Origin of the sequence: Methylobacterium mesophilicum, from assembly GCF_036441335.1 — a bacterium.
Taxonomy (GTDB): domain Bacteria; phylum Pseudomonadota; class Alphaproteobacteria; order Rhizobiales; family Beijerinckiaceae; genus Methylobacterium; species Methylobacterium mesophilicum_B.
Genome location: NZ_MLBW01000023.1, coordinates 55970 through 166198 on the forward strand (window position 1 = coordinate 55970; position 110229 = coordinate 166198).

Here is a 110229-nt window from a genome sequence, read left to right on the forward strand (position 1 = left end):
GTCACGATCAGGCTGTCGGTCTCGGTGAGCTTCAGGACGTTCTTGCCGAAGGTCGGGGTGTAGACGGTGATCATGTAGAAGGTCACCGTGGTCATCGTCGTCAGCATCATGCCGAGCAGCACGATCCGCCAGTTGGCCGCCACCGTGGTCAGGATCTCGCGTGTGGTCGGGTGGCGGGTCCGCTTGGCGAAGTCCTGCGTCTCCTGGAGCGAGCGCCGGATGAAGAAGATGAACGGCACGATCAGGCAGCCGATCAGGAACGGGATGCGCCAGCCGAAATCGCCGATCTGCTGCTTGGTGAGGAAGGCGTTCAGCCCGTAGCCGATCAGGGCGGCGAACATGATCGCCACCTGCTGGCTCGCCGACTGGAACGACGTGTAGAAGCCGCGCCGGCCCGGCGTGGCGATCTCGAACAGGTAGATCGAGACGCCGCCGATCTCGACGCCGGCCGAGAAGCCCTGCAGCAGGCGCCCGGCCAGCACGATCAGCGGGGCCGCGACGCCGATCGTGTCGTAGCTCGGGCAGAAGGCGATGAGCACCGTCCCGCTCGCCATGATCGCCAGCGTGATGATCAGCCCCTTCCGGCGGCCGATCCGGTCGATATAGGCGCCCAGCACGATCGCCCCGAGCGGCCGCATCAGCGCGCCGAGCCAGAACGTGCCGAAGGTCAGGAGCAGCTCGGTGGTCTCGTTGCCCGAGGGGAAGAACGCCCGCGCGATGTAGGTGGCGTAGAACCCGAACAGGAAGAAGTCGAACATCTCCAGGAAGTTGCCGCTCGTCGAGCGGAGGATCGCCCCGATGCGCGACTGGAGCGTGGCCCCGACGGCCCCGGGATCACCGGCCATGACGACGTCCTTTCCGAGTGCCCGTCAGGCACCGATCCATTTCATGGCGACGATCGTGCCGGTCACCGTCAGCGCGCCGCCGATGCGGGTGGCGATCTGCGCGAACGGCATCAGCGCCATGCGGTTCGCCGCCGTCAGGATCGCCACGTCGCCGGTGCCGCCCTGGCCGCTGTGGCAGGCGTTCACGATGGCGGTCTCGATCGGGTACATGCCGAGCCAGCGGCCGACGAAGAAGCCGACCGTCATCAGCGTCACGACGGTCGACACGATCGTGATCAGGTTCACCAGCGTGAAGGCGGCCATCAGCTCGTGCCACGGCGTCATCGCGACGCCGATGGCGAACAGCAGCGGGTAGGTCATCGAGACCTGCACGAACTTGTAGACCACGAAGCCGCCGGCCTGGAGATGGGGCGACACCGCGCTGGCAAGCTTCGCCAGGACGGCGAGGAACAGCATCGCCACCGGCGCGGGCAGGCCGACGAGGTGGTGGGCCATGACGCCGAGCAGGTAGAGGGTGATCGCCGTGAGCCCGGCCGCGCCGATCGTGGCGGGGTCGATCTGGCCCTTGGCCGCCTCGGCCTTGGCCTGGGCGTCGCTCGACTTGATCCCGTCCGAATCGGGCTGGAGGCGGCCCTCGCCGGTCAGGTGCGGGTAGCGCTTGCCGATGGAGTTGAGCGTGCCCGACAGGATGATCGCGGTCAGGGAGCCGAGCATCACCGGCGGCAGCACCTGGGCGAAGACCACGCCCTGCTGCAGCCCCAGGATCGCCGCGTAGCCGATGGAGAGCGGGATCGCCCCCTCGCCGACCCCGCCGGCCATGATCGGCACGACGATGAAGAAGAACGTCTTGTAGGGTCCGAGGCCGAGGAGCGTGCCGACCAGCGTCCCGACCAGCGCCGCCGCCACCGAGCCGAGGGCGAGCGGCGCGAAGATCTTGAGGAAGCCCTTGATCAGGACCTCCCGATCCATCCCGAGGATCGAGCCGACGATGATCGTGGCGATGTAGATGTAGAGGAAGTTGGTGAACTTCGTGAAATCGGTGATCGCCTTCACCATCTGCGGCGGCACCAGGGCGTAGTAGACGAGCGCCGAGGGGATGAAGGTCGCGAAGATCGCACCGGCGCCGATGTTCTTCAGGATCGGGATGCGCTTGCCAATCTCCGCGCAGGTGAACCCGCCCATCACCAGAACGGCGATCATGGTCGGCCCGTCGGGCTTGATCTCGCCTTCCTGAACCAGGACGGCGATGAGGATCGCCAGCACGACGAAGATCGGCAGCGGTATGATGCCGATCTTGGTGTCGATCAGGCGCCACCAGACGTCCGGCCAGAACCGGGCCGCGCGCCGGCCCTCCGCCCGGTTCTCTGCCGGTGATGGGATCGGGCTCGGCGTAGCGGTGCTGGTCATGGCGTCCCCCCGGATCTCTGACCACTTTCGGGCCGTTTCGCCGAACACTCGCGACCGCACGCCGAGGCACGACCCGTCGAGTCCCGCACGATCGGCGGAGATAAAGTGACATCCGGCGTATCAGCGCGCATGAAAGGCGGCAACGCGATCCGGGGAACAAAGGACGCGACCTGTCCCGCGGGCCTGGATTAAGATCTCACCTCCGTCGTGGTCCGAGGGCACGGGAATGGCCCGGCACTCGACCGGGCCGCGGGTACGCCGCGCGCGGAGACGGGCGGCGGGACCGACGCCCCGCCGCCGACATCGCCGCTCAGAAGTCGCGCTGGACGCGGAAACGGACCTGCGAGACCGAGTCCTGCGTCACGGTGCGCGGGACGAACGTGCCGTTGTTGATGCCGGCGACGTTGGCGTAAGCGGCGGGGCTCTTGTCGGAATCGATCGCGCGCCCGTGCTTCACGCCGATCTGGGTGTAGAAGGCCTCGACGCCGATATCGAGGTCGCGCACGGGTGACCAGATGAGGCTGCCGCCCGCGACGAACTGGTAGGTGTCGCGCAGCGCTTGGCTGAGCTGGTAGAAGCGCGTTCCGGGCGTGCCGACCGCGTTGGAGCCGAAATTGGCGGCGCCGTTGACGTTCAGGACGTTGTAGAGCGCGCCCTGGGCGAGACGGGCATGGCGGGAGAAATCCTGCTCTCCGTAGGAGCCGAAGACCGCCGAGCGCCATTCCGGCGTCCAGTAATGCAGGAACGACGCGACCGCTGAGAAGGATTGCGACGTCTGCAGCTGCCCGGTGAACGGGTTGATCGTCGCGTCCGAGAAGCTCTGGTAGATCTTCTGGCCGTGGAAGCCGTTGTTGAGCTGCGAGTAGCAGCCGGTGAAGGCGCAGTAGCCGGTGTACATCTGCGCGCCGTCCGCGTAGGCGCCCTGGAGATAGAGGGCATCACCGGGCGCGACGAAGGGCGCGTTGATCTTCAATCCGCCCTGCAGCGCCCAGCCCTCGACGCTCTTGGTGTGCGCGATCCCGACCGTCGCGCCCGCCGCCCGGGTCACCGCGATGTTGCCCACGTTCAGCTCGTGCGCCGCGGCGGAGAGCTGCGCCGAGCCCCAGGCCTGATCGACGCGCAGGACGCCGACCACATCGGGCAACCGCTCGCGCTGGATGCTGTCGACGCTGCTGACCGCGATCGGCGCGCCGTGGAAATAGCCGACGAAGACGGGGCTCACCGGCGAGGCGGTGCCGGCCGGCGCGTAGATCGGGCTGCGCCGGAACACCGGGTCCTCGATCGACAGGGTGGCCGACAGACCGGAGCCGGCCGTCACCGTGTAGGCGAGGAGATTGGTGGAGGCGACATCGGAGCCCGAGCTCGCGCCGTAGATCTCGAAGTCGTGGGCGTAGAAGTCGAAGAACGACGCGGCGCGACCGGCGGTCAGGCCGGCGAACTGGATGAACGCCTTGTCGACGTTCATGAATTGCTGCGCGTGGCCGGCCGCGTCGACGCCCGTAGCGTCGTAGGCCTGGCCGATACGCGCCTGAGTCCCCGAGCGGGCGTAGCCGGTGCGGGACCCGGCATCGAGGCGCACGAAGGCGCGCAGCGTGCCGTAGGCGGTCTGGGTGCGGGCATCGAGATTGATGCGCATCCGGCCCTGGTAGCCCGCACTGTCGCCGGCATTCGTGCCGGCCTGCCGCGTCGACGCCGTCATGTATCCGCCCTCGAACCGGGCGCGGCCGGAGATGCGCAGGCAGGTGTCGGTGCCGGGGATGTAGAAGAAGCCCGCGCCGTACGCGCCGCAGACGCGGACGTACTCGACCGGGACAGCCTTCTTGGCCGGCAAGTCGGCGGCGTGCGCGGCGCCCACCGCCGCGCACGCGGCGGCAGTCCCCAGCAACGATGATCGCAGTAATCTCATCGGTATCTCCGGAATTTGAAGCTCAAATCTCGCAAACGGATGAGCAAGACCGGACTTACCAAATACAGCAGATCATTTGATCGCGGATATCTGGTGCTCTTTCGCTTGCTACAGTGAACTTGAGGCCCATTTGCTCGGAGACACTGTGCAGGCGCACTCTCCCTTGCAACACGGATTCAGATTTACAATTTGACTTTCAAATTTGTGTTGTATGACAGCAACAAACTGTATTTAAATAATTCAAGTCGCCAAAATTATTAGTCTGTCAGGAGATAAACTCGAAGATTATCGAACAAAAATAGAGGTCATTACTTCGGCGCTATCGGCCGATCGGCGTCGCGCGATGCGGGATCGTCTCAGAGCCGGCTCGGAGCGCCCGCGCGGGCCTCGCTCGGCAGGGAGTCGTGGCGGCCGCGGTCGAAACCCAGCCGGCGCCCCTGACGGGAAGGCGGTCGCCGGCGGCCGATTCGAAGCTCGAACCGCGCAGGCCCGACTCGCCGGCCGGAAACCCGGACATCTGCCGATGGCACAGGGTGCGGGACGCGGCGGCACCGGTCCGGCGCGATACGAGCGGGGCGCGTCCGGAAGGCGGTGCCGGGCGAAGGATGCCGCCGATCGACGGCGATCGAGGCGCGGCGCCAGTGCCCCTGATCGGCAGGGCAGCGGATCGCCTGGGACGTGCGGGGCGCCGACCGCCCGGCTGTCCGGCCCGGGCACGTCCAGGATCGGGGGCTCCGCCAGCGGGACCGCGCCGGGTCACGTGGCCGGTCGCGGCCGCGGCGGACGGGTTCGCGGGCCGCGGGCGGAAGCGCACAACGAAAAAGGCCCGGCCGAAGCCGAGCCTTGAGGGTTCTGAAGCACGGGGACCGGCGCTGAGGCCGGAGCCCCGGCGCCGGTGGAGTGGCTTAGAAGTCGCGCTGGACGCGGAAGCGGAAGGTGGAGACGCTGTCCGACGTCGTGGTCCGCGGCACGAAGGTGCCGTTGTTGATGCCGGCGACGTTGGCGTAGGCCGTCGGGCTCTTGTCCTTGTCGATCACGCGGCCGTTCTTGACGCCGATCTGGGTGTAGAAGCCCTCGACGCCGATATCGAGGTCCTTGACCGGCGACCAGATGATGCTGCCGCCCGCCACGAACTGGTAGGTATCGCGCAGCGCCTCGCTGAGGTTGTAGAAGCGCGTGCCGGGCGTCCCGACGGCGTTGGCACCGAAGTTGATGATGCCGAACGGGTTTGCGACCGCGTAGGCGATGCCCTGAGCCGCACGGGCCGACTGCGAGAAGTTCATCTCGCCGTACGAGCCGAAGAAGGCCGAGCGCCACTCCGGCGTCCAGTAGTGCAGGTAGGACGCCGTCGCGCTGAAGCTCGTGGACTGCTGCAGCTGGCCGGTGAACGGGTTGACCGTCGCGTCGTTGAAGAACTGGTTGAACTTCTGGCCCTGGATCGTGGCCGCGTTCTGCGAGTAGGAGCCGCTGAACGAGGAGTAGCCGGTGTAGAGCTGCGCGCCGGAGCCGTAGGCGCCCTGCAGGTAGAGGGCGTCGCCCGGAGCGATGAACGGCGCGTTGATCTTCAGGCCGCCCTGCACCGCCCAGCCGTACGAGTTGCTGGTGTGCGGGATGCTGATGTTCGAGCCGGTGCCGGTGCCGGCGCCGTTGGCGACGTTGCCGACGTTCAGCTCGTGCACGGCCGCCGACAGCTGGGCCGAGCCCCAGGCCTGGTCGAGGCGCAGGGCGCCGACGACGTCGGGCATGCGCGAGCGCTGGATCACGTCGACGAAGCTGTACCGGGTCGGCTGGCCGTTCGTGTAGCCGATGAACACCTCGGCCGGAGAGTTGCCCTGGGCGAAGTTGACGAGGTTGGCGTTGACCGTGGCGCCGGCCGGGTTGTTCGAGGCCGAGAAGATCGGGCTGCGGCGGAAGACCGGGTCTTCGGCCGAGATCGTGGCGGACAGGCCGTTGCCGAGCGTGGCCGTGTAGGCGAGCAGGTTGGTGGACGCCAGGTCCGAACCGGCGGTGGCGCCGGCGAACTCGAAGTCGTGGGCGTAGAAGTCGAAGAACGACGAGGCGCGACCGGCGGTCATGCCGGCGAACTGGATGAACGCCTTGTCGACGTTCACGAACTGCTGGTCACGGCCGAAGCTGTCGATGCCGAGGCCGGGGAAGGCCTGACCGATGCGCTGCTGGGTGCCGGAGGTGCCGACGCCGGAATAGCCGGTGCGGGCGCCGGCATCGAGGCGGACGAAGGCGCGCAGCGTGCCGTAGGCGGTCTGGGTGCGGGCATCGAGGTTGATGCGCATCCGGCCCTGGTAGCCCGACGTGTCACCGCCGTTGCCGTTCTGGCGCGAGTAGCTGGTCATGTAGCCGCCCTCGAACCGGGCGCGGCCGGAGAGACGCAGGCAGGTGTCGGTGCCGGGAATGTAGAAGAAGCCGGCGCCGTACGCGCCGCAGACGCGGACGTACTCGATCGGGATCGCCTTCTTGACCGGCAGGTCGGCGGCGTGAGCTGCGCCTACCGCCGCGAACGCAGCAGCAGACCCGAGCAATGAGCTCTTCAAGAGCTTCATAGACATCTCCAAAGCTTCGAGACCCAATGATGCGGACGTGCCCGGTTATCCGGGTCTGGCCGCACGTTCTGTAGGTTTGGCCCGCGTCTTAAGTGGCAGGCTCCTGCGGGCTCTCGCTTGGCGATGCCCCCGTGCACGATCACCATGTGCGAACGGGTTTCCGCGAGCAACGAGGATTCGCGGCCGCCTTGGCAGTTCCAGGGCGATGTTGCGGCCTGGCAACATTCTCGGGGTGCTTTAGTCGGCAACGGTTCGCCGAATGTGCACGAATGCTGTCCTGAGCGGCTGACCTGCCGTTCCGGCGGGCATCGGGCCGCCCGAACCCGACCCGGGTCCGGGCGGCGCACGCCGTCTCAGGCGATTCGCCGGGGGAGCGGCCTCACATGGGCGGCCTCACATCGGCGGCCTCACATCGGCGGCGTCAGCCCGTCCTTCCCGACGGCGACGCGCCGGGCGGTGACGCGGCCATCATCCCCGCGCGCGGCGATCACGAAGACCTTGGCACCGGGGGCCACCGCCGAGGCGCTGGCGGGCTCGAAGCTGACGACCGGCGCCTGCGGCGGCACCAGGATCTGCAGCGACTGGCCCTGGCCGTAATCGACCGTGAGGGTGCGCTCGGCTCCGCCGCTGCTCGCCTTGACCGTCCCGTTGGTCATCGCGCTCTTGACGCGCGGCGCGTCCGGCGCGGTCGCGCGCACGTCCGCCTTCACGGTGCCGTTGGTCATGGCGCTCTTCACCGACGCACCGCCCGCCGTGCGGTCGGGGATCATGTCCCAGTCGTAGTGGCCCTCGCCGGTGCCGCGCATCGCCTCGGGGAACAGCACCACTTCCAGGGCCACCGGCGGCTCACCCTTCGTGGCGGTGCCGATGAAGACGCCGTCCTTGATCGCGTCGAGGCTCGACGGGACGACCCAGGAGACCTTCGCGTCGGGGGCGAGCGCCACGGTCTCCGACACGCCGTCGCGCGTCTTCAGCGTGAAGCCGCCGCCCGCCACCGCCTCGACGGTCCCGCGCAGGCGCTCGACCTTGGGAGCCGCCTGTGCACCGGTGGTGACGGCCAGCAGGCCCATCAGGGCGAGCGTCGTGAGTTTTGCCATGGGGGTTCTCTTCTTGCTGCCGGGAGTGTTGCGACCGGCGGGACGTTGGGCCGGATTCGACGACGTCAGCCCCCGCGGGGCTGTGACATCGCATCCGGGTTCGCCCCCGCGCCCGGCCGGGTTACGCGTCCCCGGCCTGTCCAAGGCTGTTCAGGAACGGTGCGGCCGCCACTGCCGCGGCCGCCTCCACGGCCCGGTACCGGCGCACCACGTCGGCGCCGAAGGCCGAGAGGCGCGCGCCCCCGCCCGCCCGGCCGCCGGTCTGCGCCTCGACCACGGGCCGGCCGAAGCCGGTGTTCATCGCCTCGACCAGCAGCCACGCGCGGCGGTACGACATGCCCAGCGCGCGGCCGGCGCCCGCGATGGACCCGTGCTCGGCGATCATCTCCAGGAGCCGCACCTTGCCGGGACCGAGGCGGTGCCCCGGCCCGAGATCGATGCGGATGCTGAGCCGGGGCACCCCGCCCGCGACCGGGGCGGGGCTCGGGTCGGCCGAGTCGCTCAGGCGGGCAGGACCAGCAGGGCGAGACCGGCCGCGGCCACGCCGGCGCCGAGGGCCGGGGCGGCCCGCGTCGCTCCGATCCGCGCCACGCCGGCGCCGAGGGCCGGGGCGGCCCGCGTCGCTCCGATCCGCGACGCCGCGACGCCGAGACCGATCCCCGCGGCGTGCAGGAGCGCGGTGGCCGCGAGGAAGCCGAGGCCGAAGGACAGGCCGGAGGCGGTCTCCGGCATCTCGGCGCCGTGGGCGTAGCCGTGGAACACCGCGAAGACGCCGACCAGGGCGGCCAGCACCGCGACCGGCGCGCGCAGGCCGACGATGGCGGCGAGGCCGAACACGACGATGGACAGCGCGATCCCCAACTCGACATGCGGCAGCGCGACGCCGGCCATGCCCAGCCCCGCCCCCGCGCTCATCAGCGCCAGGAACGACAGGGGCAGGGCCCAGAGCGCCCGTCCGCCGCGCAGGCTGGCGAGGAGGCCGACCGCGACCATCGCGAGCACGTGGTCGGCGCCCAGCAGCGGGTGGAGGAAGCCCGCCTCCGCGCCCGTCGCGGCGCCGTGGCCCGGATGCGCGAAGGCCGCCTGGGGCAGCAGGGCGAGCGCTGCCGGCAGGAGCGCCAGAGATGCGGCGGGTCGGGAGGAGAGCAGGCGCTTCATCGAGGATCCTTCGCTGGACCCGCAGAGATGTAGCGCCCTTCCGCAGCCGCTGCGAGGGGCCGGCGGCCGAAGTTCGCCACCCCGCGACGCGACGCGGCGCCGGAGCCTCAGAGCGACATCGCCTCGTGGACGGCCGACGGCGCGAACGGCTCCGAGAAGGCGGCGCCGATGCCGTGGGTGAAGTGGCGCATCACCGTGGCGGTCTTTCGGCCGACCTGAATGATCGCCCCGATCTCCGGTTGGTGGTCGATGAGCAGGGCGACGCCGGAGGCCGAGACGTTGAGGACGTGCCCCTGGATGGCCTCGCCCGAAGCCGTGGTGACCTGGACGATCTTCTGCCTCGGCACGATCCGCCGGTGAGCCCGGATCGGCTCGGGCTGCAGGTCCTGGGCCCGCGCCAGCGTCACGAACTGACGGGCGAGATCGGTGAGGGTCGCGCGCCCGCCGCGGACGCAGGCGACGAATTCCTGGCCCGCCACGCGGGCGATGCGGGCCTCGAGCGTCCCGATATGGCGGATGCTGCAGGTGAGGTTCTCGCCCGGCGCGAGGCGGGACGAGGAGCGGAACCGGATGCCCTCGGTCGAGACATCGGCGGTCACGGCGTAGAAGTCGCGGCGGCGCTGGTTCCAGCACAACGCGGGCAACATGACGATGTGCCGCCGGACCATCACATCCGTTTCATCATGAAGACCGCATCCGAGATCTTCTGCGGCCGAAATTTTTCCGGGCTGTTCAGGCAAAACGTAAAATTGAACTTATCCCGGCCTCTGTCGGGCGGCGGTCGCGGTCCCGGAGGGAACGGCGCGGGTCGCGATGCCGCTGCTCAAGGACCGCCGACGGGCGCCCACCGGCCGCGGCGACCGGATCGCCGCACGATTGAATACAAGATGCATCTTGACCGTATGGCATGGATGCTGCCTTGGGATTGTGCATGCCACGCGGCCGCGCAACACTGCCGGTCGCCCCTGGAACGGGCGCGGCCGATCCGCACCGCTCCTCCCGCCTCAATCCGGACCGGTCTCATGTTGCGTCTCGCCGCCTGTCTCCTCGCCGGGCTCACCGTCGCCGGGCCCGCCGCCGCACAGACCCTGCGCTACGGCATGATGGAGGATCCGGACGCCCTCGACCCGACGCTCGCCCGCACCTTCGCGAGCCGGATGGTGTTCGCGGCGCTCTGCGACAAGCTGGTCGATATCGGGCCGGACCTGAAGCCGGTGCCGCAGCTCGCGACTTCCTGGGAGCTGTCGCCCGACGAGAAGGCGCTGACCATGCACCTGCGCCCGGGCGTGCTGTTCCACGACGGCGAGAAGCTCGATGCCGCTGCGGCGAAGTTCTCGATCGAGCGCCACATGAAGATGCCGGGCTCGCAGCGCCGCTCCGAGATCGCGCCGATCGACTCCGTGGACGTGGTCGACGACCTGACCTTCCGCATCAACCTGAAGCAGCCGTTCGCGCCGCTGCTCGCGCAGTTCACCGACCGCGCCGGCATGATGGTCTCGCCCAAGGCCGCCGAGCGGCTGGGCGACAAGTTCGCCTCCGCGCCCGTCTGCGCCGGGCCGTACAAGTTCGTCGAGCGGGTGCCGCAGGACCGGATCGTGGTCGAGCGCTTTCCCGACTACTGGAACAAGGACGCGATCCACATCCAGCGGATCGAGTTCCGGCCGATCCCCGACGCCACGGTGCGGCTCACCAACCTGCGCGCCGGGCAGCTCGACCTGCTGGAGCGCCTCGCCCCCACCGACGTGCCGCAGGTGAAGCGCGACGCCAAGCTGAAGCTCGACTCGACCTATGAGCTCGGCTTCCAGGAGATCCTGTTCAACCCCAACAAGGCGGGCTCGCCGGTCTCCGACCCGAAGGTGCGCGAAGCCTTCGAGGCCGCCATCGACCGCAACGCCATCAATCAGGTCGTCTATAACGGCGAGTTCCTGGCCGGGAACCAATGGGTCAACCCGAAGAACCCGAACTACGTCGCCGAGTACCCGATCCCGAAGCGGGACGTCGCCAAGGCCAAGGCCCTGCTGGCGGAGGCCGGCAAGCCGCATCCGCAGATCACGCTGACCGTCTACGCCAACAGCGAGTCGCCGCAGGTCGGCCAGGTGATCCAGGCCATGACCAAGGAGGCGGGCTTCGACGTGAAGATCCAGGCCGTGGACTTCACCACGGCGCTCGATGCCGCCGACAAGGGCAATTACGAGGCGCAGCTCTATTCCTGGAGCGGCCGCTCGGACCCGGACGGCAACACATTCAGCTTCCTCTTCTGCAAGGCGGCGCTGAACTATCCCAAGTACTGCAGCCCCGAGGCCGACGCGGCCCTTCAGGCCGAGCGCGGCACCGTGGATCCGGCCAAGCGCAAGGCCGCCTGGAAGGCGCTGGCCGATCAGGTGCTGAAGGACCGGCCCGGCATCTACATCCTGCACCGCAAGCTGCTCTGGGCCTACAGCCAGAAGATCACCGGCTTCGTGCCCTATCCGGACGGGCTCGTGCGCTTCACCGGTCTGAAGCTCAACTGATGCTGCGCGCCTGATGCTTCGATTCCTGGCGCGACGCCTCGCCCTGGCGGTCCCGACCCTGATCCTCGCCTCGATGATCATCTTCGCCCTGCAGCAACTGCTGCCGGGCGACGTCGCCACGGCGCTGACCGGAGAGGAGCGCGATCCGCAGGTGATCGCCTTCATCCGCGAGAAGTATCATCTCGATGAGCCCCTGCCGGTCCGCTACGCCTACTGGGCCGGCGGCGTGTTGCGGGGCGATCTCGGCGAGTCGATCCGGCTGCAGAAGCCGGTCTCGGAGCTGATCGTCGAGAAGCTGCCGGTGACGCTCGAACTCGCCTGCCTCGCCATGCTGGTGGCGCTGGCCATCGGCGTGCCGATGGGGGTGCTCTCGGCGGTCAAGCGCGGCCAGGCCGCCGACACGGTCGCCAACGGGATCGCCCTGTGGGGCCTGTCGGTGCCGAATTTCTGGCTCGGGATCCTCTTGATCCTGCTGTTCTCGGTGGAACTGGGCTGGCTGCCGGCCTCGGGCTACGTCTCGCCCTTCGAGAGCCTCTCCGAAAACCTCGCCGCCATGGTGATGCCGGCCTTCGTGCTGGGCAACGCCATCGCGGCGGTGATGATGCGCCACACCCGCGCGGCAATGCTGGGCGTGCTCGGCTCCGACTACGTCCGCACGGCCCGCGCCAAGGGCGTCTCGCCCATGCGCGTCACCCTGCGGCACGCCCTGCCCAACGCCGCGATCCCGATCATCACGCTCGGGGCGCTGGAATTCGGGCAGCTCCTGTCGGGGGCGGTGCTCACCGAGCAGGTCTTCTCGGTGCCGGGCTTCGGCAAGCTGATGGTCGATGCCGTGTTCAACCGGGACTTCGCCACCGTGCAGGGCGTCGTGATCTGCACCGCCGCCACCTACATCGCCCTGAACCTCGCCGCCGACCTGCTCTCCGCGGCCGTGAACCCGAAGCTGAGGCGGGCATGAGCACCGGCACCCCCATCGCCGAGGCGGCCGGTCTCGGCGCCCCCGCCGGAGCCCCGGCTCTGATCCAGGAACCCGGTACGCTCGCGGCCTTCTGGCGGCGCCTGCGCGCACGCAAGAGCGCGGTGGCGGGGCTCGTCATCGTCGGCCTGCTGATCGTGATGGCGGCCTTCGCCCCCTGGATCGCCCCCTACGATCCGACCGCCACCGACTGGGCCAACGTCCGCGGCGCGCCGAGCCTCGCGCACCCGTTCGGCGGCGACGAAGTCGGGCGCGACGTGCTCTCGCGGATCATCTTCGGCGCCCGGGCCTCGCTGGGCGCCGGCCTCGTCTCGGTGGCGCTGGCGGTGTCCCTCGGCCTACCCCTGGGATTGCTCGCCGGCTACGCGGGCGGCTGGATCGACGGGGCGATCTCGCGCCTCACCGACGCGCTGCTGGCGATCCCGTTCCTGATCCTGGCGATCGCGCTCGCCGCCTTCCTGGGCCCGAGCCTCGTCAACGCGATGATCGCCATCGGCCTCTCGGCGACCTCGACCTTCATCCGCCTGACCCGGGCGCAGGTGCGCGCCGTGGCGGCCGAGGAGTTCGTGGAGGCGGCGCGTGCCATGGGCAACCCGCCCTGGCGGATCGCCCGGGTGCACATCCTGCCCAACATCGTGCCGGCGATCCTCGTCCAGGCGACGCTCACCATCGCGGCCGCCATCATCGCGGAGGCGAGCCTGTCGTTCCTCGGCCTCGGCCAGCAGCCGCCCGAGCCGTCCTGGGGCGCCATGCTCAACACCGCCAAGAACTTCATGGACCAAGCCCCCTGGATGGCGATCTGGCCCGGCCTGTCGATCTTCCTCGCGGTGCTCGCCTTCAACCTGTTCGGCGACGGCCTGCGGGACGCCCTCGACCCGAGGCAGCGCACATGACCAAGCCCCTCCTGGAAGTGCGCGACCTCGCGGTCGCCTTCGACACCGACGGCAGCGCGGTCCACGCGGTCAACGGCGTCTCCTACACCCTGCACGAGGGCGAGACGCTGGGCATCGTCGGCGAGTCCGGCTCCGGCAAGAGCGTGCACGTGCTCGCCATGCTCGGCCTGATCCCGCGCCCGCCCGGCCGCATTACCGGCGGTCAGGTGCTGTTCGAGGGGCGCGACCTCCTCGCCCTGAAGGAGCGGGAGCTGCGCAAGATCCGCGGCGGCGCCATCGGCTTCGTGTTCCAGGATCCGATGAGCTCGCTCAACCCCGGCATGACCGTGGCGGCGCAGATCATCGAGCCCCTGCGCATCCATCTCGGCCTCGACGCCCGGGCGGCCCGCGCCCGGGCCAGGGAGCTGCTCGACCTCGTCCGCATCCCGAACGCGGGCGCGCGCCTCGACCAGTACCCGCACGAGTTCTCCGGCGGCCAGCGCCAGCGCGTGATGATCGCCATCGGCCTCAGTTGCCGGCCGAAGCTGCTGATCGCCGACGAGGCGACCACCGCCCTCGATGTGACGGTCCAAGCCGAGATCGTCGCCCTGGTGCAGGAGCTGAAGCGCGAACTCGGCATGGCGATCATCTGGATCACCCACGATCTCGGGGTTGTGGCGGGGATCAGCGACACCGTGCAGGTGATGTATGCCGGCCGCATCCTGGAGCGCGGCCCGGTCGACGACATCTTCTCGGACCCGCGCAACGCCTACACGCTCGGGCTGCTTCGCTCCCTGCCGGACCTCTCCGGCGGCCGCGCCGGGCGGCGGCGCCTCCACCAGATCGAGGGGGCGCCCCCGGACATGCGCCATCTCCCGCCGGGCGACCCGTTCGCGCCGCGCAACGCCTTCGCGACGCCCCGCTGCCGGACCGAAATGCCGCCCTTGGCCCAGGCGCCTGGCGCCGCGCCGGGCCACCTCGTCGCCGCCTGGTACGACCTGCCGAAGCTTCTGGGCCAGGAGGCCGCGCGATGAGCGGGCCGGATTATCCGATCGTCTCGGTCCGCGACCTGTCCAAGCACTATCCCCTCCGCTCGTGGTGGGGCGGCAAGGCGTCGGTGTTCCGCGCCGTCGAGGGCGTGAGCTTCGACATCCGCCCCGGCGAGACCCTGGGCCTCGTGGGCGAGTCCGGTTCCGGCAAGTCGACCATCGGCCGGGCCGTGACCATGCTCAACCCGCCGACCTCGGGCACCATCGCCTTCGAGGGCACCGACCTCGCCAAGCTCTCGGCGGGCGCCATGCGCAAGATGCGGGCGCGGATCCAGACGGTGTTCCAGGATCCCTACGCGGCCCTCAACCCGCGGATGAGCGCCGGGGACTACGTCGCGGAGGCGTTCAAGCTGCACCGGCGCGACATGCGCGGCCCGGAGCGGCGGGAGGCGGTGGCGGCCCTGTTTCAGCGGGTCGGGCTCGATCCGCGCTTCATGGGCCGCTACCCGCACCAGTTCTCGGGCGGCCAGCGCCAGCGCATCTGCATCGCCCGGGCGATCGCCCTGAAGCCCAGCTTCATCGTCGCCGACGAGCCGATCGCGGCGCTCGACGTCTCGATCCAGGCCCAGGTGGTGAACCTGCTTCAGGATCTGCAGGACGAGATGGGCCTGTCCTACCTGTTCATCTCGCACGACCTGCGGATGGTGCGCTACCTCTGCCACCGGGTCGCGGTGCTCTGGCGCGGGCGGATCGTCGAGCTGGCCGAAGCCGACGCCCTCTACGAGGACCCGCGTCATCCCTACACCCGGCGCCTGCTCGCCGCCGTGCCGGTGCCGCACCCGGCCGAGGAGCGGGCGCGCCTTGCCGCGCGCGACCTCACCGGCCACGACCAGCCGCCCGACGGGCCGCTGACCGAAGTGGCGCCGGGGCACTGGGTGGCGCTGCCGAGAGCTGGCACCGCGTGAGATGGCGGCCCTCTCCTCCCCCTTACGGGGAGGGGAAATTCAGATGCGTTTGAAACGACAGGACACTCCGTGAGAGACTTCTCCGCCCCCGGCCGCTCCCCGGTCTACGCCGCCAACGCCGCCGTCGCGACCTCGCACCCGCTCTCGACGCTGGCCGCCATCGAGGTGCTGCGCTCCGGCGGCAACGCCGTCGATGCCGGCATCGCGGCGGTCGCCGTTCAGTGCGTGGTCGATCCGCTGATGACCGGCATCGGCGGCGACTGCTTCGCCCTCTACGCCCCCGCGGGCGCCACCAAGCCCATCGCCCTCGACGGTTCGGGCCGGGCGCCCGCCGCCGCCACGCCCGACTGGTACGCCGAGCACGGCGTCACCATCACACCGACCTCGCCGCACGCCGTGACGGTGCCCGGCGCGGTCGCGGCCTGGGACCTGCTGGTGCGCGAGCACGGCACCCGCTCGCTGGGCGAGCTGCTCCAGCCGGCGATCCGCTACGCGGAGGACGGGTTCGTCGTGCAGCAGCGGGTCGGTTGGGACTGGCTGCGCGGCGCCGAGCGCGTCGCCGCCGATCCTCACGCCGCCGAGACCTACCTGCCCGGCGGCCAGGTGCCGGCGATCGGAAGCGTCGTCCGCCTGCCGAAGCTGGCGGCGACGCTCCGGACGATCGCCGAGGCGGGCGCGCGCGCCTTCTATACGGGCCCCGTCGCCGAGGACATGGTGAGCCGGCTGAACGCCCTCGGCGGCCTGCACACCCTGGACGACTTCGCCGCCGCCCGGCCCGACGTGGTCGTGCCGGTCTCGACCCGGTACCGCGGCTACGACGTCTACGAGTGCCCGCCCGCCGGCCAGGGTCTGGCGGCGCTGATGATGCTCAACGTGCTGTCGCACTACGACGTCGGCGCCCTGTCGGAACTGGACCGGCTCCACCTCTTCGCCGAGGTCTGCAAGCAGGGCTACCATCACCGCGACGTCCTGTTCGGCGACGCGGCGCTGGCCAACGTGCCGGTCGAGCACCTGCTCTCCGACGCCTGGAAGGCCGCCGCCCACGGGGCGATCGACATGGGCCGCGCCCGCGCTCCGGAGATCTATCCCGAGATCGCCCGCGAGATGGCCGAGGGCCGCGCCCACAAGGACACGGTCTACCTCTGCGTGGTCGACCGGGACGGCAACGCGCTGTCGCTGATCAACTCGATCTTCCAGGGCTTCGGCTCGGGCATCCTGGCACCCGAGAGCGGCGTGCTGCTGCACAACCGCGGCCTGTCGTTCCGCACCGAGGGCGGCCACCCGAACAGCGTCGGTCCGGGCAAGCGGCCGATGCACACGATCATCCCCGGCATGCTGATGAAGGACGGGCAGGCCGTCGCGCCGTTCGGCGTCATGGGCGGCCACTATCAGGCCATGGGCCATGTCGAGCTGCTCTCCGGTCTGCTCGACCGGGGCCTCGACGTGCAGGAGGCCCTCGATGCCCCGCGCAGCTTCGCCTACGGCGGCAGCCTGGAGGTGGAAGGCGGGATCCCCGACGCGGTGATGGCGGGATTGACGGAGCGCGGACACCCGGCGATCCGTGCGCCGCTGCCGCTCGGCGGGGGGCAGGTCATCTGGATCGACCGGAAGGCCGGCACGCTGGCGGCGGGATCGGACCCGCGCAAGGATGGGGCGGCGCTGGGGTATTGATGCGTGTGTGAGGATGGGCGCCTCCGGCGCTCATCCTTCGATGCGGGCAACGGCGAGCCTTGTCCGAATATCGTCTTTGCGAGCGGAGCGAAGCAATCCCGGGTGGCGCCACGCTGAGCGATCGCGTGCTGCCCTGGGTCACTTCGCTCCGCTCGTGATGACGGCGTTGCGGATCGAGACCGCTGATCAGTCGATGTCCTCGACCGCCTCGCCGCCGCCATAGACCCGCTGGGCGAGCGAGGCCTCCATGAACGGGTCGATGTCGCCGTCGAGCACCTCGTCCGGATCGGTGGACTGGGTGCCGGTGCGCAGGTCCTTCACCAGCTGGTACGGCTGCAGCACGTAGGACCGGATCTGGTGGCCCCAGCCGATATCGGTCTTGGAGGCGGCCTCGGCGTTGGCCTTCTCCTCGCGCTTCTTCAGCTCCGCCTCGTAGAGCCGGGCGCGCAGCATGTTCCAGGCGGTCGCCCGGTTCTTGTGCTGCGAGCGTTCCTGCTGGCACGCCACCACGATCCCGGTGGGGTTGTGGGTGATGCGCACGGCCGAGTCGGTGGTGTTGACGTGCTGGCCGCCGGCGCCGGACGACCGGTAGGTGTCGATCCGGCAGTCGGATTCCTTGATCTCGATCTCGATCCGGTCGTCGATCACCGGGTAGACCCAGACGCTGGCGAAGCTGGTGTGGCGCCGGGCGCTGGAATCGTAGGGCGAGATCCGCACGAGCCGGTGCACGCCGGACTCGGTCTTGAGCCAGCCGTAGGCGTTGTGGCCCTTGATCAGGAGCGTGGCGCCCTTGATCCCGGCCTCCTCGCCGTCGGTCATCTCGACGACCTCGACCTTGTACTTCCGGCGCTCGGCCCAGCGGGCGTACATGCGCTGGAGCATGTTGGCCCAGTCCTGGCTCTCGGTGCCGCCGGCGCCGGCATGCACCTCGAGATAGGTGTCGAAGCCGTCGGCCTCGCCGGACAGCAGGGTCTCGACCTGCCGGCTCGCGGCCTCCTTCTCGACGGCCAGGATCGCCGCCTCGCCCTCGCGGATCGAGGATTCGTCACCCTCCATCTCGCCGAGCTCGATCAGCGTCGCGCCGTCCTCGAGGTCGCGCTCGAGCTTCCTGATCGCCGTGACGGCCTCGTCGAGCTGCTGGCGCTCGCGCATGACCTTCTGGGCGGCCTCGGCATCGTTCCAGAGGTCGGGGTCCTCGGAAGCCGCGTTCAGCTCCGCGAGGCGTTTATCGACTGTGTCCCAGTCAAAGATGCCTCCTCAGCAGCCCTATAGACTGCTTGGCGGCATCCGAGGCTTGCTCGATCTCGGCGCGCATCTGGTTTTTCGGGAAAGGGGTTCGGGAACGGGGTTCTGTACTCGGCCGGGGTGATACCCCCCGGGACCCGGCCTGTAAACGCCACCGGGCCGCCGCGCCCTCTCCCCGTGCGGCGCCCGACCGCAGGGATCCATGCGAGCCGGTCCGCGCCGGACGCGTTGTCGGGCACGACCGGCACGGAAGAAGGAGACCCGCGGATGGCGGATGACGATCACGCGGCGACGTGGAAGGAGTTCAACGAGGCCGTCAACATGACGCCGGCCGCGCTGAAGAAGCACCTCGACAGCGACGCCAGCAAGGAGGTCGGCCAGAAGAACGACGGCGGCGAATCGACCGGCCACGAGATGGGCCGGCGCATCCTGGCCATCAAGGACAAGAAGAAGGCGGACCTCACGGATGACGACTACGCCGCCATGGGCAAGGTCGTGGGCTACGTGCACCGCCATCTCAAGCAGGGCGGCGCGGCCCGGAAGGACCCGGACTCGCCCTGGCGGATGTCGCTGATGAACTGGGGCCACGATCCGCAGAAGGATTGAGGCCCGCAGGAAGCGAGGCGTCTCAGTAGCGCGGCGGCACGATGTAGGACGGGGCGATCACGTACTCCTTCGGCCGCTTGCGCGCGCCGAACCGCCCCTCGGTGATCTGGTCGTTGTAGTAGTCGAACCCGGTGTAGCCGAAGCCGCCGCCGTTCATCACCTCGGCCACCGGCACCGCGGGCTGGGCGAGATCGGGCCGGCCCGGCGGCACCACGACCTGGCAGCAGCCCTCGGTCTGCAGCACCGTCGGGCCGTTCGGGGCGGCGAACACGAAGGCGCGGGGCTGGTAGGGCGCCGGCGGGTAGGCGGCGTCGGAGGCCGAGGCGCCCTGCCCCGCCAGGAGGGCGAGCAATCCGGCGGCGATCAGGGTCTTGGTGCTCACGCGATGCTCCGTCAGGGGGCCGGACGAGCCGGCATCTGGCCTACAGTCTAGCTGATCGCGGGCGGCCTGTCCGGCGCATCCGAGCGACCGGTTACCGAAATCCCGGGCAGGATCAGCCCCGCGCGCGCAGCACGACCTGCGGGCTCGCCGGAACGGCGCGGCAATCCGTCATGAAGGCGTTCACCGGCAACGGCTTCGAGTCGCACGCGTACACGTCCGCCGGTCCCGGCGCGGGGATCGGATCCCGGGCGATGATCGGGTTCGGCGCGCAGGCCGAGGCCGCGGCGGCGAGCAGCAGGGCGGCGATCAGGTTCAGGCGGCGCATGCGACACTCGGGACGCGGGAAGACCCCCGCACCTGACCCTGGCCATCGCGCCCGGCCCTGACAAGCGCCGGAGCGGGGCGCCGACACCTTTGACGGCGCCTGTCGCCCCGCGGCAACAATTTGCGCGGGCCGGCCTAGCCGGTCCGGGCCATCGGAAGGACGTTGTGCAGCGTCTTGTCGGTGCCGTCGAAGAACCGGCGGATATTGCGCGCCGCCTGTCGGATGCGCTGCTCGTTCTCGACGAGGGCGATGCGGACGTACTCGTCGCCGAACTCGCCGAAGCCGATGCCGGGCGCGACCGCCACGTCGGACTTCTCCAGGAGCAGCTTGGAGAATTCGAGGCTGCCCAGCTCCCGGTAGCGCTCGGGGATCGGCACCCAGGCGAACATCGAGGAGGCGGGCGACGGGATGGTCCAGCCGGCCTTGCCGAAGGACTCGACCAGCGCGTCGCGGCGCTTCCGGTAGATGCTGCGCATCTCGTGGATGCAGTCGTCCGGCCCGTTGAGGGCGGCGGTCGCGGCGACCTGGATCGGCGTGAAGGCGCCGTAATCGAGGTAGGATTTCACCCGGGTGAGCGCCGCGAGCAGGCGCTCGTTGCCCACCGCGAAGCCCATCCGCCAGCCGGCCATCGAGTAGGTCTTCGACAGCGAGGTGAACTCCACCGTGCAGTCGATGGCGCCGGGCACCTGCAGCACGGAGGGCGGCGGGTTGTCGTCGAAGTAGACCTCCGCGTAGGCGAGATCCGAAAGCAGGATCAGCTCGTGCTGCTTCGCGAAGGCTACGAGGTCCCGGTAGAAGTCGAGGCTCGCCACGTAGGCGGTCGGGTTCGACGGGTAGCACACGACCAGCGCCACCGGCTTCGGGATCGAGTGGCGCATGGCCCGCTCCAGGGCGGGGAACATCGCCGGGGTCGGCTCGGCCGGCACGGAGCGGATGACGCCGCCGGCCATCAGGAAGCCGAAGGCGTGGATCGGGTAGCTCGGATTCGGGACCAGCACGACGTCGCCCGGCGCGGTGATCGCCTGGGCCATGTTGGCGAACCCTTCCTTCGACCCGAGGGTCGCCACGACCTGGGTGTCGGGGTTCAGGGTCACGCCGAAGCGCCGCTGGTAATAGCCTGCCTGGGCCTTGCGCAGACCGGCGATGCCCTTGGAGGCCGAGTAGCGATCCGTGCGCGGCCGCCCGGCCGTCTCGCACAGCTTGGCGATCACGTGCTTCGGGGCGTCCAGATCCGGGTTGCCCATGCCGAGATCGATGATGTCGGCGCCCTGCGCTCGGGCGGCGGCCTTGATCCGGTTGACCTGCTCGAAGACGTAGGGCGGCAGTCGCTTGATGCGGTGGAAGTCGGTCATGGGCGTGTCCATCGGCGCGTCCCGGGTCCGGCGTCTCTCGGCTGGGCCGGTCGGGCGAACCACGTGCTCTACCAGAGTTGCGGGCCGCCGCCGACCCTGAAAAAGGGCCGCTACTGCGACGCCGCCGGGGCCGGCTTGATGGTGGCGGCCGCGCCCCGCCCCGCGCTGGCGGCGGCCCGTCCCCGGGCCTCGTTGCGGCCGCGGGCGCCCTCCAGCTCCGCCTCCAGCGCCTTCTGACCCGTGACCGACTTGGCTCGGACCGGCCGCTTCGGCGCGTCGACGCCGACCGGCATGAAGTCGGGCTGCACCTTGCTGCGCGTGTCCGTGACGAAATCCGGGGCCGCGACGACCCGCGGCCCGTAGCCTGCATCCGAGGCCAGGGAGCGGACGACGTCGCCCGAGCAGGCGCCGAGCGCGCCGACCAGCACGCCCAGGCCGGCCGCGCGCGTCAGGCGGCGCAGCGGGCCGGCGCGGCGCGGGCGGACGGCGGGGTTCAAAATGGCACGATCCATCGTCACATGCGTATGAAAAGATCGGCCGGATGTTTCGACGACGTCCAGAGCCGGGCTGGCGAAAACTCTGGCTCGCTCCCTATTTTGTCGGAAACGAGGCCCGCGCCATCGGGTCAACAGATGAAGCACAGGGAGGCACGTTTGACGAGCCCGCAGGCGCCGGATCGGACCGCCCCACCGAAGTCGGTCTCGAACGGCGCGATGCCGGACGGCACGGTCGCCCCGATGCCGGATATCGAGGCGCTCTCCCGCAATGCCGGACAGTTCGTCGAGGCGATGGGACGCAACGTCGCCCGCCTCCTCGGACCCGAGGGCCAGGCGGGCGCGCCCGGCAGCGAGATGAACGAGGCGGTCAAGGTGCTCGGTCAGGTTGCCGAGGCCTGGCTCGCCGATCCGAACCGCAGCGCCGAGGCGCAGGCGCGCCTGTCGCAGGCCTTCCTGTCGCTCTGGGGCTCGACCTACCTGCGCCTGCAGGGCCAGCCTGCCGATCCGGTGGCGCTGCCCGAGCCCCGGGACGCGCGCTTCGCCCATGCCGAGTGGTCGACCAACCCGTATTTCGACTTCCTCAAGCAGGCCTACCTGCTGGCCACCCGCTGGGCCGAGAGCCTCGTGGACGAGGCCGAGGGGCTCGACGCGCACACGCGTCACAAGGCGCAGTTCTACCTGCGCCAGCTCACCAGCATGCTGTCGCCCTCGAACTTCCTGCCGACCAATCCGGAGTTGATCCGCCACACCCTGCAGGAGAACGGTGCCAACCTCGTCCGCGGCCTCAAGATGTACGAGGAGGATCTGGCGGCCGGCGGCGGGCAGCTGCGCGTGCGCCAGACCGACCCGAGCGGGTTCGAGGTCGGGCGCAACATGGCGGTCACCCCCGGCGAGGTGGTGTTCCGCAACGACCTGATCGAGCTGATCCAGTACGCGCCCAGCACCGAGACCGTGCTGCGCCGCCCGTTTCTGATGGTCCCGCCCTGGATCAACAAGTTCTACATCCTCGACCTCAATCCGCAGAAGAGCTTCCTGAAGTGGATGGTCGACCAGGGCCTGACGGTCTTCTGCATCTCCTGGGTCAATCCCGATTCCCGCCACGCCGACAAGGACTTCGAGTCCTACATGCGGGAAGGGATCGAGGCGGCCATCGACGCGATCGGCGTCGCCACCGGCGAGAGCGAGGTCACGGCGGCGGGCTACTGCGTCGGCGGTACGCTGCTCGCGGTGACGCTCGCCATGCAGGCCGCCACCGGCAACCGGCGGATCAAGAGCGCGACGCTGCTCACCACCCAGGTCGACTTCACCCACGCGGGCGACCTGAAGGTCTTCGCCGACGAGGAGCAGATCCGCCAGGTCGAGGCGCGCATGGCCGAGCAGGGCTACCTGGAGGGCGCCCGGATGGCGAACGCCTTCAACATGCTCCGGCCGAACGACCTGATCTGGCCCTACGTCGTGAACAACTACATCAAGGGCAAGGCACCCTCGGCCTTCGACCTGCTGTACTGGAACTCCGACGCCACCCGGATGCCGGCGGCCAACCACTCGTTCTACCTGCGCAACTGCTACCTCGACAACACGCTGGCGCAGGGACGGATGGTGCTCGGCAACGTCCGCCTCGACCTCAAGAAGGTTCAGGTGCCGATCTTCAATCTCGCCACCCGCGAGGACCACATCGCGCCGGCACTGTCGGTCTTCGAGGGCTCGAAGGTGTTCGGCGGGAAGGTCGACTTCGTGCTCGCGGGCTCGGGCCACATCGCGGGCGTGATCAACCCGCCGTCCAAGCCGAAATACGGCTACTGGACCGGCGGACCCGTGAAGGGGACGCTGGAGGAGTGGATCAGGGCCGCGGTCGAGACCAAGGGCTCGTGGTGGCCCTACTGGTTCCAGTGGATCGAGGCGCAGGCGCCGGAGCGGGTGTCCGCCCGGCAGCCGGGCGGCGAGGCGCTGCAGTCGCTGGGCCCGGCGCCCGGCACCTACGTGCGGATGCGCGCCTGAGGCGCGCATCCGCACGCGGATCGACTGGGTGACCGGCCGCGACGCCCACGGAGCCGCCCCGTCATCGCGAGCGGAACGATGCGACCCAGGCAGCGCGGCACCCGTCCGCGCGGCGCGACCCCGGGTCACCTCGCTGCGGTCGCCGAGGCGGCGGCAGCGAGGCGCGCGAGCAGAGCTGGCTGTCAGTACTTCCGCACGAGCGGCGCCGGAGCCGGGGCCGGCGGCGCGCCGAAGACGTAGCGGAAGCCGACCGAGACGATGTCGGCGCTGGAATCCACCACGCCCGCGAAGGCGATGTTGCTGATGTTGTAGTCGCGGCCGATGCCCGCGAGGATCCGCGACCGGTCCAGGAAGAAGTGCGAGTAGGCGAGGTTCAGCGTCAGCTGCTGGCTCCAGCGGTAGCTGGCGCCGACCGAGACGTTGTACCGGTCGCCGTCCGGCAGGCGCACCGAGCGATTCCGGAAGTCGATGGGCGAGGTCTCGTAGGCGACGCCGGTCCGCAGCGTCAGGTTCGGGGACGCGTCGTACTCGGCGCCGATCGCGTAGGTGAACCCGTCCTTGTAGTTGAGCGGCAGGTTGTTCACCGGCAGGCCGATCGTCTTCGACACGATGCCGATGGTGCCGAGCCTCGACCAGTTGTCCCACTCGAAGCCGAGATTCACCCGCGCCACCGGCGAGACCGCCTGGGTCAGGCCGACGCTGAGCTTGTCGGGGGTGTTGAGCTTGGCACGGACCTGACCGGCGAGCGGGGCCAGGGCGACGAGCGGCACGCCGATCGAGCCGTCGATGTCGTGGTGCACAGAGGAGCGGTAGCCGATGCCCAGCACGGTCCCGTCGCGGGGCGTCAGCGTGGCGCCGGCGGTGAAGCCCGCGCCCCAGGATTCGCCCTTGAGGAAGGAACTCGGATACGAGGTCGGCAGGATGCCGGGGATCGGCAGCGCCTGCCGCAGGGTCAGGCGGAAATACTCGATGTTCGGGCCCGCCGCGATCGAGAGCCACTCGTTGACCTTGAAGCCGATGACCGGGTTGATCGCCAGCGAGAAGATCCGCGACGAGCGTCCGTAGACCTCGCCCGCCCACACGTCGCGCGGCTTGGTCACGAGGCCGAACGGGGCTCCGGTGGAGAGGCCGAGCCAGAGGCGGTCGTTGAGCTGGTAGGAGGTGGCGCCCGCCGGCACGACCGCGCCCTGGCCGATATCGCCGGAGCCGCCCAGCCGCGCGAAGCCCGGATTGGTGCCGGCATCCGGACGGATCGTCGAGGACAGGCCGATGAAGGTGAAGTTCTGCTCCGCGACGAAGCCCGGGTTCATCGTGATCGTCGCGGGATTCCAGAACATCGACGAGACGCCGCCCGATCCCGACGCCGCGCCCGCGAAGGCCAGCCCCTGGGCCTCGGTGCTCTGCTCCCGGATCCCGAACGCCCCCGCCTGCACCTGCCCGGCGCCGAGGATCACCGCCGTCGCCGCCAGCATCGCAGCGCGAACCGTCCCGCCCATCTGTTCCCCCAAGCCTTCTCGTTCTGCTGGGCGCCGTCGATTATTCGAGACCCGTTATGCGGCGACCTTTCGTGCATGGTGCCGGCTTAAGGGGCAGAATCGCAATGACCCCGATCATTTTCGGCACCGAGCGGAATAGCAGTAGAGCAGCACCGGTAAATGGCGACTTCACGTGCGAAATCGCGGAATCAGCGGCGCTTTTCAGTCTTGATTCGAGCTGCCCTGCCGAGACGACGTTAGGAACAATAAATCCAGACGCGGTCGACCCAGCATTTTTCTGCCGTCCTGTGGCCCGGCTGCGACACCCGGCGGGCGGACCCGCAGCCGCGGCCGGCCTTGCACCCGGATCGAGGCCCGGCCATGGTCCCGGCGTCCGGCGCAGACCGGTACAGGGAAGGATGAGGAGTGCGACCATGAAGCTCTTCCGGCACGGCCCGAGCGGCGACGAGAAGCCCGGCCTCGTGGATGCCAGCGGGGGGCTGCGCGACCTGTCGGGCATCGTGCGCGACATCGCCGGGCCGGCCCTCGCGCCCGACTCCCTGGCGCGTCTGCGCGCCCTGGATCCCGAGACCCTGCCGAAGCTGTCGCCGGACGTGCGCCTCGGCCCCTGCGTCGGCGGCACCCGGAACGTCGTCGCCATCGGCCTGAACTTCGCCGACCACGCCGAAGAGACGGGCTCGCCGATCCCCGCGGAGCCGATCATCTTCAACAAGGCTCCGTCCAGCCTGTGCGGGCCGAACGACACGGTCATCATCCCGAAGGGATCGCACAGCACCGACTGGGAGGTGGAGCTCGCCGTGGTGATCGGTCGGCGGGCCAGCTACGTCCATGCCAATGAGGCGCTGAGCTACGTGGCGGGTGCCTGCATCTGCAACGACGTCTCCGAGCGCGAGTGGCAGATGAACCGCGGTCCGACCTGGACCAAAGGCAAGAGCGCCCCGACCTTCGGCCCCCTCGGGCCCTGGCTGGTGACCCTCGACGAGATTCCCGACCTGAAGAACCTCGCCATGAGCCTCGACGTGAACGGCGAGCGCCGTCAGACCGGCTCGACCGCCACGATGATCTTCGACGTTCCCCAGCTCGTCGCCTACGCGTCACACTTCATGCTTCTGGAGCCCGGCGACGTGATCACCACCGGCACGCCGCCGGGCGTCGGCCTCGGCATGAAGCCGCCGCGCTACCTCAAGGCCGGTGACGAGATGGTCCTGCGCATCGACCGGCTCGGCGAGCAGCGCCAGAAGGTCATCGCCTTCGACGACTGGACCGCCAAGGTCTCGGCCGGCGAGCCGACGCACTGACACGTCGCGCCGCCGCCCATGCGCCGGCGGCGGCGCGGTCTCCGCGACACCTCAGCGATACCGGTGATTGCCCGATACCGGGGCCGGACGGGGCGTCTATATACCTTCGATTGAATTCTGGACCGATTTTCATATTGCAAGTTAGATCGCGAATTTTGATCAATTAAGGCAGCGTTATATTATACCTGTAAAATGCCCGCACCGCCGATCGGGCCAGACATGACTGCGACAATTGATTTTCCGAGGAACGGCATCTCCGGACCGGGCCACGAGCCGCCGACGCTCAGATCGATCGAGATCCTGGCCGATGCCGTGAAGCAGGCGGCTCAGGAGAAGACCGGCCGGATCCGGCGGATCACGGCGCAGACCAAGATCCTCGCCCTCAACGCCCTCATCGAGGCCGCACGGGCCGGAGATCAGGGACGCGGCTTCGCGGTCGTCGCTCAGGAGGTGCGCGCCCTCGGCGAGTCCGTGGACGTCATCGCCGGCGAGCTTGAACTTCACTTGGCCGGCCGCATCGTCGAGCTGCAGCGCACCGTCGAGACGATGGCGGGCCGCGTCCAGGGGGAACGCCTGGTCGATCTCGCGCTCAACGCTGTCGAGCTGATCGATCGCAACCTCTACGAGCGGACCTGCGACGTGCGCTGGTGGGCGACCGACGCCGCCGTCGTCGCCTGCGCGGCCGATCCCGGCCCGGCCGCGGCGGCCTTCGCGGGCGAGCGCCTCGGCATCATCCTCTCGGCCTACACGGTCTATCTGGATCTCTGGATCTGCGGCCTGGACGGCCGGATCCTCGCGACCGGCCGCGGCGATCGCTACCCCGGCCTGCAGGGCCGGAGCGTCGCGGGGGAAGCGTGGTTCCGGGACGCGCTCGCCCTGCAGAGCGGGGACGCGTTCGTCTGCGCCGACGTGCGTCGGGAGGATGCGCTGGACGGCGCCCAGGTGGCCACCTACGCGGCCAGCGTGCGGTCGGACGGCCGGGCGAACGGAGCCCCGCTCGGTGTCCTGGCGATCCATTTCGACTGGGCGCCGCAGGCCCACGCCATCGTTTCGGGGATCCGCGTCGCGCCGGAGGATCGGGACCGCACCCGCGCGCTGCTGGTCGATGCCGGCGGCCGGGTGCTCGCCGCCTCGGATCAGGCCGGGCTCCTGACCGAGCGGGTGTCCTGCCGGATGGAGGACCGGACGAGCGGAGTCGTGCGGGATCCGCGGACGGGCACGGTCACGGCGTTCCATCGGACACCGGGCTACGAGACCTATCGCGGGCTGGGCTGGTACGGCATGATCGTCCAGACCGACCCATCGGCCGGGACTTCCACCGCGCGGCCCGCTTGATTTCTGGCCGCCGATCCGGCTCAAACACCGGATGAGCGCGACTTCCCTTCCCGGTTCCCAGCAGCCCGACCTCGGCGACATCCGCCACGACTGGAGCGTTGCGGAGATCCGCGCGATCCACGACCTGCCGCTGATGGATCTCGTCTTCCGGGCCGCGCAGGTGCATCGCCGCCACAACGACCCCGCCGACATCCAGCGGGCCTCGCTCCTGTCGATCAAGACCGGCGGCTGCCCGGAGGATTGCGCCTACTGTCCGCAATCGGCCCATCACAAGGGCGCGGGCGTCGCCCGCGAGCGGCTGATGCCGGTGGAGACGGTCCTGGCCGAGGCGGCCGCCGCGAAGGCCGCCGGCGCCCAGCGCTTCTGCATGGGCGCCGCGTGGCGCCAGCCGAAGGACGGCCCGGAATTCGACGCGGTGCTCGCCATGGTGCGGGGCGTGCGCGGCCTCGGCATGGAAGCCTGCGTGACGCTCGGGATGCTCACGCCCGCGCAGGCCGGGCGCCTCGCCGAGGCCGGGTTGACCTCCTACAACCACAACCTCGATACCGGCCCGGATTTCTACGAGGACATCATCTCCACCCGGACCTACGACGAGCGTCTGCAGACCCTCGCGAACGTCCGCGAGGCCGGGATCGGCGTGTGCTGCGGCGGCATCGTCGGGATGGGCGAAGGTGTCACCGACCGCGCCGCGATGCTCCAGGTTCTCTCCAACCACGCCCCCCATCCGGAGAGCGTGCCGATCAACGCCCTCGTGGCGGTGCCCGGCACCCCGCTGGAGGACCAGCCGCCGGTCGATCCGTTCGACCTCGTGCGCATGTGCGCCACCGCGCGGATCGTGATGCCGCGCTCCCGCGTGCGGCTCAGCGCCGGCCGCAAGAGCCTCACCCGCGAGGCCCAGGTGCTGTGCTTCCTCGCCGGCGCCAACTCGATCTTCTACGGCGAGCGGCTGCTCACCACCGCCAACAACGGGCAGGACGACGACGCGGCGCTGCTCGCCGATCTCGGCATCCGGGTCGGCGAGCCCGTCCGGGCGGCGGCCGAGTAGAGGCGGCGACGCCGGCCCGCGTCGCGCCGCTCCGGTTCGACCCGTCGCGCGCGATCGCCGTGGTGACGCCCGCCCGGGGACGGCCCCGTCAGGCCTCCGGCAGCACGATCCGGAAGCGCGCGCCGCTCATCCCCTCGTTCTCGCAGGCATCGAGGGTGAGGGTACCGCCGTTGATCCCGATCAGCTCGGCGGCGATCGGCAGCCCGAGACCGGTGCCGCCGGACCGCATGGAGCCCTGGAACGGCGCGAACAGATTCTCCCGGGCGCGGGTCGGGAGACCGGGGCCGTTGTCGGTGACGAGGATCGTGATCCGGCCCGACGCCGTGCGCGAGGCGACCACCCGCACGGTGGCCTCCGGCACGGCCGCGCCGTCCAGCGCCTGCACGGCGTTGCGCACGAGGTTGGCCAGCGCCCGCCCCAGCTGCTCCGGATCGGCCTGCACGGAGAGATCGCCTGCCGCGACCTGGACGGAGACCGGATGCGCCGCCAGGGCGGCGAGATCCGGAAGCTCGGCGAAGATCGGCGCCAGCGGCGTACTGGTCAGGAGCGGCGTCCGCTCGGAGACGCGCCCGTAGGCGAGGGTCGCCTCGCAGAAGCGGATCGCGCGGGCCAGCGTCCCGACGAGGCGGGGTGCGACGCGCTGCACCGTCGGATCTTCGGTACCCTCCAGGCGGTCGCCCAGGAGCTGCGCGCCGGTCAGCAGATTGCGCAGCTCGTGGCTGATCTTGCTGACCGCGAGACCGAGTTCGGCGAGCCGCCGCTTCTGCCGGAGCTGGTCGGCGAGGCTGCGCTGCATTCGCCCGAGCGCCCGCTCGGCCTGGCCGATCTCGTCGCTGCGGCGGGATGGCGCGATGATCCGCCCGGCATCCTCCGGATCGTCCGCGAAGGCCGTGATGCTGGTGGCGAGCCGCCGCACCGGCCGCACGATCAGCACCTGCAGCACCACGAAGACGAGGCCGGCGGCGGCGGCCGCGATGATCAGCGAGGAGACCAGCAGGCGCAACGCGTAGTCGATCATGGCGGTGCGCAGCGGCGCCTCGTCGAGCAGGATCTCGACCCGGTCGAAACCGATCCCGCCCGCACCGACCACGCGGATCGGCTCGTGGACCGGCGCCACGAGAGTGCGCCACGCGCCCCGGATCGCCGAGAGGGCCGTGACGTCGCGCAGGTCGACCGTATCGGCGACCTGTTCGGGCATCGGCTCGATGGCGAGCAGGCGCTGGGCGCCGCCCCCGCGGACCGCGATGGCCCGGGCGTTCACGCCGGCCAGGAGCCGGCTCTCGAGCGGCTCGGAGACCGGCTCGCCGGTCCGGCCATCGAGGACCAGGGCGGCGACCTGCGCGGCCGCCAAGCGGTCGGACATCCACTCGATCCGGTAATTGGCCACCGCCGGCACGTAGGTCAGCACCTCGGCCACCACCACGAACGCGACGGTGACGAGGAACAGCCGCCCGGACAGCCCGAGGCGCGCCGTGCGCCGCTCGGACAGGTCGCGGGCCGGAGCGGGCGCCGGCTCTGCCGGCGCCGCGGCCTGATCGGACTCGAGGGACACGCCGGTCACGCTCCGGGCGGGCATCGCGGATGAGGATCGGCGGAGAGAGGATTGAGAAAGCTCGAGCCGGGTCCGGCCTTCGCGGGATACATGTTCGCAAGCCACAGATTCGCAGGCGGGAATACAGGCTCTCGGCGGCGAGCACTATACGATATCCACCCCCAGGCGGATCCATGGGCCGTCGGGCACGGGAAAAGCGGGGCCGGCGGCGGATCGCGTATCGCGGCGCCGCCGTTCAGCCGCGCCGGACGCGCCGGCTCAGCAGCATGCTGACCAGGGCGAAGACGGCCAGCATCGCGAGACCCGCCACCATCTTGGGCGTGACCAGGGCACGGAGGGTCAGGGCCTCGTCGCAGCCGCCCGCCCCCACCGCGAGGCAGGCCGCCCTGGCGGCCGCGTGGGTGGCGACGACGTCCTCGATGCCCGCGCCCGTGGTCGCGTACACGAGCGCGCCCGGGAGCAGCCCCAGGAACGTCGCGAGGACGAAGACCCGCATCTTCACCCCGAAGGCGGCGGGGGCGAGGTTGGTCACCCAGAACGGGAAGAGCGGCAGGAGGCGCAGCACCGCGATGTAGCCGAAGGCGTCGCGCCGGAAGCCCTCGGCCAGCCCGGCGAGGCGCGTGCCGCCCATGCGCCGCAGCAGGTCGGCGCCCGGCCCGCGGCCGATGGCGAACACGATGGCCGCCCCGGTGGTGGCGGCACAGACCGCGGTGAGCGCCCCCGGCACGATGCCGAACAGGAAACCGCAGACCATCGTCAGGATCAGCGTGGCCGGCACCGACACGACGACGGCACCGACATAGAGGCAGTAGGCCGCGACCAGCGCGCGGAGATAGCCGGCCTCGACGAAGCCGCGCAGCCAGAGACGCGACGCGAGCAGCCGATCGAGGCTGAGGAGCTGTGCGGCCCCCGAGACCAGGACCACCGCCGACACCGTCAGAAGGAGCACGAGCGGGAGCCAGCGCCGCAGCCGCTTCCAGCGTCCCTCGCGGAGGCCGGCGCGGCCCTCGGCGACGGGCGCGTTGCCGGTCCCGCTCACCCGGGCTTGCGCATCCGCAGGATCTTGAAGAACCCGCCCGGGAAGGTCGGCTTCAGCCCCAGGACCTCGACGCCGTTGCGCCGCGCCCAGGCCTCGATCCGGGTCGCCTTGAAGTCCGACGACCAGCCGATCTTCGTGCAGAGCGGTGCCACGACCTCCTCGACCCGGGCCAGAGGCCCGTCGCTCTGGCCGAAATGGTTGGCGAGCACGATGCCGCCGCCGGGGCGCACCACCCGCAGGAACTCCGACATGGCGGCCTCGGGGTCGGGCACCAGGGTGATCAGGAACTGCGCCACGACGGCGTCGAAGCTCGCGTCGGCGTAGCCCAGATGGCAGACGTCCATCACCTGGAGCCCCTTCACGTGGGCCAGGTTCCGGCGCCGGACCTTGGCGCGCGCGCGCTTGAGCATGTCCTCGGACAGGTCGACGCCGCAGACGAAGCTGGCCTTCGGGTAGTATCCCAGCGCCAGCCCGGTGCCGACGCCGGCCTCCAGGATCCGCGGTCCGTGCTCGGCGGCAGCCTCGACGGCCGCGCGGGCGGCGGGCTCGGTGAGCTTGTCGTAGACCACGTCGTAGACGGGGGCCCAGCGGGCATAGGCCTTGCGCATCAGGGCCGTGCTCGGCCCGGCCATCTGCGGCTCGCTCAGCATCGTTCGAAGGTTCCAGAGGTTGAGATCAGGCGGCCTCGCGGGGCCGGGCCGACAACGCGTCGACACGCCGGATGGTGCCGCCGCCCAGGACCCGGGCCCGGGGGCCGTCATCCGCGTAGATCGCGCAGGCCTGCCCCGGCGACACGCCGTCCTCGGGCTCGGCGAGCACGACCTCGGCCGCGCCGTCCGGTCCGACCGTCAGCGTTGCCGGGCGCGGCGGCCGGGTCGAGCGCACGCGGACCGCCACCGGCAGGTCACGAATGGACGCCGCCGGCCCCTCGCCGAGCCAGTTGAGGTCCGAGAGGCGGATCCGGGTGGTGGCCAGCGCCGTGCGCGGCCCGACCACCACCCGGGCCGAGTCCGGCTCCAGCCGCACGACGTAGAGCGGCTCGGGCCCGGACAGGCCGAGGCCCTTCCGCTGGCCCACCGTGTAATGCACGATCCCGTCGTGCCGGCCGAGAACGTGGCCTGCGAGGTCGACGATCTCGCCGGGCCGCGCCGCGTCGGGGCGCAGACGCGCGATCACGTCGCTGTACCGGCCCTGCGGCACGAAGCAGATGTCCTGGCTGTCCGGCTTCTCGGCGAGCGACAGGCCGAGATCCTTCGCGAGCGCGCGGGTCTCGGTCTTCTCCAACTCGCCCAAGGGGAAGCGCAGGAAGTCCAGCTGCTCCGCCGTGGTCGCGTAGAGGAAGTAGCTCTGGTCGCGGGCCGGATCGAGGGCGCGGTGGAGCGCCCGGCCGCCGCCCGGAAGCGCCCGGCTGGCCACGTAGTGGCCGGTGGCGAGCGCGTCGGCGTCGAGGTCGCGGGCGAGGCCCAGCAGGTCGCGGAACTTCACCGTGCGGTTGCACTCGACGCAGGGGATCGGAGTCTCGCCCGCGAGGTAGCTCTCGGCGAACTTCTCGATGACCTCGTCGCGGAAGCGATCCTCGTAGTCGAGCACGTAGTGCGGGATGCCGAGATGCTCCGCCGCCGCCCGGGCATCGTGGATGTCCTGGCCGGCGCAGCAGGCGCCCTTGCGGTGGCTCGCCGCGCCGTGGTCGTAGAGCTGGAGCGTCACGCCGACCACGTCGAAGCCCTGCCGCTTCAGCAGGCCCGCGACCACGGAAGAATCGACGCCACCGGACATGGCGACGACGACGCGCGTCTCGTGGGGGGCTCTGGGAAGATCGAGGGCGTTCATCGCGAGGGTCCGCAGCCGACGGCCCGGAAGCTTCCTGGCTGCACGGGCCGTCTATAGCGGGACTCCGCCCGGCTTTCCAGGGCGGGCGGGCCGGACACTGGGCAGATCCTGCCGGGCGGGCGGCAGGTTCGATCGGGCAGGCCCCGCGCGCCTAGGGAAGAGAGCGAGCAATGTCAGGAACTTAGCCGGACGGTTCGGTGGCGCGCGCCTTGCTGCGGAGCGGCTCAGAGGAGTCCGGTATGGCAAGCGGCGCGGCGGATCGGTTGGATGTCACCACGTGGATCCCGTCCGCGCGGGCCGCGCAGGGGCAGCGTTCGGGCTGGGAAGCCGCGGGCGTCGCGGCCCGGGCCGGCAATTCCGCGCAGGACCGCTTCGGCGCCGCCTTGAGCGCCGCCCAGGCCCGCGACGACGCTTTGGACATGTACAGTAGATTGACGAAGGGCTTCCCGTCCTTGCGGAAATTCAGGATCGGCGTGCGCACGCCGCGACGCGCACGAGATGATGGCCGACGTGTTCAACGCGTTCGACCGGCAGACGGAGGGCCGCTTCCTCGCCGCCCTCGACCAGGCGAACCGCGGCTCGGCCAAGCGGATCCGGGAGCTGATGTTCACCTTCGAGGATCTGCTGAAGCTCGATCCGGGCAGCGTCCAGACCCTTCTGCGCAGCATCGACAACGAGACCCTGTGCCGCGCGCTCAAGGGCGCCAACGAGCCGACCCGCGGCTTCTTCCTGAGGCAGATGTCGACCCGCGCGGCCAAGAACCTCACGGACGAGATGTCCTCGCTCGGGCGGGGCCGCGGCCGGGGCCGACGTTGTGATGGACCGACCAGATCCCGGAGCGCAGGGCGCCGCTCGGCACCCGGTCCTCGAGGACCGATCCGGCCCGCCACAGGCCCGGGACGCGCACGGCCGTCGGACGGTGCAGGGCCCGGGTGCCATCATCGGAGCGCGCGGCCGTGCGCGTCGTTCGCGCCGGTTGCGTCACGGTCGGGTCCGTGGTTGCACGGCCGGTGCCGCCGTCGGATGACGGGACGCGAGAGCTTCCGGTCCGCCCAGGGCCCGCCTGCCCTTGCCGCTGATGAACCACAGGCCTTCGGCATCCCGGTTCGACAACCTCGGGCGGACCAGCCCGCGCTCGCGCAGGGAGCGGATCGTGCGCATCTCCCACGGCCTGGGCGAGACCAGCGGTCCCTCGCGCAGCAGGCGCAGCAGCATGGCCCTCTGGCCGGGTGTCAGGGCAACCGGTGGGCCCATCTGATCGCGCGTCGGCATCATTTTTTAGAATTGGTATAAACTGACGCTCGGTCAAGGCCGCAGGGCCCGGCGCGGGACTGCTGGCGCTGTCGGCCGGCCCGTTGTCGCCGCGGTCCCGGCTCCTCTTCGGGTCGGTGGCGGGCCGTCGCTCCGCCGGCCTCCCCGGGGCTGGACGACGGGGGCGCGGAGCGTGCGCCGGATCCGACCACGCGCGATCCGCGCGCTGTTGCCGGCACGAACGACGATCTCCTGGCCCTTCGCGTGGCACGCGGTCCGCTCGGCAGGCACCCGGTGGGCTGGTTCACGCGCCGGCGCCGCGTGCCGGCGACGTGAAAGCCCCCGGTGGTTCGTCGTTCGACGATCTCGGCGCGCTGCCGGAGCCCGGGATCGCGCGCCCGCCGCGAGCGTCGCGACCGAGCCGTTCGCACGGGTCGGTGCCGACCCGTGGAAGGCCGTGCGCCCACGGTCGGGTGTCAGTGGAGGTGGAACTCGCTGCCGACGGCCCGCAATTCCGCGGGCTTGATCAGGCGGCTGTGCGCCACCTTCACCGAGTGCAGCGGCCCGTCGAGGGCGCCCTGCCAGAAGGCCAGGAAGCGCCTCAGCTCCGGGAAGACGGGAAAGAGATCGTGCTGCTGCCAGATGAAGGTCTGCAGCAGATGGGGGTGATCGGGCAGGTGATACAGGATCTCGGCTGTCGTCAGGCTGTAACCTTCCAGCTGACGACGGAAGGCGGTCGAAACGCTCATGGCGGCACCTCCTGCACGCATCGTGAGAGTGAGTCACGACGAAGCAAGAAAGTTGCCGGCTCAGCTGTTAACAATCACCGAATCTCCAGCGTTGTCAGTCGGTTAGCACTCATAGGGGGCGACGGCTGCCAGAGCCGCGCCGGGTCGCGCGCCCTCCCGTCGCGCACGGCCCCGAACAACGCCCTGCCGCACGGTACCGCGCGAAGCGCCGATCGTGCGTCCCCGGTCGCGACGCGGTCCTTCCTCCACCGTCGCGTGGGCGGTGAGGAAATCGGCGAAGCTGCGGATGCGCAGTGCCAAGCGCGCGTGGCCGACATAGAGGGCGTGGACGTCCTCGGCATCGCCGGGGTTGAAGGTCTCCGGCACCGGCACGAGCCGCCCGGCCGCGAGATCGACCGCCACATGGAACCGGGCGACGCGCGATCCCGGCGCCGCCGAGCGCCATCAGCCGCACCACGACGCCGTGACCAAATCGGCCCAGCTCACCGAGGGCAGCGGCGTCACCGTCAACACGGTGCTGCCCGGGCCCACGCGCTCCGACGGGATCGGCGATTTCCTGAAGAGTGTCGCCTCCGATCCCGACCTGCCGCCCGAGGCGATGGAGGCGGAGTTCTTCCGGCTGCACCGGCCGCACTCGCTGATCCAGCGCATGATCGAGCCGGACGAGGTCGCCGCGATGGTCGCCGCGATGGTCGCCGACCTGGCCAGTCCCCGCGCCGCCGCGACCAACGGCGCCGCGCTCCGGGTCGAGGGCGGGATCGTGCCGACCATCGCCTGAGCGCCGAGGCCCGCGACGCGGAGACGGGCGCGCGGCAGGGGACGGATACCGGCGCGGGGCGCGGGCGCGCTATCCGCGGCCGATCCGCGACCCGTCGCCGGCCGATCGCCCCGGCCTCATCGCGCCCCGGTCGAGCTTCAGCAGGAGCGTGACCGGGACGAGCCCGATCATCACGATGAGCACGGCGGCGATGGCGCCGTCCTCGTAGGTGCCGCGCGCCGCCTCGCCGTAGAGATGCGTGCTCAACGTCTCGACGTTGAGGGGACGCAGCAGCAGCGTCACCGGCAGCTCCTTGGCGATGTCGACGAAGGCGAGGAGGCCGCCGCTCAGCACCGCGGGCCAAGCCAGCGGGAGCTGCACGGTGGCCAGCGTGGCGAGCCGGCCCCGTCCGAGCACCCGCGCGGCGTCGGGGATGGTGCGCGGGATCCGCGCGAAGCCGGCCTCGCTGGCGCCCACCGTGACGGTCAGGAAGCGCAGGGCGTAGGCGATGACGAGGGCGGCGCCCGTGCCGAGGCCGACCCGCGCGGTCGTGAGGCCGGCCTCGAACAACCCGGCCTCGATCAGCGCCAGAGGACCCAGGAGCCCGACCGCCAGCACGGTCCCGGGCATGGCGTAGCCGATCCCGGCCGCGCCGATGAGCAGGCGTCCGGCCTTGGCGCTCAGCAGGAAGGGGACGGCCGCGACCATCAGGCCGGCCACCACCGTCACCCCCGTGGCGAGGCCCGCGTAGCAGATCGTGTTGAGGGCCTGGGCCGCGAGCGCGTCGGGCACCCCGCTCGCGCCGATCCGCCGCCACGCCTCGACGCCGAGATAGCCCGCCGGCAGCAGGAACCCGATCGCGACGGGGACGGTGCCCAGGGCCGGGGCGGCCCCGGCCCGCCNAGGACTTCCTCACCGCCCTCACCGATGCGGGCCAAAGCGCGGGCCAGCTCCAGGCGATGCCGGCGACGCAGGGGGCCGCGACGCCGCCCGTACCGCCCGGCCAGGCCGCGGGTACGACCGGTGCCACCCAGGAAACCGCCGCGCCGACCCAGGCCACCGCGCCGGTCCAGACCGATCCGCCCATCCCGATCGGCCAAGTGCCGATGACCATCGGCCTGCGGTCCCTGCGCGGATCCAACGAGTTCCAGATCCGGCTCGATCCGGCCGAACTCGGGCGCATCGACGTCAAGCTGGAGATCGACAAGGCGCACGGCCGCGTCATGACCCACCTCGTGGTCGACCGGCCCGAGACGCTCGCGCTGCTGCAGCGCGATTCCGGACAGCTGCAGCAGGCGCTGTCCCAGGCCGGTTTCGATCCGTCGGCCGGCGGCATCAACCTGTCGCTGCGGGGCGACGGCAGCGCCCAGAGCGGCGGCAACGGTGGTCAACCGGGCGATTCCCCGCGCGGGGGCGGCGCGGGCTGGTCCCGCGAGCAGGCGGAAGTCCCGCAGGAGGTCGCCCCGATCCGCTACCTGCGCGGCTACGGCGGTGTGGACATGAGAATCTAGGCGGGCGGCGCCGGCATCGCGGACCGACACGGACACCGACACAGCGCGCATCCGGCCCCCGCGCCAGGACGCGACACGGGAGAGATCAGTATGACGAGCGGCATATCCAGCCTGACCAGCACCACGAACACGACGGGCACGTCGACGAGCAGCAGCGGCAACGCCACCGAGATCGCCAGCAACTTCACGCAGTTCCTGACGCTGCTGACCACGCAGCTCAAGAACCAGAACCCCCTCGACCCGATGGATACCAACCAGTTCACGCAGCAGCTGGTCCAGTTCGCCGGCGTCGAGCAGCAGCTCAAGACCAACGACCGCCTCGACAGCATCCTGAGCGCCTCGCAATCGGCGAGCTCGGCCTCGGCCACGAGCTACATCGGGAAAACCGTGTCGGCGGACGGCAGCGCGTCGCAGCTGTCCGGCGGCTCCGCCTCCTGGACGCTGAACCCGGCCCGGGCCGCTACGAAGGCGGTGATCACGGTCCTGGATTCGAAGAGCAACGTCGTGGCGACGCAGACCACCGCGCTCAGTGCCGGCAGCCAGACCTACACGTGGAACGGGAAGACCTCGGCCGGCCTGACCGCGCCCGACGGGAACTACTCGATCAAGGTGGCGGCCACCGATGCAACCGGCTCGAGCGTTTCGGTCGACACGAGCCTCACGGGCACCGTCGACGAGGTCGATCTCAGCGGAACGTCGCCGGTGCTTGTGATCGGTTCGCAGCGGGTGCCGCTGTCCAGCGTGCAGACCATCGGGTTGTCCACAAGTGGCACTTAACGAATCACATCCGAGTGACTCGCTTCAACATCTCTTAAGCGGGCACAAGTACCTTCAATGCTCGACAGGTCAGTCGAGTGTAGAGCGTATCATGACCGAACCGAGCCGCCCGAGAGTGAAGTACGTGATCGGGCCCGACGGCAGCCCCCTGACGATCGCGGATCTTCCGCCCCCGAGCACCCGTCGCTGGGTGATCCGGCGCAAGGCCGAGGTCGTGGCCGCGGTGCGCGGCGGCCTCCTCAGCCTGGAGGAGGCGTGCAAGCGCTACACGCTGACCACCGAGGAATTCCTGAGCTGGCAGTTCTCCATCGACCAGCACGGCCTCGCCGGCCTGCGGACGACCCGGATCCAGCATTACCGTCACTGAACCTCGGCGCCCCGCCGGGCGCCAGGGTCCCGGGGTGCCGCGGGCGATCCCGGGACATGTCGAGACCGCGGGTGCCGGGACCCGGCGCGCCGGCGGCTCTGGTCGAGGGCGCCGCTCCGCGGACCCGGACCGACGCGAAGGCCTCACGCCCGCCGCGACGACCTGAGACGGCGCCGAGGGGCTGGCCCGGTCGAATCCGAGGATCCACGAAGCCGCGTCCGCAGCCCGGGCGCGGCTTCGTGCCGTTCCGGGGACGCATTCGAGCCCGCCGGAGACCCGCATTAACGACCCGCTAACCACGACCTGGGCAATTTCTGCCGAGCGGGCCGCCGGGGCCCGCCAGCGTTAGAGTGCAGCGAATCCTCCCGTGAAGCCGGTTCTCGATCTCGTCACGAAGTTCGGACCGGCCCGGATCGCCGCCATGGCGGCGGTGACGCTGACGCTCATCGGCTTCTTCGCCTTCATCATCCTGCGGGTCTCGCGCCCCGATATGGGCGTGCTGTTCTCCGACCTGTCGATGCAGGACTCGGCCTCCGTGGTCCGGGAGCTGGACAGCCGCGGCATCCGCTACGAGACGCGGGGCGATGCCGGGCAGACGATCCTGGCCCCGCGCCCGGACCTCGCCAAGCTGCGCATGGACCTCGCCGGCAAGGGGCTGCCGACCCAGGGCGGCGTCGGCTACGAGATCTTCGACAAGGGCGACGCGTTCTCGTCCACCAACTTCGTTCAGAACGTGAACCACCTGCGCGCCCTGGAGGGCGAGCTGGCGCGCTCCATCCGGGCGATCGGCCGGGTGCAGGCGGCCCGTGTCCACCTCGTCCTGCCGGAGCGCCGCCTTTTCGAGCGGGACCGGGAGAACCCGAGCGCGGCGATCGTGCTGAAGCTGATGGGCGATCTCGACGCCGGGCAGGTCCGGGCGATCCGCCATCTCGTGGCCTCCGCGGTGGAGGGTCTCAAGCCCGAGCGGGTCTCGATCGTCGACGAGCGCGGCCGGCTGCTGGCGGACGGCGCCCGGGACGCCGCGACCGACGTCGCCAGCGGCTTCGAGGACCGGCAGGTCGCCCTCGAGCGGCGCCTGCGCGGCCAGATCGAGGACGTCGTCGCCGGCATCGTCGGCCCGGGCCGGGCCCGCGTCCAGGTCAACGCGGAACTCGACCTGAACCGGGTCGAGAGCCGCTCCGAGACGTTCGATCCCGAGAGCCGCGTCGTGCGCTCCGCCCAGACCCGCACCGAATCGGCGGTCACCGGCAATGCCGAGGGGCAGGTCAGCGTCGGCAACGAGCTGCCGGGCGCCAATGGCGGCGACAAGGCGCCGACGCCCAAGGACGCGACCAACAAGAACGAGGAGACCACGAACTACGAGATCTCCCGGGTCACCAAGACCGAGATCGCGGAGGGCGGCCGGATCAAGCGCCTGTCGGTCGCCGTGGTGCTCGACGGCGTCTACGCCGCGGCGCCCGACGGCAAGCAGACCTACAGCCCGCGCACGCCCGCCGAGATCGAGCGGATCACCGCCCTGGTGCGCGGCGCGGTCGGCTTCGACAAGGCCCGCGGCGACCAGATCGAGGTGGTGAACCTGCGCTTCGCGGAAGCGCCGAGCGTGCCGCAGTTCAACGAGCCGACGCTGATCGAGTCGCTGCTCGCCCCCACCAAGGAGGACGTGCTGCGCATGGCCGAGCTCGCCGTCCTGGCGCTGCTGACCCTCATCGTCCTGCTCACGGTGGTCCGTCCCCTGGTGCGCCAGGTGCTCGCGCCGGTGCCGGATGCCCCGGCCCTGACCGCGTCGGGGATGGCGATCCCCGGCGACGCCTCCGTCGTCGCGGGTCCGGGCGGGACCGTGACGGTCATCGACCGCGACAGCCCGACCGCGCGGTTGATGGAGTTCGCCAAGATCAACGGCCAGGTCCAGGCCGAGACGGTCCAGCGCGTGGTCGACATGGTCCGGGCGAGCCCGTCCGAGACCGTCGAGGTGCTGCGCACCTGGATCCAGGAAGAGTGAAGCGTAGGGCGTCGAGGGCAACACGATGGCGGCAGGTGCGGGACAGGCTCTGGCGAACACGCTGGCGACGGCGGGCGGCGACTCGTTCGCGACGATGCCCGGCCCGCAGCGCGCCGCCGCGCTCCTGCTGATGCTCGGTGAGGAGGAAGGCGCGCCGATCTGGCAGGCGCTCGAAGAGGAGGAGATCAAGAAGGTCAGCGCCGCGATGGTCCAGCTCGGCACGCTGGAGGCGCAGACCGTCGAGAAGCTGATCATCGAGTTCGTGACGAAGCTCGGCAACAGCGGCGGCATCTCGTCGAACTTCGAGCGGACCGAGGCGCTGCTCCTCAAGATCTTCCCGAGCGACCAGGTCTCCCTGATCATGGCGGAGATCAAGGGCGCGTCGGGCAAGCGCGTCTGGGCCTCGATCGCCCAGGTCGACCCGGAGATCCTCGCGTCGTTCCTGCGCAACGAGTACCCGCAGACCGTGGCGGTGGTGCTGTCGCGGGTGCGGGCCGACTACGCCGCCAAGGTGCTGACCATCCTCCCGGAGGATTTCGCCATCGACTGCCTCAACCGCATGCTGCGCATGGAGACGGTGCAGAAGGAGGCGCTGCGCCACATCGAGGAGACGCTGCGGGTCGAGTTCGTGTCGACCATCGCCCAGACCCAGCGCCGCGACGCGCACGAGATGATGGCCGACGTGTTCAACGCGTTCGACCGGCAGACGGAGGGCCGCTTCCTCGCCGCCCTCGACCAGGCGAACCGCGGCTCGGCCAAGCGGATCCGGGAGCTGATGTTCACCTTCGAGGATCTGCTGAAGCTCGATCCGGGCAGCGTCCAGACCCTTCTGCGCAGCATCGACAACGAGACCCTGTGCCGCGCGCTCAAGGGCGCCAACGAGCCGACCCGCGGCTTCTTCCTGAGGCAGATGTCGACCCGCGCGGCCAAGAACCTCACGGACGAGATGTCCTCGCTCGGGCCGGTCCGCCTCAAGGAGGTGGACGAGGCGCAGGCCAAGATGACCGAGATCGCCAAGGACCTCGCCGAGAAGGGCGAGATCATGATCGCCAAGAATAGCGCCGAGGAGGAGCTGGTCTATTGAGCGCCCAATCCGCCCGGAGCGCGAAGCCGTTCCTGTTCGAGACCGACTTCCGCAGCGCCCGCCCCAGCGCCGAGGCTGTGCGCGCCGCCGAGACCGCGGCCCGCGCCGAGGCCGAGGCCCATGCCCGCGGCGTGCAGGAGGGCCGCGTCCAGGCCGAGGCGCAGGTTCAGGGCCGGCTCGCCGATGCCATGACCCGACTGGCGCTGGCCGCCGCGGGCCTGATCGCCCAGGCCGACGCGCGCGACGCCGAGCGCGAGGCGCAGGCCGTCGAGGTGGCGATGCTGATCGCCCGCAAGGTCGCGGGCGACGCCCTCGACGCCGCCCCGCTCGCCGGTATCGGCGAGGCGGCCCGGACGGCGCTCCAGCACCTGCGCGGCGTGCCGCACTTGGTGGTGCGGGTGCATGACAGCCTCGTCGAGGACGCCGAGACCCTGGTGAAGCGCCTCGCGCGCGAGCGCGGCTACGAGGGCCGGCTCGTGGTGCTGGGCGACCCCGACATGGCGGCGGGCGACGCCCGCATCGAGTGGGCGGACGGCGGCATCGTGCGGGAACGCGCCCGCATCGAGGCCGCGGTTCTCGACGCCCTCGGCCTGCCGACGGACCCGTGAGGAGATCCTGATGTCCGACGATTTCAGCCTGCCCCAGCTCGGCGAGCACGACACCGACTACGCGGCGGGCTCGATCCGCGACGCGCCCACTACCCCGAAGACGGCGGCCGACCTCGAGCAGCTCTTCGACGTGCCCGTGATGGTCTCGGCGGTGCTCGGCTCCGCCCGGATGCCGATCGGCGACCTTCTCCGGCTCGCGCCGGGCGCGGTGCTCGAGCTCGACCGGAAGGTCGGTGAGGCGATCGACGTGTTCGTCAACAACCGGCTGGTCGCCCGCGGCGAGGTCGTGCTCGTCGAGGACCGGCTCGGCGTGACGATGACCGAGATCGTCAAGGGTGAGTGATTGTTCGGCGCGGACGCCGGGGGGCTGTCCGCGCCCGGGTTTTGAGAGGGACGAACCATGCGGCTCCTGATGATCGGGCGGCTCAACGGCGAGCTGATCACCGCCTCGAAGATCGCCATGCAGCGCGGCGCCGCCGTCACGCAGGCCGACGCCGTGCCGCAGGGCCTCACCGTCCTGCGCGCGCGGGGCGCCGATCTCATCATGATCGACGTGGGTCTGCCGATCCGCGACCTCGTCACCGCTCTGGAGGAGGAGCGGATCCGCACGCCGGTGGTCGCCTGCGGCGTCTCGGCGGACGCCTCGGCCGCCGTGGCGGCGATCCGGGCCGGCGCCAAGGAGTACATCCCGCTCCCGCCCGATCCCGAGATGATCGCGGCCGTGCTGGAAGCGGTCGCCACCGACCGTGCCGCCTTCGTCTGGCGCGACCCGTCGATGGAGCGGGTGGTCAAGCTCGCCGAGCAGGTCGCCCGCTCCGAGGCCTCGGTGCTGATCACCGGCGAGAGCGGGACCGGCAAGGAGGTGCTGGCCCGGCACGTCCATCAGAAGTCCAACCGGGCGGGCAAGCCGTTCGTTTCGGTGAACTGCGCGGCGATCCCCGAAGCCCTGCTCGAATCCGAGCTGTTCGGCCACGAGAAGGGCGCGTTCACCGGCGCGGTCGCCCGGCGCATCGGCCGGTTCGAGGAGGCCAACGGCGGCACGCTGCTCCTCGACGAGATCTCCGAGATGGACGTGCGCCTGCAGGCCAAGCTGCTGCGGGCCCTGCAGGAGCGGGTGATCGACCGGGTCGGCGGGACCGCCCCGGTGCGGGTCGACATCCGCGTGCTCGCCACTTCGAACCGCAACCTCGCCGAGGAGGTCCGCAAGGGGACGTTCCGCGAGGACCTGCTCTACCGGCTCAACGTCGTCGGCCTGCGGCTGCCGCCGCTGCGCGAGCGCCCGGCCGACATCCTCGAACTCGCCACCCACTTCGGCCGGAAATACGCCGCGGTGAACGGCATGCCTGTCCGCCCGCTCTCCGCGGAGGCCCGGGCGCTCGTGCTGCGGAATCCGTGGCGCGGCAACGTGCGCGAGTTGGAGAACACGCTGCACCGGGCGGTGCTGCTCGCCTCCGGCGACGCGATCGGCCCGGAGGCGATCCTCTCACCCGAGGGCGAGACCTTCGCGGCCGAGGGACCGGCCGCGCGCGCCGCGCAGGTCGCCGAGGCCGCAACCCGCGGGCTGGTGGGCCGGACCGTGGCGCAGGTCGAGTGCGACCTGATCCTCGACACGCTGGACCATTGCCTCGGGAACCGGACGCACGCGGCCAAGATCCTCGGCATCTCGATCCGGACCCTGCGCAACAAGCTCAACGAGTATGTCTCTGCGGGCCTCGACGTGGCCGAGCCGGGCAGCGTCCGGGCGAGCGTCGCCTGCGGCTGACGCGCGCATCCGCGCAGCGGCCTCGGTGCCTCCGTGTCGGGCGCCGATGTCCAACGTCACGGGTCGGGAGGATCGGGCGCACCCGTGCCGTGAGGGGGAGCGCGGGCGCGTCGGCCTACCGCCGCCCGCTCTGAGCCGCCTTGTGGGCTTCGGCCTGGGCCGCGAAGGCCGCGTCGAGCTTGCGCAGGGACTCGTAGCGCGCGACGTCGCCCTCGACGTCGCGGATCGTCTCCTCGACGAGGTGGCGCTGGAGGGCGACCCGCGGATCGTCCGGCGGGAACGCCTCCCGCTCCTGCAGCCGGAGCACGGCCTGCCGCACGACCGTGTAGACCGCCTCGCGCTCCTCACGGGTCATCGTCGGCTGGATCGCCTTCGCGACGAGATCGGAGAAATCCGACATGGACCGTTAGACTTCGCTCATCCAGGGGCGCCCGGCTCTCCGGGCCGCCTCCCTCTACAGACCGCGCAGCCCGGGATCCAGATCCCGGGCTGCGGTCGCCGCTACATCCTCTGGTCGCGGATGCCGGCGATCAGCAGCGACGACGAGCTCCAGATCACCAGGAAGCAGAAGAAGGAGACCAAGAGCGAGTGGCCCCGCTCCGGATAGAGGCTGTCGGTCGGCAGGACAGGCGGCACGAAGGTGGCGAGGAAGATGTGCTGCTTGCTGGCCGATATGCGCGCGCGGTCGAGCAGAGAGTGGGCCGATTCCTCGAGCTTCTCGGCGATCGTCCGCTCGACCAGCAGACCCTCGTACTGGAGCAGCGCCTCGGTCATGTTCTGGCCGCCGGCGGCGGCGTTGGCGCTCGTCAGCTCGTCCTGGAGCGACTTCATCTGCTGGTCGATCGCCGCGATGTTGGCCACCAGCGTCTGGATCGAGCGCGAGCGCTCGTCGAGACTGGAGCCGCGCAGGACCTGCAGGTCGTTCTCGGCCTTCAGCTTGTCCTTGCGCAGGAGGGTCAGCGTGGTCAGCGTCCCCTCGGCGGTCTTGATCGGATCGATCACGCCCCACTGATTGCGGAACGCCTGCAGCGCCACGTGCGCCTTGCGCAACCGGTCCTGGGCGACCTTCGCGTCGGCCTCGGCCTGGGCGACCATGTCGGCCTGCGCGCGCTTCGAGATGTCGTTGATCAGCGCCTCGGAGCGCGACACCACCGCCTGCGCGATGGTCAGGGCGTCCTCGGGCGTGAAGGCGCGCACGGACAGGCGGATCACGCCCGAGATCGAGTCGATATGTGCCTCGACGTGCTTGCGCCAGTACTTGGTAAGGTCCTCGATCGGATCACTGGGATCGAAGCGCGTCCAGAAATCCGCCTCGGACCGGGAGAACATCTTGGAGATGCCGATACTCTTCTCGAGTGCCTCGACCAGCGTCTGGCTGTTGATGTAGTCGCGGACGATGAAGCTGTCCTGGCTGTTGTGCTTCTGAATCAGGTTCGTGTACTGGCCGAGCGAGATGTTCTCCATCGGCTCGACGTTGCCGCGGACCGCGAACTGGGCTTCCGCGACGTACTGGTTGGACGCGAACGCGAACAGATAGAGCCCGACCACGAGGGTGGGCAGGAGCACGAAGAGGCTGACGCGGCGGATGATCCGCGCGCCGTAGGTGGAGGTGTCCTCCTCGCGGGGGCGCAGGCCCGGCAGACGGGTCCAGTCCAGGCGCTGCCGCGCCGTGGCCACGAGGGCCCGCGCGGTCCGCTTCTCCGGCACAGGCCGGATCGTCTCCGCGCCCCGCCGCAGCTCCGTCATGGTCGGGGCGGCGAACGTCACGATCTCGCCTTCGCGCGTGTCGTCCTTGACGTCGTCGAAGCTCATCCGCTCATTGTTCCTGGGTCTGCGCCGGTTCCGCTGCCGCGGCGCCGGCCGAGGGGCGGCCCGTGCGCGGCTACCGGAATCCCGTTCTTTTAGGCCCTTTTTATGGCGCCCGGTCCGGGTCATCCCGCGGCTGCTGCACCGCGGCGACGGGCGCCGTAGCCCGGGACCGGTATCGCGTCCTACAGTCTCTGGATGATGACAGAACCGCGTGTCACGGCCCCGGATGGCCGTCCGGCCGGCCGCACGGCCAAGACCAAGCTCTCCGAGATCGTCGTCGTCTGCTCCAAATGCGCCAAGCGGCAGGGCCTGCGCGGGCGGGATCTCCGCGCGCTGCTGAAGAAGGCCGGGAAGCGGGCGGACGGCGACGAGGGAGCCGGGCGCAGGCGGAAGCTCCTCGTGGTGGAATCGGGCTGCCTCGGTCCCTGCCCGAAGCGCGCCGTGGCGGTCGCCACCGGCACGAGCCTGGCCGAGGGCCGGGTCGTCCTGCTCGATCCCGCCGCCGAGCCCGCCGAGGCGCTCGCTGCGGTGCTCAATCCCGTCCTCCCGCGTCGGGCAATCCCCGAATTCGGCCCCAATACCTCTCTAGCGGCGATACCACCCGACGAATCGCCGCCGGTTCGCTGACCGGCACAACCTGGAGCGCGCTCTTGCCCGCCTCTCGACGCGAGGCCCGCACACCGTGACCGGAGAGCCTGTTTCCCGGAAGCGGCGGGCGGCCCACGCCGTGCTGCGTCGCCTGCCGCTGTTCGGCACCCTGATCGGCCTCGGCCTCGCCGTGTGGCTCGTGGCCACCAACGATCTGGCGGCGGTGGCCGCGGCCTTCGGGCGGATCGGCGTCGCGGGCTTTGCCGGCGTCACGCTGGTGCGGGTCGCGGTGATCCTGCTCTGCGGCCTCGCCTGGGCGCGCATCCTCGACGGGCTGGCGCCCGGGACGGCTTCGGCCTGCCTGATCCTGCGCTTCGTCCGCGAAGGCATCAACGTGCTGCTGCCCGTGGCCTCGGTGGGTGGCGACGTCCTGGGGGCCCGCCTCCTGACCTTCTGGGGTGTCGCCGGCTCCCTCGCGGCCGCGTCCGTGCTGGCCGACATGCTGTTTCAGGTCGGAACGCTCGCCCTGTTCGCCGGGCTCGGCGCGGGCCTCCTGAGCCGGGTCGACGGCGCCGAGGCGGCCGCGCTCGCCAGCTGGACGCTGCGGACCCTCGTCGTGGCCGGGCTGGCGGTGGCGGCGTTCTTCGCCCTGCAGCGGACCGGCGTCGTGCGGGTGCTCGAGGACCGCCTCGCCGCCCTCGGCCGGCGGTTCGTGCGCGAGGCCGAGGCGCGCCCCGAGCCGAACCGCCGGATCCAGGGGGCCCTGGACACGGTGTGGGCGCCGGACCGCCGGGGCCATCTCGCCCAGTCCTTCGCCCTCCACGCCCTGGCCTGGCTGCTCGGCACGGCCGAGGTCGCTGTCGTCCTGGCGTGCATCGGCGTGGACCATGTCGGCCTGGCCGACATCCTGGTGATCGAGGCGCTGAGCCAGGCGATCAAGGCCGCCGCGTTCCTCGTTCCGAGCGGACTCGGCGTCCAGGAGGGCGGGCTCGTGCTGGTCTGCGGCCTGTTCGGCATCGACGCGGGGACCGCCCTCGCCCTGTCGCTGGCGCGCCGCGTGCCCGACGTGGTGCTCGGCCTGCCGGCCCTGCTCGTCTGGCAGAACCTCGAGGCCCGCCGCGCCGGCGTCCGCCCGGCCACACCCAGCTGCGACCGTCCGTGACCCGAGACCTCCCCGTGCCGACACGCCCGATGCGCCGGACGCGCAAGGTCCCGACGCCGCGCCTGCGGCCGGTGGCGCTCGTCGCGCTCGCCGCCCNGCCTGCGGCCGGTGGCGCTCGTCGCGCTCGCCGCCCTGGGCGCGCTGGCCGGCGGAGTGCTCGCCGCCGGTCCGGCCCTCGCGCAGAGCGTCACCCTCGATCTCGGTGCCGGCGGCACCACCGAGCGCGCCCTCCAGCTCGTGGCGCTGATCACCGTCCTGGCGGTGGCCCCCTCGGTGCTGGTGATGGCCACGGCCTTCACCCGCATCGTCGTGGTGCTGTCGATCCTGCGGTCGGCGCTGGGCACCCAGACCGCGCCGCCGACAGCGGTGCTGGTCAGCCTCGCGCTGTTCCTGACCGCCTTCGTGATGGCCCCGACCGGCCGCGCCGCCTACAGCGCCGGCATCGAGCCGCTGATCGCCGGCCGGATCACGCAGGCGCAGGCGTTCGAGCGTGCCTCGGCGCCGTTCAAGACCTTCATGCTGCGCAACGTGCGCGAGAAGGACCTGAAACTGTTCCTCGACCTCGCCAAGGTGCCGACGCCGAAAGGGCCCGAGGATGTCGGCCTGGAGATCGTGACACCCGCCTTCATGATCTCGGAGCTGCGCCGCGCCTTCGAGATCGGCTTCCTGCTGTTCATCCCGTTCCTGATCATCGACCTCGTGGTCGCGTCGGTGCTGATGGCCGTCGGCATGATGATGGTCCCGCCGGCCACGGTCGCGCTGCCGTTCAAGCTGATCTTCTTCGTGCTGGTCGACGGCTGGACCCTGGTCGCCGGCTCCCTGGTCCAGAGCTACGGCGGCTGACGGCAGCCGTGCCGGGCCGTCAGCCGGCGCGGGACGTCGCGTCGACGGTCCGGACCGCCGCGAAGCCCTCCGCGCGCGACGGCGGCTCGAACAGGCGGTCGACGGAGCGGATGCTCTCTTCGGGAACTTGTCGGTCGGCAGCGCGCCGCCGGTTTCGCTCCAGGGCGACCGCGAGCGGCGCGCGAATCCAGACCGCTTCCGCGGCGACGCCGCAGGCTCGCGCGATGGCGAGGATCGGCGCACGGTGCCGCTGGCCGGGCAAGGCGGCATCGAAGTAGACGCGGCCGAGCCGGGGCCGCTGCCGCGCTATCCAGGTGGACTTGCCGGCCCCCTGCAGCCCGCACACAACCACGAGCCGCTCGACCGAGCCCGCGGCGAGCGCCGCGCGCAGCGCCGCGAGGGCCAGCCGCCACGCCTCGGCGTTCCGTTCGGGCGTCCAGACGCGGCCGCGCTCGGTCTCGAGGAGGGCGTCCGGGTCGATGACGACCACCGCGCTCACCCGGGCGGCGCGCCGGGTGTCTCGGCGCTGCTCTGCTGCTGTCCGCCCTGGGCACCGGGTGCGGGCGCCTCGCCGCCCGCACCCGGTGCCTCGGGTCGGCCGCGCGCGGGCGCAGCGGCATCCGGGTACCGCTTGCGATACTCGGCGAGGAAGGCCGACAGCGTCTGGACCTTCGTGGCGCGCGCCGCGATGTCCCGGAAGCCCGGTGCCCGGGTCGGGTCGGTGCCGGTCAGGAGCGCGAAGGTGCGGGCATCCGGGCTCGCCGCCATCCCCTCCGAGAATTTCGCCTTCAGCCGCTCCAGGCCGATGGCCTCGTGCGCGAGATCGTAGGCGATCGCGGCGCGCACGACGTCGGCGCGCGCCTGATCGTCGAGGGGCTGACCGGACTGCCACGTCGCGCCGAGCAGCCCCTCGTGGGCCTCCCCGGCCTCGCGCCAGCGGCGCGCCCCCCAGTAGATGTCGGCGCGCAGACGCTCGATATCCGGCCCGCTCTCGTCCTCGATCGTCTCCAGCGCGAGGTCGGTGCGGGTCAGGTCGGACAGGGCCCTGGCGCGGATCAGCCCACGGGCGCGCTTGAGCTCGCCGGGAAGCTCGGGCAGCTCGGTGGCGTCGAGGACCTTCAGGGCCTCCATCGGCTTGTCGTCCATCAGCCGGACCGTCGCGAGCCGCGCCGCCACCGCGGATCGCGCCGGGCCGGTGAGGCGATTCTCGATCTGGTACTGCAGCAGGTCGGCGGCCGAATCGAGGAGGTCGAGGGTCACGAGGCGGTCGGCCAGGCGGCGCACCACCTCGTCGCCGCGCCGCCCGATCGGGCTCAGCTCGCGGAAATCGAAGAAGAGCGCCACGGCCTCGACCCCGGAGAGCTTGTTGCCCTTGTCGGTGAGGTAGAGGTTCTCGAAGGCCGTCTGCGCGTCCCGCGACAGGGCCACCGTAGCGGGGGCGTTGGGCGCGAAGACGTTGGCCCGGCGCACCACCGTGAAGGCGTCGCGCCACCGGCCGGCGGCGAGATAGAGGCGGGCGAGACCGGCGGTGATGCCATCCTCGGTCGGACCGCCGTGCCAAGTCAGGGCGAGCCGTTCCAGCCGCTCGATGGCGGCGTCGGGAGCGAGCTTGCCCGAGGCCTGCGCCAGCAGCGCCCCTCTCAGGGCGGCCTCGACCGAGACCGGGCGCACGGCCGAATTGTCGAGGCGGGCATAGGCGTCTAGGGCCGCCTCGGTCTGGCCGGTCGCCTCCGCCACGCGGGCGCGGACCATGGCCAGCCGGTCGCGGATCCAGGGTGGCACATCGCGCTCCGCCTCGGCGCGCGCGGCGGCGGTCTCGGCATCGCCGTTCTCGATCGCCGATTCGGCGGCCCGGGCCCGGATCAGCTGCGCGACGTCCGCGGGATAGCCGTTGGCCAGCGGCAGCACCTTGAGGAAGCCGGACTCCGCGCTCTTCCAGTCGCCGGCCCCGGCCGAGGCCATCGCGCGCCACAGAGCGGCCTCGCGGTCGTCGACCAGGAGCGGGACGCTGAGCGCCTTCAGCGCCTCGGCGTTTCGGCCGATCCGCACCAGGGCGATGCCCCGCAGGAGCGCGGTCTCGCGCTGGGTGGCCAGGAGCGGATCGTCGGCGGCCGCGATCTCGAGCGCGGTGAGGGCCTCGTAATCGAGGCCGTTGGCCAGATCCGCGCGCGCCAGCGCCAGACGGGCCGGCCCGCGCTCCGACGGCGGTGCCGCGACGGCGGCGTCGAAGAGGCCTCGGAGGGCCGTGCGGACATTCCCCATCCTGGCGCGCTCCCAGGACTCCCTCTCGATCGCGAGGGCCCCCGCGTCGGTCAGCACGACGTCCGGCTTGCGCGCCGCCATCGACGCCGCGAGACCGCCCTCTCGGCCGATCGAGACGCCGTCGAGTTCGGGCCGCACCGCCAGATCGTCGGCGCCGGCGAGCACAGCGAGGCCGTGCCGGCTCGGCAGGATCTCGAAATCGACGAAGCGACGGTTCTTCGGATTGCCGACGGGGCGCTGCGCGGCCGAGGGGACCACCGCGATCCGCTCGTCGTCGAGGGAAAGCCACGTCGTCGATCCGGGATGGGGCAGCGACAGGGTGACGGCGATGCGGCCGGACGGGTCGGGCTTGCGGACGGGATCGATCGTGTCGCTCGGGCTCAACGTATCGCCCGCCGAGAGTTCCCAGGCCACGCCGGACCCGGTCGTGACGGCATTGAGGTCGACGAGCCGGCCGGGCGGCACCGGGAACCGCACGACCGTGAGCGGACCCGTCCGAGTGGGCGCGCCGGTCGGCGCGAGGCCCTCGCTCGACGGCGGGACGACGACCGGCTCGGCGGTCTCGAAGGCGAGCGTCGCGATGCCGCCGCGCTCGAACAGAACCGCCGGCGGGAGGGTCTGGAACGGGAAGAGCATGCCGCCGCCGGCCCGGCGCGTCGGCGGCGACTCGGGCGGGCGCGGCGCAATCGCCGGGGCCGGGGCTGCCTCTGAGCTGCCGCGGTGAAGTCCCGAAAACGGAGGCGATTCGTGGAAGGACATAATATTTCAGGACAAAGAACTTGAGTTTCGATTTCAGGCTGCCGGCTTCGCGGCGGGACCGGGCACGTCGACCGTAGCCGCGACGGGCTCGAGCGGCTTGCGGCGGACCACGTCCACGTACATGGCGCCGTCCTCGCGCTCGGTCCCGATCGTGAACCCGTCCTCGGGCGTGATCAGGAGGCTCGCCGAGTTCGCGTCGGTCTCCGTCGCCAGCTTGGCGATCCCAGGTCGCTGACGGCCGCGGGTGCCGCTCGGATCGATGGTCCAGGCGCCGATCACCCGCACGCGCGTCACGGGACCCTCCGCGGTCACCATCGAGACGGCCTCCGCGGGGAGGCGCAGCGACAGCCGCGTCAGGGTCGGGAGCAGCGCCAGCTCGAGCGACAGGGCCCGGCGCACCGGTTCCGGTGTGCGCGCCTTGAGCGCCTCCTCGGCAACCCGGGCCCGCCGGGCGAGTTCGGCCACCACTTCGGGCGGAAGCGGCGGCACGAGGCCGGACCACCCTTCCGGGAGCAGGTCGACGAACACGCGCTCGCCGGCCGACTGCACGCTGGCCCGGTAGGGTCGCTGCAGGGCGAGGCGGAGGCCCGTGCCGTCGGGGTCGCGGCGGACGCTGGCGATGAAGGCCGGCATCTCGTCCGCGAGATGCTCGGGCCCGGGCGAGACCCGCTCGCCGTAGCTGACGAGCAGCACGCCGCCGGCGAGCTTCGTCCTGACCGTGACCGGCTTGTCGAAGGTCAGCACGATCCGGCCGTAGCCGCCGGCCCCGGTGCCGACCTCGCTGCCCTTCATGCTGACGAGCCGCGCGGCCAGCGCGGGCGCGATTCCCGCCAGAAGGGCGAGCAGCGCCAGCGCCGCGGTCAGCAGCCGCGCGCCGCGCCCTCGACCGTCCCGGGGTCGCCCGCCCACCGATCTCATCGCCTCGCCGATCCGAACCCGGCGCGCGGCTCCGGAGGGGCCGCGGCGCGCGGCGCCACATCTCGGCGGGATCCTGAGCGACCGCGGCTAACGCTGGCTTAACCGTAACCGGAAAAGGCCGCGGGTCGCCGTGCGGCTCAGCCGCTGAGCGCGACGGCCCGGTCAAAGGCCTGCGAGAAGCCCGTCAGCGGCACCGTGATGGTCGCCGGTTCGGTGCCGCCCGTCTTCTCGCCGGTCACCGTGAGCGCCTTGGCGGTGCGCATGCCGTCGAGGGCGAGCGTCGGGAAGCTGATCGCCACAATGCAGCCCTCGGCGCTGCAGGTCGTGTAGGGGGCGCCCTTGCCGAGGGTCTGCTCGTCGAGCTTGAAGGTCACGCCGGGCTCGATGGCGAGGCCGAAGGGCATCAGCACGATCCCCTCGGCGCGGCCGTTCGCGGGCGTCTGCAGTTCGAAGCCGAACTTGCGCCGGCCGGTCCGCGAATCGCCCTGCGCCTGGGCCACGATACAGGTGACCTTGTCGCTCGGGCGCGTGCAGGTCATCGTCCAGTCGCCGTAGCTCTCGCTGACGGTGCTGGCGCCGGTGGGCCACGCGGCGTGCGCCGCAGCGGATGCAGGCGCGGCGGCCTCCTCGGTCTTCGCAGGTTCGGCGGGCTTGGTCGCCTTGTGGGGAGCCGGCTTCGGCCGTGGCTTGGGCTTGGGCTTGGCGGGCGCTTCGGACGCCGGCGCGGCCTCGGGCTCGGCATCCTGCGCGCGCGCCGCCAGCGTCGGGACCGCCGTGAGCGACGTCGCGATCAGGCTGAGACGCAGAAGCGCACGAAGTGTCGGCATGGAATCACGATCCCCCGGAGAGCCATTGGGCGGCAGTGCCGCCTAATGCTCAAGCCGGTGCGACGCAATCGCCAGAGGCCATCGGAGGCGGCGCCTCCAGGTCACGCGCGTCTCAGAGCGGGTTCGGGCCGCCGATGGAGCGGGCGAGCGCGCAGCGGCGCGCGAAGGCGCTCTCCGCACCGCTGCGCAGCGTGCGGGCGACCGCGAAGACGAGGGTCAGGAAGCCGGGATCGCGATCGGCGGTCTCGACGGCCGGGCCGGGGATCCGGGATGTGATGAGCGCGAGCATGACGGACTCCAAATGCGAGGTCCCGGGCGTTTCCACGCTCCCCAATGCCTGCGGTCCTCTGAGCGACCTTGCTGCACCGCAATATGAGCCCTGCGCTCCGAGCCTGCCACTGAGCAGCTGTCGGGGGTCACATGCATTGAAATCATGATTCGACGCGCGCGCGGGTAAGGATCCGTTCACGAAGGGTTGCGCGGGCGCGGTTGACCGGCGACGGGCAAGCCGCCATTGAGCGCGTTTCCGGCGACACGGGCTCTTGACCGCACCGGCACCGCTCCGGCGGCGCGGGTCTGTCGCCGCACTGTCACACGCGCGCCATAACCCGCCCGCGAGCCAGATGAGCGGACGCGCCCGGCGTCCGCCAGACGAGGATCTCCCGCATGACCGACCAGCCGACCCATCACCCGATCCATGGCCGCATCACCGGCCCCATCGTGATGATCGGCTTCGGCTCGATCGGCCGGGGCACCCTGCCGCTCATCGAGCGCCACTTCGAGTACGACCGCGCCCGCTTCACGGTGATCGACCCGGTCGACACCCATCGGCCCCTCGCCGAGAAGCACGGCCTGCGCTTCGAGAAGGTGGCCCTGACGCCGGAGAACTACCGCGACGTGCTCACCCCGCTCCTCACCGAGGGCGGCGGCCAGGGCTTCTGCGTGAACCTGTCGGTCGACACCTCCTCACGCGCCATCATGGAGCTCTGCCGCGAGCTCGGCGCCCTCTACATCGACACCGTGGCCGAGCCCTGGCCGGGCTTCTACTTCGACAAGACCAAGAGCCAGGGCGACCGCACCAACTACGCGCTCCGCGAGAACATCCTCGACGCCCGCGCGCAGAAGCCCGGCGGCACCACGGCGGTGTCGTGCTGCGGCGCCAATCCCGGCATGGTCTCGTGGTTCGTCAAGCAGGCGCTCCTGAACATCGCCCAGGACACCGGCCTGCAGCGGCCCGAGCCGAAGACCAAGGCCGAGTGGGCCGCCCTGATGAAGGATCTGGGCGTGAAGGGCGTCCACATCGCCGAGCGGGACACGCAGCGCGCCAAGAATCCGAAGCCGCGGGGCGTCTTCGTCAACACGTGGTCGGTCGAGGGCTTCGTCTCCGAGGGCAACCAGCCGGCCGAGCTGGGCTGGGGCACGCACGAGACTTGGAAGCCCGCCAACGCCCGCGAGCAGGAGAAGGGTTCGCGCTGCGCGATCTACCTGCTGCAGCCGGGCGCCGACACGCGGGTGCGCACCTGGGTGCCGACCGCCGGCTCGCAGTTCGGCTTCCTCGTCACGCACAACGAGGCGATCTCGATCTCCGACTACTACACGGTGCGCGAGGGCGATAAGCCGGTCTTCCGGCCGACCTGCCACTACGCCTACCACCCGGCCGACGACGCCGTGCTGTCGCTCCACGAGATGTTCGGCAAGGCGGCTCAGGTGCAGGAGCAGCACCACATCCTCGACGAGACCGAGATCGTCGACGGCATCGACGAGCTCGGCGTGCTCGTCTACGGCCACGCAAAGAACGCCTACTGGTACGGCTCGCAGCTCTCCATCGAGGAGACCCGCCGGGTCGCCCCCTACCAGAACGCCACCGGCCTCCAGGTCACCTCGGCGGTGCTCGCCGGCATGGTCTGGGCCCTGGAGAACCCGGAGGCCGGCATCGTCGAGGCCGACGAGATGGACTTCCGCCGCTGCCTGGAGGTCCAGACCCCGTATCTCGGCCCGGTCGTGGGCGTTTACACGGACTGGACGCCGCTCACCGACCGTCCGGGCCTGTTCCCGGAGGACATCGACACCAGCGATCCCTGGCAGTTCCGCAACGTGCTCGTGCACGCCTGAAGGCTCTGCCGCGCCCCGCGAGCCGGGGCGCGGATCCGCCGACGTATCGGCGGTGCCGTCCCGCGGACGCGATGGGGCCGCCGAGATGCGACGATCTCGGAGGCCCCGCTCGTGCGTACGCCCCCGTCCGGCCCCGCGGCCTATGCCTGGGCCTATGCCTGGGATGACACCGGCCCGGACAGTTTCAGTCCGCTCGGCTACTCGGCCTGCCGCCGGGTCACGAGGGTGCGGCCCGGCTCGACCTCGTTCTTGTCCTGGTACAGCGGCACGATCGCGCGCAGCCAGCCGCGGACCTCGCGGCCGCCGTAATTGCGCTCGACCACGTCGTGCGTGAGGTAGGCCTGCAGGTTCACGGGCCCGAAATTGTAGCCGACGAGACCGCCCACCGCGATCTGGCCCTGCGGACGATAGCTCGCCACGCCGGTGGGAAGGTCCGTCGATCCGAAGGCCACCGCGCCGATCTGCCAGGAGCCGAACTTCTTGGTCATGGTCAGGTCGAGGTTCATGTAGTCCGGGTAGAGGGTGCCGCTGGGCGAGCGCGTGTCGAGGAAGACGCCGTAGAGCAGGTTCGCCGTGAGGTTCCAGCCCTGGCCGGTGTAGCTCAGCGCGAAGCGGTGGGTCAGCGAGGCCGACTGCGTCAGGAACCGCGTCTGGATCGGCAGGTAGCCGCCGAACAGGTAGCTGAAGCCGACATCGCCGCCGAGGTCCCAGGCGAGCTGGGCCGCCAGCAGCTGCTGCCCGACGCCGCTCTGATAGGGCGCCCCCTGGCTGCTCGCCGCCGCGATCGGCTGGGTGAAGAAGACCTGCAGGCGCGCCCCCGCGACATCCCAGGGCGTCGCCCACGCGAAGGTCGGCAGGTTGACGTTGGTCGACGAGTCGCGCGGGAGGGTGCCGCGCACGCCGAAGCTCGACAGGTTCACGAAATACAGGCCGACCGGCAGCTGGTCGCCCACCGGCAGACCAACCGTCTGTCCCGGCTGCGCCGCGGACGCCGCCCGCGCCGTCGTCGCCGTGGACGCGGCGGCGATCGGGGCCGAGACGGCAAGAGCCGCCGCCGCGACCCAACGTGACGTCAGGCTAAATCCGGCCATGGGAACCCCGAACCTGAGCCCCGTCATTCGGGGCCGATCAGGGTTTGACGGGCGTTCACTCCGACGGCATCCCGCCGTTACGGCCAAGCCGTGCGCGACCGCACAGAGTCGACGGGCCGATCTCTTGGCGGCGGGACTAAATCACCGATCCTCGACTTCGACGACGAAGTCCCCACGATAGGTCGCGCCCTCGACCGGGTTCGAGACCCAGCGGCACCGGCCGACACGCAAGTCGTGGCCGGCGTGGAAATGCCCGGAGATCCACAGCGCCGGCCGCTGGGATTCCGGCAGGTCGTCGAGGGCCGTGCTGGCGTAGAAGGCCGGCACCCACCAGGGAACGCCGGGCGCGTCCCGGTACCGGTCGGCCGCGAGCGGGCTCGCGGGATGGTGAGTCACCACCACGGTCGGTCCGTCATGCGGGGTCCGAAGCGCCGCGTGCAGGGCCGCCCGCTCGATCCGGTGCTCCGCCATCGCGTCCGCCGGCTGCCAGGGGCTGCCGTCCATCTTGCGGATCGCGCCGAGATATTCCCGCGAGCCCGTCACGGGATCGGTCATGCGGGCCGCCGCGTAGGCCACCGGATCGTCGGGCCGGTCCGCCGCGTCCGGTGCGAGCCAGCGCCCGGCGAGGGTCCAGTCGCTCCACAGGGTGGTGCCGACGAAGCGGACGCCGTCGATGACGCAGCTCCGCGCGTGCTGGAGCAGGTGGATCCGCGCGCCGAGCCCGTTGAGGCGGCCGACCTCGGCCTCGAGACCGGCGAGAAGCTCCGGCGCGGTGCGCCGGTCGCCGGTCGGCGCGTAGCGCTCGTGATTGCCCGGCACCAGCACGATCGGCCGCCCCTGCGCGAGGTGCAGCAGCGCCGCGAGCCCCCGCTCGGGATGTCCCTCGTGGAGGTCGCCCGGGCAGGCGAGCAGGTCGAACGGCGCCGCGGGCGGCGCGATCAGGTCGAGGCGGCGCCGCTCCAGGTGCAGATCCGAGATGGGGAAGATGCGCATGATGGTCGCTGCCGTGTCGCCGCTCGGGGACCGTTACCGCGCGGCTCTGCGCTCGGCCGCGGCCGCCTTGAGAATGTCGGCGGCCGAGTCGGCGTTGAGGATCGCGATCCCGGCCGCCACGACGAGGTCGGGCCAGGGGGACGGGTAGAGGGCCGTCACCAGACCGGCGGCGATGATCGCCAGGTTGGCGACGGCGTCGTTGCGCGCCGAGAGGTAGGCCGCCCGGGTCAGGCTGCCCGAGCCGGAGCGGTGCCGGGCAAGCATGAGCGCGCAGGTGAGGTTCACGGCGAGCGCCCCGAGCCCCGCCAGCGTCAGGGGCAGTGCCGCGGGAGCGGTGAAGTCGGCGATCTTGCCGTAGGCCGCCCAGGCGCCCGCCAGGGCCGGCAGGAGCAGGATCCCCGCCATGGCGGTGCCGAGGCGGGCGCGGTTGCGCGCGCTCCAGCCGAGGCCCGCGAAGATCAGCAGGTTGATCGCCGCGTCCTCGAGAAAATCGACGCTGTCGGCGATCAGCGCCACCGAGCCGATGGCGAGCGCCACCGCGATCTCGATGCCGAAATAGCCGAGGTTGAGCGCCGCCACGCGGGCGACGACCGGGCGGAGGGCGGGCGGCGCGGGCCGGGGTGCATCATCGGCGATCACGGGACGCCTCTTCGCCGACGCGCGCGGCCCTGTCGAGCGGCTGTTGAGAAAAGCCTGTCCGCGGCTCAAGAAAGTTCGAGGCCGTTACGCCTTTGTCCGGGTGGATTCGCCGCCGGGATCGTGCGACGCCGTTGCCGGAGCCGGCTGCACGAGACCAATGACCGGCCGGAACCGGAGGTCTGCCGCGTCATGCTGCCCGAACTGCGCGTGCTCTATTTCGAGGATCTCGAGGTCGGCCTGTCGGAGACCCTGTCGAAGACCATCGCCTCCTCGGACGTGGTGGGCTTCGCCGAGATCACCGGCGACCGCAACCCGATCCACCTGTCCGAGCACTTCGCCGCGCGCACCCCGTTCGGCACCCGCATCGCCCACGGCCTCTACACGGCCGGTTTGATCTCGGCGGTGCTCGGCACGCGGCTGCCGGGGCCCGGCGCGGTCTACATCTCCCAGACCCTGAATTTCCGCGCCCCGGTGCGGATCGGCGACGTGGTCGACGTCACCGTGACGGTGGCCGAACTCATGCCCGAGCGGCGGCGCGCGCGCCTCGCCTGCAAGTGCTCGGTGGGCGGTGAGACGGTCCTCGACGGCGAGGCGCTGGTGAAGGTGCCGACCAAGGCCGAGGCCGACCCGCTGGCGAACCGCTCCGATCGCTCCCAGGGTTGAGGTGACCCCGGCCCCGGAGCCCGTCACCGACCCGGACGACCCCCGCCTCGAGCCCTACACCCGGATGCGCGAGCGCGACCTCGTCGGCCGGGGCGGACGCTTCATCGTCGAGGGCGAGGTGACCCTGCGGCTGCTCCTCGGCCGCCGCAGCCGGTTCCCCGCCGAATCGATCCTTCTCGCGCCCGAGCGCTGGCCGGGCCTGGCCGCCGATATCGCCGCTTCCCCGGAGCCGCCGCCGGTCTTCAGCGCCGCGAAAGCGGTGATGAGCGCCGTGACGGGCTTCCCGATCCACCGCGGGGTCCTCGCGGTCGGCCTGCGCGGGCCGGAGCCCGACGCGGCCGCCCTCGTGCCGCCCCCGCCCGCGCCCGCCCTGGTGGTCGGCTTGGCCGGCCTGACCAATCACGACAATGTCGGCGCCGCCTTCCGCAACGCGGCGGCTTTCGGGGCCGACGCCGTGCTCCTCGACGGGGCGAGCTGCGACCCGCTCTACCGCAAGAGCATCCGCGTCTCGGCGGGAGCCGCCCTGATCCAGCCCTTCGCGCGGCTCCCGGAGGGTCAGGACTGGCTCGGGCTCGCCGAAATCCTCGATCTGCAGCCGCTGGCCTTCAGCCCGGGGGCGACCGGGACGCTGGACATGCTCCCCATCCCGGCGCGGGCACTGCTGATCCTCGGCACCGAGGGACCCGGCCTCGATGCGGCGACGCTGGCCCGGGCGCGGCCGATCCGGATCCCGATGGCCGCCGGCTTCGACTCGCTCAATGTCGCCACCGCGGCGGGCATCGCCCTCTACACCATCGCCCGCGGCCAAGGGCGCCTCGGCGGGCCGTGAACACGCCGCGGCGACAAGCTCTTCGGCGCACGGCCGGCCGGTTTCCGAACTCGGTACGTCCTGCGAAAAAACGGGACTGGCGCGCAACTGTCCAGCTGTAACACATTGACATCTCGACGCTGCGCACCGGCCGGCGCAAGCTGGGCTCGGACGACCGTCCCGACGCCGCGCCGGATCGCATGTCGAACATCCCGACGCTTCACTTCAACACCGATCACCTCAGCCCCGCGCAGGCCTTCGCGGCCTGGCGCGACCTGATGGCACCGATTGTCCGGATCGAGCGGATCAAGGGGGCGCCGGTGCCGCGCGGGAACCTGTCCTGCACGGTTCTGGGGGACATCCTCGCCAGCCGGATGGTCTTCTCCGCGCAGCACATGGTCCGCGATCGCCGCCACGCCGCGGCGACGCCGGACCACTTCACGTTCATGCTCTACGTGTCGGGCGGCCTGTCCGGGGACGTCGCGGGCAGCCCGGTGCTGCGGCAGCGCAACCGGATCATGGCCGCCAATATGGGTCGGGAGCTGGATGCCCGCGGAGTGAGCTCCAGCGCGATCGGGCTGACCATCCCGCGTCGCCTGTTGGCCGACTGCACGGTCGAGCGGATCCCGATCTTCCTCGACAGGGAGCGGAACCGTCTGCTCGTCGCGCGCCTGCACGCCCTGTATCGCCGGTTACCGACCACCACCGCCGACGAAGAGCCGGCGATCGCGGGCGAACTGACCGGCTTCATCCGGCGCTTGTTCGATTCGTCCGCGGCCTCGGACGTGCTGCAGGGACCGGAATTGGATGCGGGGTTCGTCGCGCTGGCCGAGCGTCTGATGGATCTCCAGCTGGCCTCGCCCGACCTCACGCCGGACCGGCTCGCCGACGGCGCGGGCGTCTCGCGGACGGTGCTGTACCGCGCCTTCCAGAACGCGGGCGGCGTCATGCACCGCGTCTGGGAGAAGCGGCTGGAGGCGATCCGGATCGCCCTGGAGGATCCGCTCGAGACCCGGGCGCTCGCGCGCTTGGCGAGCGAGCACGGATTCAAGGATCCCGCCCACCTGAGCCGCGCCTTCCGCGCCCGGTTCGGGGTGACGCCGCGGGAATGGCGCCAGACGCGGGCCCCCCACGGCACCCGGACCTACGAGCGGACGCCCGCCCAGGCCCACGCCTGGTACGAGCGCCTGGGCCAGCGCTGACGCCCCGCTCCTCCGAGGACGGTCCGACACACGCTCCGGTGCCGGCCAGTCCGCCGGCCCAGTCCGCCGGGGAGGCAACGGGCGCCCGCGACGCGGCGCGCCTCGGGAATCCTTGCGGATGCGTATCCACGGTATGATCGTATACAGCGTTATGCGCGCGACAAACGGCTGCAATTGCCGCGCGATGATGCGAAGCTAGCTTGGCCGCATGGGGTATCGGGATTCTGTGAGGAGTTGGGGACGTTGCTTCAGTCTGGGGATGGGTTGCGGGCGCTGACCGGACGCCGGGTGGCCGTGGTCGGTGCCGGGCCGGGCGGACTGGCCGCCGCCCTGCTGCTCGCGCGGGCCGGGATTCACGTCACCATCTTCGAGAAGGACCCGCAGGTCGGGGGTCGGACGAAGACCGTCGAGGCGCCCGGCGGCTACCGGTTCGATATCGGCCCGACCTTCTTCCTCTATCCACAGATTCTTGCGGACATCTTCGCGAGCTGCGGCGAGCGGCTGGAGGACCACGTCAAGCTCGAGCGGCTCGACCCCCAGTACCACCTCGTGTTCGAGGGCGCGGAGGGCATCTCGGGGACGATAAGCGCCACCGGTGACGTCGAGCGCCTGGAGCGCGAGATCGCCCGTATCGCGCCGGACGACGCCAAGAACGTCAAGGCCTTCTTCGCCGAGAACCGGACCAAGCTGAACTACTTCAAGCCCGTGCTCGAGCAGGCCTTCCACACCCTGCGCAGCATGGCGAGCCCGGCCATGCTGGCCGCCCTGCCCTACCTGCATCCGGGGCGGAGCGTCGACCGCGACCTGAAGCGCCACTTCGCCGACCCGCGGGTGCGCCTCGCCTTCTCGTTCCAGACCAAATACCTCGGGATGTCGCCGTTCCGGTGCCCGAGCCTGTTCACCATCCTGTCGTTCCTCGAATACGAGCACGGGGTCTATCACCCGGTAGGCGGCTGCGGCGCCGTCTCCGAGGCGATGGCCGGCCTGGCCGGCCGCATGGGCGTCGACCTCCGGCTCAACAGCAACGTCGAGGAGGTGCTGTTCGATGGAAAGCGCGCGAGCGGTCTGGTGGCGGACGGCGAGACCTTCAACGCCGACGCGGTGCTGATCAACGGCGACTTCGCGAAGGTCGTCCGCGCCCTCGTTCCGGAGCGGCACCGGCCGCGCTGGCGCGACGCCAAGATCCGGAAGGCCCGGCTCTCCTGCTCGACCTTCATGCTGTACCTCGGACTCGAGGGGAAAATGCCCGACAGCCTCGGGCATCACACGATCCTCCTGGCCGACGGCTACGAGAAGAACATCCGCGAGATCACCGAGGGCACGCTGCCGATGCAGCCGTCCCTGTACGTGCAGCACGCGGGCTACACGGATGGCGGCATGGCGCCGCCCGGTCACACGGCCCTCTACGTGCTGGTGCCGGTGCCCAACCTGAAGGCGGGGATCGACTGGGCGGCCATGCGGGAAACCTACCGCGCCCTGATCGTGGAGCGTCTGAAACTCCTCGGGATCGACGATCTCGAGTCCCGCATCCGCTACGAGCGGATCATCGACCCGACCCAGTGGGAGGAGGATTTCGCCGTTCACGAGGGCGCCACCTTCAACCTCGCCCACGACCTGATGCAGATGCTGTATTTCCGACCGCACAACCGCTTCGGACCGGGACTCTACATCGTCGGCGGCGGCACCCATCCGGGTTCGGGCCTGCCGGTGATCTACGAGGGCGCGCGCATCTCGGCACGGCTCCTGATCGAGGAACTCGCCGGCGCCCGCGCCGCCGCCACCGCCGGCATTCCCGATACCGCCCCGCTGGCGACCTCCGGCGAGGCCTCGTGAGCGCGGCGACCGACCGGAGACATCTCCGGGCAGGCCGTGTGACGGTTGTCCTCGCGGTCTGGCTCTGCGCCGCGACCGTGCCCGCCCGGGCCGCCGCCGTCCAGGTCGAGGTCGACGGGATCGAGCCCGGCGGCGGGCAAGTGCGCGTCGCCCTCTGCCAGGGCGGTCTCTCGGAGACGTCGTGCCTGCGGGGCGACGATGCGCCGGCCACAGCCGAGCGGGCGCGGTTCACCTTCCGGGATGTCCCGCCGGGCGCCTACGCTGTGGCGGCCTACCAGGACGCCAACGGCAACGGGCGCCTCGACCGCACCGGCCTCGGCCTGCCGCTGGAGCCCTACGGCTTCTCGGGGGCCGTCGGGCGGCGGGCGCGGCCCGATTTCGCCGAGGCCGCTTTCGCCCTCCGGGAGCCCGGTGTCGCCGTGCGGGTGCGCCTCGGCCGCGCCCTGCCGAGCCGGTGAATTGATGGACGATCCCCTCGTCCGGATCGCGGGCGTCGGCCTCGACCTCCGCGGCCGACGGGTCCTGGATCAGATCGATCTCGACCTCGGCGCCGGCGAGACCCTCGCGCTGCTCGGACCGAACGGGGCCGGCAAGTCCTCGCTGATGCGCCTCGTGGCCGGGCGCCTCGCTCCGAGCGCGGGGTCGGTGCGCGTGGCCGGAGCGGATCCGTACCGGGCGGGACAGGCCCGCCGCGCCATCGGATGGGTGCCGCAGGAGATCGCCCTCTATCCGCGACTGACCGTCTCGGAGAACCTCGGCGTGTTCGGGCAATTGGCGGGGGTCTCCCGGCGCGACCGGACTGTGGCCGTGGAGGCCGCACTGGCCATGGCCGACATCGCCGACGTGGCTCGACGCCCGGTCGGTGTCCTGTCGGGCGGGTACCGGCGCCGGGTGAACATCGCCGCGAGCCTGATGAACCGGCCCCGCCTGGTTCTCCTCGACGAGCCGACCAGCGGCGTCGACCTCGCCGCCCGGGCGGCAATCCACGCGGTGCTCGACCGTCTGAAGGCCGCCGGCACCGCGATCCTGATCGCCACCCACGATTTCGCCGAAGCGGAGCGCCTCGCCTCGCGGGTGGCATTCCTGGCTCAGGGGCGGGTCGTGCGCGCCGGCCGTCTCGCCGACCTGCTCGCGCAGTTGCGCACCGGCGCGCCCGAGCGCGAGTTGAGCCTCGCCGGGCCGGCGACGGGACAGGCGGAGGGCGTGCTGCGCCGGGCCGGCTTCGTGCCTGCCGATGCGGGTGGCCTCGTCTGGCGGTCGGTCGAGCGGTCCGGCCTCGACGGCGCGGCGCTGCTCGGCGCCTTGCGCGCCCAGAACGTCCCGGTGGCCGAGATCCGGGTGCGGGCGCCGCGGCTGGAGACGCTCTATCTCGACGCCCTCCGCCCGCGGGAACTGGCGGATGCCGCGGCCGCTCCGCTCCGGGCCGGGGCCGCCGGATGATCGCCGCCGCCTTCCGCGTGATGCTCCTGACCCTCCTGCGCGACCGGGCCGCGCTGGTGATGGCCTTCGTCCTGCCGACCGTGATCTTCTCGATCTTCGCGGCGATCTTCTCCGGGGCGATCGGCGACAGAATCCGTATCCATCTCGGCTTGGCCGACTTGGCCCACACCGCGGCGACGGAGCGCCTCGCCGACGCGCTCGCGGCCGATCCGTCGCTCCGCGTGACGCGGCTGCCCGCGAGCGACATCGACGCCGTGGCGCAGGCGGTGCGGGCCGGCGAGGTCGACGTGGCGCTGGTCCTGCGCGGGGACCTGATCGCCGCGCCCGGTCCCGCGGATCAGCCGGTGGTGCTGGTCGAGAACCCCGCCAAGGCGCTGGCGACGCCGATCGCCCTCGGCCAGCTCCAGCGGGTCCTGAACGAGGCGCTGCCCGACGTGGTCCTGTCGCGGGTCGTCGCCGACGTCGAGCGCACGGGCAAGATCGGCCCCGACGAGCGCCGGTTCCTCGACGAGGCCTTCGCCGAGCAGCGTGCCAAAAAGGAGCCGTTCAGCTTCGCCTCGCTGGTGGAGCGGCGCAGCACCGCGGCCGGGACCGCCAATGCCCGGGTGAGCTACTACGCGGGCGCGATCACCGCCGTCTTCCTGCTCTTCGCCGCCATGCAGGGCGCCATGTCGCTGGTCGAGGAACGGGAGACGGGCCTCACCGAGCGGCTGATGGCCGGGCCGGGCGGGTTGCCGGTCGTGGTGCTCGGCAAGTTCGCCTTCCTGACGCTCCAGGGGCTCGTCCAGGCCGGGCTGATCTTCCTGGCCGCCGCCCTCCTCTACGGCGTCGAGATCGGACCGCACTGGCCGGCCTTCCTGGCCGCCTGCCTCCTGGTCTCCGCGATGGCGGCCGGCCTCGCGCTCGCGGCCTGCGCGCTCGCGGCCTCGCGCCAGCAGGCGCATCTCGCCTCGACCTTCGGGGTGCTGCTCCTCTCAGCTGTCGGGGGCTCGATGGTCCCGCGGTTCCTGATGCCGCCGTGGCTGCAGCAGGCCGGATGGCTCACCCCGAACGCCTGGGCGATCGAGGCGTACCAGAGCGCCCTCGGCGAGGGGTTCTTTGCCGCGGCCCCGGCCCTGGGGGTCCTGGCGGCTCTGACCCTGGCCGGTCTCGCCTTCGCTCTGGCGCTGGCCGCGCGGCGGACGGCGTAGGGCCCGCTGCCGTCCCGACACGGACGGCGCTACTCCACGTAGACACCGGCGCCGACGAGCGCCTCCACGCCCGCCACGTGCGTGGCGCAGACGTAGCTCCATTTCACGCTCGGCGTTGACTGGCCGGGCTTCGGGAACATGTAGTCGACCCAGCCGGACCCGAACCGCGTGACGGCGTCGATGAGGTCCTGGTGGAATGGCTTCCCGTCGGCGTCGCGCTCGTGGAGCAGGTCGTGCCCCTCGCGGTTCGGGTGGGCGGCGTTGAAGAGGACGACTCCCCGAAGGTCGACGACGAACAGGTAGACGTCCCCGTATCGCCAGACGCTTCCCCTGCGCCGGAACGCGTCGAACGCCCGCGCGCCCTCGGCCTCCAGCGTGTCGGCCGCCCTGTTGACGAGGGCCTCGATCTCGGCGGCCCGGTGCAGCGGCGGGGGGGCTCGCCGGGCGGGGGCCGGAACGGCCGTCCCGAGGACGAGCAGCACGGCCCAGATCAGCAGGGTTCTCGACCGTCCGTCGCGCCGTCGCACCGCCGGAACCAGGGGATCGTCCCGCCGCGCGTGGCTGGCCCCGCCGCGCGAGACCCGGCCGGTCTCATGCGCGCGGGCAAGACCGCTCAGGCTCGGGCGCCCCGCCGCGTGCGTGCTAGGAATGCGCCTCGACGCCATGGCCCGCGTGCCCGCCGCCCCGCCGGAGGAAGACCAGCCAGTTCCGCTTCCGCGGTGGGGACGGAGGCGGAGGCTGGACGACCGCGTTGGGCAGCGCCTGGAACGCCAAGCGCCTGCGGTGCCGCTCGATGATGCGGTCGAGGTTCCGCAGCGCCGCGAGGCCCTGGTCCGCCATCATGCGGTGCCCCTCGCAGGCACCTCTCCGACACAGGTCGTGAACGATGTCCTCCGCGTGGGCGAGGATGTCCCGGGCTTCCGCGCAGTAGAGCTCCACCTCGGCGAGATCTGGCATCTTGTCCTCCGCGATGATCGACCCTCGGCGTTCGACACGGCAGGGATAGACCCGGCAGGGCGGCGCGCATCACCCGTTTGGAGGAGTCGGGCATGCCAGCGGCGCTCACCTCCCGCGACGATCCGCGCCGTTCCTGCGACGCGGTGCGCACCGACATAGAGACGCCTCCGCTACGGCCGCGCTCCACGGTATCCCACATGCTCCGCCTGCTCATCGCCGACGGCAACGATCGCGCCGCCCGCGACCGCCACGTCGCGGCTACGGGAAGGACCTCGGCCGAGTCCTACGCGGCGGTGGTGCACGACCTCGCGCCGGGCTCCGTCTGCCAGCACGTCAACGCTGCCGACGCCGACGCGACCCTGCCGGCGGATCTCGCCGCGTTCGACGGGCTGATCTTCACCGGCTCGACCCTCAAGGTCTCCGAGGGCACGCCGGCCGTGACCCGGCAGCTCGACCTGATGCGCGCGGCTCTCGAGGCGGGACGCGCGGTCTTCGGCTCGTGCTGGGGCGTGCAGGTCGCCGCCACGGTGACGGGCGGCCACGCCGCCGAGAACCCGCGCGGGCCGGAATACGGCTTCGCCCGGGCGATCACCCCGACCGAGGAGGGCCGGACCCATCCGCTCCTGGCCGGACGGCCGGCGACCTGGGACGCCCCGGCGATCCACTCCGACGCCGTGCTGCAGCCGCCCCCGGGCGCCCGCGTGCTCGCCGGCAACCCCGTGCTCGGCGTTCAGGCCCTCGAGATACGCCTGGGCCGCGGCTGGTTCTGGGGAACCCAGTATCATCCCGAGCTCGACCTCGACGAACTGGCCGCGATGCTGCGCCTCTGCGACACCGCCATCGTCGAGGCGGGACTCGCCGAGAACCCGCGCGCCGTGGCGGCCTACGCCGACGAGATCGCGACGCTCCAGGGCAGCGACCCGGAGGCCGCGCGCCGCCTCGCCTGGCGCCACGGCATAGGGCCGGAGGTGCTGGAGGCCGGTCTCCGCCGCCGGGAGATCGGGAACTTCCTGGCGCGCCTGTCCACAGGCGAGCGCCGCCGGTAGGCGGCCGCGACCGGGTGGCGCGTTGACCCGCCCGGCCCCAGGTCTAGCTTCGCTCTGCGGGCCACGCCTTCTTCGGCCCGGGGAGCCAGCCAGCAGGATGAGCCAGGATTCCACGGTCGCCGTCATCGGCAGCGGGCTCGGCGGACTCGCGGCCGCGTGCGTCGCCGCCGCGCGGGGCCACCGCGTGACGGTCTACGACAAGAACGGCTGGCTCGGCGGCAAGGCGGCGGTGCTCCACGAGGGCGGCTTCCGCTTCGACATGGGACCGACGATCCTGACCGTGCCGCGGGTGCTGGAGCGGATCTTCGCCGAGTCCGGCCGCTCGGTCCACGACTACATGGACCTGCGCCGCCTCGACCCGCAGTGGCGCTGCTTCTTCGACGACGGGACCCACATCGACCTGATGCAGGACGTCGAGCGGATGGCCGGCGACATGGAGCGCTTCGCCCCCGGCACCGGCGAGGGCTACAAGAAGTTCATCTCCATCTCTCAGCATCTCCACGGCGTCTCCGAGAAATTCTTCTTCTGGAAGCCCGTCGAGGACCTGTTCGACACGATCAACATCCGCGCCAACATGAATCCGGGGACGCTGCGCGACGTACTGTCCCTGCGCATGCACGCCTCGGTGGCGTCGACGATCCGCGGCAAGGTCAAGGATGCCCGGCTCGCGCAGATGCTCGACCACTTCGTGCAGTATGTCGGCTCGTCACCCTACGGCGCGCCGGCGGTCCTCTGCGCCATCGCCCACATGCAGACGGCCGATGGCGTCTGGTACCCGATGGGCGGCACCCGGGCCGTCGCCGAGGGGCTGGCGAAGCTCGCCCAGGAACTCGGCGCCACCTGCAAGACCGACACCGAGGTGACCGGCATCGAGACCGCCAACGGCGCGGTCCGGGGCGTGCGGACGGCCGCGGGCGTCACGCCCTACGACGCGGTGATCTCCAACATGGATTCGGTCCGCACCTACCGCGAGCTCGTCGGCGGTGAGGCCGCCAAGGCCTACGCGAGGAAGAACCCCGAGCCGGCCTGCTCGGGCGTGGTGCTCTATCTCGGCCTGAACAGGCGCTACGAGCACCTGAACCACCACGATTTCGTCTTCTCCCGCGACCCGGAGGAGGAGTTCGACTACATCTACAACAAGGGCGAGCCGGCCCCGGACCCGACCGCCTACCTGGCTGCCCCCTCCTCCACCGATCCGAGCGTGGCGCCCGAGGGCGGCGAGGCGCTCTACGTCCTCGTGCACACGCCGTATCTGCGCCCGCACCACGATTGGCGGCCGGACGGCCCGCTGTTCCAGAACTATCGCCGAACGATCCTCGACAAGCTCAAGCGGACCGCCGGCATGCCGGACCTCGAGGAGCGCATTGTGGTCGAGCGTCACCTCACGCCGCAGGACATCCACGAGCGCTACAAGGTCCTCAACGGCGCGATCTACGGGCTCGCCTCCCACGGGCGCGTGATGGGGGCGTTCAAGCCCGGCAACCGGTCGCGGCAGGTGCGCGGCCTGTACCTCGCGGGCGGCGCCGCCCATCCGGGACCCGGTATGCCGATGGTGATGATGTCGGGCTGGATCGCCGCCGACGCGCACGACCAGGACGCCCGCGGCGCCCTGCGCGCCTCGGCGTGACCGCGACGCCGCCATCGCCGCCCCCCGTNGAGCGCGGCGGCAAGCGCCGCGCCGAAGGGGGCCCCCAACTCGAGCCCGTGCCCGATCACGTCCCCGAGGGCACGCAGGCGGGCACCCTCTGCGAGCCGGGCCAGCGCCGCGCGCTCCTCGGCGGTGATCGGGGTTACCCCGGTCGCGCCGGACAGGACGTGGTCGGGAGCCGAGAGGCCGGCCTGTCGCCAGAGGGTCTCGAGGCTGCCGGCGACGCTGCCCGGTGCGCGCCGGGTCCGATCGCTCGCCACCGGCTCCAGCCGGGCCAGGGCGCGGGCGCCGCGCTCCGCGGCGTGCCCGGCGGATTCGAGCATCAGGAAGGCCGCGCAGCTCCCGAGGATGAACCCGCCCGCCTCGCTGCCCGCATTCCCACTCGCCTCGTCACGCGCGAAGACCGGGCGATAGGCGTCGCGGGCGAGATAGCCGCCCATCTCGTGGATCACCAAAACGTCCGGCCGCTCGGCGCTGTAGGAACCGCCGACCAGGATCGCGTCGATCTGGCCCGAGGCCACCCGCGCCTGCGCGATCCGCAGGGCGTCGACCCCGGCGGATTCCTCGCCCATGAACGTGCGCGAGGCGCCCGTGACCCCGTGGACGATGGCGATGTTGCCGGCAAGCAGGTTCGAGAGCTGGGCCAGGAACAGCGTCGGACGGAGGTCGTTCTGGAGCCGCTCGTTCAGGTAGGCGCCCGGATCGGCGGCGTCGCGCAGGCCGGTCAGGATCGCGCCGTCCGCCGCGTAGTCGCGCTCGCCGCCGCCCGCGGCCACGACCAGGTGGAGTGCCTGCTTGAAGGCCGGGTCGTCCTTCACGCCCGCCGCGTCGAGGGCGAGGCCGGCGGCGTAGACGCCGAGCCGCTGCCACGCCTCCATCTGCCGCTGGTCGCTGCGCTTGGGGATCTGGCCATCCCACGCGATCGCCGGGGCCGGATGGACCGGGTAGGGCGCGAAGCTCGCGCTGTCCGTGCGCGGGGCCGCCTCTCCGGCGAGGGCGGCCAGATGGGCGTCGACGCCCTCACCCGCGCAGGAGACGAGGCCGAGGCCGGTGACGACGACGGGGCGGGTCATGGCTGACTCAGGGCTCGCGTTCGGCCGGCGCCGAATCGGGAAACAGGCCGATCGCCCGCGCCCGCGCGCGCATCGGCGCGTCGAGGCCGTCCGGGAACGGCATGGTGCGGAAGCGGAGTTCCGCGTCGCACAGCGCCTTGCCGTCGTGGCTGATCGCCGCCCTGGTCACCGCGTAGCCCGAGCCGTCATGCTCGAGGGTCGCCGTGACGAGGAGATCCGCGCCGGGCCCCACGAAGGACCGGAAGCGCGCCTTGTCCACCCCGGTGAGGAACGGCATCCGCGCGAACTCGAGATGGGCGAGCACGAGGTAGCCGGAGGCCTGGGCCATCGTCTCGGTCAGGAGCACCCCCGGCACCAGAGGGTGGCCGGGGAAGTGCCCCTCGAAGACGGGACTGGCCATGGGCACCCGGGCGAGCGCCTCGATGCGGCCGGCGGCCCTGTCGAGGAGCCGCACGGAATCGATCATCTCGAAATATTCGAGGCGCATGGCGGGTCGGATCGGCCTCGGTTCAGACCTTCGCGGCCTTCTCGGCCACGAGGCCGTCGATGCGCGCGCACAGGTTCTTGAGGACGAAGTACTCCTCGGCCGGGACCTTGCCCTCGTTGACCTCCTGGGTCCACCGCTCGAGCGGCAGCTTGATCCCGAAAGCCTTGTCCACCGCGAACGCGATGTCGAGGAAGGCGAGGCTGTCGATGCCGAGGTCATCGATGGCGTGACTCTCGGGCGTGATCTTGTCCCGCGGGATGTCGGCGGTCTCGGCTATGATGTCGGCCACGCGCTCGAAGGTGGCGCTGCCGTGGGCGGGCTCGTCGGACATGTCTTCTCGCGGGCTGTTCGAGTTCCGGATCGGTGGTGCGGGAGCCCCCTCGCCGCTCGGGCGGCCCGGCGCAAGCGCCCCGCGCGTCCGCCCTACGCGTGGACGGGGCCTGGAACGCGGCCCGGTCGAATGGCGGCGACCTCTACACGAGGGTGTCAGAAGCGGCAACCGCGGCGCTTCCCCGACGTTTCAGCGCCTGTCCACAGGCGTGCGCCGCCAGGTGCGGGGACGCGCGTACGCTCCGGACGCGCCGGCCCTAGCTTGACGGCGAGACGAGGCGCGTCCTCAGGAGATCAGACGGATGCCACCGATCACAAAGCCCGCCGCCAAGCCGGCGCGCATCGAGACGCCGCCCCTGCCGCCGCAGGAGCGCGCGCGCTCCCAGGGGGCGGCCCGCGTCCTGCTGGTCCTGACCCTGACGGCCCTGGGCCTCTGGATCCTGCACGAGTTCCTGCCGGCCCTCGCCTGGGCAGTGGTCCTGGCGATCGCCCTCTGGCCGGTCTACCAGCGGCTGGAGCACCGCTTCCCGCCGGGGAAGCACAACATTCTCCTGCCGACCCTGATGACCGCGGCCGTGGCGCTGGTCTTCCTGGCGCCGCTCGCGATCCTCGGCATCCAGGCCGCCCGCGAGGCCCACGACGTCGCCGAGTTCGTCCGGAACGCCGAGGCGAACGGCATCCCGGCGCCGGAATTCCTCCAGCACCTGCCCTACGGCGCCGCACAGGCGACCGCGTGGTGGAACGACAATCTCGGCCACGCGCAGGCGGGCTCCGACCTGCTGCGCCGGTTCGAGAATCACTCGGTGCTCGGGGCCTCGCGCAACGTCGGGCGGGAGGTGGTGCACCGGATCGTGCTGTTCGGCTTCAGCCTCGTGGCGCTGTTCTTCCTGTTCCGGGACTGGCGGACCGTGCGGGACCAGTCGCTCACCGCCTGCCACCGGCTGTTCGGCCCGCGCGGCGAGCGCGTCGCCCGCCAGATGGTGGCCTCGGTGCACGGCACGGTCGACGGGCTGGTACTGGTCGGTCTCGGCGAGGGCTTCGTGCTCGGGATCGTCTACCACTTCGCGGGTGTGCCCCACCCGGTGCTGCTCGGCGCCTTCACCGCGGTGGCGGCGATGATCCCCTTCGGCGCCGCCGTGGCGATCGCCATCGCGGCGCTCCTGCTGGTGGCGGCGGGGTCGGTGACGGCGGCCCTGGTGGTAGCCGCGGCGGGCCTCGTCGTGACCTTCGTGGCCGACCACTTCATCCGCCCGGCGCTGATCGGCGGAACGACCAAGCTGCCCTTCCTGTGGGTGCTCCTCGGCATCCTCGGCGGCGTCGAGACCTTCGGGCTCCTCGGCCTGTTCGTCGGGCCGGCCGTGATGGCCGCCCTGGTCCTGCTGTGGCGGGAATTCACCGAGGGGCAGGACGCGACGGCCTGAGCCGCCGGGTCCGCTAGTCGGCCGCGCTCGTACCGGCGGCGGCCTCGACCCGGCGCCGGTCCTGGCGCCAGTCGGCCGGCTTCTCGAAGGTGCCGGCCCAGATGCCGCGGCGGGTCGCCCAGGCGTGGCCCTCCTGGCGGATGTAGGGGGCCGTCACCTGGCGGCTGGCCAGCGCCAGCCCCTGGCCAACCATCCAGGCGGACAGATCCTCGCCCTGGACATGGCAGATCCCGGCGACGCGGCCGGCGACGTTGCCCTCGCGCCGCTCGCAAGTGACCACGCCGCCGCCGATCCGCGCGCGCAGGGCCTGCGCGGCCTCGCGGCCGCAGCGATACTCCCGCCCCTTGGCGGTCTCGCAGCTCTGCGCGGTCTCGGGGGCATCGATCCCGTAGAGATGGATGCGCGTGCCCTGCACCTCGATCGTGTCGCCGTCGATCACGGTCGCCGGGCCGCTGATCGTCCCGGCCGCGGCCGCGTGGCCGCAGAGGAGGAGCAGGACGAGCATCGGTCTGATCATGGCGGGAAGGTCCACGCGGGTGGCGAGAAGGCTGTAGCGGGTTCGTCGAGGAGGAGACGGTGCCCGAGCAATGTGGCGAATTTGCCGGGCGGCCGGATCAGCCCCGCAGGCCCTGGACGAGTGTCGCCCGCCATGGTTGCGAAACTGTTCCGCGCACCATTGCGAAGCTCGGCACCGGAACGCCGGCCCCGATGCGTTCGTTATGCCGCATGACCTTTCTCAAGACCCTGCTGGCCAGTCTGGCCGTTTGCGCGGCTCTGCTCGTCTGGGCTGCCTTCGCGATCGGCCCGGAACGACAGGCCGAGCGGACCGGTCCGGGCTTGACCACCGCCACGGTGCTGGCCAGCGACGGCATGGCGCCGGACGGTCGGCCGGGCGAGGCCGCCGCGGGCCGTGCCGGCCCGGATCGGGGCGGCCTGGATCGCGCGGCCTTCGACCGTCTCGCGAGAAAGGTCTCCGGCGAGGTCCGCGACGCCTCCGCCGCGGCGACGCCCGCCGGCTGAGCGGTGCGGCGATCGGGCCTGCCGATCAGCTCCGGTACTTGCCGTTGCGCTTGATGAGAACGCGGGTGCCCACCGGCACGCGCTCGTACAGGTCGGCGATATCCTCGTTCAGCATGCGCACGCAGCCCGACGACATCTGCTCGCCGATGCTCCAGGGCTCGTTGGTGCCGTGGATGCGGAACAGGATGTCGCGGTTGCCCTGGTAGAGGTAGAGAGCGCGGGCGCCGAGAGGATTGTCGAGACCGCCCTTACGGGTGCGCGGCAGGTCGGGATGCAGCGAGACCATCGTGACGGTCGGGCTCCAGTCAGGCCAGACGCCCTTGCGCCCGACCCGCGCCTCGCCCTTCCAGGAGAAACCGGCCTTGCCCACGCCGACGCCGTACTGCATCGCCGTTCCGTCTGCCTGCACGAGGACGAGCTGCCGCTTGTCGATGTCGACCACGATCGTGCCGGGCTGCTCGGGACCGTTGTAGCTGACCTGCTGGCGGCGGTACTTCGGATCGAGGCGTTGGGTGTCGACCAGCGGGATATCGAAGGGCTTGTCGGGCTTGCTGCCGATGTACCACGCCGAATCGTCGTCCTGCGCGACCTGGGCCGGACGGGTCTGGCAGGCCGCCAGGGGCGCGATCGCCACGACGGTGAGGAGGACTCGCGAGAGAACGATCCGGCGCAGGCGGCTCCAGGCCGAGGGAAGCGTGGCGATCATAGGTCCTGTCGTGCGGGATACGGTCGTCGCGCCATGCCTACCGTCTCCACGCCGGTGACGATGTAGCTTTTCCGCCGCAGCGGGCCGCGCGCGGGCCGCTCCCGCGGCCACGGTTGTGCCCTAATTCTGAATCGCAGCGGTGCTCTATTGCGCGCGGCGCGGAGGTGAACGATGGCCGAGACCGAAACTCTTCCGACCGAGGCGACGGTCGTCCCCGATGTCCCCCTCAGCCCGGCGATACACCTCGATCACTGCGTCATCCACGTGAGCGACTGGGCGCGCTCCAACGCCTTCTACCGGGACGTGGTCGGTGCCGAGATCATCGAGCGCGGGCCCGGCTTCGCCTACCGGTTCGGCGGCGTCCAGCTCAACTGCCACGGCCCGGGCGTCACGGCGGTGCCGGTGGCGGCGCGGCCAGTCCAGCCGGGCAACAGCGACCTGTGCTTCCGCTGGTCGGGCGCGATCGAGACCGCGATCGCGCATCTGGAGGCGGCCGGAATCCCGGTCGAGCTCGGCCCGGTGGAGCGGCACGGCGCCGCGGGCGCGGGGATCAGCGTCTACTTCCGGGATCCGGACGGCTCGCTGCTGGAGTTCATCACCTACGTGGGATGATCAGCTCCGGCTCTCGGCCAGCGCCTGGTTGGTCTGCTCCAGCCGCAGCGCCAGCACGCGCATCAGGGCGATGCTGATCTGTGGAAACTGGGCCAGCAATTCCATGAACACGCCGCGGTCGATGCGCAGCGCGGTCACCGCGGATTGCGCCGTCACGGTGGCGGAGCGGGGCTGCTCGGCCAGGATGCCCATCTCGCCGACGAGGGCGTCCTGGCCGAGCAGCGCCAGCCGCACCGGCCCGGCGGGACCGTCGATGCTGACCTCCGCTGTGCCCGAGAGGATCACGTAGGCCGCGTCCGCCACGTCGCCGCGGGCGAAGAATCGCTGCCCGGGCTCGAAATGAACCCGCTCGCTGGTGAAGGCCAGGAGCTTCAGCCGCGCCGGCTCCACCTCGCGGAAGAGCGGCACCTGCTTCAGGGAGGAAACCTCGGTGTCGAGGGTCATTCGGGGGCTCCGCGACGGGTCTCACGCCCAGGACGGCGGGGCCGGACGGGCCCGCTTATCCATGCGGTTCGTCAGGCACTTGTCCAGCCCCGCACCTGACGCAACCTGTCGGTGTGGTCTCGGTGCCCTTCTGGCACTGTGTCTCGTCCTGGCGTCGGGACAGGCCGCGGCCCGCCTCGTGCAGGCCGACCTCGCCCGCGTCGCGGTCGCGCCGCCTCCGGGCGCCCGGGCCCCGCTCGACCTCGCCGTCACCGACGCGCGCTCCGATCAACCGACCACCCTGGGGCAAGCCCTCGGAGGCCGCACGGCCCTGCTGCTGCCGGTGGACTATACCTGCGGAAACGTCTGCGACCCCATGCTGTCCCTGTCGGCGGACGCGCTGGCCGCCACGGGCCTTCCGGTCGACGACTACGCCCTCGTCCTGGTCGGCATCGACCCGCGCGACGACGCCGCGGCCGCGCGCCGCATGCTGGCGGAGACGCTCGGGGACCGGGCTGACACCATTCGACCCCGGGCACTCATCCTGTCGGACGGCGCGCTCGCGCGCCTCACCGGCGCGCTCGGCTACAAGGCGGTCTACGATGCCGGGACCGACAGCTTCGCGCATCCCGCAGCGGCACTGCTGATCGCCCCCGACGGCCGGGTCGCCCGGGTGCTCTCACCCCTGGCGCTGACCGCGCGCGACCTCCGTCTCGCCCTGACCGAGGCCGGAGAGGGCCGGGTCGGCAGCGTCGCCGACCGCCTGACCCTGCTGTGTTACGGCTACGACGCCGCGCGCGGCGTCTACACGCCGCTCATCCAGCGCATCCTGACGGCGGCCGGGATCGTCACGATCCTGGCGATCGCCCTTCTCGTGGGGGGCCTCACACGCCTCGCGCGACGGCGCCGGGCCTGAGGCCCCTCCGCCCGGCTCAGCGCTTCGTCGAGAGCCCCTGCCCCCCGGGAGGCGGCGCATCGCGCTTCAGACTGGCGTTCAGGTGCGGCGAGTCGATCGGCTCCTCGCGGGTGGTCGGCGTGGCGGAATCCTCCGGCGCGGGCATCGGCGGCAGCGGCGGCGTGTTCGGCCGCGTCGCCGGTGCGCCCGGAGCGTCATCCTTGACCATGTTGCGGTTCGTCATTCGCCAAAACCCTTCTCTCGTGCCGCGCGGCCGCGCGCTCCACCCGGAACAAGTCGCCGGGCCTCCGGGGCTGCCGGAGCGGACGCGGACCGCAACGAAGATCGAATGTCGACCAACGCGGGACACAAGTCCGGGTTGCCGCCAAGCTTAGCTGTCGGAAGCTTGAGCAGGTCTCGGGATAGGAACCTTGGTTATTGCTGAAGGTTGTTGCGGGGTGAAGCGAAGCCTGAGGAGGAACTGATGGCATCCGGAAATTCGACCTCGAAGCGGGGCTTTGCCTCGATGGATCTGGAGCGGCAGCGCGAGATCGCCAGCAAGGGTGGCCGCAGCGTGCCGGCCGAGAAGCGCTCCTTCTCGCAGGACCGTGAGCTCGCCTCGTCCGCCGGCCGCAAGGGTGGCCAGTCCACGGGGACCGGCCGGGCCGAGTGAGGCCGCCGCAGAACCGTATCGCGTAGCGGCGCCGCGTCCCCCGGGACGGGCGCCGTTTCCATTTCGGGCGACGATGGCGGACCGCGGCGCGGCGGTGCCCGCCACAGCAGAAGGCCCCGCCGAGATGGCGGGGCCTTCTGCTGTGGCGGTTCGTCGTGGCGCCGATCAGGAGATGCAGCGGCCGGGAGTCATGCGGCGCGCCTCGGGACCGACCAGGGAACTGAGAGCCGCCTCGCAGCCCTCGCGCATCCGCCGCGGCGGCTGCCGCAGGATCGGCTTGATCTCGAGATCCTGAGCCTCGCCGGCCACGGGCGCGTTCCGGCTCTCGAGGCGCTGCACGCCCGCCACCCGGGTCGGGCTGATCGACAGCGATACGGGGCGCATTCCAGGCAGCGGCGCCGAGACGATCTGGGCCGTGGGCACCGGCATCGTCCAGCGATCCGCCGTGTCGCGAACCACCGGCTGGACCAGAACGGTGAGAAGAGCGGCAGGAGCACTCACGCCCAGGATGAAACCAGACCGCAGCATCGCCCCGACCTCATTGCGAGAGCTTGACAGGATGTTCGTACAACGCGCCCTGCAATCGCAGGTTCCTAAACTGTGTCGCGTCTACGCAGCCTGAGTATTCGAACGCAGCTCGGCCGTTGGTGCGGCGGCGCACGCCCGCTATCCACAGCCCCGCACCGTTGCAGAAAAATCACGGTCTCTGAAAAAGCTTCCGTGTCGGAACCTCCCGCGCCGGCATCCGTTCTCTAGGCACCCGGCCACCTGGTCCTCCCCGCATTCCCCTTGTGCATCGGCCGGAACCTTCGCGACGGGCTGGAGCTCTCTCCGGCCCGTTTTTTTGTGCGCCGCGCCGGACCCGGGCGGCCGGCCCGCAACAAAAAAACCCCGGCTCGCGCCGGGGTTTCTCGTTGCCACCTTGCTCGAACGCGGGCGGCCGGGGCGAACCCGGACGCGACCCGCCGGGTCGGAGCTCAGGCCGTCTTGGCTTCCCGCCGACGGGCGGTCTGCTGGAAGAACAGGGCTTGGCTGATCACCGCCGAGACGTTGGCGGGCTGGAACGGCTTGGCGATGAGGAAGGCCGGCTCCGGCCGCTCACCCGTGAGGAAGCGCTCCGGATAGGCGGTGATGAAGATGACCGGCACCTCGAAGGACTTCAGCAGGTCGTTCACCGCGTCGAGCCCGGAGGAGCCGTCGGCGAGCTGGATATCGGCCAGGATCAGGCCCGGCCGCTTGCCCTCGCCGGCGATCTTGACCGCTTCGGTGCGGGTGCGCGCGACGCCGATGACGTTGTGGCCGAGCCCCTCGACCAGCGCCTCCAGATCCATCGCGATCAGAGGCTCGTCCTCAATGATCAGGATCTCGGTCGCCATGTCGGCGGCGAGTTCGCGGCCGGCCTCGTCCACGAGGTCCCGAACCTCGGACACGTCGACGCCCAGGATGATGGCCGCGTCCTCCTCCGAGAAGCCCTCGAGGCAGGAAAGCAGGAAGGCTTGGCGCGGCAGCGGCGTGATCTGGCCGAGGCGGACTTCCGCCGGCAGGTCGTGCTGGACCTGCTCGCTGCGGCCGTTGACCGAGAGCGAGTTCCAGATCCGCGTGAACACGCGGAACAGGTCGGCCTTGATGTTGGTGCTGCGACCGAGCGTGTCCGGCTCGTTGACGAGGGTCTCCAGGGTGGCGGCGACGTACGCGTCACCCGCCACTTGGCTACCCGTGAGCGCGCGCGCGTAGCGGCGCAGGTACGGCAGGTGCTGTACCACGAGTTGCGATGTCGACATTCGATCCCCTGTGCCTCGCCGTGTTGCCCGGCCGCGAACGCCTCGATCCGTTACCGAGGGCCTGCCGGGGCCGGCTTTGTGTCCTGCGCAGCCTACCGCCCAACGCGGAGGCCCGCACTCCGTTCCACCCCCCAGCGGAACCGATGCCGGCGCGCAGGCGTTGCCGCCGCAGCCATGGCGTATGTCGAGCCGCAGCACAATGCGGCCACGCCGACTTCGGCAACAAGGGGCGTGTTGATGACGGACCAGGGGAAGGAGGCAGGTCTTCGCGCGCGCGATCCGCTCGCCGAGACTGCTTCGGATCGCTCATCGGAGCCCGAGGACAGCTCCGTCGACGCCTCCGCTCCCGACGGCCACGGCCCCCGCGATCGCGCCCGAAGCCGGAACGGCCTGAGTGATCAGACCCGCACTCGCATCGCCGCGCAACTCCGCGCGATGTACGACACGGTCACGCAGCAGCCCGTCCCCGACCGCTTCGCCGAATTGATCGCCAAGCTCGATAGCGCCGATCGCAAGGCCTGAAACGCGACGTCCTGCCGATGTCGCGGCCCCGGCACGCCGCCCGTGTCCCGCGAGCGACCGGACCGATCCGCCCGGCCAACCGCTCCGGCAATACAGACGCCGGACGGAAAAAGCCGCCGCCCAGGGGCGACGGCTTCCTGGCGTGCCCGAGTGCCGGCCCGGGACGTGGGCCGGCCGCTCCGGCCACCGGTCAGAGGGTCGGCGAACGGCCCCGCATCAGGCCGACGACAGCCGAGATCGCGAACAGGACGATGGCCACGAAGAACACCAGCTTGGCCGCCTCCATGGCGGTACCGGCGATGCCGCCGAAGCCAAGCAGAGCGGCCACGAGGGCGACGACGAGAAAAGTTACGGCCCAACCGAGCATGGTTCGTATCCTTAGAAAGTACCAACGCGGGCGGGCCGCGTCGTTCTGAACACGAAAACGCCAAGGTTTCGCTCCGGTTCCGCCCCTATGGCGAAGTCCTGTGAGTCCCTGCGGCCGCGAGGCCCGTCCGCGACACGGGGTGACGGAACGAGACGGGGGCGCTAGCGTTCGGAGATAGGTCTCCAGGCTCGATCCGGGATTTGCGATGCTGCAATCTGCCAAGAGTACCGTTCGATCGAAGGCCGCCGCGATGGCGGCGCGCGTGACCGAGATCGTCGAGAGGTCCGCCGACGCCCTGCGCGCGGCCGCGCTCGGTCTCATGCCGGCACCGGCGCCCGTACCGGTCCGNGCGACGCCGCCATCGCCGCCCCCCGTCGCGGGGGGCGCGAGAGGCAGGCGCGGCGCCCCCCTGCCCCCGGTCTCGCCCCGGATCCGCGCCTTCATGGTGGCGTGGCTCGAGCGCTACCTGCACCGCCACCTCGACGCGCTGCGGCTGCCCCTCTGGAGCACCCTGCCCGCCGCCAGTCATCCGGGCGCGATCGTGGTCTACTGCAACCATCCGGCGTGGTGGGACGCCGCGCTGATCATCGTGCTGGCCGGCCGCCTCTATCCGGAGCGGGCGAGCCGCGCGCCGTTCGACGCCGCGATGCTGGCACGCTACCGCATCTTCGAGCGGATCGGCGCCTTCGGCGTCGATCTCGACAGCCCGCGCGGGGCGGCGCAGTTCCTGGCCGCCGCCCGGTCGATCCTGGGCGCGCCCGATGGCATGCTCTGGATCACCGCGCAGGGCCGTTTCGCCGATGCCCGCGCGCGGCCGCTGGCCCTGCGTCCCGGCGTGGCGCGCCTCGCCGAGATCGCCCCCGACGCGCTCTTCGTCCCGCTCGCCGTCGAGTACGCCTTCTGGGACGAGCGCGGGGCGGGCGCCTTCGCGGCCTTCGGTCCTGGAATCGCCGGAGCCGACCTCGCCGCGCTTCCGCGCGCCGAGCGGCTCGCCCGCCTGGAATCCGACCTGACGCAGACCCTCGATCGCCTGAGCTCCGACGTGATCAGCCGGGAGCCCGGACGCTTCCGCACCCTGGTTTCCGGCCGGAAGGGCGTCGGCGGCCTCTATGACCTGTGGCGGCGGCTGGCGGCCCGCCTCTCCGGGCGCCGGTTCGACCCGGCGCATCGCGCGATGGGCGGACAGGATCGCGCCGGATGAGGTCGTCCGCGCGCGCCAAACCCTGCGCCATCGCCTATCGTGGCGCGACACACTCCCGGCGCGGACGATGACCGACTCGATTCTCACGGCCCTGGCGCTGACCTCCCTCGCCGCGGCCCTCCTGCCGGCCGTGCTCGTGGCGGTGAATCTCGCGGCCCTGCGCCGGCCCGTAACGGAGGCCGGCGCGGGCCTCGTCTCGATCCTGATCCCGGCGCGCAACGAGGCGGGCAACATCGACGCCACCGTCCGGGCGGCGCTCGCCAGCATCGCGGTCCCGGTGGAGGTGATCGTCGGCGACGATCATTCCACCGACGCGACCGCCGCGATCGTCCGCGCCGTCGGCGATCCGCGCCTGCGTCTCGTCTCGGTGCCGGCCCTGCCCGAGGGATGGACCGGAAAGAACCACGCCTGCAGCCACATGGCCGGGCTCGCCCGCGGCGACCACCTGCTGTTCATCGACGCCGATGTCCGCCTCGAGGCCGAGGCGGCCGCCGCCCTCGCGGCGCAGGCCCGGCGCACCGGCGCGGCCCTCGTCAGCGGCGTGCCCCGGCAGCGGACCGACACGGTCGGTGAGATGCTGACGGTGCCGATGATCGACTTCCTGCTCCTCGGCTTCCTCCCCATACCGCTGATGCGCCGCCTGTCGGACGCATCGCTCGGCGCGGCCTGTGGTCAGTTGATCCTGATGGAGCGGGCGGCCTACGCGGCCACCGGCGGCCACGACGCGATCCGCAACTCCCTGCACGACGGAGTCCGCCTGCCCCGGCTGTTCCGGGCCTCGGGCTACCGGACGGATCTCGTGGCCGCCGCCGCGCTGGCCACATGCCGGATGTACGACGGCTTCGGCCAGGCCTGGGCCGGCTTCTCCAAGAATGCCCACGAGGGCATGGCCACGCCCCGCGCCCTCCCGGTCTGGACCCTGCTTCTCGGCTGCGGCCAGGTTCTGCCGCCGCTTCTCGTCCTGGCCGGGCTGCTCGGGCTGCTGCCAGCCTCGGCCCTGATCCTGGCCATCCTGGCCCTCGGCCTGTCCCTGGCCACCCGGACGGCCGTCACCGTGGCGGTTCGGGCCCCCTGGGCGACGATCCCGCTTCATCCGGCGGCGGTCGCGGTCGCCCTGGCGATCCAGTGGAACGTGCTTCTGCGCCGCGAGCGGGCCGGCGCGGCGACCTGGAAAGGCCGCAGCTATCCGGTGAGCGGCGGCTGACCCGCGCGGGCCGGCGGACCAGAGGGTGCCGGCCCGCGCCCGGGCCTCACGGCTGGGACGGCTGGCACGGATCGGTGGAGCGGGCCTTTCCGATCTGCGGCTTAAGCGAGACGATGAGTTGCACGTTGGGCACGTCGCCGACCTGCCGGGTCAGGTGCCCGACATGGCTGTCCGGACCCTGCGGCGTCGACCCCATGTCGGCATTGAACTCCACTTCGCCAGGCCCCTGCTCCAGCACGGACCCGTCCGTGGCCTCCACGGACCAGCGGCCCGACAGGGTGATCACCCACTGGGGGCCCGGCGCCGTGTGCCACGTGCCGACATAGCCGACCGGCAGGACCGCGTACTTGATCGACGTCACCTCCCCCGGCGGAAAGCCGACGTATTGCGGCGCTGCCGGAGGCGCGTAGCTCTTGAAGATGAAATTCTTCAGGTCGCAATACTGGACATGGCTGTGGCCCTTGTCGTCGGCATAGAGCACCCCGTACCGCAAGGCGGGCGGGTCGGCCGATGCGAGGCCGGCCGGACCGGACGGCGCCGGCGCGATGGTCATCAGCGGCTCGCTCTTCGGCGCCCCGGCCGCCTGCGCGTTCCCGGCGCCCGCGACCGCAGCGAGCACGACCAGCTCCAACCGCCCTGCATTCCTGAACCGTCCCATGATTCCCCTCGGCGTCGCATCGCGTGCGGTGATTGCACGAAGGTTCCCTAATCAGCCGGACCCGGCCGATTCAATCTCTCGGTTCTACCTCTGAGATTTATTGTATCAACTGCAAGTAATTATTGAGTACAATACTCAGATTTTTCTATTTCTCAACTTCGTTATTCGGCCACAAGACAGTGGTAACGGCTGCGTTCGCTGACGGGCCATCGAGGCGCTCCCACGGCCGGCAAGGCGCGCTTGTCCACAGGCGTCTGGCGCCCATTCCGGCATCCTGTCGGAACCGGTCGGGCCGGGAAGCGGCGCGGCGCTTCCTGATGGATCAGTCCGTCGAAGGCCCGGTGCCGGCCGGGCCGCCGAGCCGCGTCTCCGCCAGGATCCAGGCGGCGGTGTCGGCATCCGCCCCGGAGATCGGCAGATGCAGGATGATCGGCGTGTCGTAGGGGTGTCGCGCCTTCAGCGCGACCGCCAGCGCGTCGGCCAGCCCCTCGCGGCTCTTCAGGATGGCGGCGACCTCGGCGCCGCGCTCCACCGCCCCTTTCCAGCTGTAGACGGACTGCATGCCCGGCAGCACGTTGATGCAGGCGATGAGGCGCTCGCGGACCAGCGCCTCGCCGATGTTCAGCGCCGAGGCGAGGTCGGGAAAGGTGGTGTAGACGAGGAGCGGACGCTCCATGCTATGCCTCCGGTAGCGCGTGTGCTCGCGGAGTGAGGCGCATGCCGGGCAAGGACGTCAACCGGGCGGTTCGCTCGTCAGACTGGAGCCGTGACGTGAACCCTGAGGCGATCCCGACGCGCCTGCGCGGCTGCGCCTGATCCATGCCGCGCCTCCAGAAGATCGCCTTCGTGGCGAGCCCGACCGGCCATGCCCGCGAGGCCGCGGCCGCCCTGATGCGACGCTACGACCACGTCCCGCCCGAGGAGGCCGACGTCGTCGTGGCCCTCGGCGGTGACGGCCTGATGCTTCAGGTGCTGCACCGCTTCATGGACCACCCGAAGCCGATCTACGGGATGAACCGCGGCACGGTCGGCTTTCTCATGAACGAGTTCCGCGACGACGATCTCCTGGAGCATCTGGAGAACGCTCAGCGCAGCGTCATCCACCCGCTGGTGATGGACGTGCTCGACACGGAGGGGCGGTCCCACCGGGCGCGGGCGATCAACGAGGTCTATCTGCTGCGCCAGACCCACCAGACCGCCAAGCTGAAGATCGCCGTCGACGGCAATGTCAGGCTCGACCTCCTGATCGCCGACGGCGTGCTGGTCGCCACCGCGGCGGGGTCGACGGCCTACAACCTGTCGGTCGGGGGCCCGATCCTGCCCCTCGATGCCAAGTTGCTGGCGCTGACACCGATCTCGGCCTTTCGTCCCCGGCGCTGGCGCGGCGCGCTCCTGCCGGACTACGCCCGGATCCGGATCGACGTGCTCGACGCGCCTCACCGCCCGGTCGCGGCGGTGGCCGACCACACGGAGTTCCGCCGGGTCTGCACGGTGGAGACGTCCCTCGACCGCGCCACCGAGCTCGTGCTGCTGCACGATCCCGGCCACAGCCTCGACGAGCGCATCCTGCGGGAGCAATTCGGGTGAGTCTGCACGTCAGGGCCGCGCAAGCGGCCGACCGCGCGGCCGTCACCGGCATCATCGTGCCGACCATCCGGGCGGGCGAGACCTACGCGCTGGACCGCGACCTCGGCGAGGCCGAGGCCCTCGCGTACTGGACCGGCCCCGACCGCGAGACCTTCGTGGCCGAGGAGGCGGGCACGGTGCTCGGCACGTACTATCTGCGCGCGAACCAGGCGGGCGGGGGCGGCCACGTCGCCAATTGCGGCTTCATGACCGGAGCAGCCGCCCGGGGCCGCGGGGTCGCCCGGGCCATGTGCGCGCACGCGCTCGATCGGGCGCGGGCGCGGGGCTTCGCGGCGATGCAGTTCAATTTCGTGGTGAGCACCAACGTCCGCGCCGTCCGCCTGTGGGAGAGCTTCGGCTTCGACGTGGTCGGCCGGCTGCCGGGCGCATTCCGGCACCCGGCGCTCGGGCCGGTCGACGCGCTGGTGATGTTCCGGACGCTCTGAGGCGCGCCCGGATCAGGCCTGCGGGGCCGCGACGAGGTCGCCCTCGCGGATCGCCCGCTCGCCGGTCTTCGTGCGGATCCGGTAGCTCGGCTCGCCGGTCTGATCCTCCGGCATGAGCCGCAGGATCTCGAAAACCTCGGCCTCGCCCGTCTCGCCCGGGAGGCCCGGCCGGGGCCGGCAGACGCGCTGGCCGATCTTGAACTTGTGGGACATGCCGGCGGGATCCTGGACGGGTATGGCCGTGGTCGCGCCTCAGCGCTTCTTCTGCGCCTTCGCCTTGCGGGCGAGATAGCGCGCGTCGCGCTGGGCCTTCTGCTCGGCCTGCAGGGCCTTGGCACGCTCCTGGGCGGCCAACTGCTCGGCGTGCTTGCGCTCGATCTCGGCGAGGCGTTCGGCCTCGGCCAGGGCGGCGGCGCGCTCGATCTCGGCCTGACGCTGGAGGGCGCGTTCGGCCGCGCGGGCCTCCCGGGCATCGACCACCGCGCGGCGGGCGGATTGGCGGGCGAGGACGGCCGGGTCATCGGCGGACGGGCGCGCCCGGAACCGGGCCAGCATCTCGGAGCGCGCCTTGGCGGCGGTCTCGAGGCGATCGGTGACACCCTGCTTGTTCAGAAAGCTCACAGACACTCCTGGATCGGGTGCGGCGAAGACCGTCACCCGCAGAGGGGAAAGTAGAAACACGACGGCAGATACGAAGAAGCCGCTCCCAGAGGAGCGGCTTCCGGAGAAACGCTGAGGACGGCGATCAGGCCGTCTGGAGCTGACCGGCGGACTGCTTGCCGCTGCGACGGTCGGTCTCCAGCTCGTACGAGACCTTCTGGCCCTCGTTCAGGCCGCGCAGGCCGGCGCGCTCGACGGCCGAGATGTGGACGAACACGTCCTTGCCGCCGTCATCCGGCTGGATGAAGCCGTAGCCCTTGGTCTCGTTGAACCACTTGACGGTTCCGGTGCTCATGGAAGTCCTTGATCTTCGCAGGCATAGTGAGAGATGGCACTCGCTCGAACGAGGGAGCGCCGGCATCGACCGATAGCGATAGGAAAGTCAGAACCGCCCTGCGAAGGCGTAACGGTCCAAGATATCCGGACACGTGCCGATGCCGTACAAGTAGACCGCCAGCGGTTCTTTGGCAAGCGCGGGGAAATATTTCCAGCGGCCAGCGCCCCGGCGATGCGGGAAATTCTTTTCGGAACTTCCGATTGAGCAGCGCCAGAACGGTCGCTTGAACAACGGGATAAGGGATATCGATGCAGCACGGTCGCGCGAAAGCTGTGCTGCCGGCCGGACGATCGGACGCGGCCGACGCGCACCCCGCGGCGCGGTTTCGCTCAGGCCGGAACGAGGCGCAGGACCCCCTCGCCGCGCCGGTGGCCGACGGCGGTCACGGCGACCTCGCGGGCGCCGTCGGCGACGAGCGTGGCNGCCGGTCACGTGCAGCGCCCAGACGTGCAGGATCACGACGCCGGCGATCATCCAGGGCAGCAGGGCTCGCCGGGCATCGCCGCCAGCGCGAGGCGGCGATCCGGGCGCGGCTGGCGGCCGGCGACGGTCGCATCGCCGACATCGTCGCGGCGATCTACCAGGGTCTCGATCCGCGGCTCCGCGGCGCGGCGGCCCTGTCGGTCTTCGCCCACCTGGAGGATCTGGTCGGCCGGGGACTCGCGTCCTCCGACGGCGCCCCGCGGCTCGACGGGACCTACGCGCCGGCCTGACGGGCGCGGCGGCTCACTTCACCGCGAGGGCGAGGTTGGCGACGTCGTCGAGATAGGCCCGGATCCGGTCGGCGTTGCTGCCGAAATCGCGGCCGCCGAGCCGCGAGGCCGAGCGCACGTCGATCCGCGCCCCGTCCGCGCGGGGGCGGATGCGCACGGTGACGTCGTCCGGAAGGTTCAGGATCAGTCCCCGCGCCACGGCCTCGATCCGGCCATTGCCGGTCCGGCCGCCCGGCCGGATCGCCTCGACGATCTGCCAGTGCCGTTTCAGGGCCGCCTGCCGGGCGAGTTCGAAGGCCTCGTCGGCGCCGATATCGAGGGTCAGCGGCGCGATCTGCGGGTAGGCGCCGCGCTGCCTCTCGCGCGCCGCCGGGGTCGGATCCGCGGGGTAACGTCCGCCGCGGGCCGCGAAGGCCGCCCGCGAGCGCGAGAACGCCGGCGGGTTGTCGATATCGGTGGTGATGTCCGAGAGCGCGGGCAGACGCAGGCCGCGCAGGCCCAGGAAGGCAGGGTAGCCGAGAACCGCCAGCGCGAGGATCAGCCCGGCGAGGGCGGCGCCGAGGCCGCGGGCGCCCTCGCGCCAGACCCGCACGAAGGCGAAGATCGCGGCCGTGGCCGCCATCAGCGCGACGCCGAGCCCGGCCACGAGGGCCACGAGGGCGGCGTCCGTGTCGGAGCGCGGATCGCGGACCAGGACCAGGGCAATCCCGGTGGCGATGACGGAGAACACGGCGAGCCGCCGGGCCAGCGGCCCCGCGCGGGTCACGGGTTCCTCGATGAGCAGGCGGCGCATGGGGATCATGAAGGCGTTCGAGGCCCGATCTTAGAGCTTGGCCGGAACCGGCGCCATGGCGCCGCGGTCACGGCGCGTACGCGCGGGCGGTGCCGGGCAGGCCGAGCGTGGCGGGCAGCTTGAGCGGATCGGGGAGCATCGCGTCCCCGTAGCGGCCGGCCGGGTCGGAGGCCTCGCTGTGGGCGACCGTCTGAGCCGTCAGGGCGCTCCAGGGACCCGTCACGGCGAACAGGATCCCGCGGGACGCATCGCCGGGCGGCCGCAGGACGAGGTCGCCCTTGGCATCGAGCCGCCGCTCCGGCAGCGAAACCTGACCGTGCAGGGTTGCCCCGACGCTCGGCCCCAGCAGCCCCGACTCGGCGATCTCGCCCACGCCGTCGGCGAAGCGCAGCGTCACCACGGCCCGCTCGAAGGCCGTCCGGCCATTGCGGCGCGCCAGGGCACCGGACGCGACCGCGCCGTTGCGATGAATGACGTCGGCGAGGTCGAGGCCCGCGATGGCACCGCCATCCACGGCGAGCGTGGCCCGACCGTTCAGGTGCGCCAGCAGCCCGACCGTGTCGCGAGCCCTGGATTCGAGGGCGAAATGCCCCTGCACGGGCCCGACCACCCAGCGGGCCGCGCCGATCTCGCCGAGCAGCGCGCCGAGATCGACGCGGTCGAGGTTTCCCTGCGTGCGCACGTCGGTCGCCGCCGGATCGGCCCCGCTCGTCAGGTTGACGCGCCCCTTGAACGTGCCGTCCTGGATCCGGGCCCGGTTCAGCGCCACCTCCAGGGCGGCCTCCCGAACCAGGACGCTCGCCGCCAGATCCCGCACGCGGACGGCGCCGGCGCGCCCCTCGGCGGCCGACAGGCGCAGATCGAGGTCGCCCCGCGTGAAGGGCGCCAGGGCGATCGACGCGGGCGCGGGGTCGAGGAGGCGCGACAGATCCGCGACCAGGGGCGTGAGATCGAGCGTCTCGGCCGCCAGGGTCGCCTGCACCGACAGGCGCGGCGCCTTGGCGGGACCGAACGCGACGGCGCCGGCGCCCTCCAGGACGTTCTGGCCGAGACCGATGCGCAGGCTCGGCCACGAGACGGAGCGCTCGGCTGTCTCGAACCGGCCGTCGATCGAGAACGCGCCGGCGAGCGGCGCCAGCGGCGCGTCGCGCCCGATCCAGGCCAGGCTCTCAGGCAGGGATCGCGTCTCGAACCGGACATGCCCGGACAGGACGGGCAGCGCGTTCCCCCCCGAGGGAGGCGCCACCGTCCCGTCCGCCGCGACGCTGCCGCCCGGCCACGTGACCTCCGCGGTGAACGGGCTGCGGCGGTGCTGGGCCATCTCGGCCGGACGCAGGTGGGTCAGGGTGATCCGGGTCGGCACGCCCCGCCACGTGAGGCTGGCGCGGCCCTCGGCCGCCTTGCCCCAGAGCGGCCACGCGACGTCGAGGTCGATTTCGCGTCGCGGTCATGCGCGTGCTGGATACCGGCGAGCCCTTCGAGATGGATGCCGCCTTCGTGACAGCCAAGGGCAACGCCCGACGCGTTCGCTGCTCCTGCGAGATCGAGTTNTCTCGGCCGGACGCAGGTGGGTCAGGGTGATCCGGGTCGGCACGCCCCGCCACGTGAGGCTGGCGCGGCCCTCGGCCGCCTTGCCCCAGAGCGGCCACGCGACGTCGAGGTCGATGTCCCGGGCCGTGTCGCCGCCGGCGAGGCGCGCGTCGCGCAGGACGATCCGGCGGGGCCGGGCCGTCTCGCCGGACCGCGCCTGCTCTGCGAGCCGCGCGAGGGGAGCGTCCCAACCCGCGGGGTCATCCGACAGCCGCGCGCCGTCCAGCCGGAGCCCGCTCACGGCGGCGCGTCCGCCGAGGAGGCTCAGCGGGTCGAGATCGATGGTCAGGCGGCCGTCATCCGCCAGGACCGGGCCGTCGGAACCCGCGGCGAGCCGGACGCGGTCGAGGGTCAGGCGCGGCCAGGGCAGGATCGCGAGGTGCGCGGGCCCGTGCAGGGTCAGCCCGAGGCCGTACGCGTCGAATGCGCGGCGGGCGAACGCGGTGGCCCGGCCGTCCTCCAGGGGCCAGTCGCGCAGGCCGAGGCCGGCAGCGATCAGGCTCCCGAGTGCGAGGACGAAGATCGGGCGGCGCAGCGACATCATGCTCCGAAGGGGCGGCGGCTGTGGCCGGAAGCCGGGCGCCGCGCCGGCCCCTCGGGCTGCCACGGCCCGGCAGGGTCTGCACGTCGAGTGGGCAACTTAGCGTCCCGGGCCGGCTTTGTCTGCCGGGCCCGCGCAGGGCCGCCCTGCCCTCCCCAGCGCAGTGCCGGTGACGGATCGCCTTACGGATCGCCCGCGGCCGCGCGGACCGGCGCGGCGCACCACTGGATTTCGCGCGCGGAATCGGGGAGAGCAGGCGCGAGGACACGCGCTTCCCAAGGTTTCGGCCGGTCGGGTCCGGCGGGAAAAGGACGGTTCGATGAAGAAGGTCTACACGGATGCCGCCGCCGCCTTGGCCGGTCTCCTGCACGACGACATGATGGTGATGTGCGGCGGCTTCGGCCTCTGCGGCATCCCCGACGAGCTGATCGAGGCGGTGCGCCTCTCGGGCGTCAAGGGCCTGACCGTGGTGTCGAACAATGCCGGCATCGACGGGGTCGGCCTCGGCAAGCTGCTGGACACCCGGCAGGTCCGGAAGATGATCTCGTCCTACGTCGGCGAGAACAAGGAGTTCGCCCGCCAGTACCTCGGCGGCGAGCTGGAGATCGAGTTCAACCCGCAGGGGACCCTGGCCGAGCGGATCCGCGCCGGCGGCGCCGGCATCCCGGCCTTCTTCACCAAGACCGGCGTCGGCACCAAGGTCGCCGAGGGCAAGGAAGTCCGCGAGTTCGACGGCGAGCAGTACGTCATGGAGCGCGGCCTGTTCGCCGACCTCGCCCTGGTCCACGCCCACACGGGCGACACCGAGGGGAACCTGCGCTACCGGATGACCGCCCGCAACTTCAACCCGATGATGGCCACCGCCGCCAAGATGACGGTGGCGCAGGTCGAGCACCTCGTGAAGCCGGGCGAGATCGATCCGGACACGATCCACACGCCCGGCATCTTCGTGAAGCGGATCATCGACGTCGGGCAGCGCGACAAGCGCATCGAGCAGCGCACCACGCGCAAGCGCGGCGACAGCACCCCGGCCGCGGCGGCCGGCGGCGGCACGCACTGATCGGACGGGAAGGGAGCGAGAACGATGGCCTGGACCCGCGAGCAGATGGCGGCGCGCGCCGCCAGGGAGCTGGAGGACGGCTTCTACGTGAACCTCGGCATCGGCATCCCGACGCTGGTGTCGAACTACATCCCCGAGGGCATGTCGGTGCAGCTCCAGTCGGAGAACGGCATGCTGGGCATGGGCCCCTTCCCCTACGAGGGCGAGGAGGACCCGGACCTGATCAACGCCGGCAAGCAGACCATCACCGCGCTGCCGACGACGAGCTACTTCTCCTCGGCCGATTCCTTCGGGATGATCCGCGGCGGGCACATCAACCTGTCGATCCTCGGCGCCATGCAGGTGGCCGGCAACGGCGACCTCGCCAACTGGATGATCCCCGGCAAGATGGTGAAGGGGATGGGCGGCGCCATGGACCTAGTGGCCGGCGTGAAGCGCGTGGTCGTGGTGATGGAGCACGTCGCCAAGAACAAGGACGGCACCGAGAGCCCGAAGCTCCTCAAGGCCTGCGACCTGCCGCTCACCGGCACCCGCGTGGTCGATCTGGTGATCACCGATCTCGGCGTGTTCGAGATCGACAAGAAGGGCGACGGCGGCATGACGCTCGTCGAGCTCGCCGACGGCGTCACCGAGGACGAGATCCGCGGCAAGACCGAGGCCGACTTCGCGGTCGCCCTGAAGACCTGACGCCCGGGGCCCGGCGGCCGACGTCGCCGGGCCCGTCGCGGGCTGCGCCGCCCCGGCCGGGCGACCGATCGTCGAACGGCCCCGCGGACGCGCCTCGACTGAGACGCCAAAGCCCCCCTGTCCCGAGCGGGACAGGGGGGCTTTGGCGCGGCCGTGTGCAGGCCCGGCCGCGGGGCTTCGCTGGCGCCCGCGCCGGCGAGCTGCGGGTCCCGGGTCGCCGGGCGCACCGGGCTGTCGGCGGCCGGCTCCCCGCCGTGCAGAGCCTGGCGTACGAGGTCGTCGACGCGGTCGCCCTGCTCCGGCAGGGCGGCCTCCAGATGCGCGATCATCTTGGGCGTCCAGAACGCCTTGATGTGCTTCTGGACCCCGGCGACCGCCTCCTCCTCCGGGTAGGACCGGAAGAAGGTGGCGATCTGGTTGGCCATGCGGACGAGCTTGTCCGCCTGCGTCACGGCACTCATCGGGTACTCTTACTCTGCCGCGTCGAGGGTCTGGGCGATCCGGGTCAGCGAGAAGTCCTCCTCGTAGAACTTCGCCTGCCAGTCGGAGGGCCGGTTGGTCCGCCGGACCTGCACCGCCGTCACCTTGTACTCGGGGCAGTTGGTCGCCCAGTCCGAGTAGTCGGTGGTGATGACGTTGGCGCCGGTCTTGGCGTGGTGGAACGTGGTGTAGACCACGCCCGGCTGCATCCGCTCGGAGATCCTGGCCTTCAGGGCGATGTCGCCCGAGCGGCTCTCCAGGGCGACGAGGTCGCCGTCGACGATGCCGCGCAGCTCCGCGTCGAAGGGGTGGATCTCCAGCACGTCCTCCTCGTGCCAGCGCGAATTCTCGGTGCGCCGGGTCTGCGCGCCGACATTGTACTGGGAGAGGATCCGGCCCGTGGTGAGGATCAGCGGGAACTTCGCCCCCGTCCGCTCCTCGGTGGCCACGAACTCGGTGATCATGAACCGGCCCTTGCCGCGGACGAACCGGTCGACGTGCATCATCGGCGTGCCGAGCGGCGCCTTCTCGTTGCAGGGCCACTGCACCGAGCCGAGCTCGTCGAGCTTGGCGTAGGACACGCCGGTGAAGCTCGGGGTGAGCGAGGCGATCTCGTCCATGATCTCGGACGGGTGGCTGTAGGTCATCGGGTAGCCCAGCGCGTTGGAGAGCAGGACCGTGCCCTCCCAGTCGCCGTAGCCGCCCATCGGCGCCATGACCTTGCGGACCCGCGAGATGCGGCGCTCGGCGTTGGTGAAGGTCCCGTCCTTCTCGAGGAACGAGGCGCCCGGCAGGAAGACGTGGGCGTACTTGGCGGTCTCGTTCAGGAAGAGGTCCTGGACGACGATGCACTCCATCGCCATCAGGCCCGCTGTCACGTGGTGCGTGTCGGGGTCGGACTGCGCGATGTCCTCGCCTTGGATGTACATGCCCTTGAACGTGCCCTCGACGGCCTCGTCCAGCATGTTGGTGATGCGCAGGCCCGGCGCGTTGTCGAGCTTGGCACCCCAGAGGGCCTCGAAGCTCTCGCGGGTCGCGTCGTCCGACACGTGGCGGTACCCGGTGAGCTCGTGCGGGAACGAGCCCATGTCGCAGGAGCCCTGCACGTTGTTCTGGCCGCGCAGCGGGTTCACGCCGGCGCCGAGCTTGCCGATGTTGCCGGTGGCCATGGCGATGTTGGCCATGCCCATGACCATGGTCGAGCCCTGGCTGTGCTCGGTGACGCCGAGCCCGTAGTAGATACCGGCCGCGCCGCCCTTGGCGTAGAGCCGGGCCGCGCCGCGGACCTGCTCAGGGTCGAGGCCGGTGAACTGCTGCTGGTTCTCCGGGGAGTGGCGCTCGTCGGCGATGAACCGCGCCCAGGACTCGAACTCGGCGAGGTCGCAGCGCTCGCGGACATAGGCCTCGTCGACCAGCCCCTCGGTGACGATCACGTGTGCCAGTGAGTTGATGAAGGCGACGTTGGAGCCGGGCTTCAGCGGCAGGTGGTAGTCGGCCTTGATGTGGGGCGACTTGACGAGGTCGATCTTGCGCGGATCGGCGACGATCAGCTTGGCACCCTGACGCAGGCGCTTCTTCATTCGCGAGCCGAAGACCGGGTGGCCGTCGGTCGGGTTGGCACCGATCACCAGGATCACGTCGGAATTTTCGACCGACTTGAAGTCCTGGGTGCCGGCCGAGGTGCCGAGCGTCGACATCAGGCCGTAGCCGGTCGGCGAGTGGCAGACGCGGGCGCAGGTGTCGACGTTGTTGTTGCCGAAGGCGGCGCGCACGAGCTTCTGGACGAGGTAGGCCTCCTCGTTGGTGCAGCGCGACGAGGTGATGCCGCCGACCGAATCCTTGCCGTACTTGGCCTGGATCCGCTTGAACTCGGAGGCCGCCCGGTCGATGGCCTCCTCCCACGAGACCTCGCGCCACGGATCCGTGATCTTCTCGCGGATCATCGGCTTGGTGATGCGGTCCTTGTGGGTGGCGTAGCCGTAGGCGAAGCGGCCCTTGACGCAGCTGTGGCCCTCGTTGGCCTTGCCGCCCTTGTAGGGAACCATGCGGACGACGCGCTCGCCCTGCATCTCGGCCTTGAACGAGCAGCCGACGCCGCAATACGCGCAGGTCGTGACCTCCGCGTGCTCGGGCTGGCCGAACTCGTGGATGGACTTCTCCTGGAGGGTCGCGGTCGGGCAGGCCTGCACGCAGGCGCCGCAGGACACGCACTCGGACTCGAAGAAATTGGTCGGGCCCGCCGCCACGCGGCTGTCGAAGCCGCGGCCCGCGATGGTCAGCGCGAAGGTGCCCTGCACCTCCTCGCACGCCCGGACGCAGCGGTTGCAGACGATGCACTTCGACGGGTCGTAGGTGAAGTACGGGTTCGACTCGTCCTTCGGCAGGTACTTCTCGGAGCTCGGCCGGACGTGGTTGTCGCCCTCGTAGCCGTAGCGCACGTCGCGCAGGCCGACGACGCCCGCCTGGGTCTGCAGCTCGCAGTCACCGTTCGCCGCGCAGGTCAGGCAGTCGAGCGGGTGATCGGAGATGTAGAGCTCCATCACGCCCTTGCGGAGCTTGGCGAGCTTCTCGTTCTGCGTGTGCACCACCATGCCGTTCTCGGCCGGGGTCGTGCAGGAGGCCGGGGTGCCGCGCCGCCCCTCGATCTCCACGAGGCAGAGGCGGCAGGAGCCGAACGGCTCCAGGGAGTCGGTGGCGCAGAGCTTCGGGATCTGCGTGCCGGCATGCATCGCCGCCGCCATCACCGAAGTGCCGGCCGGCACCGTCACCGACATGCCGTCGATCGTCAGCGTCACCGTCTGCTCGCTGACGCGGATCGGCGTGCCGTAGTCGATCTCCTTGATCAGGCCCATCGACGCCTCCTTACTCGGCCGCGGCCGGCAGATCGCCGGCGCGCCTGAAATCCTCGGGGAAATGGGTGATGGCGCTCATCACCGGCATCGGGGTCAGCCCGCCCATGGCGCAGAGCGACCCGTCGGTCATGACCTCGCAGAGGTCCTCGACCAGCTTCAGATTCGCGTCCGGCCGGATGCCGGCGATCACCTTGTCCATGGTCTCGACGCCGCGGGTGGCGCCGATGCGGCAGGGGGTGCACTTGCCGCACGACTCGGTGGCGCAGAACTCGAAGGCGAAGCGGGCCTGGGCCGCCATGTCGACGGTGTCGTCGAACACCACGATGCCGCCGTGGCCCACGAGGCCCTTCTTGGCCGCCATCGCCTCGTAGTCGAGGGGCGTGTCGAGGAGATGGTCGGGGAAGTAGGCGCCGAGCGGCCCGCCGACCTGCACGGCGCGGACCGGGCGGCCCGAACGGGTGCCGCCGCCGAAATCCTCGATCACCTGCCGGAGGGTGATGCCGAAGGCCATCTCGATCAGGCCGCCGTGCTTGACGTTGCCGGCGAGCTGGATCGGCAGCGTGCCGAGCGACCGCCCCATGCCGTAATCCGCGTAGGCCCTGGCGCCGTTCTCCAGGATCCACGGCACGGCCGTGAAGGTCATGACGTTGTTGACCAGCGTCGGCTTGCCCAGGAAGCCCTTGAGCGCCGGGATCGGGGGCTTCGCGCGGACGATGCCGCGCTTGCCCTCCAGGCTCTCCAGCAGCGAGGTCTCCTCGCCGCAGATGTAGGCGCCGGCGCCGAGGCGCACCTCCAGGTGGAAGGTCTTGCCCAAGCCCAGGATGTTGTCGCCGAGGACGCCGGCCTGGATACCGTTGGCGATCGCCTCCTTGAGGGTGGCGAAGGCCTGCGGATATTCGGAGCGCAAATAGATGTAACCGCGGGTGGCGCCGGTCGCGACGCCCGCGATGGTCATGCCCTCGATAAGGTTGAAGGGATCGCCCTCCATCATCATCCGGTCGGCGAAGGTGCCGGAATCGCCCTCGTCGGCGTTGCAGACCACGTATTTCTGGTCCGCCTTGGCGAGCATCACGGTGTTCCACTTGATGCCGGCCGGGAAGCCGGCACCGCCCCGGCCGCGCAGGCCGGAATCGCGCACCGCCGCCACGACGCCCTCGGCATCGAGCTTCAGGGCGGCCGCGAGGCCGCGGTAACCGCCATGGGCCCGGTAATCGTCGACGGAGACCGGGTCGACCACGCCGCAGCGGTGGAAGGTCAGGCGCTGCTGCCGGGCGAGGTAGGGGATCTTCTCCGGATCGCCGAGGCGCAGGGCATGGTCGCCGCCCGTGGTCAGGCCGGCATCCAGCAGGGCGTCGACATCCTTGACCGTCACCGGCCCGTAGGCGACGCGCCCCTCGGGCGTGCCGACCTCGACCATCGGCTCCAGCCAGAACAGGCCGCGGGAGCCGGTCCGGACGATGGTGACGTCGAGGCCGCGGCGCTCGGCGCCCGCGAAGAGTGCCCGGGCGACCTTGTTGGCGCCGAGGCCGAGCGCGACGGCGTCGCGCGGAACGTAGAGCGTGACGCTCACTGGCGCACCTCCGTCAGGGCAGCTTCGAGGGCGTCGGCGGTCAGGTGCGCGACGGGCTCACCGTCCACCAGCGCGGCGGGGCCGTTGGCGCAGAGGCCGAGGCAGTAGACCGGCTCGACCGTGGCGCTGCCGTCGGCGGTGGTCTCGTGCCAGCCGCAGCCGAGGCGACCGAGGATCTCGCGGTGCAGCTTGTCCGAACCCATGGCCTGGCAGGCCTCGGCCCGGCACAGCTTCACCTCGTGGCGGCCGGCCGGGTGGGCGCGGAAGTCGTGATAGAAGGTGACGCAGCCGTGCACCTCGGCGCGCGACAGGTTCAGGGCGTCCGCGATCAGCGGCACGGCGCCCTGGTCCACGTAGCCGAAGGTCTCCTGCAGCGCGTGCAGGATCGGCAGCGTGGCCCCCTCGAGATGGGTGTGTTCGGCGATGATCCCGGATGCGCGCTCCGCGCTCCAGGGCTCGTGACGCGCCATGGTTTCCAGCCCAGTCTGTTCCTGTTCTAATGCGAAGAGGAACAGAAATGCCGGTTGGCTTCAATCGCGCAGTCCGGTCGCTCGACAAAGGACGTTTGTCGAGCTGTAACTCGCCGATCGGAGGCGTGCAGGCGTTTCGTTAACGGGCTGTCAGAGCTCTATTTTTCGATGCGCTGGAAGTCTCAACTTTTCTTGCGTGCGGCGCAACATAAATTTGTGCCCTGCAAGAAATTGCATTCCTGTGCATCCGGTCCTCACCGTCCGGGCCGGGCCGGCCGTCCTTGCTGGCGGAGCGAAGCAATCCAGGTTAGCGCGACCTCGGCCGGCTCTGGTGCGACGGGATAGCTGCGCTCCGCTCGTAAGGAGGCGCGCTCCGTGGCCGAAGCCTCGGCCCCGATCAGAACTCCATCTCCAGTTCCTCGATCTCGTCCGGCTCGTCGGCGGCGGCTTCCGCCCACTCGACCATCAGGGGCCAGTGCAGGATCGTGTCGCGATAGGCGGCGGCGCTGGGCGGCAGCGCGACGTCGTAGGTACGGAAGCGGGTGCAGACCGGGGCGAACATGGCGTCCGCCAGGCACGGCCGGGCGCCGAACAGGTACGGGCCCTCGTAGCGGTCCAGGCAATCGTCGAAGATCGTGACGATGCGCTCGATATCGGCCTTCGCACCGTTGAACACGCGGAAATCGGGGTGGAAGGCGCGCAGGTTCATCGGAAGCGCTGAGCGCAGATTGACGAAGCCGGAATGCATCTCGCCCGAGATGGACCGGCAATGGGCCCGCTCCGCCGCGTTGCCGGGCAGGAATCCGGCCTCCGGGAAGGTCTCGGCGAGATACTCGGCGATCGCCAGCGTGTCCCAGACGACCACGTCGCCGTGGCGCAGGCGCGGCACCAGGAACGACGGCGACAGGTGCAGCAGCTCCGCCCGCGTGGTCGCGTCGGTCCCGGACAGGACCTCGATCCGGAAGTCGAGCCCGGCCATCCGGCAGATCAGCCAGCCCCGCAGGGACCACGAGGAGTAGTTGCGGCTCGAGATGGTGAGCGTAGCGGCCGTCATCGTCCTGCCCCGGGGCGCGTCGCCGATCGTGCGGTCTGCGCGGCCCGATCCAAGACTCGTGCCGAACGGGGCGGGCGAATCGCATCCGCCCGCGATTCTACTCCCGCCGCAGCAGCGCCGCGACCTCCGCCTCCTCGGCGGCCGACAGATTTCGCGCCGTCGCGGGGCGGCGGCGGGCGAGGCGCCAGATCCCGAGCCCGCCGAGCAGGACCGCGAGCACGGGCGTCAGCCACAGCAGCAGGGTGTGCAGCGCGAAGACCGGGCGCAGCAGCACGAACTCGCCGTAGCGGGCCACGACGTAGTCGAGCACCGCCGTGTCGCTGTCGCCCTTCTCCAGACGCTCGCGGACGATCAGGCGCAGGTCCTTGGCGAGCGGCGCGTCGGAATCGTCGATCGACTGGTTCTGGCAGACGAGGCAGCGCAGTTCGGCCGAGATCTCCCGGGCGCGGTGCTCCAGGACGGGGTCCTTCAGCACCTCGTCGGGCTGCACCGCGTGGGCCGGCAGCGCCGCCAGAAGGGCGAGCGCCGCCAGCGCGGGCCGGAGGAGCGGGCGGCGCGCCATCACTCGGCCGGCACCGCGACCGGGAGCGGACGCGCCTTCGCCCTGGCGGGGACGCCGACGCGCATCCGCCGGTCCGTGAGTGACAGGCCGCCGCCCACGGCCATGACCACCGCGCCGAGCCAGATCAGCAGGACCAGCGGCTTGTAGTAGAGGCGCAGGCCGACGCCGCCGTCCTGACCGATCTCCCCGAGGCTCGCGTAGACCTGGCTGGCGCCGTTGGTCAGCAGGCCCGATTCCGTCACCGCCATCTTGCGGCTCGGGTAGAAGCGCTTGCCGGTCTCGATCTTCCCGACCTCGTCGCCGCCGCGGGTGCGGATCGTCAGGTAGGCGGCGGCCTCCTCGTAGTTCGGTCCCTTGCGCGGCGCGACCCGGTCCAGGGTCGCCACGTACGGGCCTGTCGCCAGGCTCTGGCCGGGTTTCAGCGTCGCCAGACCCTCGGTGGCCCAGCCCTGCGCGGCGATGCCCAGCACCACGACGCCGACCCCGGCATGGGCGATGGCGGTGCCCCAGGCCGAGCGCGGCAGGCCGAGCGCGCGGCGGCCGATCTGGCCGAGGGACCGGGCGCGGCTCGCCCCGTAGCCCCGGGCGCGGGTGGCGATCTCCAGGACGGACCCGATCAGCAGGTAGGCACCGAGGCCGATCCCGACCGGCGCCATGACCGGCCCGCCCCAGGTCATGGCCACCACCGCGAGGCCGACCGCGAGGGCGACCGCCAGGGCGGCGAAAAGGCGCTGGGCGGCGGCGAGCACGTCGCCGCGCTTCCAGGCGAGCGCCTGCCCCATGGGCACGATCAGCAGCAGCGGGATCGCCAGCGGCACGAAGGTGGAATTGAAGAAGGGCGGCCCGACCGTGATCTTCTCGCCGGTCAGCATCTCCAGCACCAGCGGGTAGAGCGTGCCGACCAGCACGGTGGCGCAGGCCGCGACCAGGAACAGGTTGTTGAGGACGAGCGCCCCCTCGCGGGAGATCGGCGCGAACAGCCCGCCCTGCCGCAGCAGCGGCGCCCGCCACGCGAACAGCGTCAGCGAGCCGCCGATGAACAGGATCAGGATCGCCAGGATGAACACGCCGCGGGTCGGATCGGTGGCGAAGGAATGCACCGAGGTGATCACGCCCGAGCGGACCAGGAAGGTGCCGATCAGCGAGAGCGAGAAGGTCAGGATGGCGAGCAGCACCGTCCAGACCTTCAGCGCGTCGCGCTTCTCCATCACCACGGTAGAGTGCAGCAGCGCCGTGCCGGCGATCCACGGCATCAGCGAGGCGTTCTCGACCGGGTCCCAGAACCACCAGCCGCCCCAGCCGAGCTCGTAATAGGCCCAGTAGGAGCCCATCGCGATCCCGAGCGTCAGGAAGCACCACGCGGCGAGCGTCCAGGGCCGCACCGCCCGGGCCCAGACGGCGTCGATCCGCCCGTCGATCAGCGCGGCCACCGCGAAGGCGAAGCTGATCGAGAAGCCGACATAGCCGACGTAGAGGAGCGGCGGGTGGATCGCGAGGCCGGGATCCTGCAGCAGCGGGTTGAGGTCGTTGCCCTCGAGCGGCGCCGGGATCACGCGGGTGAACGGGTTCGAGGTCGTGATGATGAACAGCACGAACACGAAGGTGATCAGCCCCTGCACGCCCAGCGTGCTGGCCCGGAGCCGCGGCGGCACCGAGTTCCTGGCAGCCGCCACGCAGGCGCCGAACAGCGTGAGGATCAGCACCCAGAGGAGCATCGAGCCCTCGTGATTCCCCCAGACGCCGGAGATCTTGTAGATCAGCGGCTTCTGCGTGTGCGAGTTCTCGACGACGTTCTGGACCGAGAAATCCGAGGTGACGTGCGCGTAGGTGAGCGCCGCGAAGGCGAAGAGCACGCAGGCGAAGGCGCCGAGCGCCGCCTGGGAGGCGATCTGGCGGAGCGCCGGGTCGCCCGAGCGGGCGGCCCAGATCGGCATCACCACCTGGACGAGGGAGATCGCCAGCGCGAGCGCGAGGGCGAAGTGGCCGGTCTCGACGATCATGCGGGTTCCCTCACCGCTCGCTGCGGGGACCGAGGGTGCTGTCCGCCGCCGCGGTGGCGGGCTTCGGCGCGGGGCCACCCTTGTTCGGGCCGCCCTCCTGCCAGCGCCCCTGCGCCTTCAGCGCGTCGGCCACCTCGCGGGGCATGTAGGATTCGTCGTGCTTGGCCAGCACCGTGTCGGCGCGGAACTGCCCGCCCGGCTCCAGCACGCCCTCGGCGACCACGCCCTGCCCCTCCCGGAACAGGTCCGGCAGCAGCCCCTTGTAGTGGACCTCGACGGTCTCGTTCGTGTCGGTGACGGCGAAGTCGACCGCCTGGTCGGGGCCGCGCCTGAGCGAGCCGTCCTTCACCAAGCCGCCGAGGCGCAGGCGCGTGCCCGGGGCGATGGCCTGCTTGGCGATGTCGGTGGGCGAGCGGAAGAACACGATGGAGCCGCTCATGGCGTACAGGATCAGGCCCACGGCGAGCGCCAGGACGCTGCCGCAGGCGGCGATCAGGATCAGGCGGCGTTTCTTACGCGTCACGATACTTCCACCCCGCGGTCCGGCGCGCGGAGATCCGCCCCGACCGGAACCGTTCTCATTCTAGTCTTGAGGGTGTCGGCTCCAGGCGCCCCCGGGTCAAGGGCGGGCGTCGGGACCGATTGTCGTACGGAGCGCTCCGCGGCGGCGGGCTCGCGATCTTGTGGTGCCGGTGACAGGGCTTGGCGGAGGTCCGGCTGGTCAGGGATTGGGCTTGGCGGGGAGCTCCAGCTCCCGGGCGAGCCCGTCGAGTCGCGCCACCGCCTCGCTGTTGGCGGCCAGCGCCATCCGGGCGCGGTCGAGGGCCTTCACCGCCTGGTCGCGCTCGCCCAGCGCGCTGTAGGAGCGCACCAGCCGCATCCACTCGTCCGGGGTGCCGCCCCGCGCGGCGAGGCGCCGGTCGAGCCCCTCGACCATCCCGCGAATCGCCGCCTGCTGCTCTGCCTGGGGCATGGCGCGCACGGCCGCCATCGCGGCCTCCTTCTCGGCCTGGGCACTCGGGGCCGCCGGGCCCGATTCGGCCGGCGCGGGCGCATCGCCCTCCGCCCCGACCCCCACGGCGCGGGCGCCCTGCTCGACCTGGGCGAGGCCCTGCGGGTCGCCCGCGAGGGCCGCGCGCGCCCGGGCCAGGGCGTCGGTCGCCTGCTCGCGCTCGCCGAGGACCATCCGGGACCGGACGAGCCGCAGCCACTCGTCGGGGGTGCCGCCGCCGGTCTTGAGGCGGGCGTCGAGCCCGTCGACCATGCCGCGGATCGCCGCCTGCTGCTCCGCCGGGATCTTCGGGGCAGCCTGCGGGGTCGCGGGCGGCGGCGGCTCGCCCTTGAGGCGGGCGAGGCTCTGCTTGACGATCCCGAGCCAGGGGGCGTTCGGCGGACTGGCGGCCTTGAGTTCGGTGAGCTGGCGGATCGCCTCGCCGGTGTCGCCGGCCTGTTCGGCCGCGCGGGCCAGGTAGAAGCGGGGCTTGGGCGCGTTCGGCTCCTTGGCCTGCGCCTTCTCGAACAGCGCCTTGGCCTCGGGCGAGACGGTGCCGTCGCCGGCGGCCGTGAGCGCCTCGCCCTGGTCGGCCAGGAGGTCGGCGGTCTCGCCCTTGATCCGCGCGATGTTGGCGTAGGCGCGGGCGGCGTCGTCGAAGCGGCCGGTGCGCATGTAGACCGGGGCGAGCACCGCCCAGCCGCGGGCGTCGTTCGGGTCCCGGGCGAGGCGCGCCTCGATCTGGCCGACCGCCTTCATCAATTCGTCGGCGCCGCCGCGGGCGGCCTGCCGGTCGGCCTCGGTCTGCGCCGGCACCTCGGGCGACCCGTACAGCCCGTAGGCGATGAGCGCCACGAGGGGGATGGTGGAGAGCGCGAAGGCCGAGGCGGCGCGCCGGCGGCGCAGGCNAGCGCGGCGGCGGCCTCAGTGGGCCGGGGTGCCGACCGGCAGGTCGCCCGGCACCTCCAGCACCGCCCGGAGGCCCCCGAGCGCCGCCTCCTCCAGGGTGAAGCGCCCCCGGTACAGGGCGGCGAGGTCGGCCACGATCGACAGGCCGAGGCCGGAGCCGGGCTTCGATTCGTCGAGGCGGCGCCCCCGGCCGAGCACGGCCTGCCGGGCCTCCGGCGGCAGGCCCGGACCGTCATCCTCGATGGCGACGACGAGGTGGGGATAATCGTCCTTGCTCACCGCCTCGGCCCGGATCGCCACCCGGCCGTGGGCCCACTTGGACGCGTTGTCGACGAGGTTGCCGACCATCTCCTCGAAATCCTGGCGCTCGCCGCGGAAGCGCAGGCCCGGCGGCACGTGGACGTCGTAGGCGATGTCCTTGTCGCGGTAGATCTTCCCGAAGGTGCGCACGAGGCCGGCGAGCGCCGGCTCCACCTCCGTGGAGGTGCCGAGCGTGCCGGCGAGCGCCGCGGCGCGGGCCCGGTCGAGGTGGTAGTTGACCTGATCGCGCATGACCGCGGCCTGCTCGCGGATCTTCTGCGCCAGCTCCTCGGGGGCGTCGGAGGCGCCGACCTCGTTGACGATGATCGAGAGCGGCGTCTTCAGGGCGTGGGCGAGGTTGCCGACCTGCGTCCGGGCGCGCTCCAGGATCTCGCGGTTGGTCTCGATCAGGAGGTTCACCTCGCCGGTGAGCGGCGCGATGTCGCGGGGATAGGTGCCGGTGATGCGGTCGGCCTCGCCCCGGCGGACGGCGCCGAGCGCGGCCCGCATCTTCTTGAGCGGCGCGAGGCCGAACCGGATCTGCAGCAGGGTGGTGATCGCCAGCGACAGGCCGAGCAGGCCGAAGGTGATGGTCAGCGAATTCCGGAACCGGTCGACGTCGTTGACGATCTCGTCGGCGGGCCCCGCGACCCGGACCGTGTAGCGGCCCTCCTCGCCGAGATCGACGTCGCGCTCCATGATGCGCAGGAGGCGTCCGTCCTGCCCCTTGCCGTAGCCCTGGCGGATCTGCCCGACCCCGACCTTGCCGTCGGAATCGGTGGCGGGCGGGAGCGGCACGCCCACCAGGGAGCGGGAGGTGCGCACGTCGCGCGGCTTCGCGTCGGGCTTGCCGACCTGCCAGTACCAGCCGGACAGGGGCAGGTCGAAGCGCGGGTCGCCGAGCGAGAAGGTCCGGCTCTCGGGGTCGTTGGGCGACACGAGGTCGGTGGCGAGATTGTTGGCGAAGACGAGGAGCCGGCTGTCGAAGGAGCGCTCGGTGTTCTCGCGGTAGAGGGTCGTGAGGATCCAGGCCGCAATCAGCAGGATCGCGGAGCTCGACAGGAACGCCGACACGGCGAGTCGCACCGCGATGGAGCGGCGGCGCAGGGAGAAGAGGCCGATGAGGTCGATCATGGAGGCGTCGGTCGCTCAGACGGGCGGCGCCGCGTCGTGGACGAGGCGACCGTCGACGCGATCGTCGAGGGGTCCGCGGGCGACGCGCGCGGCCGCCCCGACGCCGATCAGCGCCGCGCGGTCGCGGAAGCCCGGAACGCGCGGCCGCGCTCACATCCGGGCCGGCGGCTGGTTGGGATCCACGAGGTAGCCGAGGCCGCGGACGGTCTGGATCAGGTCCACCGCGAGCTTCTTGCGCAGGCGGCCCACGAACACCTCGATCGTGTTCGAGTCGCGGTCGAAATCCTGGTCGTAGAGGTGCTCGGTGAGTTCGGCGCGGGACACGACCCGGCCGGTATGGTGCATCAGGTAGGAGAGCAGCCGGTACTCGTGGCTCGTCAGCTTCACCTGGGCGCCGTCGACGAAAACCTTGCCGGAGCGCGTGTCGAGGGTCACCGGCCCGCAGGCGATCTGGCTGGTGGCGTGGCCGGCGGCGCGGCGCAGCAGGGCGCGCACCCGGGCCATCAATTCCTCCATGTGGAAGGGCTTGGTGACGTAGTCGTCGGCGCCGGCGTCGAAGCCGTCGACCTTGTCGGACCAGCGGTCCCGGGCCGTGAGGATGATCACCGGGGTCTTCACGCCGGCCCGGCGCCACTTCTGCAGCACCGTGACGCCGTCGGCCTTGGGCAGGCCCATGTCGAGGATGATGGCGTCGTAGGGCTCGCTCTCGCCGAGATAGCCGCCCTCCTCGCCGTCATAGGCCTTGTCGGCGACGTAGCCGGCCTCCTCCAGCGCGGCCACGACCTGCCGATTGATGTCCTTGTCATCCTCCACAACCAGCAGACGCACGGCTCACTCCCTCCGAAACGGTCCCGGCGCCCGCTCAATACTGTCCCGCCACGGTGCCGGTGCGCGCATCGACAATCACGTGCACGAAATGCCCGTCCCGGCGCAAGGCGGTGAGCATGTAGACGAGACCGTCCGCGTGGCGGCAGAGGCTCGCCCGCTGGATCTCGGCCCGGGGGATCACCGTGCGGGCGGCGCGGATCGCCGCGACCGGAGGGATCACCCGCCGCTCGCCGACCTCCTCGCGGAGGTCGGCGGGGGACAGGCAGCTCTCGATCCGCAGCGGCGCCTGGCTGGACACCGCGCCCGTCTGGGGGGCCGGCCCGTCATCGGCCATGGAGCCGAGACCGCCCGCGGCGAGGGCCGCGGCGGTCAGGCTGATGGCGACGAGGGCGATGGCGTAGCGCATTGGCAGACGATGTGAGCCCAGGGCACTGAATGCGTCCTGAATACGTAGCCGTGCGTCGGCCCCGGCATTCGTCGGCGGCGGTCCGGACAGTCCCTTCGCGGTTGACTCGGTGGCGGGCGGCATCGTGCGGACATGACGGCCGAGGCGGCGCCCGGTTCCACGCCGCGCGCCGCTTCCCACAGGCGCCGCGGCCGGTCTCACGGTGACGGCGCCGGCCCGGGNTCTGCCCGCGTGGGAATGATGTGCGGCCGCTCCGGCGAATACGGCGACGGCGAAGATCCGACCGACGTACCATTCCCGAAGACCCAGTTCGTCTATCCGCATATCAATGATGCGGAGATGGATAGCTGCATCGAGAGCGGGTTCGTCTTCGCCGGCGGTGCGGGGGGGCCCCGTCGGGCGAGACCTTCAGGGTGAAGTCGTCGCTGCCGAGGGTGCCCAGCAGCGCCCGCGCCGCGTAGCCGGTCTCGAAGACCAGCGCGGCGTCGCGTGCGGCGGATTGCCGGTTGACGGAGACCCGCATGTCGCCGGTGCCCGGCGTGGCGTCGTCCCAGGTCAGGAGCGCGGAATCGGACTTCACCGCGAGGCGGTTCGTGGCGTCGGCGGCCGTGTTGATCCCGAGACGGGCGACGCTCTGGAGCGCGCCCAGCATCCGGCGGAGGCTCGTCCAGGCCGCGCCGTCGAACACGTAGAGGTCGGCCTCGTCGATCAGCCAGGCGAGCCAGCCGGCCCGCGGCACCGCGCCGGTCCAGACGCCGTCGGCGTAGCGCACCACCTGGCCCGCGAGCCCCGCCCAGGCGCCCCCGGGCTCGGCGGCGACCACGAGGTAGCGGTCGCCCTCCGCGGGGGCCGGGGGCGGCGCGGCGAGGTCCTTGTCCAGGCACGCCAGCTGGACCAGCGCGTCGAGGAGGTCGAGCGCCTCGTTGTGGGTGACGTGCTTCTGCGCCTGGCTCGCGGCGATCAGCGGCAGGCCGAGACGGGGCGTGGCGTCGGACATGGGGCGGCTCCCGGACAGTCAGGCCGAGCGGACGGGGATTCGGACGCGGCGGGCGGGGCCGGGGCCGGCGACGAGACCGATCTGCGCCACCGCGACGTCGAGATGCGTCTGGGCGCCGCCGAAATCGGCCGCCTCGTCCGCGTAGAGACAGTGCTGGGCCTCGGCCCGGACCGTCCGCAGGGCCGCGCCGGCGGCCGAGAACACCGTCACCGCGTAGGCTTCCGGCTCGTCGCGCGGGATCTCGGCCGGCTCCCAGGAGTCGCCGTCGCGACGGGCCCGGCGGATCCACGAGAGCAGCACGCCGTCGGTCGCGCGCCGCGCCCGCAGGTGGACCGGCCGCAGGGGCATCAGCGCCGCGAGGCCGGCCGTGGCGGTGATCTCGGTGAAGGCCGGATCGGCCGGATCGCGGTCCGCCGGCCCGATCCGGTAGCGGAACGCGCGGCCGACCTCGTCCAGCCGGTCGACCAGGGGCGTCACGGCACCGTCGTCGAGGCGGACGATCAGGCTCCCCGCCGGGCTGACCCGCCCCGCCGCCGCCTCGCTGCCCGCGAGCCCGCGCAGGAACCCGGACAACCGGCAGGCGTCGGGCCCGGTCAGGACCGCGGACGCGGCGCCGAGCAGCTCCACGGTCCCGTCCGCGCCGAGCAGGGCGAACAGGTTGCCCCCGGCCAGCATCGCGCCCGCCCCGATCGACGCGAGGGTCGCGCCGCGCCGCAGGGCGACGTCGAGGTGCACGCCTCTCTGGATCCGCCAGAGCGGGCCGGGCGGCAGCGCCGACAGGGTGCGCCCGAGGCAGGCGATCAGCCGGTCGAGCAGCGCCTCCGCCAGCCCGTCGGCGGTCTCCCGGCGGGTGACGATCGCCGCCTCGACCCGGGTCTCGCGCCGCCGCAGGCCGGCGGGCCGCACGGCCGAGGCCGCGGCGCGGCGGTAATCCGGGCTCTCGGAATCGGTGATCGCGAGTTCCACGGAGCGCGGCAGGGCGCTCTCCTCGGCCCGGACCTGGTGCAGGACCGGCCGCTCCTCCGACAGCCGGACGAGGTCGCCCTCGGCCAGGATCGCGGGCCGGTCGCGCCGTGGACCGCGCAGCCGCAGGGTCCCGGCCACCGCCGAGACGTCGAGGCCGTAGACCTCCGCGAGGGTCTCCAGGGCGCCCCGCGCCGTGAGTGGCCGGTCGATCACGTAGCCGTCGAGATAGGCGGCGGCCTCCACGGAGACCGGCGCGTCGAACCCGAAATCCGCCAGGATCCGCTGGACCAGCAGGTCGAGGTCGCAGCCCTCGATCCGGCCGGTGATCCAGTGGCCGACGCGCCAGTTGGCGGCGTCGGCCCAGACGCCCCGCACCGTCGGGAAGGCCGGGAAGGGCCGCGCGTCCCAGGCCCAGACGAAGATCCCGTCGGGATCGACCATGCGGCCGCCGTAGACCGGCGAGACCGGGTTGTCGGCCTCCCGGAAGCCCGGCACGGCCGGGTCGAACCGCGCGATCACGGCCTCCAGCCCGCGGAGCTGGATCAGCTCGTCCCGCAGGGCGCGGGATCCCGGCGGGAAGGCGCTCTCGGACGATTTCGGGTCCGGGAAGACGTTGGGGCCGTTGGTGCCCTTGTCCACCGCCGGAACGCCGATCTCGGTGAGCCAGATCGGCTTGCCGGCCGGCACCCAGGCGGTGGTGCGGGTCTCGACGCCGCCGTCGCGCTCCACGTGCGGGCTCGACCACCACGCGACGAGGTCCTTGGCCCGGTAGAGCCACGGCTTGCCGGCGGCGCCGTCGGTGATCGGCCGGCGGGCCTGGGCGGCGCGGTCGGCGGCGTCGGCGTAGTACCAGTCGAAGGCCTCGCCGGACGCCCCCCGGGCCTTCAGATAGGCCCGGTCGGCGATGTCGCCCGTCACCGCGAGATCGGCGTGGTCCGGGTCGTCGCGCCAGTCGGAGACGGGCGGGTACCAGTCGATCCCGACGGCGCCGATATTCGGGTCGGCGAACAGGTCGTCGAGGGGGAAGCGGACGGTGGCGCCGCCGTCGCCCACATGGGCGCCGTACTCGGTCCAGTCCGCCGCGTAGACCAGGGTGACGGCCGGGCCGAGGCGGTCGCGGAGCGCGGCGGCGAGCGCGCGCAGGGCCTGCACCGCCGGGTAGCCGNCGCCATGGTGGGGCTCCGGGATCGACCGACTCGCCCGCGACACGCCGGCCTCGGCGCTCACCGGGGCCGGGCTGCAGGTCGGACTCCGCGTCGCCGCAGCCTGTGGGGACCTCCGGAAACCGGAACGCCCCCGTCGCGTGCCGCCGCCACCATCCGGTGAGCGCGACCTCGGTGACGGCGGCCCCGTCGTGGGCGTGGATCATCGCGCCGGCGCCGGTGGCGATGGCGCAGTGGCGGGCCGGCAGGTGGCGGCGGAAGGCGAAGAGCAGGACGTCGCCCGCCCGGGGCGCCGCGCCCGGCAGGCATCCGGGCACCGGCACGAGGTGGCGGGCGGCCGCCTCGGTGAGCGGGTCGGTCCCGGGCGCGGCCGATTCCGCCCAGGTGCCGGAATAGGGCGGCGGCACCTCCGGCTCGGCGCCGTAGAGCCCGCGCCAGACCCCGCGCAGCAGGCCCAGGCAGTCGCAGCCCACGCCGCGCAGCGACGCCTGGTGGCGGTAGGGCGTGCCCAGCCAGAGCCGCGCCTCGCCGAGCGCCGCGACACCGATATCTCGGCCGCTCTCGCGCCGCATCGCGCTCATCGGAACAGGCTCCCGCCGTCGAGGATCGGGTCCGAGCCCGGGACCGCCCGCATCACCGCGTCGTTGCCGGGCATGTGCGGGAAGCCCTGGAAATTGACCGCGTTGGCGAAGCGGTCGCGGCAGGTGGCGAGGCGCTTGTCGCACCCGGCCGTGAGGCTGAACCCGTCGCCGGCGGCGACCGGCCGGGGCGGCACCGTCCAGAGCTCGATCAGCGGCCCGAACTGGAGGCGCACGTCCGCCGCGAGCCCGGCATTGGCGCCCATCGTCCAGGTCAGCCGCCCGCCGGTGAACAGGCCGTCCGCGAAGGACCCGGCGAGCGCCGCCGCGAGCGTGGCCGGCTCCGGGACGCCGGTCACCCGGCCGGCCGTCGTCCACGCGGCGCGGTCCACCCGGCATCGGGCATCGCCGAGATCGGCGCCGCAGGTCGCCCGGTAGGTGCGGCCCCGCTCGGCACCGAGCCGGTGCGCGAGGCCGCGCAGCTCGGCCACGAAGGCGTCGCCGTCCCGGCGCACCTCGCCGATCGTGGCGACGTCGAGGAGGAGCCGGGTCTCGGGCTCGGTCCAGTCGACCAGCCAGGTCTCCACGGCGGCGCCGTCGTAGAGGCCGCCGGCGATGTCCGCCTCGGTGAGGCCGAGGCCGCTCAGCGCCCCGGCCACGTCGCCGCCCGAGACCGCGAAGCCCAGCTCGGCACCGGCCTCGGCCGCCTCCAGCCCGGTTCGGGCGGCGTGGACGAGCCCCGCGACGGTCAGGTCGCGGTCGTGGTCGGTGAAGCCGAGGGCGAGCCCGTCCCGCCGCCGCAGCGACCAGCAGCGGCACAGGGTCGTCACCCCGCCGGCGAGATGGGCCGCGAAGGCCTCCGGGATGTCGCGCATGGGGTCCCGCCTCCTCAGGGCACGATCTCGACGAGCGGCACCTTCGGGATCTCGCCGGCCGTGAAGGCGGCGAGGTCGATCGTCAGCGCGTCGGTGTCGAAGCGGACCGGCACGTCGAAGGTGAAGCCCGCCGTCACGGCGGCGCCGGCGGGCGGGACGTGGCCCGGCGCGAAGACGACGAGGCCGGTGGTCGGGTCGCACGCACAGGCGCCGGGTTCGACCTCCCGGCCCGCCACCGCGACCCGGACGCTGCCCGCCACCGGCTTGGCGATCCGGCGCCGGTAGGGCGCGAAGCCGGCGCCGTAGGTCTTGACCAGCGGGAAGGACGCGGTGGCGCCGTCGCCGGTGCCGAGCGGCTGGTCGAGGGCGCCGATCGGCCGGCCGGGCGGTCCGGAGCGGCTGTCGACCCGGTCGCGGAACCGGAAGCCGTAGAGCCGCCCGCGCCGCTCCTCGAAGAAGGCCAGCACGGCGTGCAGGGCGTCGAGGCCGCGCAGCCCGAAGCCGGCCTCGTAGCGGCGGCGGGAATCGGCCCAGCGGCCGTTCCGGTGCTCCCGGCCCGAGGCCAGGGTCACGATCTCGGTGAGCCGCTGCGGGCCGCCGCCGGCGCGCAGCGAGACGTCGAGGGGGAACAGCACTTCGTGGAAATCGTCGGCCATGGCGAACTCGGCTTCCGGAACGGGCATCGGCGGCGGGCGTCGTCACGTCGCCCGCTGGCCGCGCGCCACCGCCCGGGCGAGGCTCGCGGTCACCTGCGCCTCGGAGCGGCGGAAGGCCCCCGGATCGGGGGTCGCGATATGGACCGTCACGGAGACCGGCCGCGCCGCGGCGGCGCCCGCCGCCACGCCGNACGGCGCGGCCCGGCCCGGCGACCCGCGCTCCACCGGCACCTACCGCAGCATCGGCCTGCCGGTGATCGAGCCCTACGGGCCGAGCCGCCTCCTGGTCTGGCTGAAGGGCGCGGGCGGCGGCGCCTGCCAGGGCGATTCCGGCGGCCCGATCGCGGGGCCGGACGGGGCGATCCTCGCCCTGTCGGCCTGGATCGGCGGCGCCTGCGGCGGCCTGACCCAGGGCGTCCTGGTGGGGCCGCAGCGGGGCTGGATCGACCGCGTGCTCGGCGGCTGGGACCGGACGGCGCGCTGGTCGGAGTAGCGTCGCGGCGCCGCGTGCGCGGGGAACCTCAGCTTGGCCGGGCTATTGCCTTGCTCTAGGCTCACGCGGCGCCGCCCCCGGCGTCACACACCCGCGCCTCCGCGCGCCCGGAGTTCCCGATGTCCCCTCGCCCGATCCGAAAGGCCGGCCCCCGCGAGCGCAGCCTGCGCGGCGGGCTGTGGGGCGGGATCCTGGGCGTGGCGCTGCTCGGCGCCCTCGGCGGCCTGCTGCCCACGCCCGCCGCGGCGGTGATCAACGGCACGACGACGCGGGACCCGAACGGGGCGCGCAGCTTCGTGGTCCGGATCGAGAGCACCGAGGGCGAGATCTGCTCGGGGACGCTGATCGCCCCGGACCTCGTGCTGAGCGCGGCCCACTGCGTGATGCGGCCGGCCGGCTACACGGTGATCAGCGTCGACCGGAACTTCCGCCAGCACCGGACCGCGGTGATCACCGCCTCCATGCACCCGGACTTCGTGTCCGGGACGACGCCCGAGGACCAGCCCGGGG

At 71.5% G+C, this 110229-nt stretch carries 109 protein-coding genes and 10 pseudogenes (2 of these 119 only partly in view); 49 read left to right on the forward strand and 70 right to left on the reverse strand.

Features of this window, described 5'->3' with window-relative positions; all coding sequences use genetic code 11:
- From MMR14E_RS15040 to MMR14E_RS15075, 8 genes are all read right to left on the reverse strand, one after another.
- On the reverse strand, positions 1-845 hold the 5' portion of the coding sequence (locus MMR14E_RS15040; RefSeq protein ID WP_331315377.1) for an MFS transporter. It extends 463 nt beyond the left edge of the window; 845 of the gene's 1308 nt are visible here — the first part of the coding sequence; it begins with the start codon at positions 843-845; its stop codon lies beyond the left edge, outside the window.
- 24 nt (positions 846-869) lie between these two features.
- Positions 870-2252, reverse strand: coding sequence for a 2-hydroxycarboxylate transporter family protein (locus MMR14E_RS15045; protein WP_331315378.1), 1383 nt, complete (start codon positions 2250-2252; stop codon positions 870-872).
- A gap of 310 nt (positions 2253-2562) precedes the next feature.
- The gene (locus MMR14E_RS15050) at positions 2563-4158 is read right to left on the reverse strand and encodes a porin (protein ID WP_331315379.1); all 1596 of its coding nucleotides are present in this window, start codon (positions 4156-4158) and stop codon (positions 2563-2565) included.
- A 905-nt stretch (positions 4159-5063) separates the two neighbouring features.
- Positions 5064-6716, reverse strand: coding sequence for a porin (locus MMR14E_RS15055; protein ID WP_331315381.1), 1653 nt, complete (start codon positions 6714-6716; stop codon positions 5064-5066).
- Between the two features lie 407 nt (positions 6717-7123).
- Positions 7124-7813: a metal ABC transporter permease gene (locus tag MMR14E_RS15060; protein WP_331315383.1), complete on the reverse strand. Its 690-nt coding sequence runs from the start codon at positions 7811-7813 to the stop codon at positions 7124-7126.
- 121 nt (positions 7814-7934) lie between these two features.
- Positions 7935-8273, reverse strand: coding sequence for a winged helix-turn-helix domain-containing protein (locus MMR14E_RS15065; protein WP_331315384.1), 339 nt, complete (start codon positions 8271-8273; stop codon positions 7935-7937).
- A gap of 41 nt (positions 8274-8314) precedes the next feature.
- The gene (locus MMR14E_RS15070; RefSeq protein ID WP_331315387.1) at positions 8315-8971 is read right to left on the reverse strand and encodes a HupE/UreJ family protein; all 657 of its coding nucleotides are present in this window, start codon (positions 8969-8971) and stop codon (positions 8315-8317) included.
- Between the two features lie 107 nt (positions 8972-9078).
- On the reverse strand, positions 9079-9618 hold the full coding sequence (locus tag MMR14E_RS15075; protein ID WP_331315388.1) for a pilus assembly protein PilZ: 540 nt from the start codon (positions 9616-9618) through the stop codon (positions 9079-9081).
- Between the two features lie 375 nt (positions 9619-9993).
- Between MMR14E_RS15075 and MMR14E_RS15080 the strand changes: the two genes are divergently transcribed.
- The 6 genes from MMR14E_RS15080 (at position 9994) to ggt (ending at position 16954) form a co-directional block, all read left to right on the forward strand.
- Entirely contained in the window at positions 9994-11481 is a 1488-nt protein-coding gene (locus MMR14E_RS15080; protein WP_331315390.1) for an ABC transporter substrate-binding protein, read from the forward strand.
- 13 nt (positions 11482-11494) lie between these two features.
- Entirely contained in the window at positions 11495-12439 is a 945-nt protein-coding gene (locus MMR14E_RS15085; protein ID WP_331315391.1) for an ABC transporter permease, read from the forward strand.
- A complete protein-coding gene (locus MMR14E_RS15090) occupies positions 12436-13350 on the forward strand; it encodes an ABC transporter permease (protein ID WP_331315392.1) in 915 nt (304 codons plus the stop codon). Before MMR14E_RS15085 ends, MMR14E_RS15090 begins: the two co-directional genes overlap by 4 nt.
- Entirely contained in the window at positions 13347-14363 is a 1017-nt protein-coding gene (locus tag MMR14E_RS15095) for an ABC transporter ATP-binding protein (protein ID WP_331315393.1), read from the forward strand. The genes MMR14E_RS15090 and MMR14E_RS15095 overlap by 4 nt, the downstream gene beginning before the upstream one ends.
- Entirely contained in the window at positions 14360-15283 is a 924-nt protein-coding gene (locus tag MMR14E_RS15100; protein WP_331315394.1) for an ABC transporter ATP-binding protein, read from the forward strand. The genes MMR14E_RS15095 and MMR14E_RS15100 overlap by 4 nt, the downstream gene beginning before the upstream one ends.
- A gap of 69 nt (positions 15284-15352) precedes the next feature.
- Positions 15353-16954: a gamma-glutamyltransferase gene (ggt, locus tag MMR14E_RS15105; RefSeq protein ID WP_331315395.1), complete on the forward strand. Its 1602-nt coding sequence runs from the start codon at positions 15353-15355 to the stop codon at positions 16952-16954.
- 186 nt (positions 16955-17140) lie between these two features.
- Here the strand turns inward: ggt and prfB are convergent.
- Positions 17141-18269, reverse strand: a protein-coding gene (gene prfB, locus MMR14E_RS15110; protein WP_331315397.1) for a peptide chain release factor 2 whose coding sequence is annotated in 2 segments (ribosomal slippage) — positions 17141-18199 and positions 18201-18269 — 1128 coding nt in all. Because the reading frame shifts where the segments join, the coding sequence is not laid out codon by codon here.
- Positions 18270-18466: 197 nt separating this feature from the next.
- On the opposite strand from prfB, the gene MMR14E_RS15115 reads away from it, so the two are divergent.
- Positions 18467-18805 carry a DUF3140 domain-containing protein gene (locus tag MMR14E_RS15115; protein WP_331315399.1) on the forward strand — a complete coding sequence of 113 codons (339 nt, stop codon included), beginning with the start codon at positions 18467-18469 and terminating at the stop codon, positions 18803-18805.
- A 22-nt stretch (positions 18806-18827) separates the two neighbouring features.
- Here MMR14E_RS15115 and MMR14E_RS15120 read toward each other — a convergent pair whose 3' ends face one another.
- The 4 genes from MMR14E_RS15120 to MMR14E_RS15135 form a co-directional block, all read right to left on the reverse strand.
- A complete protein-coding gene (locus MMR14E_RS15120; protein WP_331315400.1) occupies positions 18828-19187 on the reverse strand; it encodes a hypothetical protein in 360 nt (119 codons plus the stop codon).
- Between the two features lie 112 nt (positions 19188-19299).
- Complete coding sequence (locus MMR14E_RS15125; RefSeq protein WP_331315402.1) at positions 19300-19512, reverse strand: hypothetical protein; 213 nt, start codon at positions 19510-19512, stop codon at positions 19300-19302.
- A gap of 134 nt (positions 19513-19646) precedes the next feature.
- The gene (locus MMR14E_RS15130) at positions 19647-20864 is read right to left on the reverse strand and encodes an LL-diaminopimelate aminotransferase (protein ID WP_331315555.1); all 1218 of its coding nucleotides are present in this window, start codon (positions 20862-20864) and stop codon (positions 19647-19649) included.
- A gap of 110 nt (positions 20865-20974) precedes the next feature.
- Positions 20975-21361, reverse strand: coding sequence for a hypothetical protein (locus MMR14E_RS15135; protein WP_331315403.1), 387 nt, complete (start codon positions 21359-21361; stop codon positions 20975-20977).
- A gap of 216 nt (positions 21362-21577) precedes the next feature.
- Between MMR14E_RS15135 and MMR14E_RS15140 the strand changes: the two genes are divergently transcribed.
- On the forward strand, positions 21578-23359 hold the full coding sequence (locus tag MMR14E_RS15140) for a PHA/PHB synthase family protein (RefSeq protein ID WP_419539353.1): 1782 nt from the start codon (positions 21578-21580) through the stop codon (positions 23357-23359).
- A gap of 182 nt (positions 23360-23541) precedes the next feature.
- Here the strand turns inward: MMR14E_RS15140 and MMR14E_RS15145 are convergent, their stop codons facing one another.
- Positions 23542-24855 (reverse strand): OmpP1/FadL family transporter, encoded by a 1314-nt coding sequence (locus MMR14E_RS15145; protein WP_331315404.1) that lies wholly within the window; start codon positions 24853-24855, stop codon positions 23542-23544.
- 413 nt (positions 24856-25268) lie between these two features.
- Here MMR14E_RS15145 and MMR14E_RS15150 point away from each other — a divergent pair, with 413 nt between their 5' ends.
- From MMR14E_RS15150 to bioB, 3 genes are all read left to right on the forward strand, one after another.
- On the forward strand, positions 25269-26153 hold the full coding sequence (locus MMR14E_RS15150; RefSeq protein WP_091979324.1) for a fumarylacetoacetate hydrolase family protein: 885 nt from the start codon (positions 25269-25271) through the stop codon (positions 26151-26153).
- Positions 26154-26345: 192 nt separating this feature from the next.
- Positions 26346-27488, forward strand: coding sequence for a methyl-accepting chemotaxis protein (locus MMR14E_RS15155; RefSeq protein ID WP_419539346.1), 1143 nt, complete (start codon positions 26346-26348; stop codon positions 27486-27488).
- A gap of 31 nt (positions 27489-27519) precedes the next feature.
- The gene (bioB, locus tag MMR14E_RS15160) at positions 27520-28533 is read left to right on the forward strand and encodes a biotin synthase BioB (protein ID WP_331315409.1); all 1014 of its coding nucleotides are present in this window, start codon (positions 27520-27522) and stop codon (positions 28531-28533) included.
- Positions 28534-28621: 88 nt separating this feature from the next.
- On the opposite strand, the gene MMR14E_RS15165 is transcribed toward bioB, so the two are convergent.
- The 5 genes from MMR14E_RS15165 to MMR14E_RS15185 form a co-directional block, all read right to left on the reverse strand.
- A complete protein-coding gene (locus MMR14E_RS15165; protein ID WP_331315411.1) occupies positions 28622-30109 on the reverse strand; it encodes a HAMP domain-containing sensor histidine kinase in 1488 nt (495 codons plus the stop codon).
- Positions 30110-30320: 211 nt separating this feature from the next.
- Positions 30321-31124 (reverse strand): TVP38/TMEM64 family protein, encoded by an 804-nt coding sequence (locus MMR14E_RS15170; protein ID WP_331315412.1) that lies wholly within the window; start codon positions 31122-31124, stop codon positions 30321-30323.
- Positions 31121-31774, reverse strand: a complete 654-nt coding sequence (locus MMR14E_RS15175; protein WP_056531444.1) for a class I SAM-dependent methyltransferase — start codon at positions 31772-31774, stop codon at positions 31121-31123. Before MMR14E_RS15175 ends, MMR14E_RS15170 begins: the two co-directional genes overlap by 4 nt.
- 25 nt (positions 31775-31799) lie before the next feature.
- Positions 31800-32954 (reverse strand): tRNA 2-thiouridine(34) synthase MnmA, encoded by a 1155-nt coding sequence (gene mnmA / locus MMR14E_RS15180; RefSeq protein ID WP_331315414.1) that lies wholly within the window; start codon positions 32952-32954, stop codon positions 31800-31802.
- A gap of 181 nt (positions 32955-33135) precedes the next feature.
- Positions 33136-33435 (reverse strand): hypothetical protein, encoded by a 300-nt coding sequence (locus tag MMR14E_RS15185; RefSeq protein ID WP_331315416.1) that lies wholly within the window; start codon positions 33433-33435, stop codon positions 33136-33138.
- Between MMR14E_RS15185 and MMR14E_RS15190 the strand changes: the two are divergent.
- Positions 33435-33743, forward strand: a pseudogene (locus MMR14E_RS15190) (FliG C-terminal domain-containing protein); the annotation flags it as partial. The gene MMR14E_RS15185 and the pseudogene MMR14E_RS15190 sit on opposite strands and share 1 nt — an antisense overlap.
- A gap of 192 nt (positions 33744-33935) precedes the next feature.
- On the opposite strand, the gene MMR14E_RS15195 reads toward MMR14E_RS15190, so the two are convergent.
- The 3 genes from MMR14E_RS15195 to MMR14E_RS15205 all read right to left on the reverse strand — a co-directional run bounded on the left by MMR14E_RS15195 (position 33936) and on the right by MMR14E_RS15205 (position 35356).
- Positions 33936-34169 (reverse strand): hypothetical protein, encoded by a 234-nt coding sequence (locus tag MMR14E_RS15195; protein ID WP_331315418.1) that lies wholly within the window; start codon positions 34167-34169, stop codon positions 33936-33938.
- A gap of 512 nt (positions 34170-34681) precedes the next feature.
- Positions 34682-34954: an usg protein gene (locus MMR14E_RS15200; protein WP_331315420.1), complete on the reverse strand. Its 273-nt coding sequence runs from the start codon at positions 34952-34954 to the stop codon at positions 34682-34684.
- A 102-nt stretch (positions 34955-35056) separates the two neighbouring features.
- Positions 35057-35356, reverse strand: a complete 300-nt coding sequence (locus MMR14E_RS15205) for a hypothetical protein (RefSeq protein WP_331315422.1) — start codon at positions 35354-35356, stop codon at positions 35057-35059.
- A gap of 61 nt (positions 35357-35417) precedes the next feature.
- Here MMR14E_RS15205 and MMR14E_RS15210 point away from each other — a divergent pair, with 61 nt between their 5' ends.
- The gene (locus MMR14E_RS15210; protein WP_419539347.1) at positions 35418-35732 is read left to right on the forward strand and encodes a hypothetical protein; all 315 of its coding nucleotides are present in this window, start codon (positions 35418-35420) and stop codon (positions 35730-35732) included.
- Positions 35733-35801: 69 nt separating this feature from the next.
- Here the strand turns inward: MMR14E_RS15210 and MMR14E_RS15215 are convergent.
- Positions 35802-36611: pseudogene (locus MMR14E_RS15215) on the reverse strand (ABC transporter permease); the annotation flags it as partial.
- Positions 36612-36670: 59 nt separating this feature from the next.
- Between MMR14E_RS15215 and MMR14E_RS15220 the strand changes: the two are divergent.
- From MMR14E_RS15220 to MMR14E_RS15255, 8 genes are all read left to right on the forward strand, one after another.
- Entirely contained in the window at positions 36671-37222 is a 552-nt protein-coding gene (locus MMR14E_RS15220) for a flagellar hook-length control protein FliK (protein ID WP_331315426.1), read from the forward strand.
- A gap of 90 nt (positions 37223-37312) precedes the next feature.
- A complete protein-coding gene (locus MMR14E_RS15225; protein WP_331315427.1) occupies positions 37313-37999 on the forward strand; it encodes a flagellar hook assembly protein FlgD in 687 nt (228 codons plus the stop codon).
- Between the two features lie 91 nt (positions 38000-38090).
- Positions 38091-38366 carry a DUF1153 domain-containing protein gene (locus tag MMR14E_RS15230; RefSeq protein WP_007569077.1) on the forward strand — a complete coding sequence of 92 codons (276 nt, stop codon included), beginning with the start codon at positions 38091-38093 and terminating at the stop codon, positions 38364-38366.
- A 367-nt stretch (positions 38367-38733) separates the two neighbouring features.
- Positions 38734-40365 (forward strand): flagellar basal-body MS-ring/collar protein FliF, encoded by a 1632-nt coding sequence (fliF, locus tag MMR14E_RS15235; RefSeq protein WP_331315429.1) that lies wholly within the window; start codon positions 38734-38736, stop codon positions 40363-40365.
- Between the two features lie 25 nt (positions 40366-40390).
- The gene (gene fliG, locus MMR14E_RS15240; RefSeq protein WP_331315430.1) at positions 40391-41449 is read left to right on the forward strand and encodes a flagellar motor switch protein FliG; all 1059 of its coding nucleotides are present in this window, start codon (positions 40391-40393) and stop codon (positions 41447-41449) included.
- The gene (locus MMR14E_RS15245) at positions 41446-42057 is read left to right on the forward strand and encodes a FliH/SctL family protein (protein WP_331315432.1); all 612 of its coding nucleotides are present in this window, start codon (positions 41446-41448) and stop codon (positions 42055-42057) included. Before fliG ends, MMR14E_RS15245 begins: the two co-directional genes overlap by 4 nt.
- 10 nt (positions 42058-42067) lie before the next feature.
- Positions 42068-42400, forward strand: coding sequence for a flagellar motor switch protein FliN (fliN, locus tag MMR14E_RS15250; protein WP_012321962.1), 333 nt, complete (start codon positions 42068-42070; stop codon positions 42398-42400).
- Positions 42401-42457: 57 nt separating this feature from the next.
- On the forward strand, positions 42458-43819 hold the full coding sequence (locus tag MMR14E_RS15255; protein WP_331315434.1) for a sigma-54 dependent transcriptional regulator: 1362 nt from the start codon (positions 42458-42460) through the stop codon (positions 43817-43819).
- Positions 43820-43934: 115 nt separating this feature from the next.
- Here MMR14E_RS15255 and MMR14E_RS15260 read toward each other — a convergent pair whose 3' ends face one another.
- Together MMR14E_RS15260 and MMR14E_RS15265 are read right to left on the reverse strand one after the other, a co-directional pair.
- Positions 43935-44219 carry a hypothetical protein gene (locus MMR14E_RS15260; RefSeq protein WP_273561427.1) on the reverse strand — a complete coding sequence of 95 codons (285 nt, stop codon included), beginning with the start codon at positions 44217-44219 and terminating at the stop codon, positions 43935-43937.
- 101 nt (positions 44220-44320) lie between these two features.
- Positions 44321-45631, reverse strand: a complete 1311-nt coding sequence (locus MMR14E_RS15265) for a capsule biosynthesis protein (RefSeq protein ID WP_331315436.1) — start codon at positions 45629-45631, stop codon at positions 44321-44323.
- Between the two features lie 192 nt (positions 45632-45823).
- On the opposite strand from MMR14E_RS15265, the gene MMR14E_RS15270 reads away from it, so the two are divergent.
- The 3 genes from MMR14E_RS15270 (at position 45824) to fliP (ending at position 48221) form a co-directional block, all read left to right on the forward strand.
- Complete coding sequence (locus MMR14E_RS15270; protein ID WP_331315437.1) at positions 45824-46255, forward strand: hypothetical protein; 432 nt, start codon at positions 45824-45826, stop codon at positions 46253-46255.
- Positions 46256-46310: 55 nt separating this feature from the next.
- Positions 46311-47378, forward strand: a complete 1068-nt coding sequence (locus MMR14E_RS15275; protein WP_419539348.1) for a lysylphosphatidylglycerol synthase domain-containing protein — start codon at positions 46311-46313, stop codon at positions 47376-47378.
- 108 nt (positions 47379-47486) lie between these two features.
- A complete protein-coding gene (gene fliP / locus MMR14E_RS15280) occupies positions 47487-48221 on the forward strand; it encodes a flagellar type III secretion system pore protein FliP (RefSeq protein WP_419539349.1) in 735 nt (244 codons plus the stop codon).
- Between the two features lie 19 nt (positions 48222-48240).
- Here fliP and MMR14E_RS15285 read toward each other — a convergent pair whose 3' ends face one another.
- The 5 genes from MMR14E_RS15285 to MMR14E_RS15305 all read right to left on the reverse strand — a co-directional run bounded on the left by MMR14E_RS15285 (position 48241) and on the right by MMR14E_RS15305 (position 53276).
- A complete protein-coding gene (locus MMR14E_RS15285; RefSeq protein WP_331315440.1) occupies positions 48241-48720 on the reverse strand; it encodes an AAA family ATPase in 480 nt (159 codons plus the stop codon).
- Complete coding sequence (locus MMR14E_RS15290) at positions 48717-51119, reverse strand: tetratricopeptide repeat protein (protein WP_331315442.1); 2403 nt, start codon at positions 51117-51119, stop codon at positions 48717-48719. Before MMR14E_RS15290 ends, MMR14E_RS15285 begins: the two co-directional genes overlap by 4 nt.
- Before the next feature lie 156 nt (positions 51120-51275).
- A complete protein-coding gene (locus MMR14E_RS15295) occupies positions 51276-52160 on the reverse strand; it encodes a hypothetical protein (RefSeq protein WP_331315443.1) in 885 nt (294 codons plus the stop codon).
- 137 nt (positions 52161-52297) lie between these two features.
- Positions 52298-52987: an invasion associated locus B family protein gene (locus MMR14E_RS15300; RefSeq protein WP_331315445.1), complete on the reverse strand. Its 690-nt coding sequence runs from the start codon at positions 52985-52987 to the stop codon at positions 52298-52300.
- Positions 52988-53099: 112 nt separating this feature from the next.
- On the reverse strand, positions 53100-53276 hold the full coding sequence (locus MMR14E_RS15305; RefSeq protein ID WP_331315446.1) for a hypothetical protein: 177 nt from the start codon (positions 53274-53276) through the stop codon (positions 53100-53102).
- A gap of 377 nt (positions 53277-53653) precedes the next feature.
- Here MMR14E_RS15305 and MMR14E_RS15310 point away from each other — a divergent pair, with 377 nt between their 5' ends.
- Positions 53654-55099: a homospermidine synthase gene (locus MMR14E_RS15310; RefSeq protein ID WP_331315447.1), complete on the forward strand. Its 1446-nt coding sequence runs from the start codon at positions 53654-53656 to the stop codon at positions 55097-55099.
- A gap of 197 nt (positions 55100-55296) precedes the next feature.
- Here the strand turns inward: MMR14E_RS15310 and MMR14E_RS15315 are convergent, their stop codons facing one another.
- The 3 genes from MMR14E_RS15315 to MMR14E_RS15325 all read right to left on the reverse strand — a co-directional run bounded on the left by MMR14E_RS15315 (position 55297) and on the right by MMR14E_RS15325 (position 57822).
- Positions 55297-56190, reverse strand: coding sequence for a transporter (locus MMR14E_RS15315; protein ID WP_331315449.1), 894 nt, complete (start codon positions 56188-56190; stop codon positions 55297-55299).
- 141 nt (positions 56191-56331) lie between these two features.
- Complete coding sequence (locus MMR14E_RS15320; RefSeq protein WP_331315451.1) at positions 56332-57183, reverse strand: metallophosphoesterase; 852 nt, start codon at positions 57181-57183, stop codon at positions 56332-56334.
- A 33-nt stretch (positions 57184-57216) separates the two neighbouring features.
- Positions 57217-57822, reverse strand: coding sequence for a cation transporter (locus MMR14E_RS15325; protein ID WP_331315453.1), 606 nt, complete (start codon positions 57820-57822; stop codon positions 57217-57219).
- 189 nt (positions 57823-58011) lie between these two features.
- On the opposite strand from MMR14E_RS15325, the gene croR reads away from it, so the two are divergent.
- From croR to MMR14E_RS15360, 7 genes are all read left to right on the forward strand, one after another.
- Entirely contained in the window at positions 58012-58485 is a 474-nt protein-coding gene (gene croR / locus MMR14E_RS15330) for a 3-hydroxybutyryl-CoA dehydratase (RefSeq protein ID WP_020090850.1), read from the forward strand.
- 1 nt (position 58486) lies between these two features.
- Positions 58487-59314 (forward strand): RNA methyltransferase, encoded by an 828-nt coding sequence (locus MMR14E_RS15335; protein ID WP_331315455.1) that lies wholly within the window; start codon positions 58487-58489, stop codon positions 59312-59314.
- A gap of 179 nt (positions 59315-59493) precedes the next feature.
- Positions 59494-60495, forward strand: a complete 1002-nt coding sequence (locus tag MMR14E_RS15340; RefSeq protein WP_331315457.1) for a helix-turn-helix domain-containing protein — start codon at positions 59494-59496, stop codon at positions 60493-60495.
- A gap of 243 nt (positions 60496-60738) precedes the next feature.
- Complete coding sequence (gene crtI / locus MMR14E_RS15345; RefSeq protein ID WP_331315459.1) at positions 60739-62328, forward strand: phytoene desaturase family protein; 1590 nt, start codon at positions 60739-60741, stop codon at positions 62326-62328.
- Positions 62329-62366: 38 nt separating this feature from the next.
- The gene (locus tag MMR14E_RS15350) at positions 62367-62786 is read left to right on the forward strand and encodes a DUF2141 domain-containing protein (protein ID WP_331315461.1); all 420 of its coding nucleotides are present in this window, start codon (positions 62367-62369) and stop codon (positions 62784-62786) included.
- A 4-nt stretch (positions 62787-62790) separates the two neighbouring features.
- Positions 62791-63768: an ABC transporter ATP-binding protein gene (locus tag MMR14E_RS15355; protein WP_331315463.1), complete on the forward strand. Its 978-nt coding sequence runs from the start codon at positions 62791-62793 to the stop codon at positions 63766-63768.
- Positions 63765-64958, forward strand: a complete 1194-nt coding sequence (locus tag MMR14E_RS15360; protein WP_331315465.1) for an ABC transporter permease — start codon at positions 63765-63767, stop codon at positions 64956-64958. Before MMR14E_RS15355 ends, MMR14E_RS15360 begins: the two co-directional genes overlap by 4 nt.
- 29 nt (positions 64959-64987) lie before the next feature.
- Here MMR14E_RS15360 and MMR14E_RS15365 read toward each other — a convergent pair whose 3' ends face one another.
- Together MMR14E_RS15365 and MMR14E_RS15370 are read right to left on the reverse strand one after the other, a co-directional pair.
- A complete protein-coding gene (locus MMR14E_RS15365) occupies positions 64988-65440 on the reverse strand; it encodes a cache domain-containing protein (RefSeq protein ID WP_331315467.1) in 453 nt (150 codons plus the stop codon).
- A gap of 160 nt (positions 65441-65600) precedes the next feature.
- Positions 65601-65915 carry a hypothetical protein gene (locus MMR14E_RS15370; protein ID WP_331315469.1) on the reverse strand — a complete coding sequence of 105 codons (315 nt, stop codon included), beginning with the start codon at positions 65913-65915 and terminating at the stop codon, positions 65601-65603.
- A gap of 197 nt (positions 65916-66112) precedes the next feature.
- On the opposite strand from MMR14E_RS15370, the gene MMR14E_RS15375 reads away from it, so the two are divergent.
- Both MMR14E_RS15375 and MMR14E_RS15380 read left to right on the forward strand, forming a co-directional pair.
- On the forward strand, positions 66113-66961 hold the full coding sequence (locus tag MMR14E_RS15375; protein ID WP_331315471.1) for a type 1 glutamine amidotransferase: 849 nt from the start codon (positions 66113-66115) through the stop codon (positions 66959-66961).
- Between the two features lie 97 nt (positions 66962-67058).
- Positions 67059-68588, forward strand: a complete 1530-nt coding sequence (locus MMR14E_RS15380; protein WP_331315473.1) for a phytoene desaturase family protein — start codon at positions 67059-67061, stop codon at positions 68586-68588.
- Between the two features lie 29 nt (positions 68589-68617).
- On the opposite strand, the pseudogene MMR14E_RS15385 reads toward MMR14E_RS15380, so the two are convergent.
- The 3 genes and pseudogenes from MMR14E_RS15385 to MMR14E_RS15395 all read right to left on the reverse strand — a co-directional run.
- A pseudogene (locus MMR14E_RS15385) lies at positions 68618-69682 on the reverse strand (beta-ketoacyl-ACP synthase); the annotation flags it as partial.
- Positions 69683-69689: 7 nt separating this feature from the next.
- Positions 69690-70169, reverse strand: a complete 480-nt coding sequence (locus MMR14E_RS15390; protein WP_331315474.1) for a 3-hydroxyacyl-ACP dehydratase FabZ family protein — start codon at positions 70167-70169, stop codon at positions 69690-69692.
- Positions 70170-70191: 22 nt separating this feature from the next.
- Positions 70192-70500, reverse strand: coding sequence for an acyl carrier protein (locus tag MMR14E_RS15395; protein WP_010683687.1), 309 nt, complete (start codon positions 70498-70500; stop codon positions 70192-70194).
- A gap of 301 nt (positions 70501-70801) precedes the next feature.
- Here MMR14E_RS15395 and MMR14E_RS15400 point away from each other — a divergent pair, with 301 nt between their 5' ends.
- Positions 70802-71920, forward strand: coding sequence for an AI-2E family transporter (locus MMR14E_RS15400; protein ID WP_331315476.1), 1119 nt, complete (start codon positions 70802-70804; stop codon positions 71918-71920).
- 13 nt (positions 71921-71933) lie between these two features.
- On the opposite strand, the gene MMR14E_RS15405 is transcribed toward MMR14E_RS15400, so the two are convergent.
- Positions 71934-72437 (reverse strand): thermonuclease family protein, encoded by a 504-nt coding sequence (locus MMR14E_RS15405; protein ID WP_331315478.1) that lies wholly within the window; start codon positions 72435-72437, stop codon positions 71934-71936.
- A gap of 59 nt (positions 72438-72496) precedes the next feature.
- Between MMR14E_RS15405 and MMR14E_RS15410 the strand changes: the two genes are divergently transcribed.
- Positions 72497-72940 (forward strand): hypothetical protein, encoded by a 444-nt coding sequence (locus MMR14E_RS15410; RefSeq protein ID WP_331315479.1) that lies wholly within the window; start codon positions 72497-72499, stop codon positions 72938-72940.
- 25 nt (positions 72941-72965) lie between these two features.
- On the opposite strand, the gene MMR14E_RS15415 is transcribed toward MMR14E_RS15410, so the two are convergent.
- The gene (locus MMR14E_RS15415) at positions 72966-73646 is read right to left on the reverse strand and encodes a L,D-transpeptidase (protein ID WP_331315480.1); all 681 of its coding nucleotides are present in this window, start codon (positions 73644-73646) and stop codon (positions 72966-72968) included.
- Between the two features lie 171 nt (positions 73647-73817).
- Between MMR14E_RS15415 and MMR14E_RS15420 the strand changes: the two genes are divergently transcribed.
- On the forward strand, positions 73818-74258 hold the full coding sequence (locus MMR14E_RS15420) for a VOC family protein (RefSeq protein WP_331315482.1): 441 nt from the start codon (positions 73818-73820) through the stop codon (positions 74256-74258).
- On the opposite strand, the gene MMR14E_RS15425 is transcribed toward MMR14E_RS15420, so the two are convergent.
- Complete coding sequence (locus MMR14E_RS15425; RefSeq protein ID WP_331315484.1) at positions 74259-74702, reverse strand: Crp/Fnr family transcriptional regulator; 444 nt, start codon at positions 74700-74702, stop codon at positions 74259-74261.
- A gap of 178 nt (positions 74703-74880) precedes the next feature.
- Between MMR14E_RS15425 and MMR14E_RS15430 the strand changes: the two genes are divergently transcribed.
- Positions 74881-75597 (forward strand): electron transporter, encoded by a 717-nt coding sequence (locus MMR14E_RS15430; RefSeq protein ID WP_331315485.1) that lies wholly within the window; start codon positions 74881-74883, stop codon positions 75595-75597.
- A gap of 16 nt (positions 75598-75613) precedes the next feature.
- On the opposite strand, the gene MMR14E_RS15435 is transcribed toward MMR14E_RS15430, so the two are convergent.
- Positions 75614-75820, reverse strand: a complete 207-nt coding sequence (locus MMR14E_RS15435) for a hypothetical protein (RefSeq protein ID WP_331315487.1) — start codon at positions 75818-75820, stop codon at positions 75614-75616.
- A 240-nt stretch (positions 75821-76060) separates the two neighbouring features.
- Between MMR14E_RS15435 and MMR14E_RS15440 the strand changes: the two genes are divergently transcribed.
- Positions 76061-76249, forward strand: coding sequence for a general stress protein (locus tag MMR14E_RS15440; RefSeq protein WP_010683678.1), 189 nt, complete (start codon positions 76061-76063; stop codon positions 76247-76249).
- A 165-nt stretch (positions 76250-76414) separates the two neighbouring features.
- Here the strand turns inward: MMR14E_RS15440 and MMR14E_RS15445 are convergent, their stop codons facing one another.
- Together MMR14E_RS15445 and MMR14E_RS15450 are read right to left on the reverse strand one after the other, a co-directional pair.
- Positions 76415-76777 (reverse strand): hypothetical protein, encoded by a 363-nt coding sequence (locus tag MMR14E_RS15445; RefSeq protein WP_331315488.1) that lies wholly within the window; start codon positions 76775-76777, stop codon positions 76415-76417.
- Positions 76778-77226: 449 nt separating this feature from the next.
- Positions 77227-78030 (reverse strand): response regulator, encoded by an 804-nt coding sequence (locus tag MMR14E_RS15450; RefSeq protein WP_192706375.1) that lies wholly within the window; start codon positions 78028-78030, stop codon positions 77227-77229.
- Between the two features lie 174 nt (positions 78031-78204).
- On the opposite strand from MMR14E_RS15450, the gene MMR14E_RS15455 reads away from it, so the two are divergent.
- On the forward strand, positions 78205-78552 hold the full coding sequence (locus MMR14E_RS15455) for a NepR family anti-sigma factor (protein WP_331315489.1): 348 nt from the start codon (positions 78205-78207) through the stop codon (positions 78550-78552).
- Positions 78553-78742: 190 nt separating this feature from the next.
- On the opposite strand, the gene MMR14E_RS15460 is transcribed toward MMR14E_RS15455, so the two are convergent.
- Entirely contained in the window at positions 78743-78919 is a 177-nt protein-coding gene (locus MMR14E_RS15460) for a DUF1328 domain-containing protein (protein WP_007568853.1), read from the reverse strand.
- Positions 78920-79361: 442 nt separating this feature from the next.
- Here MMR14E_RS15460 and MMR14E_RS15465 point away from each other — a divergent pair, with 442 nt between their 5' ends.
- Both MMR14E_RS15465 and MMR14E_RS15470 read left to right on the forward strand, forming a co-directional pair.
- On the forward strand, positions 79362-80120 hold the full coding sequence (locus MMR14E_RS15465) for a lysophospholipid acyltransferase family protein (RefSeq protein WP_331315490.1): 759 nt from the start codon (positions 79362-79364) through the stop codon (positions 80118-80120).
- Positions 80121-80187: 67 nt separating this feature from the next.
- Complete coding sequence (locus MMR14E_RS15470; protein WP_331315491.1) at positions 80188-81324, forward strand: glycosyltransferase family 2 protein; 1137 nt, start codon at positions 80188-80190, stop codon at positions 81322-81324.
- A 46-nt stretch (positions 81325-81370) separates the two neighbouring features.
- Here the strand turns inward: MMR14E_RS15470 and MMR14E_RS15475 are convergent, their stop codons facing one another.
- The gene (locus MMR14E_RS15475; protein ID WP_331315492.1) at positions 81371-81955 is read right to left on the reverse strand and encodes a hypothetical protein; all 585 of its coding nucleotides are present in this window, start codon (positions 81953-81955) and stop codon (positions 81371-81373) included.
- A gap of 349 nt (positions 81956-82304) precedes the next feature.
- Complete coding sequence (cutA, locus tag MMR14E_RS15480) at positions 82305-82658, reverse strand: divalent-cation tolerance protein CutA (RefSeq protein WP_331315494.1); 354 nt, start codon at positions 82656-82658, stop codon at positions 82305-82307.
- A 143-nt stretch (positions 82659-82801) separates the two neighbouring features.
- On the opposite strand from cutA, the gene MMR14E_RS15485 reads away from it, so the two are divergent.
- Together MMR14E_RS15485 and MMR14E_RS15490 are read left to right on the forward strand one after the other, a co-directional pair.
- The gene (locus MMR14E_RS15485; protein ID WP_331315496.1) at positions 82802-83569 is read left to right on the forward strand and encodes an NAD kinase; all 768 of its coding nucleotides are present in this window, start codon (positions 82802-82804) and stop codon (positions 83567-83569) included.
- On the forward strand, positions 83566-84054 hold the full coding sequence (locus tag MMR14E_RS15490; protein WP_331315497.1) for a GNAT family N-acetyltransferase: 489 nt from the start codon (positions 83566-83568) through the stop codon (positions 84052-84054). Before MMR14E_RS15485 ends, MMR14E_RS15490 begins: the two co-directional genes overlap by 4 nt.
- A 12-nt stretch (positions 84055-84066) precedes the next feature.
- Here MMR14E_RS15490 and MMR14E_RS15495 read toward each other — a convergent pair whose 3' ends face one another.
- The 3 genes from MMR14E_RS15495 to MMR14E_RS15505 form a co-directional block, all read right to left on the reverse strand.
- Positions 84067-84267 carry a hypothetical protein gene (locus MMR14E_RS15495; protein ID WP_331315498.1) on the reverse strand — a complete coding sequence of 67 codons (201 nt, stop codon included), beginning with the start codon at positions 84265-84267 and terminating at the stop codon, positions 84067-84069.
- Between the two features lie 39 nt (positions 84268-84306).
- Complete coding sequence (locus MMR14E_RS15500; protein ID WP_331315499.1) at positions 84307-84675, reverse strand: DUF6481 family protein; 369 nt, start codon at positions 84673-84675, stop codon at positions 84307-84309.
- Positions 84676-84799: 124 nt separating this feature from the next.
- Positions 84800-85009, reverse strand: coding sequence for a cold-shock protein (locus MMR14E_RS15505; protein ID WP_012321928.1), 210 nt, complete (start codon positions 85007-85009; stop codon positions 84800-84802).
- Positions 85010-85533: 524 nt separating this feature from the next.
- Here MMR14E_RS15505 and MMR14E_RS15510 point away from each other — a divergent pair.
- Positions 85534-85764 (forward strand): annotated as a pseudogene (locus MMR14E_RS15510) (MBL fold metallo-hydrolase); the annotation flags it as partial.
- Positions 85765-85777: 13 nt separating this feature from the next.
- On the opposite strand, the gene MMR14E_RS15515 reads toward MMR14E_RS15510, so the two are convergent.
- Positions 85778-86557, reverse strand: coding sequence for a DUF1499 domain-containing protein (locus tag MMR14E_RS15515; RefSeq protein WP_331315560.1), 780 nt, complete (start codon positions 86555-86557; stop codon positions 85778-85780).
- Between the two features lie 67 nt (positions 86558-86624).
- Positions 86625-87920: an AsmA family protein gene (locus MMR14E_RS15520; protein WP_331315501.1), complete on the reverse strand. Its 1296-nt coding sequence runs from the start codon at positions 87918-87920 to the stop codon at positions 86625-86627.
- A 1087-nt stretch (positions 87921-89007) separates the two neighbouring features.
- Here MMR14E_RS15520 and MMR14E_RS15525 point away from each other — a divergent pair.
- Both MMR14E_RS15525 and MMR14E_RS15530 read left to right on the forward strand, forming a co-directional pair.
- Complete coding sequence (locus MMR14E_RS15525; RefSeq protein ID WP_331315502.1) at positions 89008-89748, forward strand: CoA transferase subunit A; 741 nt, start codon at positions 89008-89010, stop codon at positions 89746-89748.
- Positions 89749-89772: 24 nt separating this feature from the next.
- Complete coding sequence (locus MMR14E_RS15530; protein ID WP_331315504.1) at positions 89773-90435, forward strand: 3-oxoacid CoA-transferase subunit B; 663 nt, start codon at positions 89773-89775, stop codon at positions 90433-90435.
- Positions 90436-90608: 173 nt separating this feature from the next.
- Here MMR14E_RS15530 and MMR14E_RS15535 read toward each other — a convergent pair.
- The 18 genes and pseudogenes from MMR14E_RS15535 to MMR14E_RS15620 form a co-directional block, all read right to left on the reverse strand.
- Positions 90609-90896, reverse strand: a pseudogene (locus tag MMR14E_RS15535) (formate dehydrogenase subunit delta); the annotation flags it as partial.
- 9 nt (positions 90897-90905) lie between these two features.
- On the reverse strand, positions 90906-93767 hold the full coding sequence (fdhF, locus tag MMR14E_RS15540; protein ID WP_331315506.1) for a formate dehydrogenase subunit alpha: 2862 nt from the start codon (positions 93765-93767) through the stop codon (positions 90906-90908).
- Positions 93768-93777: 10 nt separating this feature from the next.
- Complete coding sequence (locus MMR14E_RS15545) at positions 93778-95337, reverse strand: formate dehydrogenase beta subunit (protein WP_331315508.1); 1560 nt, start codon at positions 95335-95337, stop codon at positions 93778-93780.
- Positions 95334-95807: a formate dehydrogenase subunit gamma gene (locus MMR14E_RS15550; protein ID WP_331315510.1), complete on the reverse strand. Its 474-nt coding sequence runs from the start codon at positions 95805-95807 to the stop codon at positions 95334-95336. Before MMR14E_RS15550 ends, MMR14E_RS15545 begins: the two co-directional genes overlap by 4 nt.
- 397 nt (positions 95808-96204) lie before the next feature.
- Positions 96205-96861: a glutathione S-transferase family protein gene (locus tag MMR14E_RS15555; RefSeq protein ID WP_331315512.1), complete on the reverse strand. Its 657-nt coding sequence runs from the start codon at positions 96859-96861 to the stop codon at positions 96205-96207.
- A gap of 97 nt (positions 96862-96958) precedes the next feature.
- Positions 96959-97423 (reverse strand): cytochrome c-type biogenesis protein, encoded by a 465-nt coding sequence (locus tag MMR14E_RS15560; RefSeq protein ID WP_331315513.1) that lies wholly within the window; start codon positions 97421-97423, stop codon positions 96959-96961.
- On the reverse strand, positions 97423-99423 hold the full coding sequence (locus MMR14E_RS15565; RefSeq protein WP_331315514.1) for a heme lyase CcmF/NrfE family subunit: 2001 nt from the start codon (positions 99421-99423) through the stop codon (positions 97423-97425). Before MMR14E_RS15565 ends, MMR14E_RS15560 begins: the two co-directional genes overlap by 1 nt.
- Before the next feature lie 10 nt (positions 99424-99433).
- On the reverse strand, positions 99434-99946 hold the full coding sequence (gene ccmE, locus MMR14E_RS15570; RefSeq protein WP_331315516.1) for a cytochrome c maturation protein CcmE: 513 nt from the start codon (positions 99944-99946) through the stop codon (positions 99434-99436).
- Positions 99947-100144: 198 nt separating this feature from the next.
- Positions 100145-101320, reverse strand: a pseudogene (locus tag MMR14E_RS15575) (tetratricopeptide repeat protein); the annotation flags it as partial.
- Positions 101321-101338: 18 nt separating this feature from the next.
- Positions 101339-102757, reverse strand: a complete 1419-nt coding sequence (locus tag MMR14E_RS15580) for a sensor histidine kinase (RefSeq protein ID WP_331315518.1) — start codon at positions 102755-102757, stop codon at positions 101339-101341.
- 150 nt (positions 102758-102907) lie between these two features.
- On the reverse strand, positions 102908-103585 hold the full coding sequence (locus MMR14E_RS15585) for a response regulator transcription factor (RefSeq protein WP_012321897.1): 678 nt from the start codon (positions 103583-103585) through the stop codon (positions 102908-102910).
- A 34-nt stretch (positions 103586-103619) separates the two neighbouring features.
- Positions 103620-103991: a PepSY domain-containing protein gene (locus MMR14E_RS15590; protein ID WP_012321896.1), complete on the reverse strand. Its 372-nt coding sequence runs from the start codon at positions 103989-103991 to the stop codon at positions 103620-103622.
- Positions 103992-104316: 325 nt separating this feature from the next.
- Positions 104317-104988: a DUF2793 domain-containing protein gene (locus tag MMR14E_RS15595; RefSeq protein WP_331315520.1), complete on the reverse strand. Its 672-nt coding sequence runs from the start codon at positions 104986-104988 to the stop codon at positions 104317-104319.
- Between the two features lie 18 nt (positions 104989-105006).
- Positions 105007-107118, reverse strand: a pseudogene (locus MMR14E_RS15600) (baseplate megatron protein TIM-barrel domain-containing protein); the annotation flags it as partial.
- Between the two features lie 106 nt (positions 107119-107224).
- A pseudogene (locus MMR14E_RS15605) lies at positions 107225-107698 on the reverse strand (NlpC/P60 family protein); the annotation flags it as partial.
- Entirely contained in the window at positions 107695-108570 is an 876-nt protein-coding gene (locus MMR14E_RS15610) for a DUF2163 domain-containing protein (RefSeq protein WP_331315522.1), read from the reverse strand. The pseudogene MMR14E_RS15605 and the gene MMR14E_RS15610, both read right to left, overlap by 4 nt.
- 14 nt (positions 108571-108584) lie before the next feature.
- Positions 108585-109226, reverse strand: a complete 642-nt coding sequence (locus MMR14E_RS15615; RefSeq protein WP_331315524.1) for a DUF2460 domain-containing protein — start codon at positions 109224-109226, stop codon at positions 108585-108587.
- 42 nt (positions 109227-109268) lie between these two features.
- Positions 109269-109457: pseudogene (locus MMR14E_RS15620) on the reverse strand (phage tail tape measure protein); the annotation flags it as partial.
- Here MMR14E_RS15620 and MMR14E_RS15625 point away from each other — a divergent pair.
- Together MMR14E_RS15625 and MMR14E_RS15630 are read left to right on the forward strand one after the other, a co-directional pair.
- Positions 109418-109719, forward strand: a pseudogene (locus tag MMR14E_RS15625) (S1 family peptidase); the annotation flags it as partial. The pseudogenes MMR14E_RS15620 and MMR14E_RS15625 sit on opposite strands and share 40 nt — an antisense overlap.
- 119 nt (positions 109720-109838) lie before the next feature.
- On the forward strand, positions 109839-110229 hold the start of the coding sequence (locus MMR14E_RS15630; protein WP_331315526.1) for a S1 family peptidase. The gene runs 521 nt beyond the window's last position; only the first 391 of its 912 coding nucleotides appear in the window; the start codon lies at positions 109839-109841; its stop codon lies off the right edge, out of view.

Excerpts from the sequence above, each read along its gene's own strand:
- MMR14E_RS15045 (WP_331315378.1), bottom strand. The coding sequence starts at position 2,252 with ATGACCAGCACCGCTACGCCGAGCCCGATCCCATCACCGGCAGAGAAC.
- MMR14E_RS15050 (WP_331315379.1), bottom strand. The coding sequence starts at position 4,158 with ATGAGATTACTGCGATCATCGTTGCTGGGGACTGCCGCCGCGTGCGCG.
- MMR14E_RS15055 (WP_331315381.1), bottom strand. The coding sequence starts at position 6,716 with ATGAAGCTCTTGAAGAGCTCATTGCTCGGGTCTGCTGCTGCGTTCGCG.
- MMR14E_RS15060 (WP_331315383.1), bottom strand. The coding sequence starts at position 7,813 with ATGGCAAAACTCACGACGCTCGCCCTGATGGGCCTGCTGGCCGTCACC.
- MMR14E_RS15070 (WP_331315387.1), bottom strand. The coding sequence starts at position 8,971 with ATGAAGCGCCTGCTCTCCTCCCGACCCGCCGCATCTCTGGCGCTCCTG.
- MMR14E_RS15075 (WP_331315388.1), bottom strand. The coding sequence starts at position 9,618 with ATGTTGCCCGCGTTGTGCTGGAACCAGCGCCGCCGCGACTTCTACGCC.
- MMR14E_RS15080 (WP_331315390.1), top strand. The coding sequence starts at position 9,994 with ATGTTGCGTCTCGCCGCCTGTCTCCTCGCCGGGCTCACCGTCGCCGGG.
- MMR14E_RS15085 (WP_331315391.1), top strand. The coding sequence starts at position 11,495 with ATGCTTCGATTCCTGGCGCGACGCCTCGCCCTGGCGGTCCCGACCCTG.
- MMR14E_RS15090 (WP_331315392.1), top strand. The coding sequence starts at position 12,436 with ATGAGCACCGGCACCCCCATCGCCGAGGCGGCCGGTCTCGGCGCCCCC.
- MMR14E_RS15095 (WP_331315393.1), top strand. The coding sequence starts at position 13,347 with ATGACCAAGCCCCTCCTGGAAGTGCGCGACCTCGCGGTCGCCTTCGAC.
- MMR14E_RS15100 (WP_331315394.1), top strand. The coding sequence starts at position 14,360 with ATGAGCGGGCCGGATTATCCGATCGTCTCGGTCCGCGACCTGTCCAAG.
- MMR14E_RS15115 (WP_331315399.1), top strand. The coding sequence starts at position 18,467 with ATGGCGGATGACGATCACGCGGCGACGTGGAAGGAGTTCAACGAGGCC.
- MMR14E_RS15125 (WP_331315402.1), bottom strand. The coding sequence starts at position 19,512 with ATGCGCCGCCTGAACCTGATCGCCGCCCTGCTGCTCGCCGCCGCGGCC.
- MMR14E_RS15130 (WP_331315555.1), bottom strand. The coding sequence starts at position 20,864 with ATGACCGACTTCCACCGCATCAAGCGACTGCCGCCCTACGTCTTCGAG.
- MMR14E_RS15140 (WP_419539353.1), top strand. The coding sequence starts at position 21,578 with ATGCCGGACGGCACGGTCGCCCCGATGCCGGATATCGAGGCGCTCTCC.
- MMR14E_RS15145 (WP_331315404.1), bottom strand. The coding sequence starts at position 24,855 with ATGGGCGGGACGGTTCGCGCTGCGATGCTGGCGGCGACGGCGGTGATC.
- MMR14E_RS15150 (WP_091979324.1), top strand. The coding sequence starts at position 25,269 with ATGAAGCTCTTCCGGCACGGCCCGAGCGGCGACGAGAAGCCCGGCCTC.
- MMR14E_RS15155 (WP_419539346.1), top strand. The coding sequence starts at position 26,346 with ATGCCCGCACCGCCGATCGGGCCAGACATGACTGCGACAATTGATTTT.
- bioB (WP_331315409.1), top strand. The coding sequence starts at position 27,520 with ATGAGCGCGACTTCCCTTCCCGGTTCCCAGCAGCCCGACCTCGGCGAC.
- MMR14E_RS15165 (WP_331315411.1), bottom strand. The coding sequence starts at position 30,109 with ATGCCCGCCCGGAGCGTGACCGGCGTGTCCCTCGAGTCCGATCAGGCC.
- MMR14E_RS15175 (WP_056531444.1), bottom strand. The coding sequence starts at position 31,774 with ATGCTGAGCGAGCCGCAGATGGCCGGGCCGAGCACGGCCCTGATGCGC.
- mnmA (WP_331315414.1), bottom strand. The coding sequence starts at position 32,954 with ATGAACGCCCTCGATCTTCCCAGAGCCCCCCACGAGACGCGCGTCGTC.
- MMR14E_RS15195 (WP_331315418.1), bottom strand. The coding sequence starts at position 34,169 with ATGCTGCTGCGCCTGCTGCGCGAGGGACCGCTGGTCTCGCCCAGGCCG.
- MMR14E_RS15200 (WP_331315420.1), bottom strand. The coding sequence starts at position 34,954 with ATGAGCGTTTCGACCGCCTTCCGTCGTCAGCTGGAAGGTTACAGCCTG.
- MMR14E_RS15220 (WP_331315426.1), top strand. The coding sequence starts at position 36,671 with ATGCCGGCGACGCAGGGGGCCGCGACGCCGCCCGTACCGCCCGGCCAG.
- MMR14E_RS15225 (WP_331315427.1), top strand. The coding sequence starts at position 37,313 with ATGACGAGCGGCATATCCAGCCTGACCAGCACCACGAACACGACGGGC.
- MMR14E_RS15230 (WP_007569077.1), top strand. The coding sequence starts at position 38,091 with ATGACCGAACCGAGCCGCCCGAGAGTGAAGTACGTGATCGGGCCCGAC.
- fliG (WP_331315430.1), top strand. The coding sequence starts at position 40,391 with ATGGCGGCAGGTGCGGGACAGGCTCTGGCGAACACGCTGGCGACGGCG.
- fliN (WP_012321962.1), top strand. The coding sequence starts at position 42,068 with ATGTCCGACGATTTCAGCCTGCCCCAGCTCGGCGAGCACGACACCGAC.
- MMR14E_RS15255 (WP_331315434.1), top strand. The coding sequence starts at position 42,458 with ATGCGGCTCCTGATGATCGGGCGGCTCAACGGCGAGCTGATCACCGCC.
- MMR14E_RS15260 (WP_273561427.1), bottom strand. The coding sequence starts at position 44,219 with ATGTCGGATTTCTCCGATCTCGTCGCGAAGGCGATCCAGCCGACGATG.
- MMR14E_RS15265 (WP_331315436.1), bottom strand. The coding sequence starts at position 45,631 with ATGAGCTTCGACGACGTCAAGGACGACACGCGCGAAGGCGAGATCGTG.
- MMR14E_RS15270 (WP_331315437.1), top strand. The coding sequence starts at position 45,824 with ATGATGACAGAACCGCGTGTCACGGCCCCGGATGGCCGTCCGGCCGGC.
- MMR14E_RS15290 (WP_331315442.1), bottom strand. The coding sequence starts at position 51,119 with ATGCTCTTCCCGTTCCAGACCCTCCCGCCGGCGGTTCTGTTCGAGCGC.
- MMR14E_RS15295 (WP_331315443.1), bottom strand. The coding sequence starts at position 52,160 with ATGAGATCGGTGGGCGGGCGACCCCGGGACGGTCGAGGGCGCGGCGCG.
- MMR14E_RS15300 (WP_331315445.1), bottom strand. The coding sequence starts at position 52,987 with ATGCCGACACTTCGTGCGCTTCTGCGTCTCAGCCTGATCGCGACGTCG.
- MMR14E_RS15305 (WP_331315446.1), bottom strand. The coding sequence starts at position 53,276 with ATGCTCGCGCTCATCACATCCCGGATCCCCGGCCCGGCCGTCGAGACC.
- MMR14E_RS15310 (WP_331315447.1), top strand. The coding sequence starts at position 53,654 with ATGACCGACCAGCCGACCCATCACCCGATCCATGGCCGCATCACCGGC.
- MMR14E_RS15315 (WP_331315449.1), bottom strand. The coding sequence starts at position 56,190 with ATGGCCGGATTTAGCCTGACGTCACGTTGGGTCGCGGCGGCGGCTCTT.
- MMR14E_RS15320 (WP_331315451.1), bottom strand. The coding sequence starts at position 57,183 with ATGCGCATCTTCCCCATCTCGGATCTGCACCTGGAGCGGCGCCGCCTC.
- croR (WP_020090850.1), top strand. The coding sequence starts at position 58,012 with ATGCTGCCCGAACTGCGCGTGCTCTATTTCGAGGATCTCGAGGTCGGC.
- MMR14E_RS15340 (WP_331315457.1), top strand. The coding sequence starts at position 59,494 with ATGTCGAACATCCCGACGCTTCACTTCAACACCGATCACCTCAGCCCC.
- MMR14E_RS15355 (WP_331315463.1), top strand. The coding sequence starts at position 62,791 with ATGGACGATCCCCTCGTCCGGATCGCGGGCGTCGGCCTCGACCTCCGC.
- MMR14E_RS15360 (WP_331315465.1), top strand. The coding sequence starts at position 63,765 with ATGATCGCCGCCGCCTTCCGCGTGATGCTCCTGACCCTCCTGCGCGAC.
- MMR14E_RS15370 (WP_331315469.1), bottom strand. The coding sequence starts at position 65,915 with ATGCCAGATCTCGCCGAGGTGGAGCTCTACTGCGCGGAAGCCCGGGAC.
- MMR14E_RS15375 (WP_331315471.1), top strand. The coding sequence starts at position 66,113 with ATGCTCCGCCTGCTCATCGCCGACGGCAACGATCGCGCCGCCCGCGAC.
- MMR14E_RS15380 (WP_331315473.1), top strand. The coding sequence starts at position 67,059 with ATGAGCCAGGATTCCACGGTCGCCGTCATCGGCAGCGGGCTCGGCGGA.
- MMR14E_RS15390 (WP_331315474.1), bottom strand. The coding sequence starts at position 70,169 with ATGCGCCTCGAATATTTCGAGATGATCGATTCCGTGCGGCTCCTCGAC.
- MMR14E_RS15395 (WP_010683687.1), bottom strand. The coding sequence starts at position 70,500 with ATGTCCGACGAGCCCGCCCACGGCAGCGCCACCTTCGAGCGCGTGGCC.
- MMR14E_RS15400 (WP_331315476.1), top strand. The coding sequence starts at position 70,802 with ATGCCACCGATCACAAAGCCCGCCGCCAAGCCGGCGCGCATCGAGACG.
- MMR14E_RS15405 (WP_331315478.1), bottom strand. The coding sequence starts at position 72,437 with ATGATCAGACCGATGCTCGTCCTGCTCCTCCTCTGCGGCCACGCGGCC.
- MMR14E_RS15415 (WP_331315480.1), bottom strand. The coding sequence starts at position 73,646 with ATGATCGCCACGCTTCCCTCGGCCTGGAGCCGCCTGCGCCGGATCGTT.
- MMR14E_RS15420 (WP_331315482.1), top strand. The coding sequence starts at position 73,818 with ATGGCCGAGACCGAAACTCTTCCGACCGAGGCGACGGTCGTCCCCGAT.
- MMR14E_RS15425 (WP_331315484.1), bottom strand. The coding sequence starts at position 74,702 with ATGACCCTCGACACCGAGGTTTCCTCCCTGAAGCAGGTGCCGCTCTTC.
- MMR14E_RS15435 (WP_331315487.1), bottom strand. The coding sequence starts at position 75,820 with ATGACGAACCGCAACATGGTCAAGGATGACGCTCCGGGCGCACCGGCG.
- MMR14E_RS15440 (WP_010683678.1), top strand. The coding sequence starts at position 76,061 with ATGGCATCCGGAAATTCGACCTCGAAGCGGGGCTTTGCCTCGATGGAT.
- MMR14E_RS15445 (WP_331315488.1), bottom strand. The coding sequence starts at position 76,777 with ATGCTGCGGTCTGGTTTCATCCTGGGCGTGAGTGCTCCTGCCGCTCTT.
- MMR14E_RS15450 (WP_192706375.1), bottom strand. The coding sequence starts at position 78,030 with ATGTCGACATCGCAACTCGTGGTACAGCACCTGCCGTACCTGCGCCGC.
- MMR14E_RS15455 (WP_331315489.1), top strand. The coding sequence starts at position 78,205 with ATGGCGTATGTCGAGCCGCAGCACAATGCGGCCACGCCGACTTCGGCA.
- MMR14E_RS15460 (WP_007568853.1), bottom strand. The coding sequence starts at position 78,919 with ATGCTCGGTTGGGCCGTAACTTTTCTCGTCGTCGCCCTCGTGGCCGCT.
- MMR14E_RS15465 (WP_331315490.1), top strand. The coding sequence starts at position 79,362 with ATGGTGGCGTGGCTCGAGCGCTACCTGCACCGCCACCTCGACGCGCTG.
- MMR14E_RS15470 (WP_331315491.1), top strand. The coding sequence starts at position 80,188 with ATGACCGACTCGATTCTCACGGCCCTGGCGCTGACCTCCCTCGCCGCG.
- cutA (WP_331315494.1), bottom strand. The coding sequence starts at position 82,658 with ATGGAGCGTCCGCTCCTCGTCTACACCACCTTTCCCGACCTCGCCTCG.
- MMR14E_RS15485 (WP_331315496.1), top strand. The coding sequence starts at position 82,802 with ATGCCGCGCCTCCAGAAGATCGCCTTCGTGGCGAGCCCGACCGGCCAT.
- MMR14E_RS15495 (WP_331315498.1), bottom strand. The coding sequence starts at position 84,267 with ATGTCCCACAAGTTCAAGATCGGCCAGCGCGTCTGCCGGCCCCGGCCG.
- MMR14E_RS15505 (WP_012321928.1), bottom strand. The coding sequence starts at position 85,009 with ATGAGCACCGGAACCGTCAAGTGGTTCAACGAGACCAAGGGCTACGGC.
- MMR14E_RS15515 (WP_331315560.1), bottom strand. The coding sequence starts at position 86,557 with ATGCGCCGCCTGCTCATCGAGGAACCCGTGACCCGCGCGGGGCCGCTG.
- MMR14E_RS15525 (WP_331315502.1), top strand. The coding sequence starts at position 89,008 with ATGAAGAAGGTCTACACGGATGCCGCCGCCGCCTTGGCCGGTCTCCTG.
- MMR14E_RS15530 (WP_331315504.1), top strand. The coding sequence starts at position 89,773 with ATGGCCTGGACCCGCGAGCAGATGGCGGCGCGCGCCGCCAGGGAGCTG.
- fdhF (WP_331315506.1), bottom strand. The coding sequence starts at position 93,767 with ATGGGCCTGATCAAGGAGATCGACTACGGCACGCCGATCCGCGTCAGC.
- MMR14E_RS15550 (WP_331315510.1), bottom strand. The coding sequence starts at position 95,807 with ATGGCGCGTCACGAGCCCTGGAGCGCGGAGCGCGCATCCGGGATCATC.
- MMR14E_RS15555 (WP_331315512.1), bottom strand. The coding sequence starts at position 96,861 with ATGACGGCCGCTACGCTCACCATCTCGAGCCGCAACTACTCCTCGTGG.
- MMR14E_RS15560 (WP_331315513.1), bottom strand. The coding sequence starts at position 97,423 with ATGGCGCGCCGCCCGCTCCTCCGGCCCGCGCTGGCGGCGCTCGCCCTT.
- MMR14E_RS15565 (WP_331315514.1), bottom strand. The coding sequence starts at position 99,423 with ATGATCGTCGAGACCGGCCACTTCGCCCTCGCGCTCGCGCTGGCGATC.
- MMR14E_RS15580 (WP_331315518.1), bottom strand. The coding sequence starts at position 102,757 with ATGATCGACCTCATCGGCCTCTTCTCCCTGCGCCGCCGCTCCATCGCG.
- MMR14E_RS15590 (WP_012321896.1), bottom strand. The coding sequence starts at position 103,991 with ATGCGCTACGCCATCGCCCTCGTCGCCATCAGCCTGACCGCCGCGGCC.
- MMR14E_RS15595 (WP_331315520.1), bottom strand. The coding sequence starts at position 104,988 with ATGTCCGACGCCACGCCCCGTCTCGGCCTGCCGCTGATCGCCGCGAGC.
- MMR14E_RS15610 (WP_331315522.1), bottom strand. The coding sequence starts at position 108,570 with ATGCGCGACATCCCGGAGGCCTTCGCGGCCCATCTCGCCGGCGGGGTG.
- MMR14E_RS15615 (WP_331315524.1), bottom strand. The coding sequence starts at position 109,226 with ATGGCCGACGATTTCCACGAAGTGCTGTTCCCCCTCGACGTCTCGCTG.